The following is a 115,343-nucleotide window of genomic DNA, read 5'->3' as shown; positions in this document are numbered from 1 at the left end:
ATGCCGGCGGCAGGCCTTCGGTGCGCGATATTTTCGAGGGCGTCTATGCCGAGATGCCGCCGCATATCCGCCGCCAGCGGCAGAAGGCGGGGTACTGACATGGTCAGAATGACGATGATCGAGGCCGTGCGCAGCGCTATGGACGTCTCGATGGCGCGTGACGACAATGTCGTGGTTTTCGGCGAGGATGTCGGTTATTTCGGCGGCGTCTTTCGCAGCACGCAGGGCCTGCAGGCAAAATACGGCAGAACGCGCTGCTTCGATACGCCGATCAGCGAATCCGGCATCGTCGGCACGGCGATCGGCATGGCGGCCTATGGGTTGAAGCCCTGTGTCGAAATCCAGTTCGCCGATTACATGTATCCGGCCTATGACCAGCTGACGCAGGAGGCGGCGCGCATCCGCTACCGTTCCAACGGCGATTTCACCTGCCCGATCGTGGTGCGCATGCCGACCGGCGGCGGTATCTTCGGCGGCCAGACCCACAGCCAGAGTCCGGAGGCGCTTTTTACCCATGTCTGCGGGCTGAAAGTGATCGTGCCTTCCAATCCCTATGACGCTAAAGGCTTGCTGATCGCGGCGATAGAGGATCCCGACCCGGTCATGTTCCTGGAGCCGAAGCGGCTCTATAACGGCCCCTTCGACGGCCATCACGAGCGGCCGGTGACGCCCTGGTCGAAACACGATCTCGGAGAGGTGCCCGATGGCCATTACTCCATCCCGATCGGCAAGGCCGAAGTGCGGCGGGCGGGATCGGCGGTGACGGTCGTTGCCTACGGCACCATGGTGCATGTGGCGCTTGCTGCGGCCGAGGATGCCGGCATCGATGCCGAGGTGATCGATTTGAGAAGCCTGCTGCCGCTCGATCTCGATACAATCGTCAAATCGGTCTCGAAGACGGGACGCTGCGTCGTCGTGCATGAGGCAACTTTGACGTCGGGCTTCGGCGCCGAGGTGGTAGCGCTGGTGCAGGAGCATTGCTTCTATCATCTCGAAGCGCCGGTCGTGCGCGTTGCCGGCTGGGATACGCCCTATCCGCATGCGCAGGAGTGGGACTATTTTCCCGGTCCCGGCCGTGTTGCGCGGGCGCTTGCCGAAGTCATGGAGGCCTGAGCCATGGGCGAATTCATCATCAAGATGCCCGATGTCGGGGAAGGGGTCGCCGAGGCCGAGATCGTGGAATGGAATGTGAAGACGGGAGATCCCGTCCGCGAGGACATGGTGATCGCCGCCGTCATGACCGACAAGGCCACCGTGGAAATTCCGTCTCCCGTCAGTGGCACCGTCACCTGGCTTGCCGGCGAGGTCGGAGACCGCATCGCGGTCAAGGCTCCGCTGGTACGGATCGATACGGCGGGAGATGCCGGCGAGGCTCAGCCCGTAGGGATTTCGCAGGCGCCGATTGTTGAGGCGATCAGGACCGAGATTGCAAGATCTGCTCCCGCAGTGCCAGCCCCTGCGGCGGCGCCAGTGCCGACGGCAACGCCGGCGGAAAAGCCGCTTGCGGCTCCCTCCGTGCGGCTCTTCGCCAGGGAAAGCGGCGTCGATCTCAGGCAGGTGCAGGCGACCGGACCGGCCGGGCGCATCTTGCGCGAGGATATTGAGCAATTCCTGACCCATGGGACCGCGCCTGCAACGGCAAAGAACGGCTTTGCCAGGAAGACGGCGACCGAGGAGATCAAGCTGACCGGCCTGCGCCGCCGCATTGCCGAGAAGATGGTGCTTTCCGCCTCGCGCATCCCCCACATCACCTATGTGGAGGAAGTGGATATGACCGCGCTCGAAGAGTTGCGCGCCACCATGAACGGCGACCGCAGGGAAGGTCATCCGAAGCTGACGGTTCTGCCCTTCCTGATGCGGGCGCTGGTCAAGGCCATTTCCGAGCAGCCCGACGTCAACGCCACTTTCGACGACGATGCTGGCATCATCACGCGCTACAGTGCCGTGCATATCGGAATCGCCACGCAGACGCCGGCCGGTCTGACCGTTCCGGTGGTGCGGCATGCCGAAGCCCGCGGCATCTGGGATTGCGCCGCCGAGATGAACCGGCTGGCGGAAGCGGCGCGATCGGGTACTGCGACACGCGATGAGCTTTCCGACTCCACCATCACCATCAGCTCGCTCGGAGCGCTCGGCGGCATCGTCTCGACACCCATCATCAATCATCCCGAGGTGGCGATCGTCGGCGTCAACAAGATCGCCACACGACCGGTCTGGGACGGTACGCAGTTCGTGCCGCGCAAGATGATGAACCTCTCCTCCAGCTTCGATCATCGCATCATCGACGGCTGGGATGCGGCAAACTTCGTGCAGCGCATCCGCACGCTCATCGAAACGCCTGCGCTCATTTTTATCGAAGGCTGAGATCCATGAAAGAGATCGTCTGCAAGCTCCTCGTTATCGGCGCCGGTCCGGGCGGTTATGTCTGCGCCATCCGTGCCGGACAACTCGGCATCGATACCGTCATCGTCGAGGCCGGTAAGCCCGGCGGCACCTGCCTGACGGTCGGCTGCATTCCCTCCAAGGCGCTGATCCATGCGGCCGCGGAATTCGACGCCGCGCAAAGGATGTTCGCCGGCAAGAACCCGATGGGCATCCGCGTCGAAGGCGCCTCGATCGATCTCATGAGGACGATTGCCTGGAAGGACGGGATCGTCGGCCGGTTGACGACCGGTGTTTCGGGGCTGCTGCAGAAGGCGCGGGTCAAGATCGTCCACGGCCGAGCCCATTTCCGCGACGGCAAGACGGTGGAGGTGGAGACGGAAACCGGCCAGCAGATCATCCGCGCCGAGACCGTGGTGATCGCCACCGGTTCGGATTCGGTGGAGCTTGCCAACCTGCCCTTCGGCGGCCGCGTCATCTCTTCGGCGGAGGCGCTGTCGCTGACGGCGCTGCCGAAAAAACTCGTCGTGGTCGGCGGCGGTTATATCGGGCTGGAGCTCGGGACCGCCTTTGCCAAGATGGGGTCTGATGTGACCGTCGCCGAGGCGACGCCGCAGGTGCTGCCGCTCTATGATGCCGAGTTAGTGCGTCCGGTCATGCGCAAGCTGGCCGAAGGCGGCATTCGGGTGCTGACCGGCGCGAAGACGATCGGCCTTGCCGAGGATAGCGGGGCGTTGGTGGTCGAGACATCAGACGGCCGGCAAGAGACCCTGCCGGCGGACCGCATCCTCGTCACCGTCGGCCGCCGCCCGAGAACGGCAGGCTCAGGTCTGGAAGAACTCGATCTCGATCGCGCCGGACCTTATCTCCGAATCGACGACCGCTGCCGCACCTCAATGCGCGGCATCTATGCGATCGGTGACGTGACCGGCGAGCCGATGCTTGCCCATCGGGCCATGGCGCAAGGGGAGATGGTGGCGGAAATCATTGCGGGCAAGAAGCGGGCCTGGGACAAGCGCTGCATTCCCGCCATCTGCTTCACCGACCCGGAGATCGTCAGCGCCGGCCTATCGCCGGCGGAGGCGAAGGCGCAAGGCTATGAAATTCGCATCGGCCAGTTTCCGTTCAGCGCCAACGGTCGCGCAATGACGATGCTGTCCGAAGAAGGTTTCGTGCGCGTCGTGGCCCGCGCCGACACCAATCTCGTGCTCGGCCTGCAGGCGGTGGGAGCTGGGGTCTCCGAGCTTTCGGCGGCTTTTGCGCTAGCGATCGAAATGGGCGCCCGCCTGGAAGACATCGCCGGCACCATCCACGCGCATCCAACCCGCAGCGAAGCCGTCATGGAAGCGGCGCTGAAAGCCTTGGGAAGCGCTTTGCATATCTGAGCCGAAGCCCGGTATGAATGATGACAACCTTCGAAAAGATTGAGCGCGGAAATCGTCGCGCGATGATTATCGAACTTCTCGGCGGTCTCCGTTCGTCCCAAGCAATAGACTGGCTGGTTTCATTCAGTTCTCTTTCGGTCCGGCTCTGAAGAATAACACTACTCAGCGCTCCGCTGCAGCATTTCCAGATGTTCGGAGCACACCGTCTCGACCAGCCTAGAGCGGTTCATGTTTTGACTGAAGCGTATCCTGTATTGCAGAAGTAGTTTTCGCATTCGTCTGGTTGGCACTGTAACGTTAACCGCACAGCGATCGACCTGTGCGATCTTTCAGCATGACCCAAGTCACTCGTGATCCTCTTTACCGTCGCCACCGATTTCCAGCCGCCGTTATTGCCCATGCCGTTTGGCTCTATTTCCGTTTCCCGCTCAGTCTGCGAATGGTCGAAGATATGCTGGCAGCCCGCGGCATCATCGTCTCTCATCAGACCGTGAGACTTTGTCGGCAGGCACTTTGCCAATGATATCCGGAAGCGATCAGTCGGTAGGCTCGGTGACAAATGGCACCTCGACGAGGTTGTGATCACGATCGCCGGCAAGAAACACTGGTTATGGCGTGCCGTTGACCAGCATGGCTTTGTCCTTGACGTTCTGGTCCAGAGCCGCCGGAACGCCAGAGCTGCAAAGCGGTTGATGAGAAAGCTTCTGAAAAGACAACGCCGTTCACCACGTGTGATGATCACCGACAAGCTTCGATCCTACGGTGCGGCGAAGCGGGAGATCATGCCCGGCGCCGAACATCGCTCGCACAAGGGTCTGAACAATCGGGCTAAGCGCTTCAAGTCAGCTAGGCAGCTTCAACGCTTCTTTTCCATCCATGACCCGATCGCCAAACTTATTTCATGTTCCCCGCCATGACATTCCATCTGCCCAGCATCGCGAATTGCGAGCCGCAGCCTTGGAAACCTGGTGTCAAATCGCACGTCTTCACGCCGCCTGAACCAAAGCGTCAATCCAAGACCTTGTTTTCGGAGCGGTAAGTTTACAGTGCCAGCTGTGTTGATGCCTGCAAATTGTCTTTGACAAATAAACCGACCAAAGCTTACTGTCCCTAGTCCTTGGACAATGGACAGATAGATGAAAAGCCAAGATATCGTCGTCTTGCTCAAGCTTATCAGCTTGCAGGACCAGGAAATGGAAAAGGGTGCCGATCGATTACGAGCTGAATCGATCGGAGGCGACCCCTATTCCGTTCGCAATCTCGAGGCCTTGCTCGGCATAAGCAAATCCGAGATCGGTTTGTCAATCAACAGAAGCGTCTCTTCCGGAATCGCACGCCGGGACAATGATCTCAGCGAGCCCCGACCCCGCCGGAAAAATCTCTTCGACTTCATCGTGCACGGAATGAAATTCGTTTTCCCAGCTTCGCCGGGCTCAATGCAGCGTGGTTTGCCGACGGCATTTGCAGCTCCGATGCTGCAAGACCTTCTGATTAGCGCCGGCAGCTATAATTACGTGTGGCCTTATGCAGAAGGAAGGGAAATTGGCCAAGCCGTCGATCCACTTTTCAAGAGCGTTCCGGAAGCCGTTATGAAGGATGAGCATCTCTATGAATATCTGGCATTGGTGGACGCGATCAGGCTCGGAAACCAGCGTGAAGTCGGACTTGCCACTAAGCACCTCTCATTGAAGCTTTTGGACAGATGACGGCGATCCGTGCCCAGTTGCTGGACATGCTCAAGGCGGTCGCGACCGCGCTAGGCGACGATTTGCGCGACCGGTTGGTTTTTGTAGGCGGCTGCACGACGGCGCTCTTCATCACTGACCCAATTACGCTCGAAGGGGTAAGGGCGACGGACGATATAGACCTCATTGTCGATCTCGCCGGACATGCGGAATGGGCCGCCCTCCAGGACGATCTGAGACAGAAGGGCTTCATGGAGGTAGCCGACGAAGCTGTGATTTGCCGAACGCGGCTCGGGCCATTGAAGTAGACTTCATGCCTGACGATGAAACGATCCTCGGTTTCAGCAATCGTTGGTATGCCGCCGGCATCGAAACCGCAGCTACCATCACATTGGATACTGGCCTCGATATCAGGATTCTCACGCCCGCCATATTCGTGGCAACCAAGCTCGAGGCTTTTGCCGGGCGCGGCCAGAACGACCTCTTCATGAGCCGAGATGCCTAAGACATCCTGCTGATCGTGGATGGCCGACCCGATCTCGTAGAAGAGATCGCCGCGGCACCCGCAGAGGTCCAGGTATTTATCAGCCAGGGTTTTCGAGATTTCCTCGGCTACCCGGATTTCGACGATTTCCTAGAAGGCAACCTTCGACAGCAGGGACGCGCAGCCGTCGTCAAGAAACGCTTTGTCGCAATTAGCAAGCACGATGGCGACAATGCGGATTAGCGTTCGATGGCAAAGCCAGGGCGGCAACAAGACGAAGGACAACCGGGATTGCGCGGGCATAGGGTTGGCTGGCGACTCCCTTCTGGCTGTCGTGGCCGACGGTTCAACGGCCGGCAAGGATAGCGGCCAGCTCGCCCAATGCCTGGTCCGCAATCTCGTCGACTGGTTTGCCAGCACAAGCTGGAGGGTGGGTGAGGGCAATCTATCCGGACAATTGCAGCACATCCACGGTTCATTTGCCGCGAAATTTCCGCGTTCCTCGGCAAGCTACATGATTGTTGTCGTGCAACCGCAGCACCCTTGCCTCGTCGGTTAGACGTCGATATCGCAAATTCGTCAATGCGTTCTCAGCCACTGAATGGATCAGCTTCAAATGCAAGTCCAGGTCAAGCGTTGTGACACTGAACACCTCTGGCGCCTTGCAGCGGTTCAGGGCATCCTATGACGGCTGAAAATTGTGTTTATGGCAGTTGGAGGAATGCCGATGCGCTGCTTTACCGTGCTTGGACCTTCGCAGACCGGAAAATCAACAGTCGTGGAAAAGCTCGGCTCCCTGGAGGGGGCGCCGAGAAAATCCAGCTCCCCTTATGGATTGAACCTCACAGAATTCACCTTCGGAAACGAGGCGTGGTGTGCGCTGGATGCGCCAGGACCCAACGAAGCGTTGGCGCATGCACAGCACGCGCTTCTTGCCAGTGACGCCTGCATCCTGTGCGTTTCATCGGCACCCGAGGAGGCTGTGCTCGCAGCGCCCTATCTGCGCGTAATCGCGGCCTCGGAGACGCCGTGCATCCTCTTCGTCAACCGGATGGACGAACCGAGAGGGCGATTGAGGGACGTGATCGCCGCGCTTCAAGACTACGCCAGCCATACGCTTTTGCTTCGCCAGATCCCGATCCGCGAGGGGGACAGGGTCATTGGCAGTTGCGATCTGATTTCGGAACGGGCGTGGCGCTACCGGGAAGGCCAGACTTCGGCGCTGATCGCAATCCCCGAAAGCGCCGCCGAGCGCGAGCACGAAGCGCGCAGCGAGCTCCTGGAACAGCTGTCCGAATTCGATGACTGGCTTCTCGAGGAACTGATCGAAGATCGCGAGCCGCCCAGCGACGCGCTCTATGCCATTTCATCGCGGATTCTCAGGGAAAACAGGATTATTCCAGTCCTAATCGGTGCCGCAAGTCACGGCAACGGCATGATGAGGCTGATGAAGGCGCTGCGCCACGAGGCGCCGCCGGTAGGGGTTCTTCGACAGCGCCTGGCTGGTGCGGGCAATGTCAATGAAAACAAGCTGACCGCCGTGACCTTCCATGCCTATCATCGCCAGAATGTCGGTAAGACAGTGCTCGTGCGCGCGCTCGGCGAGGGACTGCGGCAGGGCGCATCACTGGGCGGCTCCAACCTCGGCGCCGTACAGCATCTCGCAAACGGGAAGTCCAATTCGGCGGTTGTGCCTGCGCCGGGGGATGTCTTCGCGACGGTCAAGTCCGACCACCTGCCCGTCCCTTCGCTGTTGACATCAGGCGCGGTGGTCGCCCCGCCTGAGTGGACGGAGCCGCCCACCCCGATGCTTGAAAGGATCCTAGTCCCGGGCAGCGAGCGCGATGAAAACAAGCTCTCCGAAACGCTGGCAAAACTTTCCGAGACGGATCGCGGCCTAACGGTCTTGCAGGAGGAAAGCACCGGCGCTCATCTCGTCTGCGTCCAGGGGCCGGTGCATCTGCGCGATCTCTGCAGAACCCTGTCCGACGTGTTTCATATCGACGTAACCGATCGAGCGCCCAGCCCGATCTACCGCGAGACAATTGCGAAACCATCTGAGGTTCATTACCGTCACCGCAAACAGACAGGCGGTGCCGGACAGTTCGCGGATGTGAAGCTGAGCATTCGCCCCAATGAGCGCGGCCGGGGCTTCACCTTTGGCGAAACCGTCAAGGGTGGCGTCGTTCCGCGCAACTACATCCCTGCTGTCGAAGCAGGCGCGCGCGAAGCGATGGAGAAAGGGCCGCTAGGCTTCAAGGTCATCGATGTCGGCGTAACGCTGTACGATGGTCAGCACCATGCCGTCGACAGTTCGGAACACGCCTTCCGAACTGCGTCGAAAATGGGAGTGCGACAGGCGCTTTCCGAAGGGGCGGCCGTTTTAATGCAACCGGTCTTCCGCAGCGAAATTCACATTCCGTCGATCTATTCCGGCAGCCTCGTCCAGATCGTCTCCGCTCTCAAGGGGCAGGTTCTCGGCTTCGACCGGGATGAAACCGCCAAGGGATGGGACATCTTCCGGGCACTCATTCCGGGCGGCGCACTTGACGATCTGGCGCGGGCGCTGCGGTCGGCGACGCAGGGCATTGGTTATTTTTCCAAGACCTTCGATCACTTCGAGGAGCTATACGGCAAGGAAGCGGACGCCATTGTGAGGGCACACGAGGAACCAGGCGTCGCACACTGAAAGGTTCGCGCCACTTCATGCTCGTTCACAGAGCCGGGCTCACGCCGCCCTTACGTGCCTGGAACGTTTGCAGTTGTAGTAGCACAAGCCCGCGGTTGGGGGCTTGCTTCGGGGATGAGCGAAGTCGAGTGCCGAGATCACAACGGCGGTGGCCGACAGCATATTCGGATCGTCTATATCCAGTGACCACCGGCGTCTCTCGCGAATGGAGAAGATCGCCCGCAAGTACCCGGATATCCCCCAGCGGTCCATTCCCCCTGTCATCTGTTGGATCGAAATGCGGCTCGATAGTTCCGGGTCTTCAAATCATGCTCAGACGAGGTTAGATCAGCCTCTGTAAACGTTCGAACCGTGACTGCCATGATGCGCTTTCGCGGAAGTCAGAATATCAGCAAAGAGTTGCACCGACCTTGGAAAGCTTCGAAACCTGCCGGTGAACAGCACCGATATCCATTTCCCTTACCCTATCCTCCCAACCATCAGAAAACTTTCTCATGACCAATACTATCAGCGTCTATTCGATGCCCGGAACGTGTTTTTTCGATCTGGCTCCTGCTGCGGGCGGCGAGCCCTATCGCATATTCCTTTCCATTCCGGCGGAGAGACCGCCGGCGAAAGGATGGCCGCTTCTTGTCATGACCGACGGTAACGCCACTTTCCCCTTCGCGGTCGCCAGCCTGGTCACGCAGGCACCTTATCCCACGGGGACGAATGTCGGTTGGGGGGTGATTGCGGCGATCGGCTATCCCTCCGACGATCCCTATGATCCGCTCCGCCGGTCTTGGGACCTGGGGCCTCCGCCGGTCAAATCCTATCCGCCGTTCGTTGAGGGCGGTCCGCCGGTTGTCATCGGAGGGACCGGCAAGCTGGTGGATTTCATCGAAAACGAGCTTTTACCGCGGATTGCGGAGATGGTGATCCTGGATCCGATGCGCCGATCACTTTTCGGACATTCCTTCGGCGGCCTCTTTACTCTCTATGCCCTGTTCGAGCGCCCAGGTCTGTTTGCCAACTGGATTGCGGCCAGCCCAACCATCTATTGGGAGAACAGTGAAATCCTCAAGAATGAGGCGCAACGTCAAGAGGCACCGGGGAATGCACCCTTCCTGCATTTGTCCGCCGGGGAATACGAAGGCGATGAGCTGGCACCCTTCCAGTACCGGAACGAGGATGCCACTGCACGCCTGGAGAAGAGGAAGACGGAACGGACCGTCCTCCTGGCGCGGGAGATGGCGGAGCGATTAAACGGCACTGCCGACGGATTGCGTACCGGATTTGAGCTTTATGCCGGTGAGACCCACATGTCCGTTCTTGCGGCGGCCGTGAATCGTGCGGTTGGCATCGCATTCGCCGTCCAGAGTTGATCGACATGTGACGCTCTCTGCAAGGGCCTCATCGGTGAATAGATCCGGCGGTTAGACGATCGTCCTTGAGACGAACGTCCTCGTGCGTGCACTCGTCAAGGTCAGTGCCACATAGGCGTTCAGGATTACATCGTCTCTCCCTGTTGCCCCTAAACCTCATGGTCCCGACCAGGAGCAAAGATGGTCACAGAAGCGTGATTATTAAGTTGACTCCAATTCTCCTGTTTTAGTAAACGGACTCGCTGCAGTGGCCGGAGGGGCGGCCGTCACACTGCTCGATATGCTCTGACAGGGGATAATATGACAGTAGGACTACAGGGAAAGTTGCGCGTGTTCACAAGCCGATTGGTTGCGAGCAGCGCTTTGATGACAGTGTCGTTCGGATCGGTGGGCACTGGCTGGGCACAAGACAATTCGGCGGAAGAGGCGACGCAATTGGCCCCGATCGTCATAACCGGCAAGTCGGATCGTGTGGTTGGCCCTGATCGCACCATCGTTGCCAAGGACACCGCCACAGGCACCAAAACAGATACTCCGGTCGTCGATGTACCGGCGTCCGTGTCGGTGGTGACGCAAAAAGAGTTGGAAGAGCGTCATGTGGACAATCTTCAGCAGGCGGTCGCTTACACCGCCGGCGTCTTTTCGGATGAGTTCGGTAACGACGATCGATACGATTATATAAGAATTCGCGGCTTTGATCAGACGGCGCTCGGCACCTACCGGGATGGATTGGCGGCGCGTATTCCTGCCTGGTTCACCGCCAGCCGCCTCGAACCCTATGGTCTTCAGCGCGTCGAGATCCTGAAAGGATCGACGTCGACCCTCTTTGGGCTTAACGGCCCGGGAGGACTCGTCAATGCGATCACCAAGCGTCCCTTAGATGAGAAGCATGGCGAAGTTTACACGTCTTATGGGGATGGCGCCAAGGAAGTGGGTGCGGATTTCGGCGGCCCGATCGATGCCGATGGCGTATGGACCTACCGGCTTACCGGACTTGCCAAGGACGGTGACCAAGGCTTGGATTATTCGAACGACGACCGCACCTACATTGCACCGGCACTGACGATCAAGCCGGAAGAGGGGACCTCGCTCACCATCCTGACCGATTATTATAAACGTGATGGAACGGGCGCGCGGGGCGTTCCGACCGGCGCAAATATCGATATCGACACCTTCCTCGGCGAACCGGACTTCAATCGCTTCAATACGGAGCAGGTCGACATCGGATATCAGTTCGAGCACGAGATCAACGACAACCTGACCTTCCGCTCGAATGCCCGCTATACGCATCTCGAGCTCGACTATGCCGAAGTCTATGGCGCATCACTGGATCCGACGGCCAATCGAACGGCGTTCTCGGTTGACGGCATGTCCAACCGCTACGCCTTCGACAATCAGCTGCAGTACGATACCGGATGGGACGGGATCGACAGCAAGACGCTGGTCGGCGTCGACTACACCAGTGACAATACGCGCGAAAACATCCTGTTCGGCACGGCGGGGCCGATCGATATTGATAATCCGGTCTATTGCGGTCTTTCCTGCATTAACCTTGGCCCCTACGTAAACTGGCGCGTCAAGCAGCAGGCGCTCGGGATCTATGCTCAGGAGCAACTGAGGTTCGACGATCGATGGATCGTTACCCTGGGCGGACGATGGGACCAGGTTCACACGACTGCGGATTACCTCGATAGCGGGACGAGCGACGACGACACGGCGTCAGCTTTCACCAAGCGGGCCGGACTGACGTATAAATTTACGCCGAATCTTGCAGTCTATGCGAACTATTCGGAAAGCTTCCAGCCGCTCGTCGCGCAGACCGCAAACGGCTATGCTGTGACGGGATCGTTGAAACCACAGCAGGGTGAACAATACGAGGTTGGCCTCAAATATCAGCCGGATGGGTTTGATGGCCTCTTCACCTTGGCGCTGTTTGATCTTACCCAAACAAATGTGCCGAGCTATGTCAGCCCTCTGGTGCAGGAGCAGATTGGCAAGGTCGGTGTGCGCGGCATCGAACTTGAAGGGAAAGCCGCAATCAACGACAGGCTCAATCTGACGCTTGCTTATTCCTATTGGGATGCTGAAATCCGCGAAGACGGGACAGGCGGCAATGTCGGTAACCGGCCTTCCCGCGTGCCGCGACATCTGGCATCGGCCTGGCTCGATTACACGATTCCGGGAGATGGATGGCGCGGTGACCTGACGATCGGGGGAGGTGTCCGCTATATCGGTCAAACCTACGGTGACGATACAAATACGGTGTCGCTTGCCAGCTATACGCTGGTTGATGCCGCAGTCAGATACAAGGTGACCGAGGGCGTGACGCTGGCCGTCAATGCGACGAACCTCTTTGACCATAAGTATCTCGCCACCAGCTATTACGGAACTGAGTTCTACGGCGATCGGCGTAAGGTCGTCGGCACGCTGAAGTATTCCTGGTAAAAGTGGTGGACGCCGCCTTTGTTCGATCAAGGCGGCGTCCGCAATCTGAGCGTCGGAATTATGCAGCAATTCCGACGCGCGGCGCTGTAGCCGGCGTCGTGGATGATCGTTTGTCTGCGGATCGTCGCTGACGGAGCAAAAACGCTCCTATTGATGGCGGACTTTCATCGCCGACAGCCACGGCCCTGCGGGTGCCTGCCTCATGGCTGTCCCCTTCCTATGCGCAACCCTCAACTGGCACCGCGCTTCCGCATCATCAGCATCAGGAACGGCGCTCCGATGAGTGCGGAAACGAGACCGGCCGGGATCTGGTAGGGCGATACGATCGTGCGGCCGACGAAGTCAGCAGCAACCATAAGCCCCCCTCCGATCAGAGCGGCGCCGACCATTTGCGGCAGCGCGCGCGCCAATCCCGCCTCCCGCGCAAGGTGAGGTCCCATGAGGCCGATGAATGACAATGGGCCAACCGCGAGCGTCGCGGCAGCCGTCAACAATCCTGCGAGGCCAAAAAGCGCAAATCGCGATTTCGCCAATGGTATACCGACCGCCGCCGAAGGCGACGGCCCAAGCGGAAGGATGTCAAGCCAGCGGCGAGCGGCGAGCGAGACGGCAATCAGCACGGCGCCGAGCACTACCTCCATTGCGGCGGTCGATCCGTCGATAAGATAGGTGGATCCGCTCATCCACCGCATCAGCAGAGCTGCTCTCGGATCTCCCGTCGAGCTCAACACGCCGACGACGGCATCGACCATCGCGCTTAAGGCAATGCCCGCAAGCAGGACTCGTTCGGGCGCGAACGCCGAACGCCGGGAGCTGACGAAGATGACAACAAGAACGCTGATCGCACCGGCCACGGCAAATGCAAATTGCCCGGAAAATCCCGGAGCGACGGCAAACAGGGCAATTGCAACACCGAAGGTCGCGCCGGCACTGATTCCCAGAACTTCGGGACTTGCCATTTCGTTTCCGGTCAGCCGCTGAAGGATCGAGCCCGCGACCGCAAGCATGGCGCCCGATGCCAGGGCGGCGAGGATTTTAGGTATCCTGATAGCAAGGACCTCGACCGAAAATTCGCCTGATGTAAAAGCCCAGCCGCCATTGACGTCGCGTCCGAGAAAAGCGCTGACCATCAACAGGACGAGCAGGCCGGCGGCCGCGATGATGACCGGTGCGCTTCCATCCCATCGACGTGGCCGTCTGAACGCCGGCGATTGCTGTAGTCTATGACGGATCTTCAGCCGCGGCAGGAGCGCGAGAAGCAGCGGCGAACCGAAGATGGCTGTCACCGCCCCCGTCGGCAAGAAATCGCCAAGTCCGCCGGCGACGAGTTGCAGGATGGAGTCGGCGAAGAGCAGCAGCCCGGCGCCGATCAGCGGAGACCAGAGGATGAGCTGTCCGGGACGCCGTGCTCCGGACAATCGCGCAATCGTCGGCGCGACCAGCCCAATGAAACCAATCACCCCAACGGCGCTCGTGACAAATGCAGCAAGCGCGACGGCAAGGGCGACGACAACGAAACGCAGCCGGACCAATCTGACGCCGAGTGCCGTGGAGCTGCTCTCGCCAAGATCGAGCAGCGAAAGCGGTCTCATCACGAAAGCGCAGCCGATGGCGATGACAGCCAACTTCCAAAGAAGCGACAGGGGAATGACCCAGCTTTGCTGTGCCAGCGATCCGGCGCCCCAGATGAACAGGCTCGAGAGGTAGCGCTGGTTCAAATAGGTCAGGATGGCGGCGAGGCCGCCGCACCAAAGACTGAGAACCAGCCCCGACAGAACTAGTGAATAAGGCGAAAAACCGCGGCGCGCGCCCAAGCTGACGACGATCACAGCAGCGGTCGCACTGCCGATCAGAGCGACAAGATCACGGCCGGCGCCAAGCAAGTCGGGGAGAAACAGCGACGTTACCACCAGCGCCAGGTTTGCTCCGGCCGAGACGCCAAGGGTGGTAGGATCGGCGAGCGGGTTCCGCAAAACTTGCTGAAACAGCGCCCCGGACAAGGCAAGCGCGGCTCCGGCAATCAGCGCCGTCGCGAGACGGGGAAGCGTCGAATAGGTGAACACCATTCGCGTGACATCGTAATCCGGTCGAGCCACTTCCGACAGCGCAGGAGCGGCAAGAAACCACGATGCCACGCCTCCACCGCATATCAGGAGGAGGAAGACAATTGCTGGCCCGATATTGTCGCGGCAGGAAATCATCAAGCTTCCTTTTCCAGAAGATCTGTCAAAAGGCCTGCGAAACGCATGGCCTCGTTCACCATCCCGAACATCAGGGCTGGCGGCAGGATCGACAGATGGCCTGGACGCGCAAACGAAAGTCCGTTCCACAGCGGGCTCTGAGCGAGCTTAGGAAGAACGTCCGGAGGAATTGGGTCAAAGGCGATCAGACGGGCATCCGGATCGGTGACCTTGGAAAGATCTTCAATCCCGATCGTTTCAAAGCCCCAGTAATTCGACTCTCTGGTCCAGGCATTCCGGACACCGATGCGCTCGAGCACATTGTGGAACAGTCCGGGACTCGAGTAGATGCGGGCATGGCGGGCATCCATGAAATTCACCAGGGCGACCGGCGGCAGGTTCTTGCCCACCAGGCGACTGCGGCATTGCGCAAAGAAGACGTCGGCTCGCGCTAGGAACTGCTCTGCTTCTTTCTCACGGCCAAGCTCAACGGCCAATTTCCGCGTCGCCGCTATGGCAGCGGTAAGAATAGGTCCGATGCCCGGCGTAAAGATTTCCAGCCGAACGACTTTCGCCACCGACTGAAGCTTGGGCAACAGCTCATCCAGGTAGGGTGTGGTCAAGATAATGTCGGGCTTCAGCGTGACGAGAATTTCAAAATTGACCTCGAACGAACTGCCGATATCGACGACGGATTTTGGCATAGGCGGCTCGACAACCCATCTGTCCCAATCGGCGAGGTCTGAAATCCCGACTGGAGGCAATCCGAGGGATAGAAGAGTGGACGCAAGACCGTAGTCGAGGCTGACGATCCTTGGGCCCATCGACTGTGCAAACAGCGGAGCTGGAATGAGCGAGGCCGCCGCGAACTGCAAAAAGGAGCGGCGCGAAACCCCCATTGGACGCCCGGCCTCAGCAAACATAGGCGAGCGGATAGGGCAGGTTGGGCGCGGAGATCACATCCATGTCGATCCCATAGATCTCTTGCAGCGTGTTCGGTGCGAGGATCGCGCTCGGCGTTCCGCTGGCAACCACGCGACCGCGTTTCAATGCATGGATCCGATCGCAGAAGCGAGCGGCCATGTTGATGTCGTGGAGAACGATAATGACACTCCTTCCACCTTCATGCGCCAAGCGTCGCACAAGTGAGAGCACCTCGACCTGATGAGCAACGTCGAGTGCCGCAGTCGGTTCATCGAGCAACAGGCAGCGAGCATCCTGAGCGATCAGCATCGCAATCCAGGCCCGTTGCCGCTCACCGCCCGATAGCGTTCCCATGATACGGTCGGCGAACGTCTCTATATGCGTGGCTCGAAGGGCGCCCTCGACTTTCTCTTCATCGTTCTTGGTGAAGCGGCCGAGCGCTCCGTGCCACGGATAACGACCACATCCGACAAGCTCGCGGACCGTCATTTCCGATCCGGTCGTGACATCCTGGGGCAGATATGCGACCGAACGCGCAAAGGCGCGTTCGCTATACATCCTCAGATCCTGGTTCCCGTAGGAGATCGATCCAGTGCTCGGCACAAGCTGGCGAGCTAACATTTTGAGAAGACTGGATTTGCCGGAACCGTTGTGGCCGACCAGCGCGACAACTTCTCCTGCCGGAAATTTAAGACTGACGTCGCAGAGAATTTCGTTCCGCTCTATCAGAAGACCTATATTTTCGGCGACAAAAGTTTCAGCCGTTCGAGGCGGATCTTGCATCGGGAGTATAGCCACGTGACATCCTTTAACCGGGTGATAGGTCGGTACTAAAGATGAGAGCAGCAATCAACTATTTTCGTTATTCCTCCGCCTAGGTCCTCGTCATCTCGTGGGGCGGCCGCGGCTTTCGGCCGGCACGCCGGCTTCTGTGCCTCCTGCGTTATAGCGACTGAGGGAACCAGGAAAGCCTTGAATCCTCTCATGCGTGTATCTTTCTGAAGAAATTTTTTAAATTATCATTATTGAGCAGCCGTTTGCTGAATTTCTTGCGCCGAGCCCGTTGAAGGTTAAGCAATCACAGATTGTGCAAAATGGCATAAGCTGAATTATGGAACTAAGGCTGGAGTGCGTCGTACAACAGCTCGCCGATACCGACACGCCGCATCGGCCTCAGCAAAGGCTACTACGTGTCCCGCCCACCCGCCATGCTACATCAAAGGCTGGCCGGCATCGGCTGCCCGCTCGCCGGCCGCTGTCCCCCAGCAGGTCGGGAGCCGACACGCCGGCGAACAAGAGCTTCGTCGACCGCTTCAGGACCTTCGTCAACGCTTGGCCGCCCGATCCATTCGGACGGATCAACCCTGAAACGCTGATCGACACACCACCGGACGCTTACTGAATAAGCCAGACTCCGATCAATCCTGTAGGAATTTACCGAAGGGCCGTCGAGTTTGCATCCTTCAACGAAGGAGCTGTTACCCGTCGGTGAAAGGTAACAGCTAGTAGCCGGTCATCTCAAGATATCCGACACCTGACGTAGAGCCCGTGAAGTTGATCGGCCCCTCCCAATAAGGCGTCGAGGTCGCCATCCAGGACTGGTCGTTCAACGGTTTGGTCGTGATATCGAGCGACTTACCCGGCACGACCATACGCCACTCCACCGGCATTTGGCGGCCATCGACGGTTGCGTTCCGAGTTGGCTCCAGTTGGATGTCGTCTTTCGACAGAGGTGTCGTTCGCCCGTCCGCGGATATCCAGTTCGCGGAGATGAACCCGTCCTTGTCGTCACGAAGGCGGAAAGCCATCAGTTTCTCGCCGGAATTCAGGTGCAGTGAGAACCAGTCCCAGCCCGTCTGATTGGAGGCAAGCGGCTGCGACGACCACTCCCGGTCCAGCCAAGCTTTCCCGGTGACCTTAACCGGCGAGCCGGACATCGTTATCGTCCCCGCCACCTCATAGAAAGGCTGCGAGTAGTAATAGCTCGCCTGTCCGTTCGCCGACTTTACCGAAAAGCCTTTGTCACCCTGAAGAACGAGTGGCCCATTGGCCTTGAGGTCTAAGCTATAGCTGAAGTCCGGCCCGCCGGCGGAGACTGAAAGGTTGCCAAAGGCATCGGAGCCGGTTCGCTCGCTACCCTCCATCCGCCAGTCGTCTATCCAAGCCCGAAATGGTGCTGCGGCAACGCCTGCCTGCCCGACACCTCCCCGCCCCAAGCGCTCTGCAACATACTGATGGCCCCGGGTGGTGATCGCTGCATGCCCGATCCAGACTTGCGGATCTGCGAAACCTGTCTTGTTTCCTGGAGCTAGCGCAGAGCGAAACAGCGTCCACTGCGCACCATATTGCCTGCCATCCTCATCTTTGAGATTGGCGGTCACATACCACCACTCAATGCGATAATCGGGATGAGCGCCATGATCGGCGGGGAAAGAAAGAACAGAGCCCCGCTCCGGGATCGCAAAACCTTGCGCATCCGATCCCAATCCGGCGAAACCTTGCGCAAATGTCTGACCGCTCGCGCAGATCATAGCCGCCGCTATCAGGACAGGTGCCGACTTTCTACCGTTCATCGGCAAAAATCCTCAGCAGGTCCGCAGGATTGATCGAGGCCAGACGCCGAACCGGCACCAGCACCGAGAGCAATGCAGCAGCGATAGCGATTGTTCCCAGCCAAAACCAGTCCATTGGAAACACCATCATTGGCAATCGCCAACCGAATGCCTCCACGTTTACAATCGCAAGCAGGACCCACGCCAGGGCAAGACCGACCGGGACGGCTGCTACAAATGTTGTGAACCAGAGCGCAAGTGTCCGAGCAACTTCATAAAGCGCCAGATCCCGTCGCCGCACACCCATGGCCCACACCGGCGCGAGCTGAGGAAGCCGAATACCGGACAGCGTCAGAAGACTTGAGAACATGGCAAATCCTGCCACAGCAAGGGTGAGGACGTTCAACGCGCCCGTCACCTTGAATGTCTGGTCGAAGATCGCTCTCGATTGTCGCTTGAGCGAAGCCTGGTCAACGATCGCGGTATCCGGCAGACCAAACTCCTCGACCAACTGGCGCTTGAGATCCTGAGCTCGCTCGGGAGCAACGCGGACACCGTAGCGAAGTTTCGGGACATCGGGGTAATGATCGACCAGGGTATTGATCCCGACGATCACTTGCCCGTTCGGGTTCCCATAGTCTGAGTACACACCGGCCACGGTTACGCTCCAACCTCCAGGCATGACCAATGGCTGGCCGATCTTACTTGCGCCGCGACGCCACATCTGTTCGTTGATGAGAGCGCCCTGACCGGCAGCGATCTTATCCCAAACGTCATTGTCGGAAGTGATCAAGGGCCAGTGCTCTCGGTAAGTTGGATCGTCCGCGACGCCAAAGATCTGGATCTGTTCGCCAAGCACCTCACCGTCCACGCTCCAGATGGGCAGGACTGCCGTCGAGCGTTGCGGAAGCCAGGCTCGGAGCCGTGCAGCTTCCTCCTCATCCTTCGCAGTCACGTAAAGCTCGGCGGCCAGCCGTTGATCCAGCCAGCCGATGAACGTCAACCTGAAACTGGATACCATCGTGCCGACGCCGATGTTCGCCGACAATGCCAGTAGCAGAGCCATCAAAGCCAGCGACAGGCCGGGAAGCTGTATGCGGGTGTCTGCCCAGAACCATTCCATGAGGGCGCTCCGCGCCGTTCGCTGCGCTGCGGTCAGGATGACCGCAAGAAGTCCAGGCAGCATCAGAGCTGTTCCCAAAAGCAGGCAGCCAAGAATCGCAAAGCCGGCTACCAGCCCGGACGCAGTAACCGCCAGGATAACCGCCGAGATCAGTAGAAATCCACCCGTTCCCGCTTGAAAGGCAAGCGATCTGGCCGACTCTCTCGCCCACGCCCGCGGCTGGGCGGCCGCCAAAATCGGCAGTTTCCAAACCCGCCACAGGCTCTGAGCTGACGAGACAGCGGTTCCTCCGAGAGCAATTGCCAGTCCAGCCAACCACCATTCCGGCCGAATGGAAAGCGAGCCTGACACACTCGCGCCATAGAGGCCCCTGAGAGTCGCGGCGACACCCGGCATCAAAAGCCACGCAATGACGTAGCCGAATATGATCCCGATCAACCCGGATATCAGCGCCAGCATCGAAAGCTCGATCAGGAGCATCGTGGTCAATGCTCGAAGAGAGATACCAAGCGATCGAAGTGTACGAAAAGTGCCTCGACGCTGCTCAAAGCTCAGGCCCGTGGCCGAATACACGATGAAGAGCCCGACGATGAACGAAAGGAACCCGAAGGCGGTCAAGTTGAGGTGAAAGCTGTCTGTGAGGCGGGCGACGTCTGGTTGTTCAGCCGGTTCGCGGATCGTCAATCCCGCCTGATCGATTGCTTCGGGGGTGATCCTTTGATCGGCTGCGACCACCAGGCGGTCGATCTTCCCGTGTTTGTCGAGCAATCGATCGGCGACGGCTATATCAACGAAGGCGGCGCCGTCGGGAACGTTGCTATTGATTTTGATGCTCAAGTTCGTGGCGCCACGAAGCCGCCCGGCAGTGGCGCTCGACACGAGCAACTGTCCGCTGGCTGAAAAGAAGCCGGATAGATCTGAACCGCTGGCGATCGTCGCATTCTGGGTGTCCCTTGGCATCGTCAGAGGCTCGATGCCGACCAAACGGATCCTTATGCTTCCGAAGCGGTAGCTGCCCTCAATCACGGGCGAAACATTCAGGCCCGCTCGACGCAGGCTGCCATAGACCTCAGTCGCTATGCCGTCACCATCCTTGGCGACGATCTGCCGGAGCTTGCCTTGCTCCAGAACCGAAGCCGCCCGGGCATAGCTCGCCCTCGCCTCGGCGTTAATAGCCTGAACGCCGGACCAGAGAGCTGTCGCAAGCGCAATGCCCATGACCAGCGTCAGAAGCTGGAGAGGTCTCCGACGCCAATGTGACAGCAGGGCTGCGAATGAAACGAAATTCATCCTGCAATCTTCCCACCGCGAAGGACCACCGTTCGGTCCAGACGAGCTGCAAGCCTCGTGGAGTGAGTGACGAGAAGCAGAGCCGATCCCACTGTCCGGGCCAGGCTGAGCATCAGATCGAGGACCGCATCGCCTGTTTGCTCATCCAGGTTGCCGGTTGGCTCGTCCGCAAGGATGAGAGGGGGTCGAGCAGCCAAGGTTCTCCCGATGGCAACGCGCTGCTGTTGCCCTCCGGAAAGCTGCTCGGGATATCGGGCAATGTATTCGCGCAGCCCCAGTTTGTCGATCAACTGCTTTTCCCAAGCCTGATCGTACCGGTTTGCAAGCTTGGCGTGGAACGAGATGTTGGCTGCGACGCTCAGGGATGGGACGAGGTTAAATTGCTGAAAAACCAGGCCGACCCTCGTTCTCCGATATCGGGCGCGTTCGTTTTCTGCAAATAGCGCCAGATCGCTGCCATCCATCACCACCGAGCCGCTGTCTGCACGGTCGAGCCCGCCTGCCAGGTGCAGCAATGTGCTTTTGCCACTGCCGGACTCTCCGGTGAGCGCAACACTTTCGCCCGCGGCGACTTCCAGATCGATGCCCTTCAGGATTTCGATCCGGCCCTCGGCAGTGGAATAGGATTTTCTGACGCCTGCGAGGGTGAGGATCATGTCGGTCTCTCGAACACGGAGTTTGCAGAATGCAAAGACCTCGGGTGACCTAAGAATTTTCGAGAGGGATCGCAAGATCCGTGCGACAGCACAAGACAGGAGATTACTCTTGTCATTGCTTGATCACTAGCCGACAAGCGGTCAAGTTCAGCCTGAAACCTGGACATTGCGAGAACCGAGCTACCCGCTCAGCGCGGGCTGCCGCGTCGTAATGCCCTGGCGTCCGAGGGTGCCGCTGGACAATCTATGACGGCCGCTACTCCAACCGCATGGTGTCGTTCGTGTCGGCCGGCTGCAATCGTGACCGGATCATCCCTCGTCCGTGCCTGCAGCCAACAGCATGAAGGAGATGGAACAGCAGATCTGACTATCGGCAATTTCTGTTGCGGCGAGCTTCCATACCGACAGACCGTCGAACAGGGCAAATAAGGTGTGCCCGCGAGTGCAGGGGCGAGTTCGGTGTCAACGGCCTCACGACTCACGGATGCCTTGCCTCATCGCGGCAATGTCGGCGAGCACCGAAAGGGCAAGGGAGGTCGAGTCGCGCGCCGGGCCGAACAGCCCGATCGGTGCCTTGATCCGATCGATGTCGGTCCTGGAAAAACCAGATCCCGTCAGCATTTCGACACGCCTGCTGTGCGTTTTCATGCTGCCCAAGGCACCGATGTAGAATGCTGGCGAGCTGAGCGCCAGTCCGAGAAGCGGCGCTTCAGCCTCGAGATCATGATGCAGCACCACCACAGCCGTGAAGGCGTCGATCATTCTCGCGACATAGTGGGGGTTGCCGTTCTCGATACGGATCACATCGTAGCCCAGGATTTTTGCACAATGCGCGGTGGCCCGAGCCTCGAGCGAACGACCCGAGATCAGGATGCGGGTTCGCGGAAGGAATACGGACAGGAACTCGTCTTCAAACCAACCCGATTGAACAGGCGGATCCACGGCCACGAGAGACTGATTGGACGGCGCATAACGAAGGCCAACCGGCTGCCTCCGTTCCAGGCGTTCGAGGACAAGCCGGATCGCTGAAATGTCTCGCAGGACATGGATTGCAACGGTGATGCCGCCGCCGCATGGCAGGGCTATGTCGAAGAAGGGAGAGCCTTGGCCGAACATCATAGTTCGATCCCGACCCTCGGCAATCGCAAGGAGTGCGTCGAAAGCAACCGCAGCCTCCACGCAGCCGCCGGAGACATAGCCGCAGTAGCTGCCGTCAACAGCGACCGCAACCAACGAACCCAGAGAGCGAGCCGCCCCGCCTCGAATGTCTACGAGTGTTGCGATCGCAACCTTTCCTCGATCGAAGCACTCAACGGCAAAGCGCAAAATCTTTGACGAATCGTCCGACATCCTCGCTTGGACGGGTGCAGGAAGCGGAGTGATGGATACCATCTCGTTCATATCAGATCCTCTCGAGGTCCGGGCAACGGCAGGTTTGCTTTGTCTTGAAGGGGCATCGGCAACCGTGGGGTTAGGCTGCCGATGCGGGGGAACCCGGTCCTTTGGTTGTGGGGGGTGAAGGAACCGGTCCGATCGAAATCTAGCGCGAACTTGTCTGTGGGATTTGTCAGGGACCCCGCACTTTGTATCAATCTGTCACACATCCGCGGAGGGCGCGTTCGCCCGTGGAGAACCTCAGCGGACCATCGATGACATAAATCAAGCGCCACCTCGCCCGCAAAAGTCAGTTAAACGGACCTGCCTGCTGCACGGGTGGCGCCTTCGAAGCCACCTCGTCGAGGCTCCATGGTCCCGGGCCGGCGGCGGCGATGTAGAGGAAGAGGAAGCAGAACAACATTGCGGTTTCTCCTCCGTTGAGGGCGGGAAAGAAGCCTTGTGAACCGTGTCCGATGAAGTAAGCAAAGGCCATCTGGCCGGAGAGCAGGAAAGCGACCTGGCGAGAAAACAGACCAATCACCAGAAGCACACCACCGATGACTTCAAGAAAGCCGGCCGCCAGAAGCAGCGCATTCAGCGGATATTCGAACGGCGCCGGCCACCCGAACAATTTCATCATTCCATGCGTGAAGAACGATGTGGCGGCGATGATGCGCATGACGCTCAGCAATTGCGGCGCGGCGCCACGGAGAAATGCCATCTGCATGCTCGTAATCCTCATTTGGCGAAGCGTATTCAAGAAAGTCGAAGAGTGCGGCTTCGCGGGCGCCGCTCGCCGACGGTCGATATGCTCTCCTATTCGGCGGGAGCGCTTACTCCCGCATCCGCGTAAGGCTTGGGATGCGGTCCGCGGCTGAACAATCGCCGGGTCACGATGAAGAGCATGGGGATGAACAATATGCCGAGGACCGTCGCCGATATCATGCCGCCCATGACACCTATGCCGATCGAGTTTTGGGAACCGGAACCCGCGCCGTCGGCGATGGCGAGCGGGAGGACGCCAAGGATGAAAGCAAAGGATGTCATCAGGATCGGCCGCAACCGCTGGCGCGCGGCCTCAAGCGTCGCCTCCACCAATCCCTTCCCGCCGGCTTCCTCGGCAATGGCAAATTCCACGATCAGGATGGCGTTCTTCGCCGCAAGACCGATCGTCGTCAAAAGCCCGACCTTGAAATAGACGTCATTGGCCTGTCCGAAAGTGCTTGCCGCAACCAGTGCACCGAAGACTCCGACGGGAATGGCAAGCATGACAGAGAATGGCACCGTCCAGCTCTCGTAGAGCGCCGCAAGCGCCAGGAAGACGACCACGACGGAAACGGCGTAGAGGTAGACGGCCTGATTGCCGGAAAGCCGTTCCTGAGCCGAAAGGCTCGTCCATTGGTGCGAAAAACCCGCAGGCAGCTCTCCCACCATACGGTCGATCTCCGCCATCGCCTGACCTGAGCTTATTCCTACGGCCGCCGCGCCCTGAAGCTGTACCGCTGACACGCCATTGTATCGCTCAAGCCGTGGCGAGCCGTAATCCCACCGTCCTGTCGAGAAGACCGAAATCGGCACCATCTCCCCGCGATCGTTGCGGACATGCCAGCGGTCGAAATCGGCAGGCTGCATGCGAAATGACGCATCTGACTGGACATAGACACGTTTGACCCGCCCCCGGTCGACGAAGTCGTTCACATAGCTTCCTCCCCAAGCCGTCGACAGCGTCGCATCGATATCGGAAAGCGCAATACCGAGCGCGCTCGCCCGCCCGCGATCGATCGAAACGGAATATTGCGGTGTATCCTCCTGGCCGTTCGGCCTGGTGCCCGACAACCTTTCATTCGCCGCAGCTGTCCTGAGAAATTGGTTGCGAGCCGCCATCAGCGTCTCATGCCCGGCGCCACCGGTGTCACGCAGGAAGAAATCGAAGCCGCTATTGTTTCCGAAGCCCGGCAGGGCGGGTGGCGACAAGGCAATGACACGCGCATCGCGAATTGCGCCGAAGGCTGCCATCGCACGTCCGGCAATCGCCTGCGCAGAGGCTTCGGGTGCCGAGCGCTGATCGAAATCCTTCAAAGCGACGAACACTGTCGCAACATTTTGACCTTGGCCACCGAAGCTGAAGCCGGTAGCGCCGAATACGCCGTCAACGTAGCTTGCCTCGCTGGTCAGGTAGTATTCGAGCACCTGGTCCAGCACCCGCCGCGTCCGGTCAGCCGTCGCTCCCGGCGGAAGCTGGATAGAGGTCATCAGTCTGCCTTGGTCCTCCTCTGGCAGAAAAGCGGTCGGCAACCTCGCGAAAAGCAGGACGGTCGCGCCCGATAGCGCCGCAAACAGGACGAGCGCCACGCCGATCCGGCGGACGATCGAAAGCGTGGCTCGCTGGTAAAGTGCGGTGAACCTCTGGAAGCCGGCATTGAACCAGCGAAACGGCGCGGCCTTTTCGGATCCGGATCCGGGCGGTCTGAGGATCGTGGCGCAGAGCGCCGGCGTGAAAACCAGGGCCACCAGCACGGAAAGCACCATTGCCGAGACGATAGTGATCGAGAACTGCCGGTAGATGATTCCAACAGAACCAGAGAAGAAGGCCATGGGGATGAAAACCGCCGACAGCACGGTCGTGATACCGATCAGGGCGCCGCTGATTTCACCCATGGACTTCAAGGTCGCCTCGCGCGGCCCGAGCCCCTCTTCTTCCATGACCCGCTCGACATTCTCGACGACGACGATCGCGTCGTCGACGAGAAGGCCGATCGCAAGAACGATGCCGAACATGGTGAGTGTGTTGATCGAGTATCCGAACACAGCCATGACGGCAAAGGTCCCCAACAGCACTACAGGTACCGCAAGCGTCGGGATGATCGTCGCGCGCAGGTTCTGCAGGAAAACGAACATGACGATGAAGACGAGGATGACAGCCTCGATCAATGTCACCACGACGCTCTCGATCGACAGGCGCACGAAAGGAGACGTGTCGAGGGGATATTTGACCTCTACGCCTGGAGGGAAGCTACCTCTGTAGCTTTCGATCTCGGCGCGCACCGCCTCTGCAGCTTCAAGCGCATTTGCGCCGGCCGCCAGTCGGAAGCCGACGCCTGCGGAGGGATGACCGCTATAGGTTCCGCTCGTGGTATAACTCTCGGAGCCAAGTTCGACTTCAGCAACGTCATTCAACGTCACGACCGAGCCATCGGAAGCGCGCGCGAGGATGATTGCCTCGAACTGCTCCTTGCTCTGGAGACGGCTTCCCGCAGTCACGGTGGCATTGAGCTGTTGGCCCCGCCGCTGCGGCAGAGCCCCGAATTGACCGGCGGACACCTGCGTGTTTTGCGCTCTGATCGCTTGCGTAACATCAGTGACCATAAGCCCATGCTGGGCGAGCCGGTCGGGGTCAAGCCAGATGCGCATGGCATAGCGGGCGGAGCCAAGCAGTTGCACCTCGCCTATGCCTGGCACGCGCCGCAACGAGTCCATGAGGGAGCTGTCGACAAAGTCGGCGATATCCGTTCCGGACAGACTGTCGTCCTCAGACAGGAAGGAGGCGATCAGGAAGAAACTGGACGTCGATTTCGATACCGTCAGCCCCGTATCCTGGACCGCGCTCGGCAAACGTGCCTGGACGAGCTGGAGATTGTTCTGGACCTGCATCTGTGCGACATCGGGGTCGGCGGCGCTCGTAAAGGTCAATGTGATCGACCCCTCGCCGGTGGAGGACGAGTTCGAGGACACATAGTCCAGATTTTCGATGCCCGTCATGCCCTGCTCGATCACCTTAGTCACCGAGTCCTCGACAGTCTTCGCGTCGGCGCCCGGATAGTTGGCGGTGATGCGAACCGACGTGGGAGCAATCTGCGGATACTGCGATATGGACAAGGTCGTGATTGCGATCGCGCCTGTCATCATGACGGCGATTGCAAGCACCCATGCGAAGATCGGGCGGCTGATGAAGAAACGCGACATGGCGCCGCCTCACCGCGTTACGGCGTCGGGCAACCGCACGGAAACCTCTGCGGGTTTTCCTGCAGATGGCCGACCCGCCTCGACGACGGCAACGAACTCCCCCGTCTCGTTATCGACGGTCACTGCGGTGACTTGGACCTCTTCGCCGATCGCCGCCCTCTGGAGGCCCTCGACGACGACACGATCACCCTCCCCGACGCCTGCGGTCACCAACCAATTGTTGCCGATGCCGCGCTCGACGGCCAGAACACGTTCCTCGATCTTCCCGTCGGCGCTGATGAAACGCGCCGTGGCCTCTCCGCGGCTATTGCGTGAAACCGCGCGCTGCGGAATGAGCACGCCATCTTCGACATAGCCGTCTTCAACGATTGCCCGCACATACATCCCGGGCAGGAGCGCGCCTTCCGGATTGGGGAAGACGGCGCGCATCAGAACCATGCCGGTCGTTTGCGATACGGCGCCGTTGCGGAACAGCAACTTTCCGGGATGGCCATATTTGCTGCCGTCCTCGAGCTGGAGTTCGACGGTCACCGAGCCTTCCTGTGGCTTGATATCCTGCGACGCGAGCGCCTTGTTGAGCGCGAGCAGGCTGGCGCTCGAGCGCACAAGGTCGACATTGATGATGTCCGTCCGGCGGATCGTCGTCATTGGCGACGCCTGATCTTCGGTAACCAGCGCACCCTCGGTGACATTTGAAGCGTCCACACGCCCGCTGATCGGGGCGCGAACCTTGGCATATTCGAGTTCGATGCGGGCAGTTTCAAGAGCTGCCCTGGCAGCGGCGACGTCCGCCTCGGCCTGCAGCATCTGTGTTCGTGCCTCATCGAAATCCTGGCGGCTGACGACACTGCTCGCACTCAGGCTCTCATAGCGCTGCGAGCGCGCTCGGGCGCTCGGAAGGGCACTTTCGGCTCGCTGCACAGCAGCCTCGGCATTGCGGTAGGAGGCCTCAAACGGCATGGGGTCAAGTTCGTAAAGGACGTCGCCGGCTTTCACTAAGCCGCCCTCCTCAAAACTTTGCCTGAGAATGATGCCGGACACGCGAGGGCGGACCTCCGAAACCATCTGTGCACCGGTACGGCCCGCCAATTCTGTCGTCAGTGTCACTGCCTGGCGATGCAAGGTCTGCGCGCTGACTTCAGGTTTCGAACGAACTGGCCGCTCCTGTGCCGCCACGTCGGCGTTGCAACTTGAAAGCAGGGTCGGGAGGCAAAAAATCATGGCAACATAGACGGTCGAAAAGCATTTGGCTCGCATCATCGAAAACCTTTGCGCGGCTGTGAACAGTCTTCACGCGAGGCGGGCGCCCTTGCGCCCCACCAGGATCGCGATCGGCGGGAAATTAAGCCGGCTCTGTCGCACGGGTGTGCCGAACGCGACGAAAACTGTAACCAAGTGTATCAACTACCATCAATTGCCCGCCAGGCTGATGACGGCCGTCAGTGAGATGAGGGAGGCAAACAGAATGATGTCGGCCAACACTCCTCTGGCGATCGCCGAAATGCTGTGTTGTTCGATTCTGTAACCGTTGATCGGGTCTGCCATGACCTTTCCTTTCCATGTTGTTTCCGCGTCGGTCGATCGACCTATGGTCTAGACCGCTGCGCTTGAAGCGCAGCGCCGCCAGCCGACGATCGCCGACGATTGAAAGACGCGCGTTGTTCGCGCCTCGTGCTTGATGAGGAAAAGGTTAGTTCGGCCTTGTCGCAGAGCTTTGCCGAAGGGGAGTCAAAATGTAATCAAGTGTCGCGGCATGAGCGGTGAAGCCTCGGCACCGCTACAAACATGTCTGTTCGAGGTGCACTTTCGATCGATTTGCATGAGCGTGGAGGGTGGCTGCCGCCTGCCGAGGATAAGACGCTGCGCGCGCAACGGCGCCGGGATCAATGTTGCGTCCGCGGCTTTGCCGGCTTCTCGGCAAGGTTCGGGGCGCGGAGCCCGATCGATCCGCGCAGGGATTTCCAGTCGCGCCCCTTGGGAACCGCAGGCGTTTCCACACGGCCATCACGTGGCAAAGAAAGAACGGCTTGCATGCCGCCGTCTCCTGTTAGGAAGGAAATGTCACCGCCATGTTGCCTTGCTGCAGCACGCGCGATCGACAGGCCAAGTCCAATCCCGCCGGTGTCGCGGTTGCGCGAAGCCTCGAGCCGGAAAAACGGCGTGAACACCTTTTCCTTCATAAGGTCGGGAATGCCTGGACCGCGGTCCTCGACGACGATGTCGATGGTCGCAGCCGTGTGTCGGATGAAGACCCGCGCCTCTCCGCCATAGCGTACGGCATTTTCGACGAGATTTCTCACGGCGCGCCTGAGACCATCCGGCCGGCAGCGATAGGTCAACTTCGCGCCTTCGACGAAATTGACGGGCTTGCCCAGATCGGACTGATCATCACAGATGCTTCCAACCAGTGCTTCCAGATCGATGTCGCGCGTTTCCTCTTCCGTCGATTCTCCGCGCGCAAAAGAAATGGCGGCCTCGGTCATGCCCTGAAGTTCATCGATCGTCGACAGCATTTTTCGCTGGATCTCCTGATCCTGCACGAACTCGGTCCTCAGTCTCAAGGTTGTCAAAGGTGTTCGCAGATCGTGACCGATCGCGGCCAGCATCTTCGTTCTGTCTTCGAGGAAACGGTGCAGCCGGCCTTGCATCTTGTTGAAGGCTTCGGCGGTGCGCCGGACTTCTTCCGGTCCTTCTTCCGAAAGCGGCGGCAGGTTTTCTCCCCGCCCCAAGGCTTCGGCCGAGGTCGCCAGATGTCGCAACGGCCTTGATATGCGGCTGGCGAAGAACACGCCAAGCAAAGCCAGGATGAGTGCCGTCAGGCTGAGCGAGGCGAGCGACGTAGAAGTCCACCAGCCTCCGGTCTGTCGCATATAGAATGCGGCGTTCAGCCAGGTTCTGTCATCGACCTTGATGACAAGGCCATAGCCCCGCGAGCCGTCGAAATAGACATATTTGATTGGCTGCGGGAGCGCCCAGAGGCTCTGCATCGGGACGCGCCACCCCTCACCGGCGTTTGACGCTGCGACCCTCTTCGCATCTGGGATCTGCGTCTTGGCTGAACCGTCTTGAAAGATCCTGACGAGGTCCACGAAGTTTTCGAGAGGTCGGGAAAACTCGGCTGCAGCCGTTAGGCGCCATGTGGCAGGGTCCTCCGCTTCACGATCCGTGACCCAAAAACGCGAATCCCTCGTCTCGCTCGCCAGCAGGGCCTGCTTTTGGTATTCGGCAGGAATAGTTTCTACTAGACGGGTCATCGTGCGCGCCCGACTAAGGAACTCGCTCTTGGCCGCGGCGTCGAGCGCTTTGGAATGCTCCTTCCAGGAAATCAGAAATGTCAGCGCCTGGGAAATGATCAAGGCCGCAAGGGTAAAGGCAATGAGTTGCGTCGCAAGGCTTCTGTTCCAGACGTGGTTCATTCGAAGGCTACCTCAGCGGCCAGGCTGTAGCCGCCACCCCAATGCGTTTTGATGATCGATGGGCATTTGGGATTCTCTTCGATTTTCTTGCGCAGCCGGCTCACCTGATTGTCGATGCTGCGATCGAAGATGTCCGCCGTCCTGCCGACAGTGAGATCAAGCAGCTGTTCGCGGCTCAGGATCAGGCCGGGCCTTTCGATGAAGACTTTCAGCAGACGGAATTCGGCAGTGCTCAAGGGTATTCCAACGCCGTCGCTACCGGAAATTTCCTGACGTCCCATGTTGACGCGCCACTGGCCGATGCGGACGGCCCGCTGCTGCTGTGTCATGCGCTGCTGTGTCAGCGGATTGCTCGCACGCCGAAGCACCGCTCTGATGCGAGCCAGGAGTTCGCGGGGGTTGAATGGTTTCACGACGTAGTCGTCAGCGCCAAGTTCCAGTCCGATGATACGATCGGTATCTTCGACCAATGCGGTCAGGAAAATAATCGGGATGTCAGTCGCGGCACGCACCTGACGGCACACGCTCAACCCGTCCTCGCCCGGCATCATGACATCGAGGATGATCAGGTCCACCACTTGGCGCTCGCGCTCGAGCAGGCGTCGAAGGGCCGCGCCGCTTTCTGCCACGCTCACCTTGTAGCCTTGCTGCTCGAGATACTGTCGAACCAGATCCCGGATATCGCTGTGATCGTCGACAACCACGACATGCGATGAATTCTGCATCTGCATAACCTCTTGAGCCATTTTTACAGAAGAGAACGCAGTTCGCATCGAAAAAAGTGTATCAAAGTTTCACAGCGGTTCGGCCAAACCCATTTTCTCACATGTCCTAAAAGGATCTCAAATGGCCGCCTCGGGATCGAACGCCTCCCTTTCGCTTGCCCGGATCACCATGGGACCAGGGCTGCGAACTCAACAGCGGTGTCGTAAAGATTGGTGACCGCGCGTGTAATGGAAAGTGGCCGGTATCTGCAACAAGTCTATGGATCGGTGTATCGGGCGGCGTGACCAATATCGGCGAATTCGCTGCAGACCGTTTGCAAGATGCTTGCGACGTCGACAAGCTCGACTGTCTCTGTCGCATAGTCGTTTCGAAGATAATTCAGGTTCTCGACCGAGCATGCTCTCAATCCGATCCATATCGGAGAGCAGGCGTCCTTCTGACCGCTTTCCCCACCCATGCGGGTGCCTGCTTCGATCATTAGACGGATCCGCCGGCGCATGCCGCCATGGGACAAGTTCTAAATGGGAGCGCCACAACGACAGAGGGGATCCGGCGACCAATACAAAATAGTCATTTAGACCCGCGTGACGCAGCGCTTGGCGGCCGACTTTCTTCAAAGGACATCTTCGATGCGGATCGGCAGCTTTCTGACGCGTTTGCCCGTCGCGTGGTAGATCGCATTCGCGATCGCAGGAGCGGTGCCAAGCATGACGAGTTCGCCCATGCCCTTGACGCCGACCGAATTGACCATCGTGTCCGGTTTGTCGATGAAGCCAACGTCGACGTCACCGATGTCGGCATTAACCGCCATGAGGTAGTCGGCGAGATCAGCGTTGAGGTAGCCGGCAAAACGCGGATCGACGTCAGTCTCCTCGCGAAGCGCCGTGCTGAAACCCCAGACAACGCCGCCATACATCTGCCCGCGAGCGGTCACCGGACTGACGACCCGACCGACATCGGCAATGCTGACCACCCGCGGCATGCGGATGCGGCCCGTTCTCGGTTCGATATGAATTTCGACGAACTGGGCAATGTAACTCATTGATGTAAAGCCAGGGTATTCGGGGCCCGCACCTGCACGACTCCCGGCTCGAAAGGCTTCAAGAGCGGAGGCGTCCTGCCCGGGCGCGAGCTCCGAAACCACCACTTCGATTTGGGGACGTTTCAGCCGCGCCAGTTGCTCATGCAAATTGCCCGCCGGCGGGTTCGGTCCCGCGAGCTCATCAAAGCGGGCGCGCAACGCCCTGACGGCCTTCGCCGTGACAGGGATGATGCTGGCCGTGCCGCGCTCGCCAACGGTCATCATCTGCGGACCGACAGTCGTATCCCCAAGCAAAATCTCTAGACGATCCGGGTTGATGTCGAGTCCTTGGATGATCGTGTTCGCGACCGCAGTCCGGATACCCTGGCCCATTTCGTGGCCGGACGAAATCACCCGTGTCGTGCCGTCTGCACGTACCCGCAGTGTCGTCTCGGCAGCTGACCCCGACGCCCCGAAAATCCCGCATGCGACGCCGTATCCAACCATCGTGCCGTCGTCCAGTCGCATCGATCCCGGTTCAGGTGTTCGCCGGCTCCAGCCGAAGCGCCTTGCACCTTCCCGCAGGCAGTCATTCAGGAAATGCGGCGACAGCGACTGCCCAGCGATGATGTCGTTCTTTGCTTCATGCTCGAGACGAAGTTGAACCGGATCTTTGCCGAGCTTGTAAGCCATCTCGTCGATCAGGCTCTCCAGCGCAAACCCGGCAGGGAACGGATGCGTGCCGCGGGTGTGTCGCGGCATCTGGCGGTCGATATGGATATCGCCGGCCGTCGCCCGAAAATTTTCGATGGCATAAAGACGCGCGATATCCTCATGGTAACCGCTTGAGCGGAATCCGCCGTCAGGGATATTTTCTTGCACCACATCATAGAGGATGGCGTCCAAGCGCCCCTGCGCGTCGGCGGCGAGACGGATATTGTGAACACTGCGCGGCCGGTAATTGGCGATATGGAAAAGCTGCCCACGCGGTGTGACCAGCTTAACCGGCCGCCCTGTGAGCCTGGCAGCTTGGGCAACCAACGCGGATTGAAGCTTGGGAGGAGATTTCTGCCCGAACCCTCCTCCGACATGTTCGGATTTGACTGCAACCTGGTCCGGAGCAAGGCCTAAGGCCTTAACGAGCGCGCCCTTGGCCGCTTCAATATTCTGGCAGCCCTCATGGACCGTCAGTCGCCCGTTAGACCATTCCGCGATCGTCCCGAACAATTCCATGGCGTTATGGTGCTGGGTTGGCGTCTCGAAAGTGCCCTCGACAATGACGCCAGCATTTTCAAACGCCTTGTCGACGTCGCCTGTATTAAAGCCTTCTGCCGGGACGCGTTGTGCACCAGGACTGGTCATCAAGGGCAGAAATGGCGCCGCTTCGTAGTCGGCAGACATGGCTTCAGCACCTTCGATCGCAGCCTCGATCGTCTCAGCGACAACCAATGCGATCGGCTGCCCACGAAAAGATATCTGTGGACGAAGTGAGGGAAAATCGCCGATGGACAGGACATGAACGACGCCGGGGATTTTGGTCGCCGCGGTGACGTCAACTTTTGTGACTTTGCCTTTCGCAATGGTGGCAGGGACCAGCATCGCATGCAGCATGCCGGGCAGCCTGATATCGGCTGCGTACGTCGTGCGGCCCCGTACCTTATCCCTGGCGTCGACGCGGGCGATTTCTGAGAAGGTTTGTGACGGCATCACGCTCTCCTTTCCGCGGCAATCATCAAGGCATCGGCAACAACCCGAGCTCCCAGATCGGACTTGAAGGCGTTATGCTGGCCCGGACGCGCATCCTTGAATGCGGCCCGGCCAGCTTCAAGGGCGAGCTCGGGCGTCAATTGTTTGCCGCGCAACATCTCTTCGGCACTCTGCGCTCGCCATGGGATCGTTGCGACCCCGCCAAGCGCGATGCGGGCCGTTCGGACATCGGCTCCTTCCATTTCGACCACGACTGCGGCGGATGCCACCGCGAACGCAAAACTCTCCCGGTCGCGAATCTTGTGATAAGTCGAGGAACGGCTTGGCGCTTTCGGGACGATAATGGCCGTGATCAATTCGGCTGGGGCTATATTGAATTCCAGATGTGGCGTATCGCCGGGCAGCCTGTAGAAGTCCGAAATCGGGACGGTCCGCGTTCCTGCGGGTCCATGAATTTCGACCGATGCACCCAGGGCCGTCAACGCCACGGGCCAGTCGCCCGGTGAGACCGCGATGCAAGCGTCACTCACGCCAAGGACCGCATGGCCTCGGTCCAACCCGCCGATTGCCGCGCAACCGGAACCGGGCACACGCTTGTTGCAGGGGTACACGCCGACTGTAGACAGTGACCCCGCGCCGTTGCGGAAATAGGGACAGCGGGTTCGCTGAAGCAGGTTGCCACCCACTGTGGCCATATTGCGCAATTGCTGCGAGGCTGCTTTCAGCAAGCTCTCGGAAAGGACCGGGTATTCGTCTCGCACCCCTGCTGCGTAAGCAACGTCGCTCATCAGCGCCAAGGCACCAAACCTCAGTACGTCGCCGTCGGTGTCAACCGTGTCGAGGCCCGTGATGCCGGTAACGTCGATAAGATGCGTCGGTCGCTCCACCCCTAGCTTCATCAGATCATAGAGCGTCGTGCCGCCGGCGATGTAGCGCGCGTCTCTGCCAACTGCAGCAAAGGCTTCGACGGCTGCTTCGAGGCTGTCCGCCCGAGTGTAATCGATCGCTTGCATCTTCAGCCCTCCTTCGAATTGGCTGCCACATCTGCGATGGCAGCGACGATCCCGGCATACGCGCCGCAACGACAGATGTTTCCACTCATGAATTCGCGGATCGAGGCTTTGTCGGTTGCATGACCATGTCGAACGCATGCGACGGCGGACATGATCTGGCCCGGCGTGCAGTATCCGCACTGCAATGCATCGTGATCGATGAAGGCGGTCTGCATCGGATGAAGCGTATCGCCCTCTGCAAGCCCTTCGATGGTCGTCACCTGACGTCCGTCGACTTTCGCCGCAAGCGTCAGACAGGACACGACGGTTCGGCCGTCGAGGTGCACCGTGCATGCGCCGCACTGGCCATGATCGCAGCCTTTTTTCGTTCCCGAAAAGCCAATGCGCTCGCGCAGCAGGTCAAGAAGCGATGCGCGTGAGTCAATATCAAGAGCGACGGCCCGTCCATTCACCGTCGTCGAAACAGAAAGGATCGTGCCCGTTTCCTTAGGAACAGGAGTCTCCTGGGCGGCAGCGGGTTGCAGTGGAAGTATCGTAGCGACTGCAACACCGGCACCCGTACCAAGGACGGTTCGACGCGTCACACCAACGCCTTGAGAATCTGCGGGACTTTGCTCTGCCATTTATGCTCTCCTCCTGGACTTTCAAACCAATGTCCGGACGCGGCGGTTACTCGTCAGAAATAGCTCATCGCTGTCGCACAACTGTGCCGCGGCATGGGGAATTTGTCGCAAACTGTCGCAAATTCGCAGCAGATCTAGGCAGCCGCGGGCGAAGGAGATATCTGCGGTCGAGAAGCTTACTTGAAATCGCCGGGTCTGCGGCGGTCCATCTCCTCGCCTTGACGATAACTTCTTCCGCAAATTCAATCAGGCGCTATGGTGTAGCAAGGCAAGGTCGAACAATCCTATGACAGAACAAGATGCGAGCCACCTGCTGGAGCGGATGACGATTGTCGGCGATCTCGAGGTCGCCTCCTTTGTCCCTTGGATCCGGCGCCACGCTGCCAAGCTTGGGCTCTCGCACACCATATTTCATACGAGTCCCATGCGGATCGAACTTGAGGTTGCTGGGCCGGAGGAGCTGATCGACATGATGGAGATGGGATGCTCTCTCGGGCCTATCGACGTATGGGTCGAGAGGATAGATCGAACGGTGATCAGCGGCGAAAGGACCTAGTCTGGGCTGTGGCGTATTTCCTCCGTGCATATTATTTACTCAATGTTGCCAATGCGAAATAATTATGCAAACCTGATCAGGTCGCGGCGGAATTGCCTCGGCGCCGATGCGGGACTTGATCGGCAAGCATTTGGTTTTGTTTGGGAATTCTAGTCATGCCTTCCGATACGACGGGCTTTTGGACGCCAGTCGCCCTTTCCCGGGATTTACCGGCCGGAACCGTCATGCCGGCACGGACGGCAGCCGGATCGATTGCCCTGTGGCGCAGCGCTTCGGGGCACATATCGGCATCGGCGGATCGCTGTCCGCATCGCGGCATGCGCTTGTCTCACGGCTTCGTGCGCGGCGAGGCGCTTTCCTGCATCTATCACGGCTGGAGCTATGGCCAGGCCGGAAACTGTCTGCGCATTCCCGCCCATCCGGGGCTGACGCCACCGGAAACCATCCGCGTCGCCACCCATGATGTCGAGGAAATGGACAACGTGATCTGGGTGGCCGTGGGCACGCCCGCATCGAAGCCGCCGGGGCTCGAAGGCCTCATTCCCCTGCGCTCTCTGACGGCGTTCGCCGGCATCGACGCGATCGAGGCGGCGGCCGGTGCGAAGGCGGGCCCTGATGGTCTTGTCGAGATCGACGCACCCACCGGGACCATCTGTCTGCTATTATCCGCCCAAGAAGACGGACAGACGCTGATCCATGTACTGCTGAAGGGAGATGCCGGCCTTACTGCGGGCATCGGCGCTTCACGGGCCGCCGAAAGCCTGCGGCGTCGGGCTGAGGATCTTCAGAAAAAGGAGATCGCGCAATGACCGTGCAGGCGATGATCGATGAATGGTATCCGGTCGGACTTTTCAGCCAGCTCGACAGCGCCGGCCGCAAGACGGCGCTGATGGGCGAGCCGATCGACGTGGCGCGCGATGCCGGTGGCAATGCGAAGGTGACGGGCGGCGATGGGCGTGCTCTGCCGGTGCGCGTCCGTTACGGTCATGTCTGGTCCTCCCTCGGCCAGCCGAAGAAAGAACTTTTCCCCATTCCCGAGGCTGACCAGCCCGGCCGCCGCTTCGTCGATGTCGGCGTGGTGCGCGTGCGCTGCTCGCCGCTCCGCGCCGTCGAGAACTTCCTCGACATCGCCCATTTCCCCTTCGTCCACACCGATATTCTCGGCGCGGAGCCGCACACCGAGGTCCAGAACTACAAGGTCGAGATCCGCGAGGAAGAAGACGAGGTCTGGGCAACGCAGGTGAAATTCTACCAGCCGCAGGCCGCCAAGTCGGCAAGCGGCGGGATCACCACGGAATACATGTACCGCGTGCCGGCGCCCACCTGCTCCGTGCTTTACAAGACCTGCCCGCCGCGCCCGAGCGAATGGGATGTCATCACGCTCTTCGTGCAGCCGCTGGCCGAGGACCTGTGCGACGTCTGGCCGTGGATGGCGCTCTTCGATGACGAGACCGCGATGACCGACCTCATTCATTTCCAGCAGACGATCTTTCTGCAGGACCGTTCGATCCTCGAAAACCAGATCCCGCGGCTGCTGCCGCTCGACCCCGGCATGGAAATCCCGACGCGTGCCGATCTGACATCGATCGCCTACCGGCGCTGGCTGAAGCGTCACAACTATACTTACGGCGCACAGCTGGTGGCGCAATGAAGCTCTACGACTACATTCTCTCGCCCAGTTGCTACAAGGTGCGCCTGATGGCCGCGCTGACCGGCGTAAAGCTTGACTTGCGCCCGGTGGATTTCCATCCCGGCGCCGAGCATCGCGGCCCCGAGCTGCTTGCGCTCAACCCGGCAGGCTCCATTCCGATCCTGGAGGATGGCGACCTGATCCTGACGGAATCGTCGGCGATCCTCGTTTATCTCGCCACCAAGGCAGCACCCGAATGGCTCGACAACGGTACGGCCGAGCAAGCGGCGCGGGTGCAGCAATGGCTGTCGTTCTCCGGCCGGCTGACGGCAAGCCTCGGGGCAGCGCGGCTCCATGAAATGCTGCTGCGGCCGGGCGATATCGGCGCGCTGCAGGCCCAGGGCATCGCCGCGCTTCGCGAGCTTGAAGCCGGGCTCGTCGAGCAGGGTCTTCGCGGCATGCATTTCCTCGCTGCCGACCGGCCGACAATTGCCGACATTGCCTGCTTTCCCTATGTGGCGCTGGCGCCCGATGGGGGCGTCACGCTGGATTCTTATCCTGCGATCCGGCTCTGGTCCCGGGCACTGCGCGCCCTCGACAAATTTATCGAAATGCCCGGCATCCACCGGCTGCACGAATTGAAGCCCGAACCTCATATCGAACCGGGCGAGGCGTGAAGTGGCTGGATATCTCCTGAAGAACTGCGCAGCCGTGATCGTCGACGAGGGCAAGGGACCGGTCGTCCATCGCAATGTCGATCTCCTGACCAACGGTCCGGCGATCGTGGCGATCGGCGAAAATCTGGGGGCGGACGCGCTGCCTGCCGGCACGACCGCTCAGGATGCTGCCGGCTGGTTCGTCTATCCGGGCCTCGTCAACACCCATCATCACTTCTTCCAGTGCTTCGTGCGCAACCGTGCCGATCTTGACTGGACGAAACTCTCGGTGATCGAGTGGCTGGACCGCATCTACCCGATTTTTTCGCAACTCAACGAGGAGTGCTTTTACCACGCCTCCGTCACGGCGATGGCCGAGATGATCAAGCATGGCTGCACCACGGCCTTCGACCACCAGTACAATTTCCCCCGGCATGCCGGGAAGCGGTTGATCGACCGCCAGTTCGACGCTGCCGAGCTGCTCGGCATGCGCTTCCATGCCGGTCGCGGCGGCAATACCCTGCCGAAGTCGGAAGGCTCGACCATTCCCGACGAGATGCTGGAAACGACGGACGAATTCATCGCCGACTGCGCCCGGCTGATCGACACCTATCACGATACCAGCCCCTTCAGCATGCGCCAGGTCGTGGTGGCACCCTGTCAGCCGGTCAATTGCTACCGCGAGACTTTCCTGGAATCGGTGGCATTGGCGCGCGATCGCGGCGTCATGATGCATACCCATGTCGGCGAAGGCGAAAGCCCGGTCATTCAGGCGCGCCACGGCATGCGTACGGTCGACTATCTGGAAGAACTTGGCTTTGCCGGGCCTGATACCTTCTATGCCCATTGCTGGGAGCTCAACCACGACGAACTCAGGAAGATGGCGGCCAGCGGCACCGGCGTCGCGCATTGCCCGGAACCGGTTTATCTGGTCGGCGCTGAGGTTACCGACATTCCCGCCATGGCCGCCTTCGGCCTGCGCATCGGCCTCGGCTGCGACGGCGCTGCCTCCAACGACAATTCCAACCTGATGCACTGCCTGCACTCCGCCTACATGCTGCAATGCCTCGTCTCTTCCAGCCGTGCCCATCCGGTGCCGCCGCCGGTCGATTTCCTCGGCTACGGCACGACCGGCGGTGCCAGCCTGCTCGGCCGGCGCGATATCGGCCGGCTTGCGCCCGGCATGGCCGCCGACCTGGTTGCGATCGACACTCGGCGCATGGATTATGTCGGCACGCGCCACGATCCGCTGAGCCTGATTGCCCGCGTCGGCATCGGCATGGCGACTGACATGACCATGATCAATGGCCGCATCGTCTGGCAGAAGGGCGAATTTCCCGGGCTCGACGAGGCCAAGCTGGCTGCCGATGCCGAGGCCGCACTATCCACCGTGGAATTTTGAAAAACCAAAAGAGGGAACTGAGAACATGACCAAACTGACCCGCAGAAATCTGATGACGGCCGCTGCCGCCACCGGCCTTGCCGGCGTGCTCGGCAGCCGGCTTGCTTTGGCCGCCGACGAGCCGCTCGGCATCACGCTGGTAATCCCCTCGCCCGTCGGCGACGTTGGCTGGGGGCATGCGCTTGCCGCCGGTCTCGAGCCGATCAAGGCCGCTTACGGCGACAAGGTGAAGGTCACCGTGCTTGAGAATATTGCGGAAGGCCCGGACGCCGACCGCATCATGAACAAGACGGTCGCCGACGGAAACAAGTTCCTGGTCGCCGGCTCTTTCGGCTATCAGAACGGCGCCTTGCAGATCGCCCGCCGCGATCCGAGCGTCACGGTTCTGCACGCCTCCGGCTTCCAGGTCGCTCCGAACTTCTCGCCTTTCGCCGCCAAATATTTCCAGGGTACCTACCTGCTCGGCATGGCTGCGGCAGCACTTTCCAAGACCGGCAAGCTCGGCTCTGTCTCCGCCTTCGCCATCCCCGAGCTCATTACCTCGATCAACGCCTTTACGCTCGGCGCCCAGGCCGTCAAGCCCGATATCGAGGTCTCGGTGGTCTGGGTGAACTCTTGGTTCGATCCGGCCAAGGAGCAGGAAGCCGCAAAGGCGCTGATCGCGCAGAAGTGCGACGTGATCTTCTCCAACGCCCAGGACACGCCGTCCGTGATCTCGGCCTGTGAGGAAGCCGGCGTCTACGCCTTCAACCTCAATTCCTCGATGAAGAAATATGCGCCGAAGACCTATCTCGGCTGCATCGCGACGGACTGGTCGCCGTTCTTCAAGGCTTCTGTCGATGCCCATCTCGCCGGCACGTTCAAGGGCGCCAATGCCTTCCTCGGCGTTGCCGACAAGGTCGTCGAAGTGGTCGACTGGAATCCTGATATTCCGGCTGACGTGATGACCAAGATCAAGGAGATCGAGGTAAAGATCGCCGACGGCAGTTTCTCGCCCTTTACCGGGCCGATCGCCAAGGCCGACGGCAGCGAAGCTGTCGTATCGGGTGCGACCATGGCCGACCCCGAGATCATCGCCATGAACTGGCACGTCAAGGGCGTGTCCACGCCGCTGCCGAAATAAGTCATGACCGCCCCGCTCCTGTCGCTGCGCGGCATTTCGAAGAGCTACGGCCAGATCCATGCCAATCAGGCCATCGATCTGGACGTGGCGCCGCAATCGATCCATGCGATCCTCGGGGAAAACGGGGCGGGAAAATCGACGCTGATGAAGCTGATCTACGGCGTCGAGCAACCGGACGGCGGAGAGGTCATCTGGGAAGGAAACCCGTTGCGCCTCGCCTCCCCTGCCGAGGCGAGGCGCAAGGGCATCGGCATGGTCTTCCAGCATTTCTCGCTGTTCGAGACCCTGACCGTCCTGGAGAATATTCGGCTTGTCGTGCCGGGCCGCAAGGCTGAGCTCAAGGAACGTATTCGGGCGCTTGGACGGGAATTCGGCCTCGAAGTCGACCCGCTTGCCCATGTGCATGCGCTGTCCGTCGGCGAACGGCAACGGGTGGAGATCATCCGAAGCCTGATGACCAATCCGAAGCTGCTGATCCTCGACGAGCCCACCTCCGTCCTGCCGCCGCAACTGGTGGAGAGGCTCTTCGACACGCTGCGTCGGCTGCGCGACGGCGGCGTTTCCATCCTGTTGATCTCCCACAAGCTCGAGGAAATCCGAGCGATCTGCGACCGGGCGACGATCCTGCGCGGCGGACGGGTGACCGGGGATGTCGACCCGCGTCAACATGATGCCCATGACCTTGCCCGCATGATGATCGGCCATGACATGCCGACGCCGATGTCGGCGCTGCCACTGTCTGGCGGCGAAAAGCGGCTGGAGATCATCGGTTTGGATCATCAGCCCGACGATCCCTTTGCAGTGCCGCTCTCCGGCATCAGCCTCGAGGTGCGTGCCGGCGAAATCCTCGGGATCGCCGGTATTTCGGGCAACGGTCAAGGTGAGCTTGCCGCGTTGATTTCAGGCGAGACGGTGCTGGGGCGCGACCAGCGCGACCGGATCTACATGATGGGGATGGATGTCGGCAGGCTCGATGCCGCCGCGCGGCGGACGCTCGGATTTGCCTTCGTTCCGGAAGACCGGCTCGGACGCGGCGCCGTGCCCGAAATGTCGCTCGTCCTCAACAGCCTGCTGACGGCCCATCCGCTCAAGCTTTTGCGGCACGGTCTCGTCGACAGGGCGCGGGCGCTGGCATTCACCGATGATTGCATCCGTCAGTATGATGTCCGCACACCTGGCCCGGATGCGGAAGCCGGCACGCTGTCCGGCGGCAATCTGCAGAAGTTCATCGTTGGTCGCGAAATCATGCTGTCTCCCAAATTGCTTTTCCTGGCGCAGCCGACCTGGGGCGTCGATATCGGCGCCGCGTCCGCCATCCGCAGTCGTCTGGTCGCATTGCGCAATCAGGGCATGGCGATCCTCGTCATTTCCGAGGAGCTGGAAGAACTGTTCGAGCTCTGCGATTCCATCCAGGTGCTGCATCACGGCCGGCTCAGCCCGCCGCTCGCAACGCGGGACACGAAGCCCGAAGAGATCGGCCGATACATGATCGGGGCACAAGCCTCGCCCGAGAAAGTCCGTATATGAGCGCTTGGTCCCTTGCTTTCGTTCCCACCCTGGTCCGCCGGGAGCGCGCTTCGCTTGCCGCGGCCCTGTGCGCACCTGTCATAGCGCTGGGGGGAGCGATCACACTTAATCTCGGCCTCTACGTTTTGATGGGCCGCGACCCTGTCGCGGTTGTCTATGCGATGCTTTTCGAGCCCTTCCTTTCCTGGGCGTCATTTTCGGAAGTGCTTTTGAAGGCAGGTCCGCTCCTTTTGATCGCACAGGGGCTGGCGATCGGCTTTCGCGCCAAGGTCTTCAACATCGGCGCCGAAGGCCAATTCATCCTTGGGGCGATCTTCGCCTCTGCCATTCCGGTCTGGTTTCCGCAAGCGACGGGCCAGTGGATCTGGCCGGCGATGCTGTTGCTCGGCGCCATCGGCGGCGCACTTTGGGCTTCTCTCACCGCCTTCTGGCGCGTACACCTCAACGCCAACGAGATCCTCGTTTCTTTGATGCTGAGCCTCGTTGCGGCGCAACTGCTGAACTATCTGCTGCTCGGCCCCTGGAAGGATCCGAATGGCTTCAACTTCCCCCAGTCGGTGATGTTTCAGTACGATGCGATGGTGCCGACCCTGATTGCCGGTACCCGCGTCAATGTCTCATTCCTCATCACCCTCGCTCTGTCGGTCGCGGCCTGGGTCTTCATGCAGAGGAGTTTCATCGGTTACAAGCTGCAGGTCGGCGGTCTGGCGCCACGGGCTGCCGGCTATGCCGGCTTTAAGGAAGGTTGGGCGATCTGGCTTTCGCTGCTGATCGGCGGTTTTGCGGCCGGTCTTGCCGGTGCCGCCGAAGTCGCCGGCCCGCTCGGCCAGCTGCAGCGCTCGGTCGCGAGCGGTTATGGCTATGCGGCCATCATCGTCGCCTATCTCGGCGGCCTGCATCCGATCGGCATCGTGGTCTCGGCGCTGGTCATGGCGGTCATCTATATCGGTGGCGACAACGCCATGGTCTCGGCCAACCTGCCGATCGCCGCCGTCCGCGTCTTCCAGGGCAGCCTGCTGCTCGCCTACCTGATCGCCGTCGCCTTCGTGCGCTATCGCCTTGAATGGCGCCGCGCCGCCCACCGGAGCCCATCATGAACGCCATCGAGTTCATTCTTGCCGGCATGCTCGCGGCTGCGACCCCGTTTCTTCTGGCAGCCCTCGGCGAAATGGTGGCCGAGCGCGCCGGCGTCCTCAACCTCGGGGTCGAGGGATTGATGGCCTTCGGTGCCGTGCTCGCCTTCATTATCGTCTACCAGGGCGGCGGACATCTTCTGGGATTCGTCGTCGCCGGGCTCGGCAGTGCGGTCCTTTCGCTGCTCTTTGCCTTCGTCACGCTGGGTTTCCGGGCAAACCAGGTGGCAGCGGGCCTTGCCATCGGCATTCTCGGCCAGGGTCTTTCCGCGCTTTTCGGCAAGACCTATGAAAGCCTCACGGTCAGGGGACTTCCAAAACTCGCACTTCCGGGGCTTTCGGAACTGCCGGTTGTCGGCGGTCTTTTCGTCCAGGACATCGTCGTGTGGATTTCACTCGTAGCGACCCTGGCTTTGTGGGGCATATTTGCCTACACCAAGCTTGGTCTTATCGTCCGCGCCGTCGGCGAGAATCCGAAGGCCGCTCACGCCATCGGCTATTCGGTAATCTCAGTCCGCGTTCTCGCCATCGCCTTCGGCGGCGCGATGGCCGGCTTCGCCGGCGCCTATGCGTCGGTGGTCTATACGCCGCTCTGGGCCGACGGGATGATTGCCGGGCGCGGCTGGATCGCCATTGCCCTCGTCGTCTTCGGGACTTGGCTCACCGGCCGTATCTTCCTCGGCGCCTGCCTGTTCGGCGCGGTCTCGCTGATGGGGCTTGCAGCCCAGGCAACCGGACTGGACGTTCCCTCGCAACTGCTCTCGAGCCTGCCATATCTCGTCACGATCATCGTGCTCGGCATCATCTCCGCCGACCGCCGCCTGCTCAAACTGAACGGCGTCGCTTCGCTCGGAGAACCATTCGAGCGATAATCTCGGCTTTGCGGGTACCAGCGCGGCGGCCGAGCCGCGCGCGTGCGCTGCACAAATAGTTGCTCTCGCGACTGCGACCATAGCAGCAATCGCACAAAAGGTCGGCATAAAACGGGTATGCCTAAGTTATAGGCAGCCGCGGATTCCTTGGATTTATCGTTTTACTTCAGGCTGATACCAGCATCCATCAGAATTGGCACGCTGCTTGCAGGTTCTGAGAAGCATCGGTCAATGGCGACCGGCGCAGATAGGCGCGGCATAAGCGCCTACAATAGACACCGACGTCGCAAGGTCTTTGCTCCGGGATTCTCCCATCCCCTGGACGCAATTTCCGGCGGCGTTTTTTTGTGTCCAAATTCAGCCAGCAGAGGGAACCTGCGCATGACAAAGAATTTGCAGACTGGGATTTCGACAACCGGCATGACCCGCCGCAGCATGCTCAAGACGACCGCAGCGGCTGCCCTCATCGGCGCCGTCAAGGCTGCCTTTCCGTCCGGCGCCTTCGCAGCCGGAGCAGGCCCTGAGGTGAAAGGTGCCAAGCTCGGCTTTATCGCTCTCACCGATTCCGCACCGCTGATCATCGCCAAGGAAAAGGGCTTTTTTGACAAATATGGTCTGCCGGAAACGGATGTGGCCAAACAGGCATCCTGGGGTGCGACCCGCGACAATCTCGTGCTGGGCGGTGCCGCAAACGGCATCGACGGTGCGCATATCCTGTCGCCGCTCCCCTATCTCATGCATACCGGCAAGGTGACGCAGAACAACAAGCCGGTGCCGATGGCCATCCTCGCCCGGCTCAACCTCGACAGCCAGGGTATTTCCGTCGCCAAGGAGTATGCCGAGACCGGCGTGCAGCTCGATTCCTCCAAGCTGAAGGCGGCATTCGAGAAAAAGAAGGCGGAGGGCAAGGAGATCAAGGCTGCCATGACCTTCCCGGGCGGTACCCATGACCTCTGGATCCGCTACTGGCTCGCCGCCGGCGGCATCGATCCGAACAAGGACGTTTCGACCATCGTCGTGCCGCCGCCGCAGATGGTTGCCAACATGAAGGTCGGCAACATGGACGTCTTCTGTGTGGGCGAACCGTGGAATGAGCAGCTCGTCAACCAGGGCATCGGCTTTACCGCAGCCACGACCGGCGAGCTCTGGAAGGGTCATCCTGAAAAGGCGCTCGGACTGCGCGCCGAGTGGATCGAAAAGAATCCCAATGCTGCCAAGGCCCTGCTGATGGCCGTCATGGAGGCTCAGCAGTGGTGCGAAAGCATGGACAACAAGGCGGAGATGGCTGACATCCTCGGCAAGCGCCAATGGTTCAACGTTCCGACGAAGGACGTGCTCGGCCGCCTCAAGGGCGACATCAATTATGGCAACGGCCGCGATGTCAAAGCCACCGACCTCTATATGAAGTTCTGGAAAGACGGCGCCTCCTATCCGTTCAAAAGCCACGATAGCTGGTTCATGACGGAAAACATCCGCTGGGGGTATCTGCCGGCGAGCACCGACATCAAGGCGCTGGTCAACCAGGTGAACCGCGAAGACATCTGGCGCGAGGCCGCCAAGGATCTCGGCGTCGCAGCGGCCGATATTCCCGCATCGTCTTCTCGCGGCAAGGAGACTTTCTTCGACGGCAAGGTCTTCGACCCTGAAAATCCCTCGGCCTATCTCGACAGCCTTTCGATCAAGGCTGTCTCGTGACCCGCTCCGGCGCGCGACAGCGCGCCGGCCTTTCATTCACGTGAGGAGCACGTTGATGTCCGCCCTGGCAAATAAAGAAAATCCCTCCATGGCCGCCTCTGCCACGCCGGCGGCAAAGGTTTTGCCATTTTCCGGCAAGCACGGATCGCGGATCGATTTTCGTCGAGCGGCACTGACCGCCCTTCGCAACGTCGTTCCGCCAGTCGTCGTTCTGGCACTCATCCTGCTCGTCTGGCAGGTGCTCTGTTCGTCGGCGGATGCGTCTTTGCCATCGCCGCATCGGGTCTGGCAGGATAGCTATGACCTGATCGCCTATCCGTTTTTCAACTATGGCTCCCAGGATATCGGGCTCGGCTGGCGCGTGCTCATTTCGCTGCAGCGCGTTCTCTATGGCTTTGGGCTTGCCGCGGTCACAGGCGTCATCATCGGTGCGATCATCGGTCAGTCGGTCTGGGCGATGCGTGGCCTCGATCCGATCTTCCAGGTGCTGCGTACGGTTCCGCCGCTCGCCTGGCTGCCGCTGTCGCTCGCAGCCTTCCAGGATTCCAACCCATCGGCGATCTTCGTGATCTTCATCACTTCGATCTGGCCTGTCATCATCAACACCGCCGTCGGCGTCCGCAATATCCCGCAGGATTACCGCAATGTCGCCGAGGTGCTGCGCCTCAACCAGTTCGAGTTTTTCTGGAAGATCATGCTGCCTTCGGCAGCGCCTTACATCTTCACCGGCCTCAGGATCGGCGTTGGCCTCTCCTGGCTCGCCATCGTCGCGGCCGAAATGCTGACGGGCGGCGTCGGCATCGGCTTCTTCATCTGGGACGCATGGAACTCGTCGCGCCTTCCGGACATCATCGTCGCGCTCGCCTATATCGGCATCGTCGGCTTTGCCCTCGACAAGCTGGTGGCAGCACTCGGCAAACTCATCACCCGCGGCGCCATGGCCAACTGAGGAACGCACCTATGAACGCCTATCTGAAGCTTGATCATATCGACAAACATTTCGATCGGGGTGGCGTGCGCGCCGAGGTCCTGAAGGACATCAACCTGACGATTTCCGCGGGCGAATTCGTCTCGATCATCGGCCATTCGGGCTGCGGCAAGTCCACCCTGCTCAACCTCATTGCCGGCCTAACGCCGGTTTCGGCAGGCGCCGTGCTGCTTGAAAACCGAGAGGTCAACGGACCCGGTCCGGAGCGCGCCGTCGTCTTCCAGAACCATTCGCTGCTGCCCTGGCTGACGGTCTACGAGAACGTCAATCTCGCCGTCTCCAAACTCTTCAGCCGAACGAAGACCAAGGCCGAGCGGCATGAGTGGGTGATGGCCAATCTCGACCTCGTGCAGATGGCGCATGCAAGGGATAAGCGGCCTTCGGAAATTTCAGGCGGCATGAAACAGCGCGTCGGCATCGCCCGCGCGCTTGCAATGGAGCCGAAGATCCTGCTGCTCGACGAACCCTTCGGCGCGCTCGATGCGCTGACCCGTGCCCATCTGCAGGACGCGGTGATGGAGATCCACGCCCGGCTCGGCAACACGATGGTGATGATCACCCATGATGTCGATGAGGCGGTGCTGCTGTCCGATCGCATCGTGATGATGACCAACGGCCCGGCGGCCCGCATCGGCGAAGTGCTCGATGTGACCATGCCCCGTCCCCGCAATCGCATCGAACTCGCCTCCGACCGGACATATCTCAAATGCCGCGAAGCCGTGCTGAAGTTCCTCTACGAACGCCACCGCTTCATCGAAGCGGCGGAGTAGAGACCGGGACATAACCTCGGCGTTTGCCGGCCTTGGTTTTCTCGCCTTCGTAGCGGCGCCTGATCTCAGGCGTCGCACTCTCTTTATTCCCCGGGCGTTGCAAAGACCGCGCTGGCATCGCTGACAATTTCCACATGGGAATATGCCGCCTGCCCTGCGGCGGCTGTGTCCGCGCGCATGATCGCGGTGACGATCCGGCCGTGCTCCTCATAGGATTTTGCCAGACGCCCGGGCAGGCGGAACTGCGCCCGCCGAAAAGGCGCAAGCCGCGCTCGTGTCTGAGTCACCATCTCGAAGACATGATCATTATGCGCGCCGCGATAAAGCCGGGTGTGAAATTCGGTATTGTGAGCCGAATATTCTTCTTCCGCGCCGGCATGCACGAGCCTCACCGATCCCCGATGCTCTAGCTCCAGCGCGCGCCGTTCATCGACCGTCATACGCTCGGCCGAGAGCCTGGCGCAGATCGCTTCGAGCTCCGCCATCGCCTCGAACATCGAATGCAGATAGGCCTCGGTGACATTGGTCACGACGGCACTGCGGTTCGGCTCGCGCGCAATCAATCCCATGGCGCCCAGCTCACGCAGAGCCTCGCGTACCGGCGTGCGCGAAACGTCGAAACGAGCCGCAAGCGACACCTCGTCCAGCTTCGCGCCCGGCAGGAGTTCACCCGTAACGATCATGTCGGCAATCGCCCGCACCATCTGTTCGACGGTGGTTCCGGTACGGATCACTTCTCTGCGCCTGGTCTGCTTCACGATACGAATCTGCTCACGTCAACATTCTGCATACAGATGCAGTTCGAGACTCGATAAGTCAAATCGGGCGGCGAAGATATTGTTAAATTTTCACTTTCTGATGCCCGAAATACCTCGGGTGACTCGACTTTGTGCCAACTGCGCAGTCATAATGAACAAGAAATATCTATTGATTACTTTTTACGCAAGAATTCGATCAATCTGTATGCACTTTGCAATGTGCAAGTCTTGCGGTAACGAATAAACTATAAAAAACAATAGATTAATTTCTGGCACATGCATTGCATGCACTTTTCTGTACCCGTTCACAACCGGCCCAGCGCCGCAAGGAGCATTCCGATGACCAAACTCCTTTCCATGAACCGCCGCAATTTCCTCCAGGCTTCCGCTGCCGGTGCGCTTGCCGGCGCCATGCCGGGCCTGATCGCCTCCTCCGCCGCAGCCCAAGCCGCGCTGACCGTCGGCTTCATCTATGTCGGCCCCAAGGATGACTATGGTTACAACCAGGCGCATGCCGAAGGTGCCGCCATCATCAAGGCGCTGCCTGGCATCACCGTCGTCGAGGAAGAGAACGTGCCGGAGACCGTCGATGTCCAGAAGACGATGGAATCCATGATCAACCTCGATGGCGCAACGCTGCTTTTCCCGACCTCCTTCGGCTACTTCGACCCACACATGCTGGCCGTGGCGGCTAAACATCCCGACATCCAGTTCCGCCACTGCGGCGGCCTCTGGCAGGAAGGCAAGAACCCGGCCAACACGGGCTCCTACTTCGGCTTCATCAACCAGGGCCAGTATCTCAACGGCATCACCGCCGGTTATGCGACGAAGAGCAAGAAGATCGGCTTCGTCGCCGCCAAGCCGATCCCGCAGGTTCTGCAGAATGTCAACGCCTTCCTGCTCGGCGCCCGCAGCGTCGATCCCTCTATCACCTGCCAGGTGATCTTCACCGGCGAATGGTCGCTCGCCGTCAAGGAGGCCGAAGCCACCAATGCGCTGGTCGACCAGGGCGCCGACGTCATCACCTGCCATGTCGACAGCCCCAAAGTGGTCGTCGAGACGGCTGCCGGCCGCGGCGCCTTCGTCTGCGGCTATCACGCCAACCAGAGCCCGCTTGCTCCCGAAAAATACCTCACCGGCGCCGAATGGGCCTGGGGCAACGTCTATAGCGACTTTGTCAAGAAGGCGCAGGCCGGCGAAAAGCTCGGCAACTTCGTGCGCGGCGGCTTGAAGGACGGCTTCGTGAAGATGAGCGCACTCGGCCCCGGTGTGTCCGCCGAGGGCCGCAAGGCCTTCGAAGCCACGCAGGCCGACATGATGAAGGGCGGCTTCCCGGTCTTCAAGGGACCGTTGAAGGACAACAAGGGCGATACCGTCGTCACCGCCGACAAGAGCTACGCCGAAGATGCGATCGAGCTCGAAAGCATGAATTATCTGGTCGAGGGCGTCGTCGGGTCCACGGCATAAACCGCGAGGGAGAAGCGCCATGACCATCGAGGCCAATGATCCCGCAATAGCCATCGTGGAAAAACCGGCTTCCCTGCGCCCCGTCCTCGAATGGATCGCGCGGCGAACCGAGCCTGTTTGCATCGGTCTTGCCGCCATCCTGATCGGTCTTGCGCTCTTCTCCCTCTTCATCCTGGCGGTCGGCAAGTCGCCGGCCACCCTCTTCCAACTGATGTACACCGGCGGCTTCGGCAGCTGGTTTTCGGTGCAGAACAGCTTAAGTCGTGCCGCACCCCTTCTCCTGACGGCACTCTGCGTCGCCCTGCCCGCCCGTCTCGGCCTCGTCATCATCGGCGGGGAAGGAGCGGTCGTGCTGGGCGGCGTTGCCGCCGCAGCCATGGCTCTGCCGCTCGCCGGCACCGCGCCTGTCTTCCTCACCCTCATTCTGATGGCGATCGCCGCCATGGTGGTCGGCGGCATCTGGATCGGCCTTGCCGGTTTTCTACGCCACTATCGCGGCGTCAACGAAACCATCTCGTCGCTGCTGCTCTCCTATATCGCCATTGCCCTGATGAACCAGTTCGTCGAAGGGTTGCTGCGCGATCCGGCAAGCCTCAACAAACCGTCGACCAGGCCGCTGCCGGCGGAATACATGCTCGGCAATATTCCCGGTATGGACGTGCATTGGGGCCTGGTCATCGGCATCCTCGCCTGCGTGGTCTCCTGGATCGTGATCGAGGCCACGAGCTACGGTTTTGCCGCCCGCATCGCCGGCGGCAACGTGCGCGCTGCCCAGATCCAGGGACTGCCGGTCGGCAAGCTGATCGCCGGATTTACCGCGCTTGCCGGCAGTTTTGCCGGCCTGGCGGGCATGATCGAAGTGGCGGCGGTGCAGGGAAGTGCCAATGCCTCGCTTGCCGCCGGCTACGGTTATACCGGCATCCTCGTCGCCTTCCTCGCCAGGCACAATCCGCTGGCGATCATTCCGGTGGCGATCCTGCTCGGCGGCATCGACGCCTCGGGCGGCCTCATCCAGCGGCGTATGGGCCTGCCGGATGCGACGGTTCTGGTGCTGCAGGGCACGCTCTTCATCGTCATTCTCTTCTGCGAGACCTTCTACGGCCGCTTCAAGATCTTCAATCCCGACCTCTGGAAAAGGAGCCTCTGATGGAAGAGACAGGCATCGGCATCTGGGGCGTGCCGCTGGCGATCTTCGCCGGCGCCATCCGTGTTTCCACCCCCTTCATCTTCGTCAGCCTCGGCGAGACGATCACCGAGCGCTCCGGCCGCATCAATCTCGGCCTGGAAGGCACGCTGGTCTTCGGCGCCATGACGGCCTATGCGGTGGCCGTCATGACCGGCTCTCCGACCCTCGGCGTGCTGGCCGCAATGGTGGCAGGCGCGATCTTCGGCCTCATCCACGGCTGGATCTGCAAGTTCCCGAAGGTCAACGACATCGCCATCGGCATCGCCATGATGCAGTTCGGTCTCGGCATGGCGTTCTTCCTCGGCAAATCCTTCATCCAGCCGGTGGCGCCGAAACTGCCCTCGATCCCGCTCGGCGGCTGGTCGAGCACTCCACAGATCCAGGCGGCGCTCAATATCAACGTGCTGTTCTTCATCGGCGCGGCCCTTGCCCTCTTCCTGTTCTGGGCCTTCAAGAACACCCGCATCGGCCTGATCCTGCGCGTCGTCGGCGACAGCACCGACGCCGCCCGGGCCATGGGCATCCACCCGGACCGGGTTCGCTTGCTGGCAACAGCAGTGGGCGGTTCGCTGGCGGCAATCGGCGGCGCCTATCTCTCGCTCTATTATCCGGGCTCGTGGAACGAAGGCATCTCGTCGGGCCAGGGCCTGATGGCCGTGGCCCTCGTCATCTTCGCCCGCTGGAACCCGATCGGCTGCTTCCTCGCTGCCCTGCTTTTCGGCGGCGCTGGCGCGCTCGGCCCGGCGCTGCAATCGGTCGGCGTCACACAAGGCTACTACCTTTTTTACGCCGCGCCTTACGTGCTCACCCTCGTCATCTTGATCGCCACCTCCTCGCCCACCCGCTCGCTCGCCGGTGCGCCGGGCGCGCTGTCGCTCACGAAATAACGGAGCTTCCGATGAACGGACTTGGCGGTCTCAACAAATCCGAACACGGTGTCGGCATCGGCCTCGTTCAGCTCCAGCTGCCGGTGACTGTCACCAAAGCGGACTTGGCAAAACAGACGCAGGTGATCGTCGATCTGGTGGCCAAGGCGCGGCGCAACCAGCCGGGCATGGACCTCGTCGTCTTTCCTGAATACGCGCTGCACGGCCTCTCCATGGACATCAATCCGGAGATCATGTGCACGCTCGACGGGCTGGAGGTCGCGGCCTTCAGGCAAGCCTGCAGGGACAACCGGATCTGGGGCTGCTTCTCGATCATGGAGTTGAATCCTGGCGGCATGCCCTACAATTCCGGCATTGTCATCGACGGTGAGGGCGAGTTGAAGCTCTATTACCGCAAGATGCATCCCTGGATCCCCGTCGAGCCGTGGGAGCCCGGCGATCTTGGCATCCCTGTCATCGAGGGTCCGCGGGGCGCCAAGCTCGCGCTGATCATCTGCCATGACGGCATGTTCCCGGAGATGGCGCGCGAATGCGCCTATAAGGGCGCCGAAATCATGATCCGCACGGCCGGCTACACGGCGCCGATCCGCGACGCCTGGCGCTTCACCAACCAGGCCAACGCCTTCTGCAACCTGATGGTTACCGCCAATGTCTGCATGTGCGGTTCGGACGGCACCTTCGATTCCATGGGTGAAGGCATGATCTGCAATTTCGACGGCGCGATCATCGCCCACGGCACATCCGGCCGGCCCAACGAGATCATCACCGCCGAGGTGCGTCCTGACCTGGTGCGCGAGGCCCGGCTTGGCTGGGGGGTGGAGAACAATATCTACCAGTTCGGCCATCGCGGCTACGTCGCCGTCGACGGCGGCGCCCAGGATGCGCCCTACACCTACATGAACGACCTCGTCGCCGGCAAATACCGCCTGCCATGGGAAGACGAGATAAAGGTCAAGGACGGCACGTCCTGCGGATTTGACAAGCCGATGCGCCGTTACGGCGAACCCCTCAAACCTGCCGCGGAATAGGAGAGAGAATGATGGACGCGATGGTCGACACCAAAGGGCATTTTATCGACGCCGATCCGTATCCGTGGCCCTATAACGGCGCTCTGAGGCCTGATAACACCGCCCTCATCATCATCGACATGCAGACCGATTTCTGCGGCAAGGGCGGTTATGTCGACCATATGGGCTACGACCTGTCGCTGGTGCAGGCGCCGATCGAACCGATCAAGCGTGTGCTGGCCGCCATGCGGGCCAAGGGCTACCACATCATCCACACCCGCGAGGGCCATCGCCCCGACCTCGCCGATCTGCCGGCCAACAAACGCTGGCGCTCGCAGCGCATCGGCGCCGGCATCGGCGATCCCGGCCCCTGCGGCCGCATCCTGACGCGCGGCGAACCCGGCTGGGACATTATCCCCGAGCTCTACCCGATCGAAGGCGAGACGATCATCGACAAGCCCGGCAAGGGTTCGTTCTGCGCCACCGATCTCGAACTCATCCTTAACCAGAAGCGCATCGAGAACATTATCCTCACCGGAATCACCACCGATGTCTGCGTCTCGACGACGATGCGCGAGGCGAACGACCGCGGCTACGAATGCCTGCTTCTGGAGGATTGCTGCGGTGCGACCGACTACGGAAACCATCTCGCCGCCATCAAGATGGTGAAGATGCAGGGCGGCGTCTTCGGCTCGGTCTCCAATTCCGCGGCTCTAGTCGAGGCGCTGCCCTGATGCCGTCATTGCGTGCCCATGTCTTTCGCGTGCCAGCCGACGGCCCCGATGATGTTGCCGGCGTCGAGGCGCTCTTTGCCAGCGGCCTTCAGGCGAACAACATCGTCGCCGTTCTCGGCAAGACGGAAGGCAACGGCTGCGTCAATGATTTTACCCGCGGTTATGCCACCCGCAGCTTCGAGACATTGTTCAGTAGATATGGCGTCGACGGCGTCTCGATCATCATGTCCGGCGGCACCGAGGGTGCGCTCTCGCCGCATTGGACGGTTTTTGCGCGTGAAACCGTAGAAACCCCGGGCGAACGGGCGCTGGCCATTGGTGTGTCGCGTACCCCCGCGCTGCCCCCCGAACATCTCGGGCGCCGGGAACAGATCCTGCTCGTTGCCGAAGGCGTGAAGTCCGCGATGAGGGATGCCGGCATCGATGATCCCGCCGATGCCCATTTCGTGCAGATCAAGTGTCCGCTGCTCACCTCGCGCCGGATTGCCGAGGCCGAGGCAGCAGGCAGGACGGTCGCAACCCACGACACGCTGAAATCCATGGGCCTCTCGCGCGGCGCTTCGGCTCTCGGCGTCGCCGTGGCACTCAGCGAGATAGATGCGACATCGATCAACGATGCCGACATCTGCACACGTTTCGATCTCTTTTCCCGCTGCGCCTCAACCTCGTCCGGGGTCGAACTCACCGATCACGAAATCATCGTCCTCGGCATGAGCGCAAAATGGTCCGGTCCGCTGTCGATCGACCACGCGGTCATGCGGGATGCGATCGACGCGCATTCCGTCAGGAAAGCCCGCGAACGCCTGCCGGAAAACAGCCGGCTGGCGGCGGTTCTCGCCAAGGCCGAGCCGGACCCGTCCGGCAGGATCGGCGGCAGGCGCCACACGATGCTCGATGACTCGGATATTGCAGGCACCCGCCATGCCCGTGCCTTCGTCGGCGGCGTTCTCGCCGGCATCTTCGGCATTACCGATCTCTATGTGTCCGGCGGCGCCGAACACCAGGGTCCGCCCGGCGGCGGTCCCGTCGCCATCATCGTCGAAAAGGAGCAATGAAGTGAGCACAGTCCGCGACACGCCCCTTCCGCAAGCCGGCAAGGCCGTCGGCATCGAGACGCTCGATATGACCATGCGTTTCGGCAGCTTCACCGCGCTCGACAACGTCTCGATCACCGTTCCGGCCGGGTCTTTTCACGCGCTTCTCGGCGAAAACGGCGCCGGCAAGTCGACCCTCGTCAAATGCATCATGGGTTTCTATCACGCCACGTCAGGCTCGCTGTCGGTCGACGGCCGCGAGGTGGCGGTGGCCTCACCCAAGGATGCCGCGGCCTATGGGCTCGGCATGGTCTACCAGCATTTCACCCTGGTTCCCTCTCTGACCGGCGCGGAAAACCTAGTCATCAGCCGTGCCGAAGTACCCGCGGTGATCAACTGGGCCAGGGAACGCAAGGATCTGGCGGGGTTCATGGAACGCATGCCGTTCAAGATCCCGCTCGACAGGCCGGTGAGCGAGCTTGCGGCCGGCGAAAAACAGAAACTCGAAATCGTCAAGCAGCTCTATCTCGGCCGCTCCTTCCTCGTGCTCGACGAGCCGACCTCGGTGCTGACGCCGGCCGAAGCCGATGAGATGCTCGGCATCGTCCGCGGGATGACCGAGCGCGACGAGCTCACCGTGCTGATGATCTCCCACAAGTTCCACGAGGTGACGAAGTTCGCTGATGCCGTCTCGATCCTGCGGCGCGGCAAGCTGGTCGGTACCGGTAAGGTCGGCGAGCTCTCCACCGCCGAGATGGCGGGGATGATGATCGGCGACGTCAAGCTCGCCGAGCTCGACAGCCGTCTGCCGGTGGCGGAAGCGGCCAAATCCGTGCTCACTGTGACCCAGGTGAAAGCTCCGGATCGCTCCGGCCTGAAGACGATCGAGATCGACGCGCTGACCGTCCGCTCCGGCGAGATCGTCGGCATCGCCGGCATATCTGGCAACGGCCAGAAGGAGCTGACGGAAATTCTGGCCGGCCAGCGCCCGACGGATAGCGGCGAGGTCATGGTCAATGGCGAGACTTACGGCGCCACCCGTGAGGAGACCCGCAAGAACAAGGTGCGTTTCATCCCCGAAGAGCCGTTGCAGAATGCCTGTGCGCCCAAGATGACCGTGAGCGAGAACCTTGCGTTCCGCACTTTCGACTTGAGGCTGGACGGCAAAGACGCGATCTGGCTGAACAAGGGCGGCATGAAGAAGCGTGCCTCAGCGCTGATCTCCGATTTTAAGGTCAAGACGGCCTCTTCCTCCTCGCCGATCGCAGCCCTTTCGGGTGGCAACGTGCAGCGGGCAGTGCTCGCCCGCGAACTGACGGGTGAGGTCGATCTGCTGATCGTCTCGAACCCTTGTTTCGGCCTCGATTTTTCGGCCGTTGCCGAAATCCGCGCCCGCATCATGAAGGCCCGCAATTTAGGCGCCGCCGTGCTGCTGCTCTCCGAAGACCTCGACGAACTGCTCGAGATGTCCGACCGCATCATGGTCATTTCGGAAGGCAGGCTGGTTTACGAGACACCGGCGCGCTCGGCCGATATCGGCGTGATCGGCGCCCACATGGCGGGGCATCATTGATGGCGAAGATCAAGGCAGAGCCTTTCGCCTTTCCGGTGAAGCACGATGAGCTCGCCCTCATCGTCATCGACATGCAGCGCGATTTCGCCGAGCCCGGCGGTTTCGGTGCCAGCCTCGGCAATGATGTCAGCCGTATCACCAGGATCGTGCCTGACGTCAAACGCCTCATCCAGGGCTTCCGCAATGCCGGCCTGCCTGTGATCCATACGATGGAGTGCCACCGGCCCGACCTCTCCGACCTGCCGCCGGCCAAACGCGACCGCGGCAATCCGGCGCTCAGGATCGGCGACGAAGGCCCGATGGGCCGCATCCTGATCTCGGGCGAACCCGGCACGGCAATTCTTCCGGAACTCGCTCCGCTGAAGGGCGAAGTCGTCATCGAAAAACCCGGCAAGGGCGCCTTCTACGCGACCGACCTCGGCACCGTGCTGCGGCAGAGGGGCATTCGGCAACTCGTCTTTGCCGGTGTCACCACCGAAGTCTGCGTGCAGACGACGATGCGCGAAGCAAACGACCGCGGCTATGAATGCCTTCTCGCCGAGGAGGCGACGGAAAGTTATTTCCCCGAATTCAAAGCCGCAGCCATCGCCATGATCCGCGCCCAGGGTGCAATCGTCGGCTGGACCGCCCATGTCGACGACATTTTGGAAAGCATCGCCCATGCCTGAAACGACCCGCGAACGCCTGACGTCAGGCGGCTGGAAGGAGTTGGAATTCTGCCCTTTCCGCGATGCCGTCACTATCCACTGGATCCGCCCCTTCGAGGGCGATCAGCCGGGCGTGGCGCTGTTGAAATATGAGCCCGGCGCCTCCGTTCCCCGCCATCGCCACGAGGGGCTGGAGACCATCCTGGTGCTCGATGGCGTTCAATCCGACGAGACGGGCGATTACATCAGAGGTAGTTATATCGTCAATGCGCCGGGCAGCGAACACTCGGTCTGGAGCGATACCGGCTGTGTCGTGCTCATCCAGTGGGACCGGCCCGTGAAAATACTCGAAGACGAAATTGCCTGAACCCGGCACCCGCCTTGGAGATCGGCCCGACGATCCACAAGGACATGAGCGTCAAAGCAGCATCGAGGCTCCGCGATCGATATAGGTATCCAGAAATTGCTCGAGCCGGGGGTTTCTCGGTCGTTTGAAGACGTCCTGCGGCGGGCCGGTGAACAGCACCTTGCCGTGATCGAGAAAGACGATCTGCTGGCCGACCGTTGCGGCAAATCCGATCTCGTGGGAGACGACGACCATCGTCATGCCCTCGGCGGCGAGATCGCGCATGACGTTCAGCACTTCGCCGGTCAGCTCGGGATCGAGCGACGAGGTCGGCTCGTCAAAGAGCATGATCTTCGGGTTGAGGGCAAGCGCCCGGGCAACAGCGACGCGCTGTTGCTGCCCTCCCGAGAGCTGCGACGGATAGTGCCCTGCCCTGCCCTCCAGGCCGACCTTGACGAGCTGGGCCATTGCCCGCTCCTCGGCATCCCTACGGCTCATCTTGTGAACGGTCTTCAACGCTTCGCTGACATTGCCGAGCGCCGTCATATGCGGCCAGAGATTGAACTGCTGAAAAACCATGCCGATCTGCGATCGAATTTGCCGATTCACAGCAGCCGGCACCCGCTCACGGACGCCCTTGGCGTTTTCCGCAAAGCCAAGCACCTCGCCGTTGACGGTAATCGTCCCCTTGGTCGATTCCTCGAGAAAGGCCATACAGCGCAGCAGCGTACTCTTGCCGGATCCGGATGGCCCGATGACGCAGGAAACCTGCCCCTGAACGATATCCAGGTCGATGCCGTGCAGCACGGTGGAGCTGCCGAAGGTCTTGACGAGATTTTTGACTGCGATCGCAGGAATGCTCATATGTTGAAAAACCTGAATCTGGTGAGTTTCGTTTCGGCGAGGTGACCGAGCCAGCCGGTGAGTTCGACCAGCACCCAATAAAATAAAGCAAGAACGAAGAGCGCTTCGACGAAAGCATATTGCTGCGAGCCGATGGCGCTCAGCGTCGCCGTCAACTCCGGCACGGTGATGATGGACAGCACGGCCGTCTCCTTCATCAGGATGACCGTCATGTTGACCGAAGGCGGCAACACCAGCATGGTCATCTCCGGCAGCAATATGCGTCGGATGATCTGCCCTTGTGTCAGGCCGACGCATATCCCGGCCTCGATATGTCCCTTCGGGACGGCGGCAAAGCCCGAGCGGAATATCTCACTGAAATAAGCCGCGCCGTAGATGGAAAGGCCGATGACGCCTGCCGGGATCGGATCGAGCGACAATCCGACGAATGGCCCGCCGTAGTAGACGAGGAATATCTGAATGAGGAACGGCGTGCCGCGGAGCACCGCGATTACAATGCCGAACGCCTTGTCCAGGATGACGCCGCCAAAACGTCTGGCGACGGCGACAAGGAAGCCGAGCACGGCAGCGGCCGGGGTGGTGATGATCCAGATGACGATGGTGACCCATGCACCGCTGAGGATGTCCGGTAAGTTGCTGACAATCACATTGATGTCGAAGGTCATCGCGGCACTCCCGGCAGGGAGCGTTCGATCAGGCCGCCCGCAAGGGCAACGATCCAATTGATGACGAGATAGATCAGTCCGGCGGAAGCGAAAATCTCGAGCGGCAGGAAGGTACTGCCCGCAAGGTCCTGGGCCATGCGCGTCAACTCGACGACCCCGACGACCGAGACCAGCGAAGACGCCTTCAGGATAAGGATCGCTTCGTTCACGAGCGCCGGAAAGGTCAGGCGCAGGGCGATCGGCGCCTTGATGCGGCGGAAGATCTGAACGGGTGTCATGCCGACCATTTCGCCAGACTCGACAAGGCCCGTCGGGACACTGGAAAATCCGCCGCGCAGATTTTCAGCCTGATAGGCAGCGGTACACAGCGAAAGACCAATGATGGCTGCAACGATGCTCGGCACGTTGATGCCGATCGCCGGCAGCAGGTTATAGATCAGCAGCAGCTGCACCAGCAGCGGCACGCCACGAAAGAAGCTGACGAAAATCCGCGCCGGCAGTGCAAAGAGCCGCTGTCGCGAAAGCAGCATGCCGGAAATGACGATGGCGATCGCAAAGCCGATCAGGATAGAAACCACGCTGATCGTCACCGTGTAGATCGCAGCTTGCAGAAGCAGTTCGAAAAGCTTGATGGACATGGGCGGTGTTTGCCTGGACGCTGCGGCCGTGAACTCTGATGCCACGGCAGATTGCGCCCCGACCGATGGCGGGGCGCGTTCGTTTCACCGGCAGCTAATCAGAATGCCGGATCCTTGACGGCGTCCGGCGTATCAAAAGATGCACCGAACCACTTCTTCTGCAGCTCAGCCATGCGTCCATCTGCCTTGATCTTGAGCATTGCGGCATCGATCGCATCCATCAGCGGGGCGTGATCGGCATCCTTGAGACCGATGAAGCCGAAATAGGACTTCTTGCCGAATGGCGGCTGGACGACTTCGAACGTGCCCTTTCGCTGGCTGGCGACGAAGGCGATATTGGGCAGCGAATTGGCAACGCCGGCAATGCGCCCGGCTGCGAGATCGGCGTAGGATTCGGTAAAGGCCGGATATTCGCGCACGTCGACCTTGGTCGGCAGCGTCCCAGAGAATTCCTTCAGCTGGTCGAGCTGAGCAGTTGCCTTGCCGACGCCGATCTTCTTGCCGGCAATATCTTCCGGCTTGCTGATCGTCGTATCGCCAGCCTTCTTCAGGATCGCAATCGTCGCTTCGGCGATCGGCGGCGTGAAGCGATAGCGCTCCAAGCGCTTCTTGGTGATCGTTGCAGGGCCTGCGACGACATCGAATTTGCCGGCCTCGAGCGCGGGGAAGACGCCATCCCAGGGAAGCGCCACCCACTCGATCTTGACACCGAGTTCCTTGCCGATCTCGGCAAAGAGGTCGACGTTCAAACCGGTGTGTTCACCGGCATCGATATAGTCGAACGGTGCGAAAGCCGTTTCGGTGCCAACCTTGAGGGTGCCGGCTGCCTTGACGGCTGCCAGCGTGTCGGCTGCATGGGCGGAAACGGCTGCTCCGAACAGGAACGCAGCGCCGACCAGACCCTTCAGCAGTGAATTTGCCTTCATGATCATCTCTCCAGTTTTTACTCCCCCGGCGGAGGAGTTTTTGTTCCCGACTTCGATTTCCTCGGTGCGGATTTCTATGCTCCGCTTTTGACTATACAAATAGATATAGGCTGGCCTAGAGTGTCAATGTAAAAGACGAGGAACGCAAAATTTGTGCCGGGTGGCGTCGATCTCGCCGGCATGACCGTTCCGCATTCATGATCGTTGACGCCTAATGAGGTGCGGGCTTGGTGTCGATTTACCAGCGTATTTTCACGGATATCGAGACGAAGATCATCAGTGGCGCCTGGCGGCCGGGTGACCGTATTCCCGTCGAGCACGAACTGGTAGCGGAATATCGGTGCTCGCGCATGACGGTCAGCAAGGCGCTGTCGGCGCTTGCCGAGCGCGGCATGATCGTCAGACGGCGCAAGACCGGTTCGTTCGTCGCATCGCCCCAGATCGACCGCACGGTGATGGATATCCAGGATATCAGCACCGAAGCGGAACTGGCCGGGCACGAGCACCGCTTCGAAATCCTCGCCCGCAAGATCGAGCGCCTTGGCGAGGCGGAGGCGCAGCAGCTGTCGGAACCTGCCGATGCAGAAGTCCTCAGGCTTCAATGCCTGCATATGGTCGACGGCAGACCGAATGCCATCGAGCGGCGGATCATCATGCTCGACGCCGTGCCAGGGGCGAGAGAAGAGAGCTTCACCTCGATCCCGCCCGGCAAATGGCTGCTTGAGCAAGTGCCCTGGTCCAAGGCCAAACATGTCATTCGTGCCGTCTCGGCCGATACCGTGACGGCGCGGATCCTGCAGACGGAAAGGGGCGAGGCGTGCCTGAGCTTCGTCCGCCAGACCTGGCAGAACGGCCGCACGGTGACATATGTCGAGTTTATCCATCCAGGCGACCGGTTCCAGTTTGCGGGGACGTTTCATCCGGCAGCAAATTGAGTCTGACGCAAATCAGAAGAGGTTCTGCAAGTGACCGATGAGGGCCTCAAGGCGATCCCGCTGAAAAGTCTGCAGGCGTTCGAGGCGGTGGGACGCTGCGGCGGGGTGACGGCTGCAGCCCTCGAGCTCAAGGTCTCGCCGGGAGCGATCAGCCAGCAGATTCGCAAGATCGAAAGCTTTCTTGGCGTTTCGCTTCTGGAACGCAGCGGACGAACAGTCGAGCTCACCGCCTGGGGCCGGCTCTACCACCAGGAGATATCTAAGGGGTTCGAGCAATTTGCGCTCGCCCAGCAGCTGTTGGAAAAGGCGCGTAACGAGACGGCGCTGGTTCTCAGTTCGCTTTCCTCCGTCGTCAATAAATGGATCGGCAGGCGCATCTTCGACTGGCAGGCGCTTCATCCCGACGTGCAGGTGAGGATCATCGGACGCGACAAAGAGCCCCGCATCGGCTTCGACGATATCGATTTCCGCGTCAGCTACGGGTCGGACGTGCTGCAGCACGAACATTATACCGAACTGTTTCGCGATTGGGTCGTGCCTGCCTGTTCGCCGGCGTTGATGCAGGATCGCGCGCATGCGGCTCGCGATCTCTTCGAACACCCCCTCCTCCATGTCGAGTGGGAACGGCACTTCACCCCCTACCCCAGCTGGGCGGAGTTTGCCGCCAAGGCCGGCGTCTCCTTCGACGCGGCAACGCCCGGCCTCTCCTTCACCCTGTCGAGCAGTGCGATTGACGCGGCCGTCAACAAGCGCGGTATCGTTCTCGCGCAGATGTCGATGATATCGGATGAGCTCGATGCGCAAACGCTCGTCATTCCCGTCGACCTGCGCATTGCACTGCGCGAAAGCTATTTTCTCGCCTGGGATCGGGCGGCCTTGCAGAAGCCCCGCGGGCGCGAATTCCGCGATTGGCTCATTGCTATTTCCCGTCAGCAGGCCTTGGCGTCAGCGCCCAAGCCGACACTTTAGAAAAACTAAAACGGAACTCAGTCTTGGGATATTGATGAAAATTTGCGCCTGGCGATAATTTGCGCAGTCGCCTTTCCTTGGCGGCGTGGCCGACATGACAGGAGAGCTCAATGGCGCGGACCGACAAGATGAAACTCGGGACTTTCGTCTATACGTTCGGCTTTCACCCTGCCTCCTGGCTGCATCCGGCAAGTGATGTCAACGGCGCCAACGACTTCGCTCACCTGCTCGATGTCGCCAGACGATCGGAGGCAGCCAAGTTCGATTTCATGTTCATGGCGGATTCTCCTGCCGCTGCCGTCGGCGATCCTTATGCGCTTGCCCGCATTCCCACAAAGATGAACCGCTTCGAACCGCTCTCGCTGCTTTCAGCTCTGGCGGTCACCACCAACGATCTCGGCCTCGTGGCGACGGTGTCGACGAGCTATTACGAGCCATACAATGTGGCGCGCCTGTTCGCCTCGATCGACCATCTGAGCAAGGGCCGCGTCTGCTGGAACGTCGTCACGTCAGATCACGACGAAACCGGCTACAACTTCAATCGCGAAGGGCTCGATCCGCATGCGCTGCGTTACGAGCGCGGCAACGAGTTCATCGATGTCGTGTTCGGTCTTTGGGATAGCTTCGAGGAAGGCGCACTGCTTCTCGACCGTGAAAACGGTGTCTACTATGACAAGGACAAGCACCACACGCTCAATCACAAGGGCAAGCACTTCCAGGTTCGCGGGCCTCTCAACATTGCGCGAACGCCCCAGGGCCGCCCGGTCATCGCCCAGGCGGGTGGTTCGGAACCCGGAATGGAGATGGCGGCGCGCACGGCCGAGATCGTCTTCAGCCTCGCATCGAATATCGACCGGAACCGGGCCTTTTACGAAAACGTCAAGCGCCGGATGCCGCCCTTTGGGCGCGATCCCGACGACCTGAAAATCATGCCGGGCATCGTGATCAACGTCGGTGAAACCGAAGCCGTGGCAAAGGCGAAGGTGGATTATCTCATCGACAAGATGCACCCGGATGTCGGCCGGCTGATGCTCTCCGAATTCCTGGAAGCGGATCTGCGCGACGTGGCGCTCGACAAGCCTTTCCCCATGGATCGGCTGCCGGCAGCACCCAAGGGATCACGCGCCCTGTTCGACGAACTGGTCGATTTCGTGAAAAGCGGCCATACCGTCGGCGAACTCATCCGGCACTATGCCGAGAAGCATACCGGCAACGGCATCACAGGCACGCCGGGCCAGATCGCCGACTACATGGAGGAATGGTTCGAGACGCGTGCGGCCGACGGCTTCATCCTGATGTTCCCCACCTTGCCGTCCAGCCTCGACGACTTCGTGCGGCTTGTCCTGCCGGAGCTTCGCCGCCGCGGGCTGTTTCGTGAGGAATACGAGGGCAAGACCTTGCGCGAAAACCTCGGCCTTTCAATGCCTGTCAATCGCTTTGGCAAAACCCAAGAGCCAGCCCAATGACTGCCGAGGCTTTGATCAGCGAAGCGGACTTCAAGCTTTCGATGCGTCATCTGGCGGGTGCGGTCAGCGTGATTACGGTCGGCGACGGGCAAGACCGCACCGGCTTCACGGCAACGTCGGTCTCCTCGCTTTCGGCGGAGTTGCCGTCCGTCATCGTCAGCGTCAACCGAGCATCTTCCTCATGGCCGGCGCTGCAGCAGTACGGCTGCTTCTGCGTCAACGTGCTCGCCGCCGACCAGCAGCAGGTGGCGCAATCCTTTGCCGGCCTTGACGGACGAAAGGGCGCCGAGCGCTACGGCGATGCGGGATGGTATCGCCTCAAGACCGGCGCGGCCGCCCTTGAAAATGCCTTGACGGTCCTGGACTGCAAGCTCGAAACCGCATTCCACTACAATTCCCACGCTATTTTGGTCGGGCATGTCTGCGCGATCGAAATCCGGCAGGGCATAGGGCCGCTGCTCTATTGGCGCGGTGGCTATCATCAACTTCCGGCGGAAGTTGATGATAGCAGTCTAGCGAAGCCGCTCCGACAATAGCCCTATCGATGCGACATCCGCATTGGCGAAGGCAAGTCTGAGGTAGCGCTCCTGCCCCTCCCCGAAATAGGCGCCGGGCAAGCAAACAACGCCGGATTCCTTGGCAAGTTTTTCGGCAACCTCTAAAGACGATCGATCGGCGTAAGGATGGCGGACAAAAGCGAAGTAGGCGCCGATTGCTCCGATCCGCCAATCCGGCAGCCCGGAAAAAACCTGCCTCAACGCCTCCGCCCGGCGAGCGATCTCTAGCCGGTTGCCGGCCCGCCAGTCGGCGAGCGCTGGGATCGCCGATGCAACCGCGATCTGAGCCGAACGCGGCGCGCAGATCTGCATATTGTCCATCACCTTGGCGATCTCGGCGATGAGTCTTGGGCCTGCCGTGATTGCACCCAGTCGATGACCGGGAATGCAGAAGGACTTGGAAAAGCTGTAGAGAAGAATGAGTGTGTCCTGCCAGCCCGGCTCCGAGAGAAGAGCGTGCGGCCACCCGTCATCCTCGCCAAGGAAATCGCGATAGGTTTCATCGAGGATCAACCAGGCGCCATATTTCAGGCAAAGCACAAAAAGCTCGTGAAGCAGGCTTGGCGGATACACCGCTCCGGTGGGATTGTTGGGTGTCACGACGGCGAGCATCTTCGCGCCGGCCGCAAGGGCTGCCTCGGCCGACTTCAGATCGGGAAGAAAACCGCTGGCGGGGTCGCAATCGACCAACCGGCGACCGATCCCCAGCATCGACAGCGTCGTGTCGTAGTTGAAATAGAAGGGATTGGTGAGCGCGACCATATCGCCCGCGCCCGCAAGCGCGATCGCCGTACACATGAACGCCTGATTGCAGCCGGCGGTAATGTGGATATTACCGGCGGAAAGGTCGACGCCGTAAAACTCGGCAAGATGAGCCGCGTAGGCCTTGCGCAATAAAGGTTCACCTTCGATCGGCCCGTAACCCGTCATGGCCTGTTGCCCAGCCGCTTCGCCCAGAAGCCGCAGCATCTCCGGATGCGCGGGATAGCCAGGCACGGCTTGCGACAGGTCGATGAGCGGCCCTTTTTCCCCCTTGTATTCGTGGCTCCAGGCGACGACGGAAGGAATGGGTGGGGCAGAGAGGCGGGCAACGAGCGAATTGGGTTTTGCAGCGATCATATCGATTTCTCTTTGACACCGATTGCTACAACGATACCAATTGTTTTCTCAACCTCTTTGTCTGACGAGACGGACCTGAAGCGGAGACGCATGCGCATGGTGTGGGATAAAACGCGGCTGGAACAGCTGCGCGCAGAATTTGCAGATGCCAATGGCGGCGAGATATTCGACGAGAAGTTTCGCAAAGTGGCGGAGAAGATCATCTCCAAGAGCGGCACGAGACTGGCGCCCTATGCCGGAATACCGACCTTCCTCAGCGCACCCTACATACCGGTCGCGGCAGATGATCCGGATTTCGGCAATCTCCAGGTTGCAATCACCGGGGTCCCCATGGATCTTGGCGTCACCAATCGTCCAGGCTCGCGTTTCGGACCGAGAGCACTTCGCGCCATCGAAAGGATCGGCCCTTATAATCACGTCCTCGCCACGGCGCCGGTCTTCGATCTTCGGGTCGCCGACATCGGTGACGTATCGTTCCAAAGCCGTTACCGGCTGGAGCTTAGCCACGACGATATCGAAAAACGCATCGGCCAGATCGTCGATGCCGGCGTTGCCCCGCTTTCCGTCGGCGGCGATCATTCCATCAGCCACCCGATTTTGAAGGCCATCGGTCGGCAGCAGCCGGTCGGCCTCATTCATATCGATGCTCATTGCGATACAAGCGGCGCCTTCGATCAGACGAAGTTTCATCACGGCGGGCCGTTCCGCAATGCGGTGCTGGACGGCGTGCTCGATCCGACAAGGACAATCCAGATCGGCATCCGTGGTTCGGCGGAATATTTATGGGAATTCTCCTATGCGTCGGGAATGACCGTGATCCACGCAGAGGATATCAGCGGAATGGGGATTGCGGCCGCCATTGCCAAGGCAAAATCCATCGTCGGCGACGGCCCGACCTATCTTTCCTTCGACGTCGACAGCCTCGATCCGAGCTTTGCGCCCGGCACGGGCACGCCCGAGGTCGGTGGATTGACCACACGTGAGGTCCTTGAGCTGATACGCGGCCTGAAAGGGATCAACCTGGTGGGTGGTGACGTCGTCGAAGTTGCCCCGCAATATGACGCAACGACCAACACAGCACACGCCGCAGCACAGGTGCTCTTTGAGATCCTGAGCCTCATGGTGTTTAGTCCCTCGATCGGCAAACGCTGAGGCCGACCTCTCGGTCATCTCTGGCAATTGACCGGATGGGCCAAGACCATGTCGTTCGCGCAAAACCGCCGCACAGTTTTGCGCGACATGCTTTAACCAACGCCCCTCAAAAATTCTTCGGTTTCGATGAGTTCGAGCTGCACGGAAAACCGATCGTGCAGAAGTTCCAGTGACGCGTCATGCGTGTCGTCGGCGCCGCTGCAGACGGCGTCCTTGAGCACGATGACACGATAGCCGAGATCGATGGCGCCGAGCGTCGTGGCAAGCACGCAGACGTCGGTTTCCCCGCCGGTTACGACAAGCGTATCGACCCGCTCGGATTGAAGAATCGCATGCAGGCGACCGTCGAACCAAGGGGAATAGGTGCGTTTGTCGAAATACCTTGCCGGCGGAACCAACGCCGCCAGCGATGACGCCAGATCGATCAAGTCGCGCGGAAGATGCTCGCCCGTCATCATCCACCATTTCCGGTAATAGTCCCGCCATTTCCCCGGCATGTCGTCCGCACGCTCGGGTGGCAGGAAGCGGGTGAAGATCGTTCGCGATGGGTGCCGCCCGGCCAGCTCTTCGATCTGGGGAGAGACCCGCGCCATCCAGGGGACGTGCCACGGCGTGTCTTCGGCAAACATCCGCTGCATATCGACGCAAAGGTGCCGCCACTCGCCGACCTCGCCCATCAGATCCTCCATCCGCTCTTCGGGGCGTCAACTGTCGCACGGGGCGAAAGTTCCCCTGACCAGCGGAAGATCAGAAGCCCCTTACGCGACGGCGCCTGGAGCAATCGTCAACAATCCGGCGGTGCCCTCAGCTTTCCGGAAGCAGTCAAGTTCGTGCAGAGGAACCGGTTTGGAGAAGATGTAGCCTTGGAGGTCGGTGCAGCCGAGGGCGGCCAGAAAGTCGCGTTGATATTCGGTTTCGACCCCTTCAGCCGTCGTCGAAATACCGAGATTGCGGCTGAGCGCGACGATGGCGCCGATGATTGCCGCCCCGTTGGCTTTCGTGCCGAGCTGTGAGACGAATGAACGATCGATCTTGATGCGGTCGATATCGAAACGCACCAGATGGCTGAGGCATGAAAAGCCGGTTCCGAAATCATCCAGCGAAACCTGAACACCCCGGCTGCGCAGCGACTTCAGCACCGTATAAACGTCCGAATTATCCTCGATAAGCGAGGACTCGGTAAGCTCGAGCTCGAGCCGGGACGGCTGCAGGCCGCTCTCCTCAAGAACGGCGAAGACTTCCTCGGCGAAATTTGGTCTCCTCAACTGGGCGGGAGAAACGTTGACCGCAACGAATGTGTCTTCCGGCCATTTGCAGGCGGCTCTGCAGGCTTCGCGCAAGACCCAGAAGCCGAGAGCGTCGATGAGGCCGCCCTCTTCGGCGACAGGGATGAAGCTGGCAGGCGTCAAGAGTCCGCGCTGGCTGTGACGCCAACGCACCAGAGCCTCTGCGCCCGACGCCGCGTATCCTGCCTCAGCGTGATGGACCGTTTGGTAATAGACCTCGAGCGATCCGAAGTCCGGCCTGTTTACAATCGGATCGGATTGCGGACCGTCAGCGTCTGAGGCGGTGCCTTTGGCCAGAACTTCCCGCAATTCGTTCTTGAGAATGTCGCGCGCATTCCTGCCGCCGTCCATGGACGGTGAATAGAGACGCCACTGGCCTCTGCCCCCCATCTTTGCCTCGTACAGCGCGACGTCGGCGTAGCGCATGATGTCATCGGCATTTCGCCCGGCGTCCGGCACGACGGTCACGCCGATGGAGCCGCCGACGCGCGCGACTGCCTCGCCCCTCAAAAGCGGGAAGGGTTTGCCGAGTTCGGCAACGATCGCTTCGCAGATTGCCGGCAAAACGTAGTCATGATCTTTGATGTCGCGGAGAAGCAGGGCGAACTCGTCGCCTCCGAGCCGGGCCAACGTGTCGCCCGGACGAAGCTGGGAGCGGATCCGCTCCGCGGCCATCCTGATGAGTTCATCGCCGGCGGCATGGCCGAACGTGTCGTTCACCGCTTTGAAGCGGTCGAGGTCGAGAAGCGCCACTGCCGAGCGCTCGGTCGAATTCTGCGTCTCGGCCAGGCACTCGTCGAACCTCATCGCGAACAAAGCGCGGTTGGGAAGATCGGTCAGTACATCATGCAAGGCAAGCTGCCTTGCATGCAGCTCGCTTCTCTTCAACTCGCCGAGACTGCTTCGCAGGCGCACCAGCAAGACCGAGAACAGGATCGCGATCACCAAGGCGGCAACTGAAAGTGCCGGCATCAATCGGCCGATCACCCTCGAACCCGGAAGATCGGGCCGCCATACGATGAAGCCGATCGGTTCACCGTTTGCCGTGGCGTCAATCTGGAACGCAACCTCGTTTTCGTCGGCATCGGCGGTGCGCGCGAAGCGCGCGCCGTTGAGGCCCTGTTGCCGGCTCAATTCATCCAGCGCCGCACCATCGATAAACCGCACGACGATCAGGAATTGCCGCATCGGCTGTTGCTGCCTCTCAGTGGCCTCGTTGATGGCGACGACGCCGACGATCGTCGGCCGACCTTCCAGCCGCATCAGATTGGCCAGCGCCCGGTTGGAGCGGGCGGCACTCGCAAGGCGGCTTTCCATTGAGGACGGTGTTCGCTCGTTGGAAACTGTGCCGTGTCTCACTCCAAGCCGGGCATCCTGAAGGAGAGGCAAGAAGAGAGGCTTCATCCAGCGATAACGCTTTTCCGTTTGGGCGTCCGCCAGCATGAGCAGTTGCGCCTTTTCGTCGACGACAAAGGCCTGATCGTAGCCGAAGGCAGACATCGCCGTCTGGCTGATCGCACTCCCGGCCGCTGCCGTCAGAATCGCATCGAGGCTGGAGGAACCTCCGGTCGACCGGGCGGCAGGATAAACACGTGTGAGGTAGCCGTTGCCGAACTGGCCGATAACATGGGCGACCTGATCGACCTGCTCCCGCAGGCGCGCATTCACAAGCTGGCGCTGTCGATCAAGGGCGGCAGCGTCGCTCTCGGTTCCTGCCCAGAGCGCCGAGAGTACGACAAGTCCGATCGCTCCAAGCCCACTGACAGCAATAAGAAACAGAATTCTTCCCGAAGTTATCCAGGATTGCTGAAACGTATTGGAGCTGGAAGGAAGAACTATGTGCAAGCGTAGACCCCTGAACACCACGATGCGGGCGTATTCGTCGACGCTAACAAAGAAGCGTTCACGTAGAATTAAAAGCTGTGACGCACTATGGCGCGAGATCGACTACGCCCTAAGGAGCCCGACGATGTTGCGCATATCCCTTCAGACTATGTTGCGCGCAGCGCTGATGGCGGGCGGCTTGGGTATGTTATTGGCCGCGGCCGCGCCAATCCAGGCGATCGCGCAAGATCGCACGCCGATGCGAATTGCCGTCGAAGGCGCATTTCCGCCCTTCAACTATCTCGATGCAAACAACAAGCTTCAGGGATTCGATATCGATATCGCCAATGCCCTCTGCGAGGTCGGCAAGTTCGAATGCCAATTCATCATCGAGAAGTGGGACGACATAATTCCAAATCTCGTTGCGGAAAAATACGACGCGATCATCTCATCGATGTCGATGAGCCTTGAACGGCGGCAAAAGGTTGCCTTCACGGAGAAATACTACAACAGCCCCTCCGTGTTCATCGCTCGGAAGGACTCGTCGATCAGCGATGTCAGCCCGGCGGGCCTCAGCGGCAAGATCCTCGGGGTGACGTCGTCGACGGCGCAGGAATCCTACGCCAAGCATCTCTATCCGGAGATGAAAAAGAAGGTCTTCCGGTCTTCGCCTGAATTGTACAAGGGGTTGTCGGACGGCAGCGTCGATATCATCCTGGAGGACAAACTCGCCATCTACGACTGGATCGCCAACACCAAGGCGGGAACCTGCTGCGAGTTCAAAGGGCCGGATCTGGTCGACGTCACATACTTCGGCGAAGGTGCCGGCATCGCGCTGCGCCAGAACGACAAGGAGCGTCTGACGCGCCTGAACGAAGCGCTGAAGAGTATCAAGGCGGACGGGACCTACGATATGATCAACGCAAAATACTTCCCGTTCAGCATCCAATAATTCATCAAGCAAATTGTCATGTGACAAACGTGGAATGGCCGGGTTTCCGCCGGCCATTCCTGTCAGGTAAAGTTCCTCGGTCGTAATCGCTATGCGGCTTTCGCGACCTCTCCGTGCGGATCGAGGACATATTTCGTCGCCGCTCCCTGGTCGAAGCTCTCATATCCATTGGCGGCATCGTCGAGCGGGATGACCTTGGCGTTGACGATATCGGCAATTGGCAGTCGGTCGTGGAGGATCGCCTGCATGAGCTGACGATTATATTTGATCACCGGAGTCTGGCCGGTGTGGAAGGACTGTGCCTTGGCCCATCCGAGGCCGAAGCGGAGCGAGAGATTGCCATGTTTGGCGGCGTTGTCGACGGCGCCCGGATCCTCGGTAACGTAGAGGCCGGGAATACCGATCGAACCCGCGGCACGGGTAATCTCCATCATCTGATTGAGCACGATCGCCGGCTGCTCGCCGCCCGAGTGGCCGCGTGCCTCAAAGCCGACGGCATCGATGGCGCTGTCCACCTCATTGGTGCCGACGACCTGCGCGATCATGTCGCCAAGACGGTCGCTCTTCGACAGGTCGATCGGTTCGAAACCCACCTTCGCCGCATGCGCCAGACGGTCCTTGTTGAAATCACCGATCATCACGACCGCAGCGCCGAGAATACGAGCCGAAGCCGCAGCCGCAAGGCCGACCGGGCCGGCGCCGGCGACATAGACGGTCGAGCCGACCCCAACGCCTGCACGCACTGCGCCATGGAAGCCGGTGGGCAGAATGTCGGAGAGCATGGTGAGATCCCGGACCTTCGCCATTGCCTTGTCCCGATCGGGGATTTTCAGCAGGTTGAAATCTGCATATGGAATGGTGACATAGCGTGCCTGGCCGCCAATCCAGCCGCCCATGTCGACATAACCGTAAGCGCCGCCGGCACGGGCCGGGTTTACCGTCAAGCAGACACCGGTATCCTGAGACTTGCAGCAGCGGCAGCGGCCGCAGGCGACATTGAAAGGCACCGAGACGATATCGCCGATGTCGAGCATCTCGACATCGATGCCTTTCTCGATGATCTCGCCGGTGATTTCATGACCGAGGACCAAGCCCGGCATCGCCGTCGTGCGGCCGCGGACCATGTGCTGATCGGAGCCGCAAATATTGGTCGAGATCACTTTCAGAATGACGCCGTGTTCGATGCGGCGGCCGTCGGGCGCTTCCAGCTTCGGATCGTCGATGTCGCGAACTTCGACCTTGCCCGGCCGGAGATAGACGACGCCTCTATTTTTGCTCATGGATTCCTCCCACTTGTTTGAATGCCTCGATCTGCAACCGATGCAGTCGATGGCCTTCCCTCCGGCCTGCCTCCTCTGCAGCCCGGTCTACAACACCGGATATCGGTTCATTTCGCCAGTTTGCGAGATAGCGCCTTGAACACCACAAACAAACCATGCCTAACGGAAAACAGCGATCAAGAAAGCGACATGGGCGCAACCCAAAGACGACAGTCGGCAAAGTCGCAATAGCGCTACATAGCGTAAATAATTGACCCCGCGAATACGGCGGTTTTCCGGATCGTCCGGGAAGATTCGCCGCCTAAAGGCTTTGGGCGCGACGCGGTCGCCGGCTGCGGTTGACGTCGATGGCCGTGTGCCAGAGAACAGCGCCGAGGATGACCGCGCCGCCGAAAAAGGTGGCAACGGGCGGCTGCTCGGAAAACAGCAACCAGACCCAGAAGGGTGTGAGCACGATTTCCATCGTGCCGATCAGCGCGGCTTCTGCCGGCGGCATTCGCTTCGCTCCGGCAAGGAAGAGCACCAGTGCGAGAGAGAAATTGGTCGCGCCGAAGGCAGCAAGAACGATCCAGTTGTGCAGGTCGAGCGAACCGACCGAACCGAACGGCGCGAAGATGACAAGCGTCAGGAAAGCGCTGACCACGGTTGGCGGCAGGCTCGGCACGTCGGGACTGATGCGCGGAATGATGATGACGAGCGCGAAGGACGCCGTCATGCCGAGCGCCAGCAGATCTCCCACACCAGTGCCGCCGCCGATCGACGAGGCGACGATGACGGCAACGCCGAAGAGCGAGATGCCGCCGGCAATCAGTGTCCGCGTGGAGACCCTCTCCCTGAGGATGAACCAGCCGAGTATGGCCGCGATGAAGGGCGCGGTCGCATAGATCATCGTCACATTGGCGACGGTGGTCATGTAAAGCGCGCCGATGAAGCATACCTGACTGAAGGTCTGGCATGCGATCATCGCAAGTCCGGACGGATGGAAGACGGAACGCCATTGCTGCCGCGAGATGCCCCCTTCGAGGAAAAGGCAGGGGATCAGCAGGAACAGGCCGCCGAACAACGACCGCCAGGCGATCGCCGTCCATACGTCGGTGGTCAGGAGCCGCGAATAGACGCCGCTCGCGCTCCAGGCAAGCGTCGCGGCAACGATGAGAAGCACACCCTTCTCGTGCTCGCTGCCTGCGAGGGGTCTGGCCGGATTTTCTATGGTCACGCAGATATTCTCAAAGAAGGAAGTCGAACGCGGCTCTTTTGTGCGCCCAGAATTGACATCGGACAAACGAATAGTAGAGATGACTACCATCGATTTTTTCTATGGCTATTTCCATGCACGAGCCGATTGAAAGCGACCTGCTGAGAACCTTCCTGGTCGTTGCCGAAACCTCCAATTTCTCGGCGGCCGCCCAGCGCATCGGGCGGACCCAGTCGGCCGTCAGCACCCAGATCAAGAGGCTTGAGCAAACGATCGGCGAAACGCTGTTCGAGCGTGGCGCCCGCGGCGTGCTGCTCACACGCCAGGGCCTACAACTCGTGCCCTATGCCCGCAGGGTGATCGATCTCCTGAACGAGGCGGTCGTAACGATCCGCAGCAAACCGCTGGATGGGCCGGTGCGCATCGGAATTCCCGAGGAATACAGCCAGACGGTACTGCCGGCAGCCCTTGCGGCTTTCGCTGTCCGCCACCCGGCCGTCGAGGTCACCGTGTCCTGCGACTACACCGTCCGCAACCTAGCTGCCCTTGAGCGGGACGAGCTCGATCTGGCCGTCGTTTTCGACTGGAGCGATGAGACGAAAGGCGAGGTCATCTGCATTGATCCCACAGTCTGGGTCACATCGATGGTCCACCGGCTGCATGACATCGATCCCCTGCCGATTGCGATCTATCGCAATTCCACCTGGTGCCGCGATTTTGCGCTCCGGTCGCTGGAGCAGATCGGCCGCAACTATCGGATCGCCTTCATCGCCGATACGGGCTCGGGGCTGAAGAATGCCGTGACCGCAGGCCTTGCCGTCACCACGCTTTCCCGCAGCAACATCCCGCCCGGCTGCCGGGAGCTGACCGCCGAAGACGGTTTCCCGCCGGTCGATTCCTCCAAGGTCGTGCTCCGCCGAAGCACCTACCGTTCCAGCGAGGCAGTCCGGGAACTTGCTGAGATGATACGGGACGCGTTCCAGCCTATGTCGGCACCTTCGATGGTGTGACGCGGCGGCGCAAACGGCGCCGGGTCTCGGACGGGCTCTCGGAAAAACTCGCCCGGTAGCTTCTCGCAAAGGCCGAGGCCGAGTTGAAGCCGGTCGCCGCTGCGATGTCGGCAAACGAGGCTGTCGTCTCGATCACCTTGCGGCGCGCCGCATTCAAGCGCAGCGCCAGATAATGCACATGCGGCGGCGCGCCGATGCTCTGCTGGAAGAGATCCTGCAGATGCCGGGCGCTGATGCCCACCCGGCGGGCGAGCCGCGTGAGAATCAGAGGCTGCTCGATATGCTCCTCCATCAGCCGTACTGCCTGCGTCACGCGGGGGTCGTGCATGCGCAGTCCGGCAGCGGCTGCGGAAAGCGATTCATCACCGTGGAAGGAGGGCTGCTCGTAACGGAACAGCCGGCTGACCTCGAGCGCCAGCGAATAACCCTGCCGTTGCCGGATCACCTCCAGCATCAGGTCGACGGTCGGAAGCGAACCTGAGGTCGTCAGCCGCTTGCCGTCGATGACGAAACGATCCTTGACGGCCCGCACCTCAGGATAGGCCAGCGCAAAATCCTCGTAATCCTCCCAGTGGACCGTCGCCGGCAACCCGTCGAGCAGGCTAGCTTCGGCCAGCAGCCATGTGCCGGACTCGATGCCGGCAATCACCGTGCGATAGCGGGCGGCCTGGGAGAGCTGCATCTTCAGCGCCGGCGTCGCACTGCGGCGCCAGTTGTAACTGGCCAGCACGAACAGCGGCGCATCCTCGGTCGTCGCCTTGAAAGCGCCTTGCGCGGGCACGGCGATATCGCTGGTGGTCAGGACCGGCGCTCCGTCCGGCGTGAGCAGCCGCCAGCGATAGAGCTCGCTGCCGGAAATGCGGTTGGCGCCGCGCAACGGCTCGATGACCGAGGCGATCAGGATCAGGTTCGCATCCGGCAGGACGAGAAGGTCGATATCGAGCCGTTCCGTCGATCGCTGTAGCAAGATCGCCTCCCTCGAGTTCCGATAATGTATCGATTGCTTCCGAAATTGCAACGCATTGCCGTCCATCATGTCGCGTAATGCGGGCAAGACAAGGGAGAACAAAAACATGCCTCTTGCGATGAACCGCGATGTCTTCATCACCTGCGCCGTTACCGGCGCTGGCGACACGGTTTCCAGATCCAACCTCGTGCCGATCACTCCTAAGCAGATCGCCGATTCCGCCATCGACGCGGCAAAGGCTGGTGCTGCGGTCGTTCACTGTCATGTCCGCGACCCGGAAACGGGTGCTGCCAGCCGCCGCAACGACCTCTACAGGGAAGTCACCGACCGCATCCGCTCGGCCAATGTCGACGTCGTCCTCAATCTCACTGCCGGCATGGGCGGGGACCTGATCTTCGGGGATGTCGAAAAGCCCCTTCCCCTCAATCCAAACGGAACGGACATGGCGGGCGCCACCGAGCGTGTCAGCCATGTCGCCGAATGCCTGCCCGAGATCTGCACGCTCGACTGCGGCACGATGAACTTCAACCTCGGCGACTATGTCATGACCAACACGCCGGCCATGCTGCGGGCGATGGCGAAGAAAATGACGGATCTCGGCGTGCGCCCCGAGATCGAGGCCTTCGACACCGGCCATCTCTGGTTTGCCAAGCAGCTTGCCGAGGAAGGCCTGATCGAAGACCCGGTGCTGATCCAGCTCTGCATGGGCATTCCATGGGGCGCGCCCGACGATCTCAACACTTTCATGGCGATGGTCAACAACGTGCCCGCGAGTTGGACCTTCTCGGCCTTTTCGATCGGCCGCAACGCCATGGCCTATCCGGCGGCAGCCGTTCTCGCCGGCGGCAACGTGCGCGTCGGCCTGGAGGACAATCTCTTTGTCGGCAAGGGCCAGCTCGCCACCAATGCGCAATTGGTCGAAAAGGCCGTGCAGGTGGTCGAGGGCATGGGTGCGCGGATCATCGGTCCGGAAGACGTTCGCAAGAAACTCAAACTGACGAAGCGCTGAGGACGGCATGACAGGGATCAACAAGGCGGCTTGTATCGGCGGCGGCGTCATCGGCGGCGGATGGATCGCGCGTTTCCTGCTGGCCGGCATCGACGTTGATGTGTTCGACCCGCATCCGGAAGCGAGCCGCATCGTCGGCGAAGTCATCGCCAACGCCGAAAAAGCCTATGCCATGCTGACCGGAGCACCCCTGCCGCCGCGCGGCAGGCTCACCTTCTGCACGACGCTCGCGGAAGCCGTCGCCGGCGCCGACTGGATTCAGGAAAGCGTGCCGGAAAGGCTCGACCTCAAGCGCGGCGTGCTGACTGAGATCGATGCCGCGGCGCGGCCGGACGCCCTGATCGGCTCTTCGACATCAGGCCTGCTGCCGACCGATCTGCAGCGTGACATGAAACATCCCGAGCGCCTCTTCGTCGCTCATCCCTATAATCCCGTCTATCTGCTGCCGCTCGTCGAAATCGTCGGCGGCGAGAAGACCTCGGCGGCAACCATCCAGGCGGCGATGGAAAGACTGCTGCCGCTCGGCATGAAGGGCGTCCACATCGCCAAGGAGATCGAGGCCTTCGTCGGCGACCGGCTGCTCGAAGCGCTCTGGCGCGAGGCCTTGTGGCTGATCCACGACGATATCTGCACCGTCGAGACGCTTGATGACGTCATCCGCTACTCCTTCGGTCTGCGCTGGGCGCAGATGGGCCTGTTCCAGACCTACCGCATCGCCGGCGGCGAGGCCGGCATGCGCCACTTCCTCGCCCAGTTCGGCCCGTGCCTCGCCTGGCCCTGGACCAAGCTCACCGATGTCGTCGATCTCGACGATGCGCTGATCGAAAAGATCGGCCGGCAATCCGACGAGCAGGCGGCCGGCTTGTCGATCCGCGAGCTCGAACGCATCCGCGACGAAAACCTCGTCGGCATCCTGCAGGCGCTCAAGGGCGGCCACGACGGCAAGGGCTGGGGCGCCGGCAAGCTGCTGAAGGACTTCGAGCAATCGCTCTGGGCGCAAAGCGGCACAGCGACCGCGTCTTTCGACCCGTCGAAGCCGCTGAAGCTCGTCGAGACGAAAGTCGGTCCCGCCTGGGTCGATTATAACGGCCATATGACCGAGCACCGCTACCTGCAGGTTTTCGGCGACACATCAGATGCGTTGCTGCGCCTCATCGGCGTCGATCTCGCCTATGTCGAGGCGGGGCAGAGCTACTACACGGTGGAAACCCACATCCGTCATCTCGGCGAGGCGAAGCTCGGCCAGGCAATCCATTCGACCTGCCAGATCCTTGATGTCGACGAGAAGCGGCTGCACGTCTTCCACACTCTCTACGACACGGTGACGGGCGAGGCTCTGGCAACCGCGGAGCACATGTTGCTGCATGTCGACAGCAAGGCCGGCAAGGCCACGCCGGCGCCGGCCGTTATTCTCGACAAGGTCAAGGCGATCGCCAGAGCCCATGCGGAGTTGGCAGCGCCCGAAGGCGCCGGCCGTCACGTCGGCCAGAGGCGGTAGGAGGATTGGCATGAACTTCGGACTGAGCGAAGAACAGGAAATGATCGTCGAGACGGTCCGCGCCTTCGTCGAAACCGAAATCTATCCGCATGAAAACGAGCTCGAGCGCAGCGGCATCGTCCCGCCGGAGCTCGGACGCGAGATCCAGCGCAAGTGCATCGATCTCGGCTTCTACGCCTGCAATTTTCCGGAAGAGGTCGGCGGCGCTGGCCTCGACCATGTCACCTTCACGCTGGTCGAGCGGGAGCTTGGGCGCGGCTCCCTGGGGCTGACGGTTTTCTTCGGCCGGCCCTCCGGCATCCTGATGGCCTGCGAGGGCGAGCAGCGCGAGCGCTACCTTCTGCCCGCGGTGCGCGGCGAGAAGATCGATGCACTTGCCATCACCGAACCGGACGCCGGTTCCGACATGCGCGGCATGAAATGCGCCGCCCGCAGCAGCGGCGGCGACTTCGTGCTGAACGGCACGAAACACTTCATTTCGCATGCCGATGTCGCCGATTTCGTCATCGTCTTTGCCGCGACGGGCGAGGAGGAGACGCCGAAAGGCATCAAGAAGAAGATCACCGCATTCCTCGTCGATCGCGGCACGCCGGGCTTCGAAATCCTCAAAGGCTACGATTCCGTTTCGCATCGCGGCTATCACAACTGCACGCTCAACTTCACCGATTGCCGCATTCCCGAAGCCCAAGTGCTGGGCGAGGTGCATCGCGGCTTCGATATCGCCAACCAATGGCTCTACGGCACACGGTTGACGGTTGCCGCCACCTGCGTCGGCCGGGCACGGCGCGTCTTCGACATGACGCTGCCCTATGCCGCCGAGCGCAAGCAGTTCGGCAAGCCGATCGGCGCCAATCAGGGCGTGTCGTTCAAGCTCGCCGATATGATCACCGAGATCGACGCGGCCGATTGGCTGACGCTCGCCGCCGCCTGGCGGCTCGATGCCGGCCTCTCCGCAGACCGGCAGATCGCCTCTGCCAAGCTCTACTCCTCCGAAATGCTGGCCCGGGTCACCGATGAAGCGATCCAGATCTTCGGCGGTATGGGCCTGATGGACGACCTGCCGCTCGCCCGCTTCTGGCGCGATGCGCGCGTCGAGCGCATCTGGGACGGCACCTCTGAAATCCAGCGGCATATCATCAGCCGCGATCTGCTCAGACCCTTGGGAGCGTGAGCCGATGACGCCTCGCTCGCTCGACCGCCTGCTCAGACCGCAAACGATTGCCGTCTTCGGCGGCCGCGAGGCGCGCAGGGTGATCGAGCAGTGCGACCGCATGGGATTTGCCGGCGAGATCTGGCCCGTCCATCCCAAACTCGACGAGGTTCTCGGGCGGTCCTGCTATCGCTCCGTATTCGATCTGCCTTCGGCGCCGGACGCCGCCTTCGTCGGCGTCAACAGGATGCTGACCGTCGAGATCGTGCGCAGCCTTGCGCAAGCCGGCGCCGGCGGCGCGGTCTGTTATGCGTCCGGCTTCAGTGAAGCCACTGCGGAACTCGACGACGGCGCCGAGCTGCAGCAGGCGCTGCTTTCGGCAGCCGGCGCCATGCCGATCCTCGGGCCGAACTGCTACGGCCTCATTAATGGGCTCGACGGCGCATTGCTCTGGCCGGACCAGCACGGGATGCGCCGAATCGAAAAAGGCGTCGCGATCCTGACTCAGTCCTCCAACATCGCCATCAACCTGACCATGCAGACGCGCGGCCTGCCGATCGCCTATATGGTCACCGCAGGCAACCAGGCGCAGACATCGCTTGCCGATGTCGCCTGCGCGCTGATCGAGGATCCGCGCGTCACGGCCGTCGGCCTTCATGTCGAAGGTTTCGGCGAACTCGCTTCCCTCGAACGCCTCGCCGTCCTTGCCCGGCACACGAGGAAGCCCGTGGTCGTGCTGAAGGTCGGCAGGTCCGATCAGGCCAAGCGCGCTGCGGTGTCCCACACCGCTTCGCTTGCCGGCAGCGATGCCGTCGCCGACGCCGTGCTCGCCCGCCTCGGCCTGGGCCGTGTCCAGACCTTGCCGGCGCTCTTGGAGACCCTGAAGCTGCTGCATGTCGTCGGGCCGCTCGCCAGCCATTCGATCTCGTCGATGAGCTGTTCCGGTGGCGAGGCGTCGCTGATGGCAGATGCCGCCGTCGGTCGTAATGTGGAATTCCCCGCGCTGCAGCCGCAGCAATTGCCGCGTTTGCGTCAGGCGCTCGGCGAGATGGTCGCGCTTGCCAATCCGCTCGATTACCACACCTTCGTTTGGGGAGATGTTGCGCGCCAGACCGAAGCCTTCAGCGCCATGTTCGAAGGCGACCATGCGCTCAATCTCGTCGTCCTCGACTTTCCGCGCGGTGACCGCTGTGATGCTTCCGAATGGGCGATGACGGCGGACGCGGTGATCGCGGCGGCCTCTGCCACCGGTGCGCTGGCCGGCCTTCTCGCGACCCTTCCTGAAAACATGCCGGAGCCGGTGGCCGATCGTCTGATATCGAATGGGGTCGTCGCCTTCTCCGGTATTGACGAAGCCATCACGGCAGCGGAAGTCGCCGCCGGCATCGGCCGGGCCTGGGATGGCTCACCTCCCCTGCCACTGCTCAATGTGCCCTCCGCCGATGGCGAGATCGAGACGCTGACGGAAGCCGATGCGAAGACGGAGCTTGCCGCCTGCGGCCTCCCTGTTCCCCGGGGGCTGCAGGCTTCTTCTCCCCGCGAAGCCGCGGAGCAGGCCGAGCTGCTCGGTTTTCCCGTCGTGCTGAAGGGTCTCGGCGTTGCACACAAGACCGAGGCGGGGGCCGTCGCCCTCAACCTATGGGATATTGAGGCCGTGTCGAAAGCGGCGGCGAAAATGGCATCGAACGCCGGCTATCTCGTCGAGAAGATGATCAATCCGCCGGTCGCAGAACTTATTGTCGGCGCCATCCGTGACCCAGTTTTCGGTTTGTCTCTCACCTTGGGTGCAGGCGGAATATTCGTTGAATTGCTTGAGGATTCCGTCATCCTGCCACTTCCGGCGACGAAAACTCAGATTCACGCGGCGATTTCACGCCTCAAGCTGGCGAAATTGATCTATGGCTATCGCGGGCGGCCGAAAGGCGATCTCGACGCCGCGGTTGCCGCTATCGCAGCAGCGGCAGAATATGTCGTAAAGAACGCCGCACGCCTGGAGGAACTGGACATTAATCCATTGATGGTTCTTCCCGAAGGGCATGGCGTTATTGCAGTCGATGCTCTGATACGGCGGAGGAGGTAGCATAGGTTGAGCGACCAGATTCGCACACGATATGACGACGGAGTGCTCGAAGTCGTCATCGACCGGCCGAAGGCGAATGCCATCGACCTTGCGACCAGTCGCGCCCTGGGGTTGATCTTCCAAGATTTCCGCGACGATCCAACGCTGCGCGTCGCCATCGTCTCGGGCGCCGGCGAGAAGTTTTTCTGTGCCGGCTGGGATCTCAAGGCGGCGGCATCAGGCGATGCGGTCGACGGAGATTACGGCGTGGGTGGCTTCGGCGGGCTGCAGGAACTGCGCGACCTCAACAAGCCTGTCATATCAGCGGTCAACGGTATCTGTTGCGGCGGTGGTCTGGAGATCGCGCTGTCGACCGACCTGATCCTCGCCGCCGAGCATGCGACCTTCGCCCTGCCGGAAATCCGCTCGGGCACGGTTGCCGATGCGGCTTCCATCAAGCTGCCGAAGCGCATCCCTTATCACATCGCCATGGACATGCTTTTGACCGGTCGCTGGCTCGACGTTCACGAGGCGCATCGCTGGGGTTTCGTCAACGAGGTCCTGCCGGCTGAGCGGCTGATGGAGAGAGCCTGGGAGCTTGCCCGGCTGCTTGAGAGCGGGCCGCCGCTCGTCTATGCGGCCATCAAGGAAATCGTACGCGAAGCGGAGGGTTCGACGTTCCAGACTGCCATGAACAAGATCACCAAGCGGCAGTTTGCGACGGTCGACAGGCTCTATTCGAGCGAGGACCAATTGGAAGGCGCACGGGCCTTCGCTGAGAAGCGAAGCCCCATTTGGAAAGGAAAATGACAAGGCGGCGGCAACCGCACTATTTTCCCGCATGATGCGGGCACCGGAGGGGGAGAGGAAACCGCCTGCGGACCAGCCCGGAAGTTCTGTCAACGCACCATAAAGAAGGAACTGGGGAATGAACGACTACACCAAATATCTCGCAAGCCGTGTCACCGCCGGCGGGCTCAGCCGCCGCGAATTCATGGGACGCGCCATGGCGGCCGGCATCACACTTGCCGTCGCCGACAAGCTCTTCACCGAAAGCGCTGAAGCCGCCGAACCGAAGCGCGGCGGCCACCTGAAACTCGGCCTCGAAGGAGGTGCGGCCACCGATTCCAACGATCCGGCGAAGTTCCTGTCGCAGGTCATGTTCTGCATCGGCCGCTGCTGGGGCGACATGCTGGTCGAATCCGATCCGCTGACGGGTGCCGCCGTGCCGTCGCTCGCCGAATCCTGGGAGCCGTCGAAGGACGCCGCCACCTGGACCTTCAAGATCCGCAAGGGTGTCAAGTTCCACGATGGCAAGGAACTGACGATCGACGACGTCGTTGCGACGCTCAAGCGTCACACCGATGCGAAGTCGGAATCCGGCGCGCTCGGCGTTCTCGGCTCGATCAAGGAGATCAAGGCCGATGGCGGCAATCTCGTACTGACGCTTAGCGAAGGCAATGCCGACATGCCGCTGCTGCTGTCCGACTACCATCTCGTCATCCAGCCGAACGGCGGCGTCGACGATCCTCTCGCCTCGATCGGCACCGGCCCCTACAAGATGACGAGCTTCGAGCCAGGCGTCCGCGCCACCTTCGAAAAGAACAAGGACGACTGGCGTACCGACCGAGGTTATGTCGATTCGATCGAAATCATCGGCATGAACGATGCGACCGCCCGCATCGCGGCCCTGTCGTCCGGCCAGGTGCACTATATCAATCGCGTCGACCCGAAGACCGTCAACCTCTTGAAGCGCGCCCCGAACGTCGAGATCCTCTCGACCGCCGGTCGCGGTCATTATGTCTTCATCATGCATTGCGACAAGGCGCCGTTCGACAACAACGACCTGCGCCTCGCCCTCAAATACGCCATGGACCGCGAGACCATGGTGGAGAAGATCCTCGGCGGTTACGGCAAGGTCGGCAACGACTTTCCGATCAACAGCACCTATGCGCTGTTTCCCGAGGGTATCGAGCAGCGGGTTTACGATCCTGACAAGGCTGCCTTCCACTACAAGAAGTCAGGCCATAGCGGTTCGGTGCTTCTGCGCACCTCCGAGGTCGCCTTCCCCGGCGGTGTCGATGCAGCCGTCCTCTACCAGGAGAGCTGCAAGAAGGCCGGCATCGAAATCGAGGTCAAGCGCGAACCGGGCGACGGCTACTGGACCAACGTCTGGAACGTCCAACCCTTCTCGACCTCCTACTGGGGTGGCCGTCCGACCCAGGACCAGATGTATTCCACCGCCTATCTCTCGACGGCGGACTGGAACGACACCAAGTTCAAGCGTCCTGACTTCGACAAGCTGTTGCTGGAGGCCCGCTCCGAACTTGATGAAGCCAAGCGCAAGGACATGTATCGCACCATGGCGATGACGGTGCGCGACGAAGGTGGGGTAATCCTGCCGATGTTCAACGATTTCGTGAACGCCTCCACCAAGCAGGTGAAGGGTTATGTCCACGACATCGGCAACGACATGTCGAACGGTTACGTCGCGACCCGCGTCTGGCTGGACGCCTGAGGGCATGGGGGCGTTTGCCCCTCCGATCTCCAACGAAGCCTGGACCGTGGGATGAAAACCCGCGGTCCTCCCGACGTTTTAGCGCGAGGTCCTCGCCATGACCAATCCTGCCCAAAGCAATATCTTGCCCGGCCTCGGGTTTCGGCAGCGTTTTCCGCTGCTTGCCCTTATCCTCGAGCGCTTTTTGCTCAGTATCGTCCTGCTCTTTGCCGTTTCCATCGTGATTTTCGGCGGTCTGGAAGCCCTGCCCGGCGATTTTGCCACCACTTATCTCGGCCAGTCGGCGACACCGCAGGCCGTTGCCAATATTCGCCAGGATCTCGGGCTGAACCGCCCGATCACCACGCGTTACGTCGAATGGCTCGGCAACGCCGTCCAGGGTGACTTCGGCACCTCCTGGGCCAGCAAGAATTCGGTGAGCGAACAGATCGGCAAGCGCCTTGGCAATTCGCTCTTCCTGGCGGGTTTCGCGGCCGTGATATCAGTGCCGCTCGCCGTTGGGCTCGGCATGCTGTCGGTGCATTTCCGCAACCGCCTGCCGGATAAGATCATCAACGTCATCTCGCTTGCGGCGATCTCGCTGCCGGAATTCTTCGTCGGCTACCTGCTGATCCTGTTCTTCGCGGTCAAGTTTGGCGTAGCCACCTTTCCGGCGACGGTCTATGACAGCATGGGTTTCGTCGAGCGGTTGAAAGCAATCGCGCTGCCGACGGCGACCCTCGTCCTCGTCGTACTCGCGCATATGATGCGGATGACGCGGGCTGCAATCCTCTCCGTCATGTCGTCGGCCTATATGGAGACCGCAGAGCTGAAGGGCCTTGGCGCCTTCCGGTCGATCGTCAAGCATGCCGCCCCCAATGCGCTCGCGCCGATCATCAACGTCATCGCATTGACGCTTGCCTATCTCGTGGTCGGCGTCGTCGTTGTCGAAGTGGTCTTCGTCTATCCCGGCATGGGGCAGTACATGGTCGATGCGGTCACCGTGCGCGACATGCCTGTCGTGCAGGCCTGCGGCCTGATCTTCGCCGCCGTCTATATCTTCCTCAACATGACGGCCGATATTCTCGCGATTATCGCCAATCCCAGGCTGAGGCATCCGCGATGAGATTAAGAGACATTCCCATCACCGCCTGGATCGGCATGGCCGGTATCGTCATCGCCTTCATCTTCGCAATCTTCGCACCATGGATCGCTCCTTATGGCGAGACGCAGGTCGTCGGCGACGTCTGGCAGATGCCGGATGATCAATATATCTTCGGCCTCGACAATCTCGGCCGCGACATCTTCTCGCGGCTGATCTACGGCGCACGCACGACGCTGGTGGTCGCGTCCGCCGCCACCGTCATCTCCTTCTCGCTCGGCATCATCCTGAGCTTCACCGCCGCCGTCTCGCGCGGCGTGGTCGACACCGTCCTCTCACGCTTCAACGATCTGATGATGTCGATCCCGACGCTGATCTTCGCACTCGTGGTCCTGGCGGTGCTGCCGCAAAACATCGTCGTGCTGATCCTTGTGATGGCGATCCTCGATTCCACCCGCGTCTATCGTCTCGGCCGGGCCGTCGCGCTCGATGTCGCAGTGATGGAATTCGTCGAGGCGGCGACGCTACGCGGCGAAGGCAAGCTCTGGATCATCTTCCGCGAAATCCTGCCGAACACGCTGTCGCCGCTGCTTGCCGAGTTCGGGCTGCGCTTCGCCTTCTCGATCCTGTTCCTCTCGACGCTTTCCTTCCTCGGCCTCGGCATTCAGCCGCCGGCGGCCGATTGGGGCGGCATGGTCAAGGACAACAAGGACGGCATCATCTTCGGTATCTCGGCAGCGCTGGTGCCGGGCACCGCGATCGCGACACTTGCCGTCTGCGTCAATCTTGTCGTCGACTGGCTTCTGAAACGCACATCCAGCCTCAAGGGAGGGCGCGGCGATGCCTGAGCTTCTTTCCGTTCGCAATCTGAAGATCGAAGCAACCAGCTATCCGCCGGGCGAGCCGCCGAAGCGGGTGACGATCGTCGACGGCGTTTCCTTCGACCTGCAGAAGGGCAAGGTTCTCGGCCTGATCGGGGAATCCGGCGCCGGCAAGTCGACGATCGGCCTTTCGGCGCTTGCCTATGGCCGGGGCGGCGCCGAAATCACTGGCGGTGAGGTGCGGCTCGACGGCACCGATATCCTGGTGCTCGGCAAGAACGGCATCCGTAAAATTCGCGGCGCACGGGTCTGCTATGTCGCGCAGTCGGCGGCGGCCGCCTTCAATCCGGCGCACAGGCTCGGCGATCAGGTGATCGAAGCGTCGGTCAAGCATGGTCTGATGAGCAAGGAGGAGGCGCGCAAACGGGCGCTTTATCTGTTCGGGGTTCTCGGCCTGCCCAATCCCGAAACCTTCGGCGAGCGCTTTCCCCACCAGGTCTCCGGCGGCCAGCTGCAGCGGGCGATGACGGCGATGGCGCTCTGCTCCAATCCCCAACTCATCGTCTTCGACGAGCCGACGACAGCGCTTGACGTCACCACGCAGATCGACGTGCTGGCGGCGATCAAGCATGCCATCGAGGAAACGAACACGGCCGCCCTCTACATCACCCATGACCTTGCCGTCGTCGCCCAGGTCTCGGACGACATCATGGTCCTACGTTATGGCAAACAAGTGGAATATGGCAGTGTTCAGCAAATCATCGAGGCGCCGCGGGAGGATTATACGCGCGCCCTCGTCAATGTCAGGCAGGCCTACCGCGAGGAAGCCGCCGACCAGTCCACGGCACTTCTCAAAGTCGAAAATATCAGTGCCGAATATTCCAACGGCTTCAAGGTGCTGCACGATGTCGCGCTGCACGTGCCGAAGGGGCAGACGCTCGCGGTCGTCGGCGAATCCGGTTCCGGCAAATCGACCCTGGCGCGCGTCATCACCGGTCTGTTGCCGCCGAGCAGCGGGCGCATCGTCTTTGATGGCAAGCCGCTGATGCCTGGCCTCAAGAGCCGGCCGAACGACGATCTGAGGCGCATCCAGCTGATCTACCAGATGGCCGATACGGCGATGAACCCGCGCCAGACGGTTCGCGACATCATCGGCCGCCCGCTGACCTTCTATTATGGCCTGAGAGGTGGCGAGAAGACCGCGCGGGTGAAGGAGCTGCTCGACCAGATCGAAATGGGCAAGGGCTTCGTCGATCGCTACCCGGCCGAACTCTCCGGCGGCCAGAAGCAGCGCGTGGCGATCGCGAGAGCGCTTGCCGCCAAGCCCGAACTCATCCTCTGCGATGAGCCGACCTCGGCGCTCGATCCACTGGTGGCGGAGGGCATCCTCAAACTGCTCTTGCGCCTGCAGAAGGAAGAACAGCTTTCCTATGTCTTCATAACCCACGATATCGCGATCGTCCGGGCGATCGCCGACAGCGTGGCTGTGATGCATCGTGGCAAGCTGGTGCGGTTCGGTCCGAAATCGATGGCGCTGTCGCCGCCCTTTGACGACTATACCGATCTGCTGTTGAAATCCGTGCCGGAAATGGAGATCGGCTGGCTGGAACGGGTGCTCGCCACGCGTCGCATGGAGAGCGCCGGTAACTGACTTGACGAGGGCAGAACCCTCGTCTCATGAAATGTGCATCAAGGAATGAGCATGACCTCGCGCGGCTTCACCACCATCGAGAATGAATGGATTACGCTGAAGGATGGGACGCGGCTGGCCGCGCGCATCTGGATGCCGGATGGCGCCAGGGAAGATCCGGTTCCCGCCGTCTTCGAATTCCTGCCCTATCGCAAGCGGGACGGAACCAGCCTCAGGGACGAGTCGACCTATCCGGTATTCGCGGCCGCAGGCATTGCCGGCGTGCGCGTCGATATCCGCGGATCGGGAGAATCCGAGGGCGTCATCGACGGCGAATATACCGAATGCGAGCTTGCCAATGCCTGCGAGCTGATCGCCTGGATTGCCGAGCAGCCATGGTCGAACGGCTCGGTCGGCATGATGGGCATCTCCTGGGGCGGCTTCAACAGCCTGCAGGTCGCCGCATTGCGCCCGCCGGCGCTGAAGGCCGTCATCTCGATCGCCTCGACCGTCGACCGCTACAATGACGATATCCACTACAAGAACGGCTGCCATCTCTCCGCGCAGCTCTCATGGGCGGCGACGATGCTCGGCTACCAATCGCGGCCGCCCGACCCCGCACTCGTCGGCGAGCGCTGGAAGGAAATGTGGCTGGAACGCCTGGCAGGCGAACCCTTCTTCATGGAGGAGTGGTTGGGCCACCAGCGGCGCGACGATTTCTGGCGTCACGGCTCGATCTCAGAGGATTTTTCGAGCGTGCAGATCCCGACGCTGGTGATCGCCGGCTGGGCTGACGGCTACCGCAATACGCCTCTGATGGCGGTCGAAGGCCTGGGCGACAAGGCGAAGGCGCTGATCGGCCCCTGGGTCCACAAATATCCGCATTTCGCCTGGCCGAAGCCGCGCACCGATTTTCATGGCGAGGCAATTGCCTGGTGGAACAAATGGCTGCGGGGCGAGGACAATGGGATCGATAGGCTGCCGCAGGCTCGCGCCTATATTCTCGACGCCATCCGCCCTGCCCCGCGACGTGACAGCGATCCGGGCTTCTGGGTCGCCAAGGACGTCTGGTCGCCGCCGCAGATGCAGTGCTTCTATGTCGAGCAATTCGGTAAGCTGACGGAAGGCATGCCGATCCCGCACGCGCCCGAACATCCCGTCTATGTGAGATCTCCGCTCGACACCGGGACGGCGTCAGGCGAGTATTTCACGCTGAAACCCGACGCCGAAATGGCGATCGATCAGCGCTCCGACGATGCCGGCTCGCTGGTCTTCGATACGATGCCGCTTGCGGGGGATCACGACTATTTCGGCCGGCCCGTGCTCACGCTTGCGCTGCGCTCCAGGGCGACGGGCGGAAATCTCTGCGCCCGGCTCGTCGATGTCCATCCGGATGGCACGGCGACGCGTGTCGCCTTCGGCGTCGTCAATCTTACCCATCGCGACGGCAATGCCGATCCCAAGCTGCTGACACCGGGCGAGACAGTGCCGATCCGGCTCGTGCTCGACGCCTGCGGTTATCGCTTCCGCAAGGGGCATCGCATCCGCCTTTCGCTGTCCACCGCATATTGGCCGATGATCCTCCCGCCGCCTGATGACGAAGGCATCGACATCGATATCGCGGCACTCGGCCTGGGGCTGCCGATGCTCGGCGAGCACCAGCGGATCGACATCAAGGAACCGGCCAATCCCGATCCTCTGCCGAAATACATCGAGCATGCGGCCGCCGTAACGAAGCGGCAGGTCGTCCGCGACCTCTCGGCCAACCGGACAGACTATCACATCCACGAGGATACCGGGCTCACCGAACACCCTGAGACAGGTCTCTCGACCCGGCAATTGCGCGAGGAAGTCTGGTCGATTTCACCCGGTGATCCGCTGTCGATGACCGGGACCTCGACCTGGACCTGCGACATGCGCCGCCCCGGCTGGTTCGCCCGGACGGTGGCGACCGCACGGATTGCTTGCACCCGGACCGATTGGGTCATCAGCGCTGTCGTCACCGCCTTCGAGGACGACGTGCAGATCTTCGAAAAGGTCTTTGCGGAAAAGCGGATCGCGCGCGACCTGATGTGATCGTCACGCCACTGCAAAACGTCTTATGGCCTCGCAGACGGCGCGGAAGCCGTCGCGTGCGCCGTCGCTCATGTGGCGGGCGCGCAGCCAGGCATGCACCATCTGCGGTTCCTCCCGGAACCAGACTTCGACGCCCTCCGCAGCGAGCCGGGCGGCATAGTGCCGACCGTCGTCTCGGAGCGGATCGAAATGCGCGACCGTTATGAAGGCCGGCGGCAGCCCGGCAAGCGAGGATGCCTGCAGCGGCTCGGCGATCTCGTTGCCTGCCGGCGCCTGCAGCATATCGCGATAATAGGCGACATCCGCCGTCGTCAGTCCCGGTGCCGCGGCCATTTCGGCATAGGAGCCTGCATCGAGGTTGCCGCTGAGCGTCGGGTAGATCAGGACTTGGCCGACGACACCGGACAGAGCCTCGTCGCGCGCGCGCAATGCAAGGCCCGCCGCCAGATTGCCGCCGGCGCTGTCGCCGACCAGCACGACCTTGCTGTTGGCGGAAAGCAGATGCTTCAATACGATAAAGCCGTCATCCGTCTGTGCCGGCCAGCGATATTCCGGGGCCAGCCGGTAATCGACCGAAACGAGTTCCGCACCGGCAAAATCGGCAATCTCGGCGCAGATGGCATGATGGCTCTCGAGCGAACCGACAACGAAGCCGCCGCCATGAAGATAGAGCAGAATGGTGCGCGTGCTGATTTTCCGTGGACGATAGCGCCGGATCGGTATGCGCTGGAGCATGCCGTCCGCAAAGATCATCTCCGGGGGCAGCGGGCGGTCAAAGCGGGCGCAAAGGGCGTTGTACCAGTCTCGCTGCTGCTCGATCGACGCTTCAACGGCGTCGGGCGGATAGAAGGCATCGCAAATCGCGAGAAACTGCAGAATGCCCTTTTCGGTGGGGACAGGCGGTTGAGCGGACATGGAGGTCCTTTCGCGATTTGGGGCGATGCAGATCACGTCCCCGGCCGACTCTGTCCTTATCATGCGCCTTTGTGATGGGGACGATCTGTCTGCCCGCGACCCATGAATGTCGCGCCACTCAAAATTTCCGATAATTTTTTCGCCATCGACCCAAGGAAAGCCATCCGAGAAACGTCTCAATGTCGAAATAGCATCTTGCTTGGTAGCATGGGGTAGGTGCGGAATTGGACGCGGAGCTCATCGAACGAGCGCAGGGCGGTGACCGGGAGGCCTTCGGGCAACTGGTGTCGCGCCATTATGAATTCGTCCGTGCGACAGCATGGCGTTGGTCGGGCAGTTCCACCGACGCCGACGACATCGCCCAGGAGGTCTGCGTCAAGCTCGGCGCGGCGATCCGCAGCTTTCGCGGCGCCAGCCGCTTCAGGACATGGCTCTATACTCTTACGCTCAACGCTGCCCGCGACCATAGACGCAAGCTTGCACGAGAGGAGCAGACATTCCGCGCCTACGCCGTCGAACCGCAGCAGGATGCGCCTGATGGAAATGACGACGAGCTATCGAGCGAATTATGGGCAGCCGTGCGCGCCTTGCCGGAAAGGCAATGCGACGCCGTGCTGCTCGTTTACGGCGAAGGTCTCAGCCATTCGGCGGCCGCCGATGTCATGGGTTGCTCGGAGGCGACAGTGTCCTGGCAGGTTCATGAGGCGCGCAAGAGGCTGAAGGCCGTGCTCGGCAAGGAAGAGGTATGACCGTGGACAAGGAACTTGAAAAGCTCTCCCGCCTGACGCCGCCGGCCGCGACGCCGGAGGCGCGTGCGCGTGCGCTTACTGCCGCGATGCAGGCCTTCGACACCGCAGAAAATAATGCGCCGGCCACCCAAGGAAATGCGAAAGGCTGGCGTCAAAGCTCCATCATCAACTGGATATGGAGCCCTGGCATGAACAAGAAATTCCTCGCCGGTTCAGCCCTTGCGACGCTGCTGGTCATTCCCGCCGCCGGTTATCTCGCGATCGAGCTGACCCGCAACGGATCGCCGATCGTCGACCAGACCGAGATCGCCGGCAATCTTTCGAAAAGTGAGGCGTCGAAACAACCGACTGCGACCGCCGGTCAGCCGGTCACGGTCGCGCAGCAAGCACCGGCCGGGAACAACAGCCTGGCTGAGCAATCTGTCGCTGACGCGCAAGCCCCGCAGGACAAGGAGGCGCCGGCACTTGGGAAACCCAATTCGTCGCAGACATCCGAATCCGATGCCAACGACGTCGCCGCCCTCACGAACAAGCCGGAGGGTTCTGCCGCGGCACTCGGGGTGGCCAAACGCGCTGCACCGGCCGCTCCCGGCATCGTCCCCCAGCGGCAGTTTGCCGAACCGATGGCTGCCATCGCCCCTTCGCCGGTGCCACCTGCGGAGGGGCGTGTGCAGATTCAGCTCGATCCCAATCGCGAGCGGTTTGCCAATGCCGCTGTAAATCCGATCAAGAGTGTGGCGACGGATCCGGTCTCGACCTTCTCCGCCGATGTCGACAGCGCTTCCTATACCTTCGTCCGCCGCTCGTTGACCGGCGGGGCGATGCCAGATCCGCAATCGGTTCGCGTCGAGGAGATGATCAATTATTTCCCCTATGACTGGCCGGGTCCTGACAATGCCGACCAGCCTTTCAAGGCGACCGTGACTGTCATGCCGACGCCGTGGAACCACGACACGGAATTGATGCATGTGGCGATCAAGGGTTATGACATCGCGCCGGCGACCACGCCGCATGCCAATCTGGTCTTCCTGATCGACGTGTCGGGCTCGATGGACGAGCCGGACAAGCTGCCGCTGCTGAAAAGCGCCTTCCGGCTGCTGGTCAACAGGCTGAAACCCGACGACACCGTCTCGATCGTCACCTATGCCGGTAATGCCGGCACGGTGCTGACGCCGACACGCGTGGCGGAGAAATCGAAGATCCTGTCGGCAATCGACAGACTGGCGCCCGGCGGCTCGACCGGTGGCGCCGAAGGCATCGAGGCGGCTTACGACCTCGCCAAGCAGGCCTTCGTCAAGGACGGCGTCAACCGGGTGATGCTGGCAACGGATGGCGATTTCAATGTCGGCCCGTCGAGCGACGAGGATTTGAAGCGCATCATCGAAGAGAGGCGCAAGGACGGCATTTTCCTCACCGTTCTCGGCTTCGGACGGGGCAATCTCAACGATTCCCTGATGCAGACGCTCGCCCAGAACGGCAATGGCAGCGCCGCCTATATCGATAGCTTGGCCGAGGCGCAAAAGACGCTGGTCGAAGAAGCCGGATCGACGCTGTTTCCGATCGCCAGCGACGTCAAGTTCCAGGTCGAGTTCAACCCGGAACGGATCGCCGAGTACCGGTTGATCGGCTACGAGACGCGGGCGCTGAACCGCGAGGATTTCAACAATGACCGCGTCGATGCCGGCGATATCGGCTCCGGCCACAGCGTCACGGCGATTTACGAGATTACGCCCAAGGGAAGCCCGGCGGTGATGAATGACGATCTGCGGTATGGCGCAGCCGATAAGGCGCCGGCCGAGGCCGCTGACAGCGCCCATCAACGCGAGCTTGCCTTCGTCAAGATGCGCTACAAGCGGCCGGGCGAGGACAAGAGCGCCCTCATCACCACGCCTGTCAACGATGGCAACGTGGTCGCCACCGTCGATGCCGCGCCGCAGGATGTCCGCTTCTCGGTGGCCGTCGCTACCTTTGGCCAGAAACTCAGCCATGTCGCGGCCGTCGACACCTATTCCTACAAGGCGATCGCCGATCTCGCCGCGGCATCGCGAGGCACGGACGCCTTCGGCTACAGGTCGGATTTTCTCGGCCTCATCAGGCTGGCGGACGGCCTCAGTCAACGATGAGACAAGAGGTACAAAACTGACCAAACAAGAGGCCGTCCCAAAAGGGCGGCCTCTTGTTTGGTGATCATCCCGGTCTCGACCCGTTGGCGGTGAGATAAACAGCGTAGAGAGACGTGCTCGCGGTGATGAAGAGACGGTTTAATTTCTCTCCGCCGAAAGTGACGTTGGAGACGCCCTCAGGAATATGGATCTTGCCGATCAACGTTCCATCCGGATCATAGGCGTGCACACCATCGCCGGCGCTCGTCCATATCCGGCCTTTCCGATCGACGCCAAAACCATCGAACAGACCTGCAGTACATTCTGCGAAAACGCCGAGATCGCTCAGCCTTCCCTCATTCGAGACCGTGAGCTTTCTGATGTGACGCGGACCGCCGGGCAGATGCGTTGCCCCGGTGTCGGCAATGTAGAGCAGCGTCTCATCCGGGGAAAAGGCCAGTCCGTTCGGCTTGACGAAATCGGAAGTCACCTGATCGGTCGTGCCTGTTGCCGGATCATGCCGGTAGACGTGGCATCCTCCGATTTCCGCCTCGCCATAGTCGCCCTCGTAGTCGTGGAGGATGCCGTAGCTCGGGTCGGTGAACCAGATGGTCCCGTCGGACTTGACGGTGACGTCGTTTGGCGAATTGAGCCGTTTGCCTGCAATTCGATCGGCCAGAACGGTGATCCTGCCGTCGAAATCCGTGCGCGTGACACGGCGCGTCAGATGCTCGCAGGTGATCAGCCGGCCCTGGTTGTCGACGGTGTTGCCATTCGAGTTGTTGCTGGGCGAGCGGAATACCGATGTATGCCCGCTGGTGTCGTCGTAGCGCATCATCCGGTTGTTGGGGATATCCGAAAAAACCAGATAACGCCCGGCCGCAAACCAAGCCGGTCCCTCCAGCCAGCTCCCGCCCGTCCAAAGCCGCTCGACGCGGGCGTGACCGACGAAGCAGCTTTCGAAACGCGGGTCGAGAACGTCAAACCCCGTACCGTCAATTTGCCCGAACATGATGCTCCTCCATTTCCTTAAATTGTTATCGATATCATCTTGCCGTGTTCTGATGGCTTCGTACAGATAGCGATCTGCCGACCTTTGCGAAAATTCCCGAGGAATCTGGGTTTTTGGACGGTGGAATGGTGAATTCCTGCAATAATATCGATTGTGCGATGATAGCGATAACTTTATCCTGTCTTAGACTACCCAACTCGGAAGCTTGTTTGAAAGCGGAGACCAGTGAAAAACGAGGATGAGCCGAAAGACAAGCGTCTCAAGCCGGGAGAAGCTCAAAAGCTGACGATGGCGGAGGTCGCCAAATATGTCGGCGTATCTGCCATGACCGTTTCGCGTGCCTTTCGCCAGGATGCGAGCGTTTCCGAGGAGACCCGGAAGCGCATCATGGAGGCCGTCGACGCGCTCGGTTATGTGCTCGATCTGTCTGCCGGCAGTCTTTCGTCAAGGCGGAGCGGCTTCATCGCCGCCCTCGTGCCCTCGATCAACAATTCGAATTTTTCCGACACTGCGCGGGGCATGACCGATGCGCTGCAGAATACCGGCCTTCAGCTCCTTCTCGGCTATACGGACTATTCGGCGGAGAAAGAAGAAGAGCTGATCGAGGCGATGCTGCGCCGCCGCCCGGAAGGCATCATCCTGACCGGTGGCACGCACACGGCGCGCGCGCGGCGCATGCTCGTAAAAGCCGGCATTCCCGTTGTCGAGACCTGGGAGCTTCCGGAAAATCCGATCAATCAGGTCGTCGGCTTTTCCAACAGCGAGGCGATGGCCCTGCTGGTGCGGACGCTTGCCAGTCAGGGATATCGGAAGTTCGGCTATATCGGCGGAACGACGGCGCGCGATACGCGCGGCAGCCAGCGGCGAAGCGGTTTCCAGAGAACAGTCGAAGAACTGGGCCTCGGACCGGGACGGATGATTTCCTTCGGCGTGCCGCCCATCACCATGGAACAGGGCGGCCAGGCGATCGTCAGCCTGCTGGAGCGCTGGCCGGACACCGAAGTGGTTCTCTGCGTCTCCGATCTTTCCGCCTTCGGCGCCATCATGGAATGCACGCGCCGGGGAATGAAGGTTCCAAAAGATATCGCCATTGCCGGTTTCGGCGATTACGAGATCTCATCCATCTGTCATCCGCGCATCACCACCATCAATGTGGACTGTTACGGCATCGGTCGCCAGGCCGCCGCCCGCCTGCTGGATACCCTCCATACCGGCGAGGCGACCGGCGATGAGATCACATTGACGGGCTACAAAGTTGTCTTGCGCGAAAGCACGGACCGGAACGGCGCGCCGACCGTTTGAGACTAAAGCGCCGCGCGTCTTTTCGGATGCGCGGCGCTGTAACGTTTTGAATAGCTGGATAATTTTATCCTCAAATCGATTCCGATTTAGGAATTATACGGTCGGTCAAAAGGCGATCTGGACTTTCATGGACTTGCTGCGATCGCCCGCCAGCTCGAAGGCGGCGACGGCCTCTTCGATCCCAAACACACCCGTCAGCAGCGGCTTCAAATCGACGCGACGCGCGTTGATCAGCTCGACGGCGAGCGCAAATTCCTCGTGAAAACGGAATGTGCCACGCATCTCGATTTCCTTCGCAACGATCATGTTCTGCGGAATGGAAACATCGCCGCCAAGGCCGAGCTGCACGAGAACAGCGCGGGGCTTAAGCGTCTCCAAGCCGGCGCGCACCGCCCGCTCATTTCCCGACGCTTCGAACATGACATCGAAATATCCCTTTTCGGCACTGTAGGCCGCGAGGTCGGCAGCATTCGTCGCAACGTTGATCGTTCGATCGGCGCCGCTGGTGCGGGCGATGGCCAGAACGCTGTCCGTCACGTCGGTCGCGACGATCTCACGGGCGCCGAGGACGCGCGCCGCAACGATCGCCAACATCCCAATGGGGCCGCAACCGGTGACCAGCACCCGTTTGCCGAGCAGCGATCCGGCGCGGTTTGCCGCATGCAGCGTCACGGCAAAGGGTTCGGCGAAGGCGGCCTCATGGATTGAAATGCCATCCGTGACCTTGTGGCACTGCCAGCGCTCCGCCACCAGCCGCTGGCGAAAACCGCCCTGAATATGCGGCATTGGCATGGCGCTGCCGTAAAACCGCATGTTGAGGCAGTGGTTTTGCTGTCCTTTCAGGCAATATTGGCAATGGTTGCACGGCCGGCTCGGGGAAACCGCAACGCGGTCTCCGACGGCAAGGTCGGCGACTCCGGAGCCCAGCGCCTTGACCGTGCCGGCGATCTCATGGCCGAGGATCATCGGTTCGCGCAGGCGAACGGTGCCGAAACCGCCATGATTGTAATAATGCAGGTCTGAACCGCAGATGCCGCCGGCTTCGATGGCAATCTCCACCTGCCCGGCGCCTGCAATCTCCGGCTCGCGCTCTTCGATCCTGAGATCCTTGGCGGCATGAATGACGATGGCTTTCATATCGGGACCCTCACAAGACGGGAGTTGGAAGCGGGCTACCTGCAAAATGTGCAGCGAGATTGTCTCTGACCAGTTGGCCCATGGCCTTGCGGGTCTCGACAGTGCCAGAGCCGTGATGGGGCTGCAACACGACGTTTTGGAGGGTCAGGAAACGTGCATCGATCCGGGGTTCGTTCAGGAAGACATCAAGGCCCGCAGCCTGAATAGTGCGGTTTTGAAGGGCTGCGATCAGCGCCTCTTCGTCTACGGTCGTTCCGCGCGAGACATTGATCAAGATGCCGTTTGGCCCGAGTGCTTCAAGCACTTCAGCGTTGATGATCTTCATGGTCGCCTCCCCGCCGGGGACGATGACGATCAGAAAATCGGCCCAACCCGCAAGCGCGACCAGATCGGGCTCGTAGGCGTAAGCAACATCCTTGTGATTGTGGCGGGCGAAATAGGAGATGTCGCAGCCGAATGCGGCGGCCCTTCTGCCGATTGCCTTGCCGATCCGCCCCATGCCGGCGATCCCCACCTTCTTGCCCGAAACGCGCGTCACCAGCGGCATGGCGACACTGCCCCATTGCCCGGAACGGACGAAAACATCGGCCTGCGGGATCTGCCTTGCAGTGGCAAGCAGCAGTCCGATGGCGATATCGGCGACATCCTCGGTGAGCACGTCAGGGGTATTCGTCACGCGAATGCTGTTGGCGCGTGCATAGGATAGGTCGATGGCGTCGGTGCCGACGCCATAACAGGAGACGATTTCCAGATTCGGCAATTGCGCCATCAGCTCTGCAGACGCTCCGAGTTCGCCGCGAGTCGCTATGGCGCGGATATCCTTGCCGACCCTGGAGATCAGCTCCTGCCGGTCTGCCGCTTCCCACAGGCGATGGATGCGGTAGGTCGCCTCCAGATCCACCATGTCCCATTCCGGATAAGCTCCGGTCATCAAGATCTCTACCTCAGGCATGCCGTTTCCGTCCCGCATTTTGACAGTTGATTATGTTATCGATAACATATAATTCGAAAAGGGATGTCAAGTGAGTTTCACCGTGAGCGGCAGTTGAAGCTGTCGGCCGCGGCGAGACCGGAGGAGTGATTTGCATGAAGAACTTGTTTGATCTTACCGGACGGCGTGCCCTGATCACCGGCTCGAGCCAGGGGATCGGCTATGCCCTGGCCGAAGGCCTGGCGCAGCATGGCGCCGAGGTGATCATCAACGGCCGCACGCCCGAAAGCGTCAACCGTGCGGTCGACAGCCTCAAGGATCAAGGCCTGTCTGCCCATGCGGCGATCTTCGACGTGACCAGCAAGGACGCTGCCAAAGCGGGTATCGACGCAATCGAAGCCGATATCGGGCCGCTCGACATCCTGATCAACAATGCCGGCATGCAGTTTCGCACGCCGCTGGAAGATTTCCCGGCGGACAAATGGGAGCTGCTGCTGACCACCAATATTTCGAGCGTATTTTATGTCGGCCAGGCGGCGGCCAAAGCCATGATCGCCCGGGGGCAGGGCAAGATCATCAACATCGCCTCCGTGCAAAGCGAACTGGCGCGCCCCGGCATTGCTCCCTATACGGCGACCAAGGGCGCGGTGCGCAATCTGACCCGCGGCATGTGCGCCGACTGGGCCAAGTACGGCCTGCAGATCAATGCGATTGCGCCGGGCTATTTCAAGACGCCGCTCAATCAGGCGCTTGTCGACAATCCCGAGTTCTCGTCCTGGCTCGAGAAGCGAACGCCGGCCGGACGCTGGGGCAATGTCGAGGAACTGGTCGGCGCCGCCGTTTTCCTGTCGGGCCGGGGCTCGTCCTTCATCAACGGGCACACGCTTTATGTCGACGGCGGCATCACGACCTGCCTCTGATAGAGACGAGACCATGGATTTCGAGAAAAAGGCGCCACCTCTGCCCGTCGTCGTCATGGGCGTCAGTGGTTGCGGTAAATCTTCGGTTGGAGAGCATCTCGCCGCTCGAAACGGCGTGCCGTTTCTGGAGGGCGACCAGCTCCACCCGGCTCAAAACGTCGAGAAGATGGCGCAGGGCATACCGTTGACCGACGACGACCGCCTGCCGTGGCTCGACCGGATCGGCGAGGAAATAAGGACCGCGCAAAAAGTATCGCAAGGGCTGGTGATTTCCTGTTCGGCGCTGAAGAGAAGCTATCGGGACAGGTTGAGTCAAGCGGCGGACGGGCATCTCGCCTTTGTTTTCCTAGAAGGATCCCGCGACCTGTTGCTGTCGCGGATGCAGGCCCGTCAGGGCCATTTCATGCCCGCGACTTTGCTCGACAGCCAGTTGCAGGCGCTGGAGCCGCCGATCGGTGAAGCTAATGTCGTGACGGTGGCGATCGATAATGCGTTGGATGATATCGTGGCACTGGCTTGCAAGGGACTGAGCGGCATGGCCGTCAAGGGAGGAGATTATCATGCAGGATGACTACAGAGCAGATGTTGCCGTCATCGGTGCCGGGATCATGGGAACGGCGATCGTCACCCGATTGATCGAAACCGGGCATAAGGTATCGGTCTTCGACCTGGATACCGAAAAAGTTGCGGCTTTGCAGGCTAAGGGCGCGCGCGCGGCCGGCTCCGTGGAGGAAGCGGTCTCATGGTCGGCGTTTTGCGTGCTCAGCCTCAATCACGCAAACATCGTCCGCGCTGTCGTCTTCGGCGAAAAGGGCGTTGCGGCGGCGGCGAATGCCGACAAGGTGCTGATCGATATGTCCTCGATCGACCCGGCCGACACGGCCGACATGGCGACGCGGCTGCGTCGGGAAACCGGCATGGCATGGGTGGATTGCCCGCTTTCCGGCGGCGTGCCAGGTGCGCTGAGCGGACGCCTGACGATTATGGCCGGAGGCAGTGCTGAGGATTTCGAACGGGCACGCGTGGTGATGCGGCATCTTGCCGCCAATTACACGCTGATGGGTGTATCCGGCGCCGGGCAGACGACGAAGCTGATCAATCAATTGTTTTGCGCCGTGCTGTTTCAGGCCGTCGCGGAGGCGGTCAAGCTCGCTGAAGCTGGCGGCGTCGATCCGGCCGCCATTCCGGCCGCCCTTGCCGGCGGCAGGGCGGACAGCCGCATATTGCAGGAATTCATGGAGAAATTCGCCGCTCGGGATTTCTCGCCGACAGGCAGAATCGACAACATGTTGAAGGACCTGGATTCGCTTCAAGCCTTTGCGCTGAAGACGAAGACGCCATTGCCGATGACTGGCTCGGTGGTCGAGATTCACCGCCTGCTCTGCGCTGCCGGGCTTGGGCCAAAAGACTCGGCCGAGATGATGCGCCTTCTCGATGGGTTTCAGGCCGATTGACGTCAATCTCTCCGAGAAATTCGAGATCGTCATCTTTCCGCTTGACCATCCATAAATGTTATCGATAACATACATCCATGAAAACCGCAGCTTTGGGAGGAGCCACAGTGGAAGCCAAGAGACTGCTGGAATTCCAGTCGATCACCAAGAGCTTCGGCGGCACGCAGGCGCTACGCGACGTCTCGATCGACCTGCGCGAAGGAGAAATCCTCGCGCTGCTGGGAGAAAACGGCGCCGGCAAATCGACGCTCATCAAGACGCTTGCGGGCATCTACAAGCCCGATAGCGGCGACATCCTGTTTCGCGGCCAGAGCTACCACCATCGCCCCCCGAAGCCGAACGAGCGGCAGCCGGTTGCCTTCATCCACCAGGATCTGGGTTTGATCGAGTGGATGACGGTCGGCGAGAACATGGGCCTGTCGCAGGGCTTCTCGATGCGTCGCGGCCTGATCGATTGGAACAGGACACAGGCACGCGCCAAAGAAGCCTTGAAACTGGTCGGTTGTGATTTTGACCCCACCACTCGGGTCTCGGCGCTGTCGCGCACTGAAAAGTCGCTTGTCGCCATTGCCCGTGCGCTTGCCGTCGAAGCCGACGTGCTGGTGCTCGACGAGCCGACGGCGAGCCTGCCCGCCGATGAAGTCGATCGGCTGTTCAACGCGATCCGCCCCTTAAAGGATCGCGGCGTCGGGATGATTTACGTCTCCCACAGGCTGGACGAGATTTTCCGGATTGCCGATCGGGTGGCCGTTCTGCGCGACGGATGCATGGTGGGGCAGAAGCCCGTCAGCGAGACCAGCCCCGACGAGCTGGTAACGATGATCATCGGCCGCAGCGGTGACAGCCTCTTTTCCAAGACCGCGATCACGCCCGGCAAGGCGATCGTCAAGGTTCGCGATCTCGTTTGCGCCGGCACAGGCCCGATATCCTTCGATATCCGCGAGGGCGAGCTTCTGGGACTGGCTGGATTGCGCGGCGCCGGTCAGGAGCGGATTGGTCGCGCCCTGTTCGGTTGCGAGCCCTTCAACGGCTCGGTTCTGCTGCATGACGAGGCCCCCGACCTTTCCAGCCCGCGGCGGGCCATGGCCTCGGGCATCGGCTTGATCGCCCGTGACCGGACGGAGGAATCCGTGGCGCTCTCACTTTCCATTCGGGAAAATACCTACCTCAATCCGGGAGCCGTCGGACGTGGACTTTTGTCCTTCCTGTCGCCGCGCGGCGAAGCCGATCTTGCCCATAAGATCGGCCATTCCGTCGGCCTGCGGCCAAACGACCCGGATCTGCCGGTGGAGGCCCTGTCGGGTGGCAACCAGCAGAAAGTGGTCGTCGGCCGCTGGCTGGCGACCGGCCGCAAGCTGCTGGTCGCAGAAGATCCGACCGCCGGCGTCGATATCGGGGCGCGTGCGGAGATCTACCGTCTGATCACCCAGGCGCTCGAGGCCGGTCTCGCGGTTGTCGTGGTGTCGACGGACTTCGAGGAAATCGCCCATATCTGCCACCGCGCGCTGGTCTTCTCGCGCGGGAAAATCGTCAGCGAACTGACTGGAAGCGCTCTGACGACGGAGGCGGTCATCACGGCCGCATCCGCATCGGAAGCCGCTTGAGCCATCGGGAGAACAGCCATGCAATCCATTGAATCCACGGCGCTGGAGCCGACCAAGAGCGAAATGGCCGGCCTGTCCACAGGACAGAAGATCGGACGTCTGATCCCGGTTTATGGGCTGGTGATCCTGACCGTCGGCCTGATCGTGATCTTCTCGATCCTTCTGCCCAATACGTTCCCGACCGTGTTGAACGTCCGCTCGATCGTGTCCGACAAGGCCATCATTGCGCTTCTGTCGCTGGCTGCGATGATCCCGATGGCATCGGGTCGCATCGATCTGACCGTCGGTTATGGCATCGTGCTCTGGCACATTCTCGCCATCAGCCTGCAGACGGCCTACGGCCTGCCCTGGCCGGTCGCAGTCGTCATCGTGCTCGCGCTCGGCATCTTCACCGGCTTCATCAACGGCCTGCTGGTCGAGGTTGCGAAAATCGACAGCTTCATCGCGACGCTCGGCACCGGAACGGTCCTATACGCGCTTGCGCTTTGGCACACCGGCGGCCGGCAGGTGGTCGGCGTCCTGCCTGATGGTTTCTATGCGCTGAACGGCACCATGCTGTTCGGCCTGCCGATCACCGGCTTCTACGTGCTCCTGATCGCCATCTGCATGTGGATCGTGCTCGAATACCTGCCGATCGGCCGTTACCTCTACGCCATCGGCGCCAATCCGAAGGCGGCCGCACTCAATGGTATTCCCGTCCGCAAATTCGTGATCGGCGCATTCGTCACCTCGGGGCTGCTTGCGGCTCTGACCGGGGTCCTTCTCGCCTCGAAACTGCGCATCGGCCAGGCGAGCGTCGGCCTCGAATATCTCCTGCCGGCGCTTGTCGGCGCATTCCTCGGATCGACGACGATCAAGCCCGGACGGGTGAACGTCTGGGGCACCTTGATCGGCGTCATCATCCTGGCGGTCGGAATATCAGGAATTCAGCAATTCGGCGGGTCGTTCTTCGTCGAACCGCTGTTCAACGGCGTGACGCTGCTGATTGCCATCGGCATAGCAGGCTACGCCCAGCGCAAGCGCGGAGCTGTGAGGAGGATCACACCCGCATCCAAATGAGGATGCCGGCTCATCCCGGCATTTCACAACAAACAAAATGGAGGAGTGAACATGAAGCGCAGGACGTTATTGCAGGCAACGGTCGCAACCGTCGCCGTTATGCTCAGCATGCCGGCATTGGCCGATTCGATGGCCGACGCCAAGGCCATAGTCGAAAAGTATGCTTCCAAGGTGAGCGCCTGGGATGGCCCGACGAGCGGCCCCAAGGGCGCTGCCGGAAAGAACATCGTCATTCTTGCCGGTGATATGAAAAACGGCGGCATCCTCGGCGTGGTCAATGGTGTTCAGGAAGCGGCAGGCGCGCTCGGCTGGACGGTGAAGGCACTTGACGGCGCCGGTTCGATCGGCGGCCGCACCGCGGCGTTCGGCCAGGCCATGGCGCTGAAGCCGGATGGCATCATCATCAACGGCTTTGACGCGGTCGAGCAGAAGCCGGCGATGGAAGCGGCCAAGGCTGCCGGCATTCCGATGGTTTCCTGGCACGCTGCCTCGGCGGTCGGTCCGGTTCCCGAAGTCGGCGTCTTCGCAAACGTGACCACCGATGCGATGGAAGTGTCGAAGTCCGCGGCGGATTGGGCCTTTGCCGATGCCGCCGGTAAGCCGGGCGTCATCATCTTCACCGACTCCACCTATGCGATCGCGATCGCCAAGGCCGATCGCATGAAGAAGGAGATCGAGGATCTCGGCGGTACGGTGCTCGAATATGTCGACACGCCGATCGCCGAAACCTCTCAGCGCATGCCGCAGCTGACCACATCACTTCTGCAGAAGCATGGCGCGAAGTGGACGCATTCGCTGGCGATCAACGACCTCTACTACGACTTCATGGGACCTTCGCTTGCTTCGGCCGGCATTGCAGGTGATGGAAAACCGGTGAACGTCGCAGCCGGCGACGGTTCGGAGAGCGCCTATCAGCGCATTCGCGCCAAGCAGTTCCAGGCCGTCACGGTCGCCGAGCCGCTCAACCTTCAGGGCTGGCAGCTCGTCGACGAATTGAACCGCGCCTTTGCGGGCGCTCCTTGGTCGGGCTATGTGTCGCCGCTCCACGTGGTGACCAGCCAGAACGTCGAGTTTGACGGTGGGCCGAAGAACAGCTTCGATCCCGACAACGGCTATCGCGATCAATACAAGAAAATCTGGGGCAAATAACCCTCTCAGTCAGGGCGTATCGACCGATATGCCCTGACCTCCTGACAGCATACCAACATCGATCCAGCTCCGGCGAGTTTTGGAAAAGAGAACCTATGATCATTCGTTATGCTTTGTTTGAAGGCGAAATCCATCCCGGTAGAGAAGCGGAATTCCGCCAATTCGTGCGGCAACGGCTCGTCCCTCTCTGGACGAAATTTCCGGGCGCCGAGGAAATCCGGGTGCTGGACGGGATGGAGCGCGATGAAGGCGCCCCTGTTTATGCCATGGCGCTTGCCATTCGTTATCCCGATATGGACGCGGTAAACGCGGCACTTCTCTCCGACGTGCGGTCGCAGAGCCGCGAGGTCACCGGCGAACTTCTGCAGCTCTTTACCGGCAAGGTGCATCATCACGTATTCGCGGCCAACGAATATGCACCGCATATTGCCTGAGATCAGGTGATTCCGACGTCCGTGACGGCTTGGGCGACTGCTCCGGTCCGCTGCCCGGCTTAAACAAAAGTAAGGGTTTGAACAAAGACCCGGAAAGCGCCGCGGACGAGCGTCCCAGGCGCTTTTTCACGTCTGGTGCGCCGAGCATCCTCGGACGCGACGGATGCGATGGTTTCGTTTGCCCGACTTTTGAGGACAATTTTCCCTCAGTGCCACTTTCATTAAACTAAATAGTCTATCGATTTAGTAGATTATGTTCCATCTTACCGTGCATCGCTCCTGCAAACAACAATCCGAAACGGGAAGATCGACGATGACATTGGCAAAGACATTCAAAATCGCGTTGTTCAGTCTGCTTGGTCTCAGCGCCATTCACGGTCCGGCTGCAGCTCAGGCAGAGGCTCCGCTCCTTCCCAAGGTGCCGCCGGGCACGGTGCTGACGATCGGCGATCCGGTCACCCAGAAAGCTCTTGAGGTGTCCGGCCTCGGCAAGGAGCTCAGTTTCGAGGTCAAATGGGCCAATATCAGCGGCGGGCCGCAGACGTCGGAAGCTTTCCGCGCCCATGCACTCGACGTCGGATCGGTGGCCGAGATACCCTCCATCTTCGCCAACTGGAACAATCTGCCCGTCCGCAACATCGCCTATCGCGAACGCCGTGACCCGATCGCCAATCCCATCTACCGCTTCGGCATCGCGCCAGGCGCGGCCGTCAAGACGCTCGCGGACTTCCGCGGCAAGCGCATCGCCTTCAGCCCGGGTCAGGCACAGGGCACGCTCGTTCTGCGTGCCCTCCATGCCGCAGGGTTGAAGAGCGGCGACGTCACTCTGGTGGAGCTGCCGAGCACCAGTGACGTCTACCCGAAGGCATTGGCGAGCAAGCAGGTCGACATCGCGCCGCTCGGCGGCGTCTACATCAGGCGCTATATCACCCAATACGGGCCTGATGGCGCGACCCTCGTGGAACATGGCCTGCGCGACGATCCGAGCCATCTTTACGCGCCGCAATGGGTTCTGGACGATCCCGCCAAGGCGGCAGCTCTCGCCGAATATGTCGGCCTGTGGGCACGCGCCACTGAATGGGTGAACCGGAACCCGGACCTCTGGATCAAGGAATATTACGTCGGTCAGCAGGGGTTGAGCCAGGAGGACGGGGAATATCTCGTCAAACTGACCGGCGAACAGGTCGTTCCCAGCGATTGGAGCGAAGTGAAGAAGCGCCACCAGGAAACCATCGACCTGCTGGCAGACGAGCTCGGCTACAAGCCGCTCAATGTGGAGCAGATTTTCGACAATCGCTTCGAGAAGCTCGGCGCCGCGGCTTTGGCCAAGAGCCAGTAACGCTCGACACCCCTTCGGAGAGGAGATTTGAAGCATGGCAACCACTTGGGATGCAGATGAGGCGAAACTGTCGCGGTCGTCCGGCGGTAGAATTGCGCATGCAGGTTCACGCGCGACAAGGCCGGTTGGCCCGGCTAGCTTTGCTGCTGGCTTGGCCGGCCCCCGCGCCCGGCGCAGGCTGGGTCCCGGACCCGCGATCCCTTTCGGGTTGCAGATCGGGCCGGTATTGCTCGTCTTGACCTGGGTCGTCGGCTCGGCGCTCGGCTGGATCGACCCGCGGATCCTGTCGGCGCCGTGGACGGTGGTCGAGGCTTTCGTAAGGCTCATAGAGCAGGGTCGCCTGCAGGACAATTTCGTGACGTCGGCGACGCGCGCCCTGCTCGGCCTTGGTATCGGATTGCTGACCGGCACGATCCTGGCGGTGATCGCCGGTCTTTCCCGGATCGGCGAAGCCCTGATCGACGGGCCGGTGCAGATCAAGCGCGCGATACCGACGCTGGCCCTGATCCCCTTGCTGATCCTGTGGTTCGGCATCGGCGAGAGCATGAAGGTTACGACCATCGCGCTGGCCGTGATCGTGCCGATTTACATCCACACCCACAATGCGCTCCGCAGCATCGACAGCCGCTATGTCGAACTGGCCGAGACGCTGCGCATGAGCCAGAAGGACTTCATCCTTCAGGTGGTGCTGCCGGGTGCTTTGCCGGGTTTCCTTCTGGGTCTGCGGTTTGCCGTCACCCTCTGCTGGGTTTCTCTCGTCGTGGTCGAGCAGATCAATGCCACCAGCGGGCTCGGTTACATGATCGATCTTGCCCGAAATTATGGGCAGACCGACGTCATTCTCGTCGGCCTGGTGGTCTATGTGCTGCTCGGTCTCGTCTCGGACGGTCTCGTCCGCCTGCTTGAACGGAGGGCCCTCTCATGGCGCCGCACCCTGGCAAACTGAAGCCCGCAACGAAGGCCGTCCACGTGCGAGACCTCGCACGGCGGTTTGCGACGAAGACGATCCTCGACGGCGTCGATCTCGATATCGAGGAAGGCGAGTTCGTCGCCCTGCTCGGCCGCAGCGGCTCCGGCAAAAGCACGCTCCTCAGGGCTCTTGCCGGTCTCGATCACGGTGTCGAGGGAACCGGCACCCTCGAGACACCGGAGAGCCTTTCGGTGGTTTTCCAGGACGCCCGCCTGCTGCCGTGGCGCACTGTCATCCAGAACGTCACGCTCGGCTTGACCGGCGCCTCCGGCCAGGAAGCCGGATGGAAGGCTTTGGCGGAGGTAGGACTTGCAGGCCGGGAAACGGCGTGGCCGAACCAGCTTTCGGGTGGCGAGCAGCAGAGGGTCGCGCTTGCCCGTTCGCTGGTGCGCGAACCGGCCTTGCTTCTCGCCGATGAGCCGTTCGGCGCGCTTGATGCGCTGACCCGGCTGAAAATGCACGATCTGCTGCGGGAGTTGTGCGCAAGACACCGTCCTGCCGTGCTGCTCGTCACCCACGATGTCGACGAGGCGATTTCGCTGGCCGACCGCATACTGGTCCTCGACGAGGGCCGCCTCATCGAGGATCTCAAGATCGATCTGCCGGCGCCGCGCGATCACGGCGATCCGCGCTTTGCGCAATTCCGGATCCATCTTCTCAGCCGGCTCGGAGTCGAGCTTCCGGGCCGCAAGGCCGCCTGACGTCAGCAACAGTTGAATTTGATCTGGAGATAAGCCAATGAGCACATCGAAACGACAAATGCGGCTTGGCGCATTCATCATGGCGACCGGCCATCATATCGCCGCCTGGCGCCATCCGGAGGCGCAGGCCGATGCCGGCCTCAATATCGATCACTACCGCGAGCTCGCGCAGACCGCCGAACGTGGCAAATTCGATCTCGTCTTCGTCGCCGACAGTCCGGCTGGATGGGACCGCGCCAAGGACCCGGAAGCGCTTCGCCGTACCGCCCAGGGCGCGCATTTCGAGCCGCTGACCCTCTGGGCCGCCCTCTCCCAGGTGACCAAACATATCGGCTTCGTCGCCACGGCATCGACGACCTATGAGGACCCCTACCTTCTCGCCCGCAGGTTCGCGTCGCTCGACTATATCTCCAAGGGCCGTGCGGCATGGAACGTCGTCACGACGGGCGCGGATGTTTCGAAGAATTTTTCAATCGCAGGCCATCCCGCCCATGCAGATCGTTATGAACGGGCCGAGGAATTCGTCGACCTGGTGAAAGGATTGTGGGATTCTTACGAGGACGACGCCTTCATCCGTGACAAGGAGAGCGGGGTCTATCTCGATCCCGACAAGGTGCATCTCGTCGATCACAAGGGCAAGTTCTTCTCGGTGGCCGGTCCGCTCAACGTCGGCCGTCCGGTTCAGGGCTATCCTGTCATCGTGCAGGCCGGTGCATCGGAACCGGGGCGCGAACTTGCTGCCCGCACGGCCGAGATGATCTTTACCGCCAACCAGACTTTCGAGGATGCGCAGGAATTCTATTCCGACGTCAAAGGGCGGCTCGCCCGCTACGGACGCTGGCCGGACGAACTGCTGATCAGTCCCGGCATATTCCCGGTTCTCGGCGGGACGGAAGCGGAAGCCCAGGCGAATTACGACCATATCCAATCGCTGGTTCATCCCTCGATCGCCTGGAATATCCTTGCCCGCCATTACAAGGACATCGACCTTTCCGGCTACTCGCTGGATGATCCCGCCCCTCCCCTGCCTGACAATACCGAACTCAACAAGAGCCGCCTCAAGCTGGTTTCCGACCTGGTATCGCGCAACAATCTGACGCTGCGCCAGTTCTATCTGGCGGTGGCCACCGCCCGCGGCCACCGGACGGTGGTCGGAACACCCGAGCAGATCGCCGATGCGATGCAGAGCTGGTTCGAGAACGGTGCTGCCGACGCCTTCAACATCATGCCGCCGATCCTGCCCACCGCCTTGACCGATTTCGTCGATCAGGTCGTCCCGATCCTGCGCAAGCGCGGCCTGTTCCGGAACGAATACGAGGGGACGACGCTACGGGAGAACCTTGGCCTCCAACGCCCGCCGAATGGCTTTGTGGTTCAGGCGGGACAGCAGCAGGTGCAGGCGGCCGTATGATCTCTTGAGGTGGCTTCCCTCCCCCTGGTTTTGTTCCAATCACATAGGGAACCGCAGCATCGCATGAGCAAGAATTCCGAATTTCTCTGCTATATTCCGAACGACGTCAAAGCCGGCCATCGCGGCGATTCCGCCGTCGAGAACCATAACAGTCTGGATACGCTGACCAGCCACGCAAGGGCGCTGGAGGCGCATGGCTGGAAGGGCGCGCTCATCGGCACCGGTTGGGGCCGCCCCGACACGTTTACCGTCGCGGCCTCGCTCGCTGCCCGGACCACCACCTTCGAGCCGCTCATTGCGATCCGTCCGGGCTATTGGCGCCCGGCGAACTTCGCTTCCGCGGCGGCCACGCTGGACCATCTGACGGACGGCCGCGTGCGGATCAACATCGTATCGGGTAAGGACAACCTGCCCGCCTACGGCGACAGCGAGGGCGATCAGGCACACCGCTATGCCAGGACCAAGGAGTTCATGCGGCTGGTCCGAAGATTATGGACCGAAGAAAACGTCACGTCCGCGGGCGAGAACTTCCGGGTTGCTGAATCCACCGTGGTGCCGCGCATCCAGGTCCGCGGCGACCGTCGGCACCCCAAATTCTATTTTGGCGGCGCCTCGGAGGCGGCCGAGCGGGTGGCCGCGACCGAGGCCGATGTCCAGCTCTTCTGGGGCGAGCCGCTCGAGGGTGTCCGCGAACGGATCGCGCGGCTCAAGGCGTTGAGCCGGGAACTGGACCGCGACCTCCCGCCGCTGGAGTTCGGCCTGCGGATCACGACGCTGGTCCGCGACACCACGGAACGGGCCTGGACCGACGCCGAGGCGAAGGTCGCCGAGATGGCCAGAAACAAAGGTACCGGCTGGCATGATCACCAGCGGGCGCTCGCCGTCGGCCAGCAGCGGTTGCTCGATCTGCATGAGCGCGGCGACGTCCTCGACGACAACCTCTATACCGCGCCGGGCAAGTTCGGCGGCGGCGGAGCCGGCACCACCTGGCTGGTCGGGTCGGCGGAAGACGTCGCCCGCTCGCTGCGCAAATATCAGGATCTCGGCATCACCCACTTCGTGCTGTCCGACACACCTTATCTCTCCGAAATCAAGCGGCAGGGCGATCAGCTTCTTCCGCTGCTGCGCGGCTGAAGCCGGAGCAGCGGCGCTCCGGTGCCGCAGCTGCAATTCATGCCGATTGCCGAGACCGTTCAGAGCGTCGCGCAGTTCGTGGGCAAGCCGCAAAACCTTGCTATGCGGGGGAGGTTGGTGATTTCGCAACCATCGGGAGAGCGCTCGTCGAATTGTCCATCCGAAAAGCGCAAAAGCTATCCAAATAGAGCGCTAAAGCCATGCTCCGTCGGCTCGTTTACACTCTCTAAAATATATTACTCTAATTTTTTAGATATCGGGGCGACGTTCTTGAGGACCGTCACCTCCGCCATGATGGCGGGCCAGGCACCCGAATTTCGCATGAAATCGGCTTTTATTGCTTTGACGGATGTCCCGTATCTCTAGCGCGATTCCGGGCACAGGGGTGCCCGTCGGATGCACTCGGAGACACACCGAGGCTTTGCATTCGAACGAGATATGACAAGCAATCCTTGCTGCCGAGACATCCTTCCAACAGAGCTCACCACGGGGGAGAGGCATATGAAGAATATCATGAGTTTCGGGGTTGTGGCGCGCTTAGCGCTTGGCTTCGGCGTTCTCCTCTTGCTGATGGTCGGCTTGACCATCTATTCGACGGAAGAAGTTGCGCAGATCAACGATAAACTTGGAGCCATCAACGACGTCAACAGCGTGAAGCAGCGGTTTGCCATCAACTACCGCGGCAGCGTGCACGATCGGGCGATTGCCATCCGCGACGTCACTCTGGTGACGTCTCCCGATGAACGGAAGACGGCCGAGGCATTGATCGAGAAGCTGGCGGCCTCCTACGCCGAGAATGAAAAGCGCATGGCGGATATGGTTGCATCTCCGGCCGGTGCGACGGAACAGGAAAAGACCATTCTCAGCGAGATTGCAGACATCCAGGCGAAGACCAATCCTCTGGTCGCCCAGATCATTGCGCTGCAGGAGAAGGGCGACGGCGAGGCCGCCCGCAAGGTTCTGCTCGAACAGGCTCGGCCGGCCTTCGTTGCCTGGCTCGGCGCCATCAACAAATTCATCGACTATCAGGAAGCGCTGAACAAATCGATTGGCGGCGAGGTTCGCAGCATGGCAAGCGGCTTCAAGCCATTCGCCCTGACCGCGCTTGGCATTGCGGCTGTTCTTTCGCTCGTTGCCGCCGCCGTGACTGCACGCACGATCGTCGGCCCGCTGGCGAGACTTCAGCTTTCGCTGAAAGCCATGGCCGACGGTAATCTTGATGGCGATCGCCGCCTCGAAGCGCGCGGCGATGAGATCGGCAAGCTCGCACGGGCGGTGGCCGGGCTGCGCGACGCAATTTCGGCAAAGGCTGAACGGGAGGCCGACGCCGAGGCGAAGCGAGCCGTGTCGGAGCGGCATCGGCTTGAGCAGGATGCCGATGAACGCCGCACCCTTGCCGAGCAGACGGACAAGGCTGTCGGCCAGCTTGGCGATGCGCTGCAGGCGCTGGCGGACGGCGACCTTACCCAGCAGATCGGCACTCCGTTCATTCCGTCTCTGGAAAAACTGAGAGCCGACTTCAATTCTGCTGTCGAAAAGCTCCGTGCTGCCATGCAGAAGGTCGCTCAGAACGCCAGCGCCATCGCCGCCGGCGCACAGGAGATCCGCTCCGCTTCGGACGATCTCGCCAAGCGGACCGAACAGCAGGCAGCCTCGGTCGAGGAAACCGCCGCTGCCCTGGAAGAGATTACGACCACCGTTGCCGACTCGAGCAACAAGGCTCAGGAAGCCGGCCAGCTCGTTCGCAAGACGAAGGATAGCGCGGAGCGCTCGGGCAGCGTCGTTCGGGATGCGGTCGATGCCATGGGCAAGATCGAATCCTCCGCCACCGAAATCGGCAGCATCATCGGCGTCATCGATGAAATCGCGTTCCAGACCAATCTGCTGGCGCTCAATGCCGGCGTCGAAGCCGCCCGTGCCGGTGACGCAGGCAAGGGCTTCGCTGTCGTCGCTCAGGAAGTGCGCGAACTGGCGCAACGCTCCGCCAAGGCGGCAAAAGAAATCAAGGAACTCATCAACGCTTCGAACGGCCACGTCAAAAGCGGTGTGGCCCTGGTTGGCGAGACCGGAAAGGCGCTGAAGGAGATTGCCGAGCAGGTGCAGCAGGTCGATGGCAATGTGGGGGCCATCGTCGGCGCTTCGAAAGAGCAGGCGACGGGGCTGAAGGAGATCAATACCGCTGTCAACAGGATGGATCAGGGGACGCAGCAGAACGCCGCCATGGTGGAAGAAGCCACAGCGGCCGCCCACAACCTCGCCAAGGAAGCGGACGCGCTGTTCCAGCTTCTCGGCCAATTCAACATTGGCGGAGTGGTGGCACCGAAGCGCGCATCGCAGCCCGCTGCCGCGGCGCCCCATGCTCAACCGGCGCCCTCGCCTGCGCGTCAGATGATTGCCAAGGTGGGCAAGTCGTTCCAGACGAACGGGAATGCGGCATTGGCCGGCGACTGGGAAGAGTTTTAAGTCGCTCTGATCTCTTTCCAGCTGACACTGGAAAGCAAAGCCGTATGATTCTTGCGAAGGGCAGCATTTGCTGCCCTTCGCATTTTGGATCAAAGAAGGTGAGTATGTCGTGGTCCCATACGGCTACACGCTTTTGGGCGACATTAGACCCGAACCGCAGCCTTGGCCGGAAGCAGGGCGTTGACCACGACCGCAACGGCGATGTTGGCCGCAAGCGCCAGCAGTCCGGTATAGACGGTGAAGGGTTCGCCGCCGAGATTGATCAGATGCAGAGGTTTCCAACCGGCGTCCCAGACGAGGAAAGTGCCGCCGCCGAAGCCGACGAACCAGCCGGCAAGCAGACCGGGTGCACGGAACCAGTTGGTATACAGGCCGAAGACCAAGGCCGGAAGCGTCTGCAGGATCCAGACGCCGCCGAGCAGCTGCAGGTCGAGGGCGAATTGCGTCGGCAAGAAGATGATGACGAGAAGCGCACCGATCTTCACCACGAGCGAGGTGATCTTTGCGACCTTGGCTTCGCCCGCATCGCTGACGTCAGGATCGACATAGGCTTTCCAGAAATTGCGGGTGAAGAGGTTGGCGGCGCCTATGCTCATCACCGCCGCCGGCACCAGCGCGCCGATGGCGATCGCCGCAAAGGCGAAGCCGGAGAACCAGCCTGAAAACAGCGTCTTGAACAGCGTCGGAACAACGTCATTGGCGCTGTCGAGCTTCAGGTTGGCGGCGTGCCCCATATAGCCGAGCAGCGCCAGAAGGCCGAGCAGCAGCGTATAGGCGGGTAACATGATCGCATTCTTGCGGATCGTCTTGCCGCTGTTGGAGGCAAAGATGCCGGTCAGCGTATGCGGATACATGAAGGCCGCGAGCGCCGAACCCAAAGCGAGTGTGGCATAGGCGACATACTGGTTGCCGCCGAGCAGCAGGTTGCCGGACCCCTTGGCCTCGAAGGCCGCATCGGCCGAGGCGAAGACATTCGCGTAGCCTCCGAGTTTCGACGGGATCAGTGCGACGGCCGCGATCACGACGATATAGATCATGATGTCCTTGACGAAGGCGATCAGAGCCGGGGCGCGCAGGCCCGCGGAATAGGTGTAGAGCGCCAGCACGATAAAGGCGATTGCCAGCGGCAGTTCGCCATGCAGCCCGAGCGCCTTCAGCACCGCCGTCATGCCGACGAGCTGGAGGGCAATATAGGGCATGGTGGCGATGACGCCTGTTGCCGCCACGGCGAGTTCGAGACTGCGCGATCCGTATTGACCGTGGACGACGTCGGCAGCCGTGACATAGCCGAAATCCTTGGCGCGTTTCCAGAGCACGGGCATGACCATGAAGACGAAGGGATAGACGACGATGGTGTAGGGCAGCGCGAAGAAGCCGTAGGCTCCCACGGTATAGACCAGCGCCGGGACGGCGATCACGGTATAGGCGGTATAGAAATCGCCGCCGACGAGGAACCAGGTGATCCAGGTGCCGAAGTTGCGTCCGCCGAGGCCCCATTCATCGATGTGGGCCAGTGTCTCGGGCTTGCGCCAGCGGCTGGCGACGAAGCCCATGACCGTGACCAAAACGAAAAAGAAGATGAAGACGGCAAGCGCCGTGCCGTTGATGTCAGTCGTCATGGCGAGTGCTCCGATAGGCGATCCAGGTCAGCGCTGCGGTGATCGGCACCCAGAGAAGCTGATACCAATAGAAGAAGGGAAAGCCGAAAAGAGATGGCTCGCGGACATTGTAAAATGGCGGCCAGAGCAGACCTAGATAGGGAATGACAAGCAGCCAGAGCGCTGCCTTGCTACGTGGTTTTTCCATGTCGGGATACCTTTCAGGCGCCGCAACGCGGTCGCCATGTTCCAGTTGTCGGCGTGGAAGGCAGGTCTGTCAGTCGGCGACCGCAGCAGGCCCGGCTCGGGTCGCTCGAGCTTTTCCGACCGATCGGAAGCTGATGTAACGCATGTGAATTCCTCCCAACGGCTCGCACTTGGCCAGCCGTGGATGGAGTCCTATGGCGCCGGTTTTAAGCTCGCAAGATGGGCGCGGCGCTGAAATGCCGAGGCCTACCCAGAAGTGGGTAGACGCGATTTATCCGACTTTCGAGACGATGCCGTGATCGAGCGCATAACGGATGAGGCCCGCGGTGGTGGCGATACCGAGCTTCTTCTTGAGGTTCTTGCGATGGGTTTCCGCCGTGGCGGAGGTGATCCCGAGCGTTTCGCCGATCTCCCGATTGCTTCTGCCCGCAACGATCAGCCCGAGAATGTCACGTTCGCGCGGCGTCAGGGGGGCGCTACCCTCCTCTGCGCGTTCGCCCATCAGTGCGTCGAAGACGCCGGACGAGAAATATGTCCCCCCACCCGCCACGGTCTCGATGGCCGAGACGATCTCGTCGGTCGAAACGTCCTTCAGAATGTAACCGGCAGCGCCATGCATGACCGAGGAGGAAATATACTCGCGGCTGTCATGCATGGAGAGCATCACGACCCGTGCCTGGGGAAGTTCGTTCCTGAACAATTCGATCGCATCGATGCCGCTCAGCTTCGGCATGTTGATGTCCATCAGCACGACCTGCGGCAGGATCTGCCGGCCGATCTCGAGCCCGGTTTGGGCGAGCCCGGCCGTGCCGGCAACTTCGATATGGTCGAATGTCTCGAGCACGGCCTTCAACCCGTCCAGCACCAGCGGGTGGTTGTCGATCAAGAGCACCCTGATTTTCGGGCGTTCCGTCATGCGGCTTCCGCCTGCCGATCGGCGGGACAATTGGCCGATTTCGGCAGCATCGCCGTCAGCGTCGTGCCGGTCTCGCTGCTGTTGATCAGCAACAGGCCGCGGAAGTGGGCCATTCGCTCCTGCATGTTGCGCAGGCCGAGACCCGATTTGCCGGACACGCCGTCCTTGATGCCGTCGAAGCCACTGCCGTTGTCGGTGATCGTCATGCGAACCCGGCCGCCGTCGCTCCAGAGCTTGACCGCAAGCTTGGAGGCGCCCGAGTGGCGTTCGACGTTGTTGAACGCTTCCTGTGCGACACGATAAAGCGCGGTGCTCGCCTCGGCCTTCAGCGTGTCGGTGAAGCCCGAGGAATCGATCTTCGTCTCGATCCCCGTCCGCTCGGCAAAATGGTAACAGAGTGCCTCCAGCGCCGCCGTCAGGCCGAGATCGTCGAGCACGCGCGGGCGCAGATCGTGCGACAGCCGTCTGATTTCCTTGATGGCGCCGTTCAGCGCCTCGACACCACGATCGATGGTCAGTGCTGCATCGTCGACATTGGTCCTGACCTTACGGCCGGCAAGATCCATCGCATAGCGCACGCCGACGAGATTTTGGGAAATGCCGTCGTGCAACTCGCGTGCGAGCCGTGCGCGCTCTTCTTCCTGCGTATCGATGACCCGCTGCGTCAGTTCCTTGAGCCGGCCATCGGCCATGCGGCGCTCATGGAAGGTCAGCAGCATGCAGGTGGTGAAGACGACAAGCACCGAAGGCACGGCGATCAGCGCGACGATGACGAAGGTCCGTTTTATGTTGGCGCGCATAACTGCGTTCGCGGCGGCACTTTGGGCAAAGACGTCATCCAGATAAACGCCGGTGCCGACGACCCAGTGCCATTTGTCGAGGCTGACGACGAAGGAGAGCTTGTCTGCGATCTGTCCGGTCGATGGTTTCTGCCATTTGTACTGATGCAGGCCCCCGCCCGCTTTTGCCGTGGCGATCAGTTCGGCAATGACCTTGTCGCCATCCGGATCGGTGAGGTCGAGCCAGTTGTGCCCATGCCGGAAACTCTGGCGCGGATGGACGATGTTGTTGCCGTCGTAATCGTAGACGAAGAAATATCCGTCCTTGCCGTAGTCGAGCGAAGTCAGGATCGCCGCCACCTGCTGCTTGGCCGCCTCGTCGTCGGCACCGGCTTTGTCATAGATCGTCTGGAT

102 protein-coding genes and 1 pseudogene (2 of these 103 running past the window's edge) are annotated in these 115,343 nt (G+C 61.0%); 67 read left to right on the top strand and 36 right to left on the bottom strand.

What is annotated here, in order from left to right:
- The 13 genes and pseudogenes from V8P77_RS04215 to V8P77_RS04155 all read left to right on the top strand — a co-directional run.
- Positions 1–98: the final stretch of a thiamine pyrophosphate-dependent enzyme gene (locus V8P77_RS04215; protein ID WP_335910869.1), read on the top strand. It extends 1,135 nt beyond the left edge of the window; the window shows 98 of its 1,233 coding nt (coding positions 1,136–1,233); its start codon lies beyond the left edge, outside the window; its stop codon occupies positions 96–98.
- A gap of 1 nt (position 99) precedes the next feature.
- A complete protein-coding gene (locus tag V8P77_RS04210; RefSeq protein WP_335910868.1) occupies positions 100–1,113 on the top strand; it encodes an alpha-ketoacid dehydrogenase subunit beta in 1,014 nt (337 codons plus the stop codon).
- Between the two features lie 3 nt (positions 1,114–1,116).
- A complete protein-coding gene (locus tag V8P77_RS04205; protein WP_335910867.1) occupies positions 1,117–2,364 on the top strand; it encodes a dihydrolipoamide acetyltransferase family protein in 1,248 nt (415 codons plus the stop codon).
- Positions 2,365–2,369: 5 nt separating this feature from the next.
- Positions 2,370–3,767, top strand: a complete 1,398-nt coding sequence (lpdA, locus tag V8P77_RS04200; RefSeq protein ID WP_335910866.1) for a dihydrolipoyl dehydrogenase — start codon at positions 2,370–2,372, stop codon at positions 3,765–3,767.
- Positions 3,768–4,101: 334 nt separating this feature from the next.
- Positions 4,102–4,766 (top strand): annotated as a pseudogene (locus V8P77_RS04195) (IS6 family transposase).
- A 137-nt stretch (positions 4,767–4,903) separates the two neighbouring features.
- The gene (locus V8P77_RS04190) at positions 4,904–5,473 is read left to right on the top strand and encodes a hypothetical protein (protein ID WP_335910865.1); all 570 of its coding nucleotides are present in this window, start codon (positions 4,904–4,906) and stop codon (positions 5,471–5,473) included.
- On the top strand, positions 5,470–5,760 hold the full coding sequence (locus V8P77_RS04185) for a hypothetical protein (RefSeq protein ID WP_335910864.1): 291 nt from the start codon (positions 5,470–5,472) through the stop codon (positions 5,758–5,760). The genes V8P77_RS04190 and V8P77_RS04185 overlap by 4 nt, the downstream gene beginning before the upstream one ends.
- Before the next feature lie 5 nt (positions 5,761–5,765).
- Positions 5,766–5,957: a hypothetical protein gene (locus V8P77_RS04180; RefSeq protein ID WP_335910863.1), complete on the top strand. Its 192-nt coding sequence runs from the start codon at positions 5,766–5,768 to the stop codon at positions 5,955–5,957.
- Positions 5,958–5,972: 15 nt separating this feature from the next.
- Positions 5,973–6,179, top strand: a complete 207-nt coding sequence (locus tag V8P77_RS04175; protein WP_335910862.1) for a hypothetical protein — start codon at positions 5,973–5,975, stop codon at positions 6,177–6,179.
- Positions 6,160–6,495: a hypothetical protein gene (locus V8P77_RS04170; protein WP_335910861.1), complete on the top strand. Its 336-nt coding sequence runs from the start codon at positions 6,160–6,162 to the stop codon at positions 6,493–6,495. The genes V8P77_RS04175 and V8P77_RS04170 overlap by 20 nt, the downstream gene beginning before the upstream one ends.
- Positions 6,496–6,663: 168 nt before the next feature.
- Positions 6,664–8,625, top strand: coding sequence for an elongation factor G (locus V8P77_RS04165; protein WP_335910860.1), 1,962 nt, complete (start codon positions 6,664–6,666; stop codon positions 8,623–8,625).
- Positions 8,626–9,119: 494 nt separating this feature from the next.
- On the top strand, positions 9,120–9,989 hold the full coding sequence (locus tag V8P77_RS04160) for an alpha/beta hydrolase (RefSeq protein WP_335910859.1): 870 nt from the start codon (positions 9,120–9,122) through the stop codon (positions 9,987–9,989).
- A 300-nt stretch (positions 9,990–10,289) separates the two neighbouring features.
- Positions 10,290–12,434: a TonB-dependent siderophore receptor gene (locus V8P77_RS04155; RefSeq protein ID WP_335910858.1), complete on the top strand. Its 2,145-nt coding sequence runs from the start codon at positions 10,290–10,292 to the stop codon at positions 12,432–12,434.
- A 230-nt stretch (positions 12,435–12,664) separates the two neighbouring features.
- Here V8P77_RS04155 and fhuB read toward each other — a convergent pair whose 3' ends face one another.
- The 17 genes from fhuB to V8P77_RS04070 form a co-directional block, all read right to left on the bottom strand.
- Positions 12,665–14,635 carry a Fe(3+)-hydroxamate ABC transporter permease FhuB gene (fhuB, locus tag V8P77_RS04150; RefSeq protein WP_335911196.1) on the bottom strand — a complete coding sequence of 657 codons (1,971 nt, stop codon included), beginning with the start codon at positions 14,633–14,635 and terminating at the stop codon, positions 12,665–12,667.
- Positions 14,635–15,513 carry an iron-siderophore ABC transporter substrate-binding protein gene (locus V8P77_RS04145; RefSeq protein WP_335910857.1) on the bottom strand — a complete coding sequence of 293 codons (879 nt, stop codon included), beginning with the start codon at positions 15,511–15,513 and terminating at the stop codon, positions 14,635–14,637. Before V8P77_RS04145 ends, fhuB begins: the two co-directional genes overlap by 1 nt.
- A 13-nt stretch (positions 15,514–15,526) precedes the next feature.
- On the bottom strand, positions 15,527–16,321 hold the full coding sequence (locus V8P77_RS04140) for an ABC transporter ATP-binding protein (protein ID WP_335911195.1): 795 nt from the start codon (positions 16,319–16,321) through the stop codon (positions 15,527–15,529).
- A gap of 719 nt (positions 16,322–17,040) precedes the next feature.
- Positions 17,041–18,111 (bottom strand): lipocalin-like domain-containing protein, encoded by a 1,071-nt coding sequence (locus V8P77_RS04135; protein ID WP_335910856.1) that lies wholly within the window; start codon positions 18,109–18,111, stop codon positions 17,041–17,043.
- A complete protein-coding gene (locus tag V8P77_RS04130; RefSeq protein ID WP_335910855.1) occupies positions 18,101–20,503 on the bottom strand; it encodes an FtsX-like permease family protein in 2,403 nt (800 codons plus the stop codon). Before V8P77_RS04130 ends, V8P77_RS04135 begins: the two co-directional genes overlap by 11 nt.
- Positions 20,500–21,159 carry an ABC transporter ATP-binding protein gene (locus V8P77_RS04125; protein ID WP_335910854.1) on the bottom strand — a complete coding sequence of 220 codons (660 nt, stop codon included), beginning with the start codon at positions 21,157–21,159 and terminating at the stop codon, positions 20,500–20,502. Before V8P77_RS04125 ends, V8P77_RS04130 begins: the two co-directional genes overlap by 4 nt.
- Before the next feature lie 471 nt (positions 21,160–21,630).
- A complete protein-coding gene (locus tag V8P77_RS04120; RefSeq protein WP_335910853.1) occupies positions 21,631–22,560 on the bottom strand; it encodes an XdhC family protein in 930 nt (309 codons plus the stop codon).
- A gap of 283 nt (positions 22,561–22,843) precedes the next feature.
- Positions 22,844–23,263 (bottom strand): DoxX family protein, encoded by a 420-nt coding sequence (locus V8P77_RS04115; protein ID WP_335910852.1) that lies wholly within the window; start codon positions 23,261–23,263, stop codon positions 22,844–22,846.
- A gap of 89 nt (positions 23,264–23,352) precedes the next feature.
- A complete protein-coding gene (locus tag V8P77_RS04110) occupies positions 23,353–26,499 on the bottom strand; it encodes an efflux RND transporter permease subunit (RefSeq protein WP_335910851.1) in 3,147 nt (1,048 codons plus the stop codon).
- Between the two features lie 9 nt (positions 26,500–26,508).
- Positions 26,509–27,720: an efflux RND transporter periplasmic adaptor subunit gene (locus V8P77_RS04105; protein WP_335911194.1), complete on the bottom strand. Its 1,212-nt coding sequence runs from the start codon at positions 27,718–27,720 to the stop codon at positions 26,509–26,511.
- A 189-nt stretch (positions 27,721–27,909) separates the two neighbouring features.
- Positions 27,910–28,044 (bottom strand): hypothetical protein, encoded by a 135-nt coding sequence (locus V8P77_RS04100; protein WP_335910850.1) that lies wholly within the window; start codon positions 28,042–28,044, stop codon positions 27,910–27,912.
- A gap of 338 nt (positions 28,045–28,382) precedes the next feature.
- On the bottom strand, positions 28,383–29,915 hold the full coding sequence (locus V8P77_RS04095) for an ATP-binding protein (protein ID WP_335910849.1): 1,533 nt from the start codon (positions 29,913–29,915) through the stop codon (positions 28,383–28,385).
- Positions 29,912–30,640: a response regulator gene (locus tag V8P77_RS04090; RefSeq protein WP_335911193.1), complete on the bottom strand. Its 729-nt coding sequence runs from the start codon at positions 30,638–30,640 to the stop codon at positions 29,912–29,914. Before V8P77_RS04090 ends, V8P77_RS04095 begins: the two co-directional genes overlap by 4 nt.
- 257 nt (positions 30,641–30,897) lie before the next feature.
- Positions 30,898–31,119 carry a hypothetical protein gene (locus V8P77_RS04085; RefSeq protein ID WP_335910848.1) on the bottom strand — a complete coding sequence of 74 codons (222 nt, stop codon included), beginning with the start codon at positions 31,117–31,119 and terminating at the stop codon, positions 30,898–30,900.
- A gap of 135 nt (positions 31,120–31,254) precedes the next feature.
- Positions 31,255–33,369, bottom strand: a complete 2,115-nt coding sequence (locus tag V8P77_RS04080) for a xanthine dehydrogenase family protein molybdopterin-binding subunit (RefSeq protein ID WP_335910846.1) — start codon at positions 33,367–33,369, stop codon at positions 31,255–31,257.
- Positions 33,369–34,382 (bottom strand): FAD binding domain-containing protein, encoded by a 1,014-nt coding sequence (locus V8P77_RS04075; RefSeq protein WP_335910845.1) that lies wholly within the window; start codon positions 34,380–34,382, stop codon positions 33,369–33,371. The genes V8P77_RS04080 and V8P77_RS04075 overlap by 1 nt, the downstream gene beginning before the upstream one ends.
- Positions 34,383–34,384: 2 nt before the next feature.
- Positions 34,385–35,005: a (2Fe-2S)-binding protein gene (locus V8P77_RS04070; RefSeq protein ID WP_335910844.1), complete on the bottom strand. Its 621-nt coding sequence runs from the start codon at positions 35,003–35,005 to the stop codon at positions 34,385–34,387.
- Between the two features lie 286 nt (positions 35,006–35,291).
- Between V8P77_RS04070 and V8P77_RS04065 the strand changes: the two genes are divergently transcribed.
- The 12 genes from V8P77_RS04065 (at position 35,292) to V8P77_RS04010 (ending at position 47,357) form a co-directional block, all read left to right on the top strand.
- Positions 35,292–35,561, top strand: coding sequence for an acylphosphatase (locus tag V8P77_RS04065; RefSeq protein WP_335910843.1), 270 nt, complete (start codon positions 35,292–35,294; stop codon positions 35,559–35,561).
- 155 nt (positions 35,562–35,716) lie between these two features.
- Positions 35,717–36,370 (top strand): Rieske 2Fe-2S domain-containing protein, encoded by a 654-nt coding sequence (locus tag V8P77_RS04060; RefSeq protein WP_335910842.1) that lies wholly within the window; start codon positions 35,717–35,719, stop codon positions 36,368–36,370.
- Positions 36,367–37,212, top strand: coding sequence for an aromatic ring-hydroxylating dioxygenase subunit alpha (locus tag V8P77_RS04055; protein ID WP_335910841.1), 846 nt, complete (start codon positions 36,367–36,369; stop codon positions 37,210–37,212). Before V8P77_RS04060 ends, V8P77_RS04055 begins: the two co-directional genes overlap by 4 nt.
- On the top strand, positions 37,209–37,868 hold the full coding sequence (locus V8P77_RS04050; protein WP_335910840.1) for a glutathione S-transferase family protein: 660 nt from the start codon (positions 37,209–37,211) through the stop codon (positions 37,866–37,868). The genes V8P77_RS04055 and V8P77_RS04050 overlap by 4 nt, the downstream gene beginning before the upstream one ends.
- 1 nt (position 37,869) lies before the next feature.
- Complete coding sequence (locus V8P77_RS04045) at positions 37,870–39,249, top strand: amidohydrolase (protein ID WP_335910839.1); 1,380 nt, start codon at positions 37,870–37,872, stop codon at positions 39,247–39,249.
- Between the two features lie 25 nt (positions 39,250–39,274).
- Positions 39,275–40,372, top strand: a complete 1,098-nt coding sequence (locus V8P77_RS04040) for a BMP family ABC transporter substrate-binding protein (RefSeq protein WP_335910838.1) — start codon at positions 39,275–39,277, stop codon at positions 40,370–40,372.
- 3 nt (positions 40,373–40,375) lie between these two features.
- The gene (locus tag V8P77_RS04035) at positions 40,376–41,899 is read left to right on the top strand and encodes an ABC transporter ATP-binding protein (protein WP_335910837.1); all 1,524 of its coding nucleotides are present in this window, start codon (positions 40,376–40,378) and stop codon (positions 41,897–41,899) included.
- A complete protein-coding gene (locus V8P77_RS04030; RefSeq protein ID WP_335910836.1) occupies positions 41,896–42,996 on the top strand; it encodes an ABC transporter permease in 1,101 nt (366 codons plus the stop codon). Before V8P77_RS04035 ends, V8P77_RS04030 begins: the two co-directional genes overlap by 4 nt.
- The gene (locus V8P77_RS04025) at positions 42,993–43,904 is read left to right on the top strand and encodes an ABC transporter permease (RefSeq protein WP_335910835.1); all 912 of its coding nucleotides are present in this window, start codon (positions 42,993–42,995) and stop codon (positions 43,902–43,904) included. Before V8P77_RS04030 ends, V8P77_RS04025 begins: the two co-directional genes overlap by 4 nt.
- A gap of 381 nt (positions 43,905–44,285) precedes the next feature.
- Positions 44,286–45,599, top strand: a complete 1,314-nt coding sequence (locus V8P77_RS04020) for a CmpA/NrtA family ABC transporter substrate-binding protein (RefSeq protein WP_335910834.1) — start codon at positions 44,286–44,288, stop codon at positions 45,597–45,599.
- Positions 45,600–45,654: 55 nt separating this feature from the next.
- On the top strand, positions 45,655–46,548 hold the full coding sequence (gene ntrB, locus V8P77_RS04015; protein WP_131620635.1) for a nitrate ABC transporter permease: 894 nt from the start codon (positions 45,655–45,657) through the stop codon (positions 46,546–46,548).
- Positions 46,549–46,559: 11 nt separating this feature from the next.
- Complete coding sequence (locus V8P77_RS04010) at positions 46,560–47,357, top strand: ABC transporter ATP-binding protein (RefSeq protein WP_131629542.1); 798 nt, start codon at positions 46,560–46,562, stop codon at positions 47,355–47,357.
- An 83-nt stretch (positions 47,358–47,440) separates the two neighbouring features.
- Here V8P77_RS04010 and V8P77_RS04005 read toward each other — a convergent pair whose 3' ends face one another.
- Complete coding sequence (locus tag V8P77_RS04005) at positions 47,441–48,115, bottom strand: GntR family transcriptional regulator (protein ID WP_335910833.1); 675 nt, start codon at positions 48,113–48,115, stop codon at positions 47,441–47,443.
- A 339-nt stretch (positions 48,116–48,454) separates the two neighbouring features.
- On the opposite strand from V8P77_RS04005, the gene V8P77_RS04000 reads away from it, so the two are divergent.
- From V8P77_RS04000 to V8P77_RS03960, 9 genes are read left to right on the top strand one after another with little or no spacing between them, the layout of a single operon-like run.
- Positions 48,455–49,582 (top strand): BMP family ABC transporter substrate-binding protein, encoded by a 1,128-nt coding sequence (locus V8P77_RS04000; protein ID WP_335910832.1) that lies wholly within the window; start codon positions 48,455–48,457, stop codon positions 49,580–49,582.
- Between the two features lie 19 nt (positions 49,583–49,601).
- Positions 49,602–50,729, top strand: a complete 1,128-nt coding sequence (locus V8P77_RS03995; RefSeq protein WP_335910831.1) for an ABC transporter permease — start codon at positions 49,602–49,604, stop codon at positions 50,727–50,729.
- The gene (locus V8P77_RS03990) at positions 50,729–51,655 is read left to right on the top strand and encodes an ABC transporter permease (RefSeq protein WP_033184189.1); all 927 of its coding nucleotides are present in this window, start codon (positions 50,729–50,731) and stop codon (positions 51,653–51,655) included. Before V8P77_RS03995 ends, V8P77_RS03990 begins: the two co-directional genes overlap by 1 nt.
- An 11-nt stretch (positions 51,656–51,666) precedes the next feature.
- The gene (locus tag V8P77_RS03985; protein ID WP_335910830.1) at positions 51,667–52,683 is read left to right on the top strand and encodes a formamidase; all 1,017 of its coding nucleotides are present in this window, start codon (positions 51,667–51,669) and stop codon (positions 52,681–52,683) included.
- An 11-nt stretch (positions 52,684–52,694) separates the two neighbouring features.
- Positions 52,695–53,396: a biuret amidohydrolase gene (gene biuH, locus V8P77_RS03980; protein WP_138390292.1), complete on the top strand. Its 702-nt coding sequence runs from the start codon at positions 52,695–52,697 to the stop codon at positions 53,394–53,396.
- On the top strand, positions 53,396–54,451 hold the full coding sequence (atzD, locus tag V8P77_RS03975; RefSeq protein WP_335910829.1) for a cyanuric acid amidohydrolase: 1,056 nt from the start codon (positions 53,396–53,398) through the stop codon (positions 54,449–54,451). The genes biuH and atzD overlap by 1 nt, the downstream gene beginning before the upstream one ends.
- 1 nt (position 54,452) lies before the next feature.
- On the top strand, positions 54,453–56,003 hold the full coding sequence (locus V8P77_RS03970; protein WP_335910828.1) for an ABC transporter ATP-binding protein: 1,551 nt from the start codon (positions 54,453–54,455) through the stop codon (positions 56,001–56,003).
- Positions 56,003–56,671, top strand: a complete 669-nt coding sequence (locus tag V8P77_RS03965) for a cysteine hydrolase family protein (RefSeq protein ID WP_335910827.1) — start codon at positions 56,003–56,005, stop codon at positions 56,669–56,671. The genes V8P77_RS03970 and V8P77_RS03965 overlap by 1 nt, the downstream gene beginning before the upstream one ends.
- Positions 56,664–57,017, top strand: coding sequence for a cupin domain-containing protein (locus tag V8P77_RS03960; RefSeq protein WP_335910826.1), 354 nt, complete (start codon positions 56,664–56,666; stop codon positions 57,015–57,017). Before V8P77_RS03965 ends, V8P77_RS03960 begins: the two co-directional genes overlap by 8 nt.
- Before the next feature lie 51 nt (positions 57,018–57,068).
- Here the strand turns inward: V8P77_RS03960 and V8P77_RS03955 are convergent, their stop codons facing one another.
- The 4 genes from V8P77_RS03955 to V8P77_RS03940 all read right to left on the bottom strand — a co-directional run bounded on the left by V8P77_RS03955 (position 57,069) and on the right by V8P77_RS03940 (position 60,089).
- Positions 57,069–57,860, bottom strand: coding sequence for an amino acid ABC transporter ATP-binding protein (locus tag V8P77_RS03955; RefSeq protein ID WP_335910825.1), 792 nt, complete (start codon positions 57,858–57,860; stop codon positions 57,069–57,071).
- On the bottom strand, positions 57,857–58,525 hold the full coding sequence (locus V8P77_RS03950; RefSeq protein ID WP_335910824.1) for an amino acid ABC transporter permease: 669 nt from the start codon (positions 58,523–58,525) through the stop codon (positions 57,857–57,859). The genes V8P77_RS03955 and V8P77_RS03950 overlap by 4 nt, the downstream gene beginning before the upstream one ends.
- On the bottom strand, positions 58,522–59,163 hold the full coding sequence (locus tag V8P77_RS03945) for an amino acid ABC transporter permease (RefSeq protein WP_335910823.1): 642 nt from the start codon (positions 59,161–59,163) through the stop codon (positions 58,522–58,524). Before V8P77_RS03945 ends, V8P77_RS03950 begins: the two co-directional genes overlap by 4 nt.
- 98 nt (positions 59,164–59,261) lie before the next feature.
- Positions 59,262–60,089, bottom strand: coding sequence for a transporter substrate-binding domain-containing protein (locus V8P77_RS03940; RefSeq protein ID WP_335910822.1), 828 nt, complete (start codon positions 60,087–60,089; stop codon positions 59,262–59,264).
- Positions 60,090–60,316: 227 nt separating this feature from the next.
- Here V8P77_RS03940 and hutC point away from each other — a divergent pair, with 227 nt between their 5' ends.
- From hutC to V8P77_RS03920, 4 genes are all read left to right on the top strand, one after another.
- Positions 60,317–61,024, top strand: coding sequence for a histidine utilization transcriptional repressor HutC (gene hutC, locus V8P77_RS03935; RefSeq protein ID WP_335910821.1), 708 nt, complete (start codon positions 60,317–60,319; stop codon positions 61,022–61,024).
- Between the two features lie 30 nt (positions 61,025–61,054).
- Positions 61,055–61,993 carry a LysR family transcriptional regulator gene (locus V8P77_RS03930; RefSeq protein ID WP_335910820.1) on the top strand — a complete coding sequence of 313 codons (939 nt, stop codon included), beginning with the start codon at positions 61,055–61,057 and terminating at the stop codon, positions 61,991–61,993.
- A gap of 110 nt (positions 61,994–62,103) precedes the next feature.
- On the top strand, positions 62,104–63,459 hold the full coding sequence (locus V8P77_RS03925; protein ID WP_335910819.1) for an LLM class flavin-dependent oxidoreductase: 1,356 nt from the start codon (positions 62,104–62,106) through the stop codon (positions 63,457–63,459).
- On the top strand, positions 63,456–63,995 hold the full coding sequence (locus V8P77_RS03920) for a flavin reductase family protein (protein ID WP_335910818.1): 540 nt from the start codon (positions 63,456–63,458) through the stop codon (positions 63,993–63,995). Before V8P77_RS03925 ends, V8P77_RS03920 begins: the two co-directional genes overlap by 4 nt.
- Here the strand turns inward: V8P77_RS03920 and V8P77_RS03915 are convergent.
- Positions 63,972–65,135 (bottom strand): aminotransferase, encoded by a 1,164-nt coding sequence (locus V8P77_RS03915; protein WP_335910817.1) that lies wholly within the window; start codon positions 65,133–65,135, stop codon positions 63,972–63,974. The genes V8P77_RS03920 and V8P77_RS03915 overlap by 24 nt on opposite strands.
- Positions 65,136–65,231: 96 nt before the next feature.
- On the opposite strand from V8P77_RS03915, the gene speB reads away from it, so the two are divergent.
- Positions 65,232–66,287 carry an agmatinase gene (gene speB, locus V8P77_RS03910; protein ID WP_335910816.1) on the top strand — a complete coding sequence of 352 codons (1,056 nt, stop codon included), beginning with the start codon at positions 65,232–65,234 and terminating at the stop codon, positions 66,285–66,287.
- A 92-nt stretch (positions 66,288–66,379) separates the two neighbouring features.
- On the opposite strand, the gene V8P77_RS03905 is transcribed toward speB, so the two are convergent.
- On the bottom strand, positions 66,380–66,964 hold the full coding sequence (locus V8P77_RS03905; RefSeq protein ID WP_335910815.1) for a cysteine hydrolase family protein: 585 nt from the start codon (positions 66,962–66,964) through the stop codon (positions 66,380–66,382).
- An 81-nt stretch (positions 66,965–67,045) separates the two neighbouring features.
- Complete coding sequence (locus V8P77_RS03900; RefSeq protein WP_335910814.1) at positions 67,046–69,439, bottom strand: putative bifunctional diguanylate cyclase/phosphodiesterase; 2,394 nt, start codon at positions 69,437–69,439, stop codon at positions 67,046–67,048.
- 103 nt (positions 69,440–69,542) lie between these two features.
- Between V8P77_RS03900 and V8P77_RS03895 the strand changes: the two genes are divergently transcribed.
- On the top strand, positions 69,543–70,349 hold the full coding sequence (locus tag V8P77_RS03895; RefSeq protein WP_335910813.1) for an ABC transporter substrate-binding protein: 807 nt from the start codon (positions 69,543–69,545) through the stop codon (positions 70,347–70,349).
- 89 nt (positions 70,350–70,438) lie between these two features.
- On the opposite strand, the gene fdhA is transcribed toward V8P77_RS03895, so the two are convergent.
- On the bottom strand, positions 70,439–71,629 hold the full coding sequence (fdhA, locus tag V8P77_RS03890) for a formaldehyde dehydrogenase, glutathione-independent (RefSeq protein WP_335910812.1): 1,191 nt from the start codon (positions 71,627–71,629) through the stop codon (positions 70,439–70,441).
- A gap of 301 nt (positions 71,630–71,930) precedes the next feature.
- On the bottom strand, positions 71,931–72,845 hold the full coding sequence (locus V8P77_RS03885; protein WP_335910811.1) for a DMT family transporter: 915 nt from the start codon (positions 72,843–72,845) through the stop codon (positions 71,931–71,933).
- 113 nt (positions 72,846–72,958) lie between these two features.
- Between V8P77_RS03885 and V8P77_RS03880 the strand changes: the two genes are divergently transcribed.
- Entirely contained in the window at positions 72,959–73,834 is an 876-nt protein-coding gene (locus V8P77_RS03880; RefSeq protein WP_335910810.1) for a LysR substrate-binding domain-containing protein, read from the top strand.
- Here the strand turns inward: V8P77_RS03880 and V8P77_RS03875 are convergent.
- Positions 73,809–74,867 (bottom strand): GlxA family transcriptional regulator, encoded by a 1,059-nt coding sequence (locus V8P77_RS03875; RefSeq protein ID WP_373694573.1) that lies wholly within the window; start codon positions 74,865–74,867, stop codon positions 73,809–73,811. The genes V8P77_RS03880 and V8P77_RS03875 overlap by 26 nt on opposite strands.
- A gap of 40 nt (positions 74,868–74,907) precedes the next feature.
- Between V8P77_RS03875 and bcoG the strand changes: the two genes are divergently transcribed.
- From bcoG to V8P77_RS03825, 10 genes are all read left to right on the top strand, one after another.
- Positions 74,908–75,810 (top strand): 3-dehydrocarnitine:acetyl-CoA trimethylamine transferase BcoG, encoded by a 903-nt coding sequence (bcoG, locus tag V8P77_RS03870; RefSeq protein ID WP_335910808.1) that lies wholly within the window; start codon positions 74,908–74,910, stop codon positions 75,808–75,810.
- Positions 75,811–75,817: 7 nt separating this feature from the next.
- The gene (locus V8P77_RS03865; RefSeq protein WP_335910807.1) at positions 75,818–77,308 is read left to right on the top strand and encodes a carnitine 3-dehydrogenase; all 1,491 of its coding nucleotides are present in this window, start codon (positions 75,818–75,820) and stop codon (positions 77,306–77,308) included.
- A 10-nt stretch (positions 77,309–77,318) separates the two neighbouring features.
- Complete coding sequence (locus V8P77_RS03860) at positions 77,319–78,479, top strand: acyl-CoA dehydrogenase family protein (protein ID WP_335910806.1); 1,161 nt, start codon at positions 77,319–77,321, stop codon at positions 78,477–78,479.
- A gap of 4 nt (positions 78,480–78,483) precedes the next feature.
- Entirely contained in the window at positions 78,484–80,538 is a 2,055-nt protein-coding gene (locus tag V8P77_RS03855) for an acetate--CoA ligase family protein (RefSeq protein WP_335910805.1), read from the top strand.
- Between the two features lie 6 nt (positions 80,539–80,544).
- On the top strand, positions 80,545–81,327 hold the full coding sequence (locus V8P77_RS03850; protein ID WP_335910804.1) for a carnitinyl-CoA dehydratase: 783 nt from the start codon (positions 80,545–80,547) through the stop codon (positions 81,325–81,327).
- A gap of 118 nt (positions 81,328–81,445) precedes the next feature.
- The gene (locus V8P77_RS03845) at positions 81,446–83,035 is read left to right on the top strand and encodes an ABC transporter substrate-binding protein (RefSeq protein ID WP_335910803.1); all 1,590 of its coding nucleotides are present in this window, start codon (positions 81,446–81,448) and stop codon (positions 83,033–83,035) included.
- A 97-nt stretch (positions 83,036–83,132) separates the two neighbouring features.
- Complete coding sequence (locus V8P77_RS03840) at positions 83,133–84,140, top strand: ABC transporter permease (RefSeq protein WP_335910802.1); 1,008 nt, start codon at positions 83,133–83,135, stop codon at positions 84,138–84,140.
- Positions 84,137–84,964 (top strand): ABC transporter permease, encoded by an 828-nt coding sequence (locus tag V8P77_RS03835; RefSeq protein ID WP_020047866.1) that lies wholly within the window; start codon positions 84,137–84,139, stop codon positions 84,962–84,964. Before V8P77_RS03840 ends, V8P77_RS03835 begins: the two co-directional genes overlap by 4 nt.
- On the top strand, positions 84,957–86,588 hold the full coding sequence (locus tag V8P77_RS03830) for an ABC transporter ATP-binding protein (RefSeq protein ID WP_335910800.1): 1,632 nt from the start codon (positions 84,957–84,959) through the stop codon (positions 86,586–86,588). Before V8P77_RS03835 ends, V8P77_RS03830 begins: the two co-directional genes overlap by 8 nt.
- Before the next feature lie 51 nt (positions 86,589–86,639).
- Positions 86,640–88,643, top strand: coding sequence for a CocE/NonD family hydrolase (locus V8P77_RS03825; RefSeq protein WP_335910799.1), 2,004 nt, complete (start codon positions 86,640–86,642; stop codon positions 88,641–88,643).
- Between the two features lie 3 nt (positions 88,644–88,646).
- Here the strand turns inward: V8P77_RS03825 and V8P77_RS03820 are convergent, their stop codons facing one another.
- Complete coding sequence (locus tag V8P77_RS03820) at positions 88,647–89,558, bottom strand: alpha/beta hydrolase (RefSeq protein ID WP_335910798.1); 912 nt, start codon at positions 89,556–89,558, stop codon at positions 88,647–88,649.
- Positions 89,559–89,782: 224 nt separating this feature from the next.
- Between V8P77_RS03820 and V8P77_RS03815 the strand changes: the two genes are divergently transcribed.
- Positions 89,783–90,307 carry an RNA polymerase sigma factor gene (locus tag V8P77_RS03815; RefSeq protein WP_335910797.1) on the top strand — a complete coding sequence of 175 codons (525 nt, stop codon included), beginning with the start codon at positions 89,783–89,785 and terminating at the stop codon, positions 90,305–90,307.
- Positions 90,304–92,430 carry a YfbK domain-containing protein gene (locus V8P77_RS03810; RefSeq protein WP_335910796.1) on the top strand — a complete coding sequence of 709 codons (2,127 nt, stop codon included), beginning with the start codon at positions 90,304–90,306 and terminating at the stop codon, positions 92,428–92,430. Before V8P77_RS03815 ends, V8P77_RS03810 begins: the two co-directional genes overlap by 4 nt.
- Positions 92,431–92,494: 64 nt before the next feature.
- On the opposite strand, the gene V8P77_RS03805 is transcribed toward V8P77_RS03810, so the two are convergent.
- Positions 92,495–93,421, bottom strand: a complete 927-nt coding sequence (locus V8P77_RS03805) for an SMP-30/gluconolactonase/LRE family protein (protein WP_335910795.1) — start codon at positions 93,419–93,421, stop codon at positions 92,495–92,497.
- A gap of 225 nt (positions 93,422–93,646) precedes the next feature.
- Here V8P77_RS03805 and V8P77_RS03800 point away from each other — a divergent pair, with 225 nt between their 5' ends.
- Positions 93,647–94,723: a LacI family DNA-binding transcriptional regulator gene (locus tag V8P77_RS03800; RefSeq protein WP_335910794.1), complete on the top strand. Its 1,077-nt coding sequence runs from the start codon at positions 93,647–93,649 to the stop codon at positions 94,721–94,723.
- A 105-nt stretch (positions 94,724–94,828) separates the two neighbouring features.
- On the opposite strand, the gene V8P77_RS03795 is transcribed toward V8P77_RS03800, so the two are convergent.
- Complete coding sequence (locus V8P77_RS03795; protein ID WP_335910793.1) at positions 94,829–95,860, bottom strand: L-idonate 5-dehydrogenase; 1,032 nt, start codon at positions 95,858–95,860, stop codon at positions 94,829–94,831.
- A 10-nt stretch (positions 95,861–95,870) separates the two neighbouring features.
- The gene (locus V8P77_RS03790; protein ID WP_335910792.1) at positions 95,871–96,812 is read right to left on the bottom strand and encodes a 2-hydroxyacid dehydrogenase; all 942 of its coding nucleotides are present in this window, start codon (positions 96,810–96,812) and stop codon (positions 95,871–95,873) included.
- Between the two features lie 134 nt (positions 96,813–96,946).
- Between V8P77_RS03790 and V8P77_RS03785 the strand changes: the two genes are divergently transcribed.
- The 13 genes from V8P77_RS03785 (at position 96,947) to V8P77_RS03725 (ending at position 111,429) form a co-directional block, all read left to right on the top strand.
- Positions 96,947–97,711, top strand: a complete 765-nt coding sequence (locus tag V8P77_RS03785) for an SDR family oxidoreductase (protein ID WP_335910791.1) — start codon at positions 96,947–96,949, stop codon at positions 97,709–97,711.
- Between the two features lie 13 nt (positions 97,712–97,724).
- Positions 97,725–98,282: a gluconokinase gene (locus V8P77_RS03780; protein ID WP_168341280.1), complete on the top strand. Its 558-nt coding sequence runs from the start codon at positions 97,725–97,727 to the stop codon at positions 98,280–98,282.
- On the top strand, positions 98,272–99,165 hold the full coding sequence (locus tag V8P77_RS03775; RefSeq protein ID WP_335910790.1) for an NAD(P)-dependent oxidoreductase: 894 nt from the start codon (positions 98,272–98,274) through the stop codon (positions 99,163–99,165). The genes V8P77_RS03780 and V8P77_RS03775 overlap by 11 nt, the downstream gene beginning before the upstream one ends.
- Positions 99,166–99,272: 107 nt before the next feature.
- Positions 99,273–100,769, top strand: a complete 1,497-nt coding sequence (locus V8P77_RS03770) for a sugar ABC transporter ATP-binding protein (RefSeq protein WP_335910789.1) — start codon at positions 99,273–99,275, stop codon at positions 100,767–100,769.
- Between the two features lie 18 nt (positions 100,770–100,787).
- Positions 100,788–101,828, top strand: a complete 1,041-nt coding sequence (locus tag V8P77_RS03765; RefSeq protein WP_335910788.1) for an ABC transporter permease — start codon at positions 100,788–100,790, stop codon at positions 101,826–101,828.
- Positions 101,829–101,879: 51 nt separating this feature from the next.
- Positions 101,880–102,977: an ABC transporter substrate-binding protein gene (locus V8P77_RS03760; RefSeq protein WP_335910787.1), complete on the top strand. Its 1,098-nt coding sequence runs from the start codon at positions 101,880–101,882 to the stop codon at positions 102,975–102,977.
- 95 nt (positions 102,978–103,072) lie between these two features.
- Entirely contained in the window at positions 103,073–103,411 is a 339-nt protein-coding gene (locus V8P77_RS03755) for a hypothetical protein (RefSeq protein WP_335910786.1), read from the top strand.
- 313 nt (positions 103,412–103,724) lie between these two features.
- Entirely contained in the window at positions 103,725–104,750 is a 1,026-nt protein-coding gene (locus tag V8P77_RS03750; RefSeq protein ID WP_029873592.1) for an ABC transporter substrate-binding protein, read from the top strand.
- A 34-nt stretch (positions 104,751–104,784) separates the two neighbouring features.
- Positions 104,785–105,696, top strand: a complete 912-nt coding sequence (locus tag V8P77_RS03745) for an ABC transporter permease (RefSeq protein WP_335910784.1) — start codon at positions 104,785–104,787, stop codon at positions 105,694–105,696.
- Positions 105,672–106,421, top strand: coding sequence for an ABC transporter ATP-binding protein (locus V8P77_RS03740; protein WP_335910783.1), 750 nt, complete (start codon positions 105,672–105,674; stop codon positions 106,419–106,421). Before V8P77_RS03745 ends, V8P77_RS03740 begins: the two co-directional genes overlap by 25 nt.
- A gap of 37 nt (positions 106,422–106,458) precedes the next feature.
- Positions 106,459–107,832: an LLM class flavin-dependent oxidoreductase gene (locus V8P77_RS03735; protein ID WP_335910782.1), complete on the top strand. Its 1,374-nt coding sequence runs from the start codon at positions 106,459–106,461 to the stop codon at positions 107,830–107,832.
- Positions 107,833–107,895: 63 nt separating this feature from the next.
- Positions 107,896–108,966: an LLM class flavin-dependent oxidoreductase gene (locus V8P77_RS03730; RefSeq protein ID WP_335910781.1), complete on the top strand. Its 1,071-nt coding sequence runs from the start codon at positions 107,896–107,898 to the stop codon at positions 108,964–108,966.
- A 501-nt stretch (positions 108,967–109,467) separates the two neighbouring features.
- Positions 109,468–111,429: a methyl-accepting chemotaxis protein gene (locus V8P77_RS03725; protein ID WP_335910780.1), complete on the top strand. Its 1,962-nt coding sequence runs from the start codon at positions 109,468–109,470 to the stop codon at positions 111,427–111,429.
- Between the two features lie 143 nt (positions 111,430–111,572).
- Here the strand turns inward: V8P77_RS03725 and mctP are convergent, their stop codons facing one another.
- From mctP to mctS, 4 genes are all read right to left on the bottom strand, one after another.
- Positions 111,573–113,048, bottom strand: a complete 1,476-nt coding sequence (gene mctP / locus V8P77_RS03720; protein WP_335910779.1) for a monocarboxylate uptake permease MctP — start codon at positions 113,046–113,048, stop codon at positions 111,573–111,575.
- Positions 113,038–113,235 carry a DUF3311 domain-containing protein gene (locus V8P77_RS03715; protein ID WP_003555492.1) on the bottom strand — a complete coding sequence of 66 codons (198 nt, stop codon included), beginning with the start codon at positions 113,233–113,235 and terminating at the stop codon, positions 113,038–113,040. Before V8P77_RS03715 ends, mctP begins: the two co-directional genes overlap by 11 nt.
- 270 nt (positions 113,236–113,505) lie before the next feature.
- Positions 113,506–114,150 (bottom strand): two-component system response regulator MctR, encoded by a 645-nt coding sequence (mctR, locus tag V8P77_RS03710; RefSeq protein ID WP_335910776.1) that lies wholly within the window; start codon positions 114,148–114,150, stop codon positions 113,506–113,508.
- Positions 114,147–115,343 carry the 3' portion of a two-component system sensor histidine kinase MctS gene (gene mctS, locus V8P77_RS03705; protein ID WP_335910775.1) on the bottom strand. 189 nt of this gene lie beyond the right edge of the window, so the window shows 1,197 of its 1,386 coding nt (coding positions 190–1,386); its start codon lies beyond the right edge, outside the window; its stop codon occupies positions 114,147–114,149. The genes mctR and mctS overlap by 4 nt, the downstream gene beginning before the upstream one ends.

The sequence above is a fragment of the Rhizobium aouanii genome (genome assembly GCF_037002925.1).
Taxonomy (GTDB): domain Bacteria; phylum Pseudomonadota; class Alphaproteobacteria; order Rhizobiales; family Rhizobiaceae; genus Rhizobium; species Rhizobium aouanii.
The sequence above is the reverse complement of the archived record's forward strand: the minus strand, read 5'-3'. Positions and strand labels throughout refer to the sequence as shown.

What these genes read in the sequence shown, in the direction of transcription:
- V8P77_RS04210 (WP_335910868.1), top strand. Translation starts at nt 100, where the DNA reads ATGGTCAGAATGACGATGATCGAGGCCGTGCGCAGCGCTATGGACGTC.
- V8P77_RS04205 (WP_335910867.1), top strand. Translation starts at nt 1,117, where the DNA reads ATGGGCGAATTCATCATCAAGATGCCCGATGTCGGGGAAGGGGTCGCC.
- lpdA (WP_335910866.1), top strand. Translation starts at nt 2,370, where the DNA reads ATGAAAGAGATCGTCTGCAAGCTCCTCGTTATCGGCGCCGGTCCGGGC.
- V8P77_RS04190 (WP_335910865.1), top strand. Translation starts at nt 4,904, where the DNA reads ATGAAAAGCCAAGATATCGTCGTCTTGCTCAAGCTTATCAGCTTGCAG.
- V8P77_RS04185 (WP_335910864.1), top strand. Translation starts at nt 5,470, where the DNA reads ATGACGGCGATCCGTGCCCAGTTGCTGGACATGCTCAAGGCGGTCGCG.
- V8P77_RS04180 (WP_335910863.1), top strand. Translation starts at nt 5,766, where the DNA reads ATGCCTGACGATGAAACGATCCTCGGTTTCAGCAATCGTTGGTATGCC.
- V8P77_RS04170 (WP_335910861.1), top strand. Translation starts at nt 6,160, where the DNA reads ATGGCGACAATGCGGATTAGCGTTCGATGGCAAAGCCAGGGCGGCAAC.
- V8P77_RS04165 (WP_335910860.1), top strand. Translation starts at nt 6,664, where the DNA reads ATGCGCTGCTTTACCGTGCTTGGACCTTCGCAGACCGGAAAATCAACA.
- V8P77_RS04160 (WP_335910859.1), top strand. Translation starts at nt 9,120, where the DNA reads ATGACCAATACTATCAGCGTCTATTCGATGCCCGGAACGTGTTTTTTC.
- V8P77_RS04155 (WP_335910858.1), top strand. Translation starts at nt 10,290, where the DNA reads ATGACAGTAGGACTACAGGGAAAGTTGCGCGTGTTCACAAGCCGATTG.
- fhuB (WP_335911196.1), bottom strand. Translation starts at nt 14,635, where the DNA reads ATGATTTCCTGCCGCGACAATATCGGGCCAGCAATTGTCTTCCTCCTC.
- V8P77_RS04145 (WP_335910857.1), bottom strand. Translation starts at nt 15,513, where the DNA reads ATGGGGGTTTCGCGCCGCTCCTTTTTGCAGTTCGCGGCGGCCTCGCTC.
- V8P77_RS04140 (WP_335911195.1), bottom strand. Translation starts at nt 16,321, where the DNA reads ATGCAAGATCCGCCTCGAACGGCTGAAACTTTTGTCGCCGAAAATATA.
- V8P77_RS04135 (WP_335910856.1), bottom strand. Translation starts at nt 18,111, where the DNA reads ATGAACGGTAGAAAGTCGGCACCTGTCCTGATAGCGGCGGCTATGATC.
- V8P77_RS04130 (WP_335910855.1), bottom strand. Translation starts at nt 20,503, where the DNA reads ATGAATTTCGTTTCATTCGCAGCCCTGCTGTCACATTGGCGTCGGAGA.
- V8P77_RS04125 (WP_335910854.1), bottom strand. Translation starts at nt 21,159, where the DNA reads ATGATCCTCACCCTCGCAGGCGTCAGAAAATCCTATTCCACTGCCGAG.
- V8P77_RS04120 (WP_335910853.1), bottom strand. Translation starts at nt 22,560, where the DNA reads ATGAACGAGATGGTATCCATCACTCCGCTTCCTGCACCCGTCCAAGCG.
- V8P77_RS04115 (WP_335910852.1), bottom strand. Translation starts at nt 23,263, where the DNA reads ATGCAGATGGCATTTCTCCGTGGCGCCGCGCCGCAATTGCTGAGCGTC.
- V8P77_RS04110 (WP_335910851.1), bottom strand. Translation starts at nt 26,499, where the DNA reads ATGTCGCGTTTCTTCATCAGCCGCCCGATCTTCGCATGGGTGCTTGCA.
- V8P77_RS04105 (WP_335911194.1), bottom strand. Translation starts at nt 27,720, where the DNA reads ATGATTTTTTGCCTCCCGACCCTGCTTTCAAGTTGCAACGCCGACGTG.
- V8P77_RS04100 (WP_335910850.1), bottom strand. Translation starts at nt 28,044, where the DNA reads ATGGCAGACCCGATCAACGGTTACAGAATCGAACAACACAGCATTTCG.
- V8P77_RS04095 (WP_335910849.1), bottom strand. Translation starts at nt 29,915, where the DNA reads ATGAACCACGTCTGGAACAGAAGCCTTGCGACGCAACTCATTGCCTTT.
- V8P77_RS04090 (WP_335911193.1), bottom strand. Translation starts at nt 30,640, where the DNA reads ATGCAGAATTCATCGCATGTCGTGGTTGTCGACGATCACAGCGATATC.
- V8P77_RS04085 (WP_335910848.1), bottom strand. Translation starts at nt 31,119, where the DNA reads ATGATCGAAGCAGGCACCCGCATGGGTGGGGAAAGCGGTCAGAAGGAC.
- V8P77_RS04080 (WP_335910846.1), bottom strand. Translation starts at nt 33,369, where the DNA reads ATGCCGTCACAAACCTTCTCAGAAATCGCCCGCGTCGACGCCAGGGAT.
- V8P77_RS04075 (WP_335910845.1), bottom strand. Translation starts at nt 34,382, where the DNA reads ATGCAAGCGATCGATTACACTCGGGCGGACAGCCTCGAAGCAGCCGTC.
- V8P77_RS04070 (WP_335910844.1), bottom strand. Translation starts at nt 35,005, where the DNA reads ATGGCAGAGCAAAGTCCCGCAGATTCTCAAGGCGTTGGTGTGACGCGT.
- V8P77_RS04065 (WP_335910843.1), top strand. Translation starts at nt 35,292, where the DNA reads ATGACAGAACAAGATGCGAGCCACCTGCTGGAGCGGATGACGATTGTC.
- V8P77_RS04060 (WP_335910842.1), top strand. Translation starts at nt 35,717, where the DNA reads ATGCCTTCCGATACGACGGGCTTTTGGACGCCAGTCGCCCTTTCCCGG.
- V8P77_RS04055 (WP_335910841.1), top strand. Translation starts at nt 36,367, where the DNA reads ATGACCGTGCAGGCGATGATCGATGAATGGTATCCGGTCGGACTTTTC.
- V8P77_RS04050 (WP_335910840.1), top strand. Translation starts at nt 37,209, where the DNA reads ATGAAGCTCTACGACTACATTCTCTCGCCCAGTTGCTACAAGGTGCGC.
- V8P77_RS04040 (WP_335910838.1), top strand. Translation starts at nt 39,275, where the DNA reads ATGACCAAACTGACCCGCAGAAATCTGATGACGGCCGCTGCCGCCACC.
- V8P77_RS04035 (WP_335910837.1), top strand. Translation starts at nt 40,376, where the DNA reads ATGACCGCCCCGCTCCTGTCGCTGCGCGGCATTTCGAAGAGCTACGGC.
- V8P77_RS04030 (WP_335910836.1), top strand. Translation starts at nt 41,896, where the DNA reads ATGAGCGCTTGGTCCCTTGCTTTCGTTCCCACCCTGGTCCGCCGGGAG.
- V8P77_RS04025 (WP_335910835.1), top strand. Translation starts at nt 42,993, where the DNA reads ATGAACGCCATCGAGTTCATTCTTGCCGGCATGCTCGCGGCTGCGACC.
- V8P77_RS04020 (WP_335910834.1), top strand. Translation starts at nt 44,286, where the DNA reads ATGACAAAGAATTTGCAGACTGGGATTTCGACAACCGGCATGACCCGC.
- ntrB (WP_131620635.1), top strand. Translation starts at nt 45,655, where the DNA reads ATGTCCGCCCTGGCAAATAAAGAAAATCCCTCCATGGCCGCCTCTGCC.
- V8P77_RS04010 (WP_131629542.1), top strand. Translation starts at nt 46,560, where the DNA reads ATGAACGCCTATCTGAAGCTTGATCATATCGACAAACATTTCGATCGG.
- V8P77_RS04000 (WP_335910832.1), top strand. Translation starts at nt 48,455, where the DNA reads ATGACCAAACTCCTTTCCATGAACCGCCGCAATTTCCTCCAGGCTTCC.
- V8P77_RS03995 (WP_335910831.1), top strand. Translation starts at nt 49,602, where the DNA reads ATGACCATCGAGGCCAATGATCCCGCAATAGCCATCGTGGAAAAACCG.
- V8P77_RS03990 (WP_033184189.1), top strand. Translation starts at nt 50,729, where the DNA reads ATGGAAGAGACAGGCATCGGCATCTGGGGCGTGCCGCTGGCGATCTTC.
- V8P77_RS03985 (WP_335910830.1), top strand. Translation starts at nt 51,667, where the DNA reads ATGAACGGACTTGGCGGTCTCAACAAATCCGAACACGGTGTCGGCATC.
- biuH (WP_138390292.1), top strand. Translation starts at nt 52,695, where the DNA reads ATGGACGCGATGGTCGACACCAAAGGGCATTTTATCGACGCCGATCCG.
- atzD (WP_335910829.1), top strand. Translation starts at nt 53,396, where the DNA reads ATGCCGTCATTGCGTGCCCATGTCTTTCGCGTGCCAGCCGACGGCCCC.
- V8P77_RS03965 (WP_335910827.1), top strand. Translation starts at nt 56,003, where the DNA reads ATGGCGAAGATCAAGGCAGAGCCTTTCGCCTTTCCGGTGAAGCACGAT.
- V8P77_RS03960 (WP_335910826.1), top strand. Translation starts at nt 56,664, where the DNA reads ATGCCTGAAACGACCCGCGAACGCCTGACGTCAGGCGGCTGGAAGGAG.
- V8P77_RS03955 (WP_335910825.1), bottom strand. Translation starts at nt 57,860, where the DNA reads ATGAGCATTCCTGCGATCGCAGTCAAAAATCTCGTCAAGACCTTCGGC.
- V8P77_RS03950 (WP_335910824.1), bottom strand. Translation starts at nt 58,525, where the DNA reads ATGACCTTCGACATCAATGTGATTGTCAGCAACTTACCGGACATCCTC.
- V8P77_RS03945 (WP_335910823.1), bottom strand. Translation starts at nt 59,163, where the DNA reads ATGTCCATCAAGCTTTTCGAACTGCTTCTGCAAGCTGCGATCTACACG.
- V8P77_RS03940 (WP_335910822.1), bottom strand. Translation starts at nt 60,089, where the DNA reads ATGAAGGCAAATTCACTGCTGAAGGGTCTGGTCGGCGCTGCGTTCCTG.
- V8P77_RS03925 (WP_335910819.1), top strand. Translation starts at nt 62,104, where the DNA reads ATGGCGCGGACCGACAAGATGAAACTCGGGACTTTCGTCTATACGTTC.
- V8P77_RS03920 (WP_335910818.1), top strand. Translation starts at nt 63,456, where the DNA reads ATGACTGCCGAGGCTTTGATCAGCGAAGCGGACTTCAAGCTTTCGATG.
- V8P77_RS03915 (WP_335910817.1), bottom strand. Translation starts at nt 65,135, where the DNA reads ATGATCGCTGCAAAACCCAATTCGCTCGTTGCCCGCCTCTCTGCCCCA.
- speB (WP_335910816.1), top strand. Translation starts at nt 65,232, where the DNA reads ATGGTGTGGGATAAAACGCGGCTGGAACAGCTGCGCGCAGAATTTGCA.
- V8P77_RS03905 (WP_335910815.1), bottom strand. Translation starts at nt 66,964, where the DNA reads ATGGGCGAGGTCGGCGAGTGGCGGCACCTTTGCGTCGATATGCAGCGG.
- V8P77_RS03895 (WP_335910813.1), top strand. Translation starts at nt 69,543, where the DNA reads ATGTTGCGCATATCCCTTCAGACTATGTTGCGCGCAGCGCTGATGGCG.
- fdhA (WP_335910812.1), bottom strand. Translation starts at nt 71,629, where the DNA reads ATGAGCAAAAATAGAGGCGTCGTCTATCTCCGGCCGGGCAAGGTCGAA.
- V8P77_RS03880 (WP_335910810.1), top strand. Translation starts at nt 72,959, where the DNA reads ATGCACGAGCCGATTGAAAGCGACCTGCTGAGAACCTTCCTGGTCGTT.
- V8P77_RS03875 (WP_373694573.1), bottom strand. Translation starts at nt 74,867, where the DNA reads ATGGACGGCAATGCGTTGCAATTTCGGAAGCAATCGATACATTATCGG.
- bcoG (WP_335910808.1), top strand. Translation starts at nt 74,908, where the DNA reads ATGCCTCTTGCGATGAACCGCGATGTCTTCATCACCTGCGCCGTTACC.
- V8P77_RS03865 (WP_335910807.1), top strand. Translation starts at nt 75,818, where the DNA reads ATGACAGGGATCAACAAGGCGGCTTGTATCGGCGGCGGCGTCATCGGC.
- V8P77_RS03860 (WP_335910806.1), top strand. Translation starts at nt 77,319, where the DNA reads ATGAACTTCGGACTGAGCGAAGAACAGGAAATGATCGTCGAGACGGTC.
- V8P77_RS03855 (WP_335910805.1), top strand. Translation starts at nt 78,484, where the DNA reads ATGACGCCTCGCTCGCTCGACCGCCTGCTCAGACCGCAAACGATTGCC.
- V8P77_RS03845 (WP_335910803.1), top strand. Translation starts at nt 81,446, where the DNA reads ATGAACGACTACACCAAATATCTCGCAAGCCGTGTCACCGCCGGCGGG.
- V8P77_RS03840 (WP_335910802.1), top strand. Translation starts at nt 83,133, where the DNA reads ATGACCAATCCTGCCCAAAGCAATATCTTGCCCGGCCTCGGGTTTCGG.
- V8P77_RS03835 (WP_020047866.1), top strand. Translation starts at nt 84,137, where the DNA reads ATGAGATTAAGAGACATTCCCATCACCGCCTGGATCGGCATGGCCGGT.
- V8P77_RS03830 (WP_335910800.1), top strand. Translation starts at nt 84,957, where the DNA reads ATGCCTGAGCTTCTTTCCGTTCGCAATCTGAAGATCGAAGCAACCAGC.
- V8P77_RS03825 (WP_335910799.1), top strand. Translation starts at nt 86,640, where the DNA reads ATGACCTCGCGCGGCTTCACCACCATCGAGAATGAATGGATTACGCTG.
- V8P77_RS03820 (WP_335910798.1), bottom strand. Translation starts at nt 89,558, where the DNA reads ATGTCCGCTCAACCGCCTGTCCCCACCGAAAAGGGCATTCTGCAGTTT.
- V8P77_RS03810 (WP_335910796.1), top strand. Translation starts at nt 90,304, where the DNA reads ATGACCGTGGACAAGGAACTTGAAAAGCTCTCCCGCCTGACGCCGCCG.
- V8P77_RS03805 (WP_335910795.1), bottom strand. Translation starts at nt 93,421, where the DNA reads ATGTTCGGGCAAATTGACGGTACGGGGTTTGACGTTCTCGACCCGCGT.
- V8P77_RS03795 (WP_335910793.1), bottom strand. Translation starts at nt 95,860, where the DNA reads ATGAAAGCCATCGTCATTCATGCCGCCAAGGATCTCAGGATCGAAGAG.
- V8P77_RS03790 (WP_335910792.1), bottom strand. Translation starts at nt 96,812, where the DNA reads ATGCCTGAGGTAGAGATCTTGATGACCGGAGCTTATCCGGAATGGGAC.
- V8P77_RS03785 (WP_335910791.1), top strand. Translation starts at nt 96,947, where the DNA reads ATGAAGAACTTGTTTGATCTTACCGGACGGCGTGCCCTGATCACCGGC.
- V8P77_RS03780 (WP_168341280.1), top strand. Translation starts at nt 97,725, where the DNA reads ATGGATTTCGAGAAAAAGGCGCCACCTCTGCCCGTCGTCGTCATGGGC.
- V8P77_RS03775 (WP_335910790.1), top strand. Translation starts at nt 98,272, where the DNA reads ATGCAGGATGACTACAGAGCAGATGTTGCCGTCATCGGTGCCGGGATC.
- V8P77_RS03765 (WP_335910788.1), top strand. Translation starts at nt 100,788, where the DNA reads ATGCAATCCATTGAATCCACGGCGCTGGAGCCGACCAAGAGCGAAATG.
- V8P77_RS03760 (WP_335910787.1), top strand. Translation starts at nt 101,880, where the DNA reads ATGAAGCGCAGGACGTTATTGCAGGCAACGGTCGCAACCGTCGCCGTT.
- V8P77_RS03755 (WP_335910786.1), top strand. Translation starts at nt 103,073, where the DNA reads ATGATCATTCGTTATGCTTTGTTTGAAGGCGAAATCCATCCCGGTAGA.
- V8P77_RS03750 (WP_029873592.1), top strand. Translation starts at nt 103,725, where the DNA reads ATGACATTGGCAAAGACATTCAAAATCGCGTTGTTCAGTCTGCTTGGT.
- V8P77_RS03745 (WP_335910784.1), top strand. Translation starts at nt 104,785, where the DNA reads ATGGCAACCACTTGGGATGCAGATGAGGCGAAACTGTCGCGGTCGTCC.
- V8P77_RS03740 (WP_335910783.1), top strand. Translation starts at nt 105,672, where the DNA reads ATGGCGCCGCACCCTGGCAAACTGAAGCCCGCAACGAAGGCCGTCCAC.
- V8P77_RS03735 (WP_335910782.1), top strand. Translation starts at nt 106,459, where the DNA reads ATGAGCACATCGAAACGACAAATGCGGCTTGGCGCATTCATCATGGCG.
- V8P77_RS03730 (WP_335910781.1), top strand. Translation starts at nt 107,896, where the DNA reads ATGAGCAAGAATTCCGAATTTCTCTGCTATATTCCGAACGACGTCAAA.
- V8P77_RS03725 (WP_335910780.1), top strand. Translation starts at nt 109,468, where the DNA reads ATGAAGAATATCATGAGTTTCGGGGTTGTGGCGCGCTTAGCGCTTGGC.
- mctP (WP_335910779.1), bottom strand. Translation starts at nt 113,048, where the DNA reads ATGACGACTGACATCAACGGCACGGCGCTTGCCGTCTTCATCTTCTTT.
- V8P77_RS03715 (WP_003555492.1), bottom strand. Translation starts at nt 113,235, where the DNA reads ATGGAAAAACCACGTAGCAAGGCAGCGCTCTGGCTGCTTGTCATTCCC.
- mctR (WP_335910776.1), bottom strand. Translation starts at nt 114,150, where the DNA reads ATGACGGAACGCCCGAAAATCAGGGTGCTCTTGATCGACAACCACCCG.